This window comes from Bacillus cereus group sp. BfR-BA-01350 (genome assembly GCF_022663775.1).
GTDB classification, from domain to species: Bacteria; Bacillota; Bacilli; order Bacillales; family Bacillaceae_G; genus Bacillus_A; species Bacillus_A paranthracis.
Window position 1 is genome coordinate 1 of sequence record NZ_JAKUGD010000014.1, and the last position, 102,234, is coordinate 102,234.

Genomic DNA, 102,234 nt, shown 5'->3' on the forward strand with positions numbered 1-102,234 from the left:
TACCATCTAAATATCGTTTCACTGCTTGAATTTTTTCTGTTGAAGAAAATTTAGCCATAAAAAATGCACCTCCAATTGTTAGACTGTGTCTAACAATTGGGGTGCACTTCATAATTGAGGGGTGGCTCTTGTTTTATTTTGCATCAATAATATTAACGTCATATTATTGTAAAATGCATCCGTACAAATTATAGATTTATTCAGCGGATCAATGTCAACGACAGTCATATAGTTAGTAAGTAAAAAAAACACCTTCAGTACCTTCTAGATATCGTTTTATTGCTTGTATTTTATCTTTTGAAGAAAATTTAGCCATAAAAAATGCACCTCCAATTGTTAATTATGTGTCTAACAATTGGGGTGTACTTCAATGTCGCAAAGCTTTTTTTATTACTTCTTAATTTTTACAAGTTGTGATGATTCTACACCATTCTTTCCAGGGAATTCTTTACTTGGATCCTTATCGAATTTTAATACACCTACAGATTTTTCTTCACCTTTTACATTTCCGTAAGTTGCATCATCAACAATTGCGAACATGTCGGCATATGCACGGCTACTTCCGATAATTGTGTTGCCTTCATATTTTAATTTTGCTCCATCAAGTGTAGCATTTTGTACTTTTTCTTTAGCAAATAATACACCTTGCTCTGTTGTTACAGCTGGTAATTTATCAAGTGGTTTCGTATCGTCTTTTTCATCCACTTTGTTAAGCAACTCTTTTTTTACAAGTTCTTCACCAGTTTTCTTATCCATGACAAGAACTTTTTTACCTTCTAATGTTGTCATTTTCATTTTATAGAAGTCTTTTTCTTTCACTTCTTTTTTGTTTTTATCTGTAATTTGCTGAACTTGTTCTTCTGATCCGTAAATTACAAAGCCGTTCGCTTTCTCTCCTAATAAAGAACAACCTGATAATGCTCCAAGTGAAATTGCTGCTGCTAATCCGATTCCTACTAATTTTTTCATGATGATTTCTCCTTTTATCTGTTTTATAGTAAATACAATTTTTGTATTAGTTCCGAAATGATGAGAAGCTTGTTTGTTGCTTCTAGTATTAGTGTATAAGAAATAGGGAGACGCAACTATCGAGTTAGCTTACAGTAACATTACAATAATGTAATTTAGTGAAAGTGCATAAAAATAAGGCAATTTTGAAGAGGATTAATGAGAATATATTAGGAATACAATGTTTTATCTGGAATGTCATATTATATTGGCTGTATTTTGGAAATAACATGTAAGGACATATTAGTTTTGTTATAATAAACATATAGCTGTAAAAATGAATATTCTTTACTGTTAAGGGAGATTTTTCAGTTTTCCAAGTAGTGAATTTGAAATATGAGGTAAGTCATAGGAGGAATTAGAATGTCTGTATTTAAACGATTAAGAGATTTAACAATGTCGAATGTGTATTCATTAATTGAAAAAGCAGAAGATCCAGTTAAGATGACGGATCAATATTTACGCGATATGCAAGCGGATGTACAAGAAGCTGAGAAAAGTGTAGCAGCTCAAATCGCGCTTGAGAAGAAATTCAAAATCTTATTTGAAGAGCAAGAAGCACTTGTGAAAAAACGTGAAGAGCAAGCTCATATGGCTGTTCAAGCTAATAACTTAGATCTTGCGCGTCGTGCTCTTGAAGAAAAACAAAGCGCAGAGCAAAAGATGAATGAGTATAAAGCAAGCTATGAGCAAAATAAAGTTGCTGCTGATAATCTTCGCCTGAAGCTAGAAGAAATGCGTAAGCAATTAACAGAGCTGAAAAATAAACGTGAGACACTTGTAGCACGTGTAAATGCGGCGAAAGCACAAAAGAATATTAATCAGGCGATGTCTGGATTTGATTCAAACTCAGCGAAAGCTGGTTTAAGCCGTATGGAAGAGAAAGCTCTTCAATTAGAGGCTGAAGCAGAAGCAAGCGGTGAAGTGTACAAGAAAGAAAAATCATTAGATGATGAATTCGCAAGCTTAAACAAAAATTCTGCTGTTGACGATGAATTAGCTCGTATTATGAAGCAGTATGAGAAATAATATAGAATAGAGACAAATGAACCGACATGTCTAAACAAATTCATGTCGGTTTTCTATTACCCCGCATTAACGGGCAGTAAGATTCCCACCTTTACTTTTTGTGAAAGCAGAGAGGTGGGGGGAGATCTACTGCCCGTAAATGCCCGATTGGTTCAACTAATAATCAGCGGGGAATGAACACCTCCCCACTGATTAAAGTTTCACTTTATATTTAGAGGAGGTTTTGCAATGACATGGACAAATGTATTAGCCATGCTTGTATGGACTGGAGCGAGTGCAGTACTTTTATTTGCAATTATGTGGGTTGATTCGATTTTTACAAAATACAATGATTTAAAAGAAATAAAAAATGGGAATACAGCTGTAACAACTCGTTTCGTCATGAAATTATTCGCGCAAGGGTACATTTTATCTCAATCGATAACGAAAGCAAATGACTTATGGCAAGCGCTACTTGCATCAGCAGTTTCTTTCGTTATTTTATTAGTGGTAGAAATGTTTATCGAATTTGTGTTAAAGAAAATGGCTGGTTTAGATTTAGAAGAAGGTACGAAAGAAGGCAGTGTTGCGCACGCGATGTTGGCCGGATCATTACATATTGTGGGTGCACTTATTTTAGGTGCTTGTTTATAAAGAGAGAAGGAGGGGGTAGATCATGAGTTTATTTAAACGAATTAAAAATATAATGAAGAGCCCAGAGCCGCCGAAACCAGAGAAAAGCTTGTTAACGTTAGCTCCTGGCGATATGGTTGAAGTTTCATTAGTCATGTACGAATTAACTGGGAAAACGAGTATGCATTCTCGTAAAGAAATTGTTTTAACACTGCAAGACGGGAAAGATATTCGTTATTTAAAAATTGAAGATCGTGAAAATACGTATTACAAATTGTATACACCAATTGATGGTCGTTTAGATTCAATTGATGAAATTCCGACGACAATAGAAATGGATGATACAGAGTACCATATGGAAGAGCAATATAACGGACGTGTTGTTGTAATGGGGAAAACACCATTCTCTGCTTCAGAAGAACAGTATGTATGGGAATTCCAATCAGATAATCGAAAATTATTACGTATTGAATGGCAAAATGGTCGCACAATGATGTATGAGGGAGAAGCAATTATTCCTGCTGATGTACAAATTATAAGAGCAACGTAAGGGGGCGTAATCATGTCAAACCGATTGTTTACCATGATTAAATCGTTCGTGATCCCTATACTTGCTATCGTTACATTACTTGTTGTTGCTGGATATGCCTTATCAGGTTGTCAGGGCGGGCAGACAAAGTCGATTCAAGACCGTTATCCGCTTGAATCTGTCGCAAAGGAAGGTAAACAAGAATCTTACGTGTATAGGGCCGCCAATCGGTCAGTTCCTGAAGTCGCGAAGGAACTCATGAATGAAAGAGAACCGAAGCAAGCATCTAAAGAAGACGAAAATCAAATGTTCCTCGTTTATTCTGATAAGATTTATAATCTGCAAAAGGATAAAGAGAAGCCATCTGATACGTTAATTGAAATAAGTAATAAAGAATTTGTCCGTCAAAATTATCAACCGTCCTTCCTACAAGGGTATATTATGGGAAGTATTTTAAACGATATATTCGGTTCACGAAAATCATCGTACGGTGATTATCGCGGATATAATGACAGACAAAGTCATAAACCAGTTATTCCAGAGAGACCACCTACGAAAGAAGAAAAGAAAACTCCGCCTCCAATTACGAAGGAAGGGAAAGGGTCTATCATTAAGCGTGGCGATAATGTAGATTCGAAATCTTCTGTAGGAGATACAGGAAGTATTACGAAAAAAGGAAACAGCACGCCCCCGCCTTCTACTGGAAGCAAAGGGAAAATTACGAAAAATCCAGGTGGTTCAAGCGGATCAGATGTGAAGCCGAAATCATCTATTAAAACGCCGCCAAGGAATACATCTCCTCCGAAAACGAGGGTCGGTGGTTCAGGAAAGATTACGAAGAGAAGATAGTGTAGAGACCGAAAAGTGAAATTTGCTTTTTGGTCTTTTTTTTATGGAAATTAATTCCTTATAGCTGGTGCAATGAAGTTATAAGGAGGAGATTATTATGACTATGTATAAAAGATTTAGTGTAATTATGTTCCTCGTCTTATTCTTAAGTTTGTTTATTAGCACAACGATGAAATTTCACTTTGTAGTAGGTATTCTATGGATATTATGTACATGTACTCTCTTTCTATATGTTCCACTTCGTTTTCAACAAGAAGTGCCCGCCTTTCAAAAATATGTAGCATGGATGAAAAACGGAGGAAGATGGGGCGAGTAAAAATATATCAACGATTATTGGAATATATCGACTTACTGACAAATAATAAGAAGAGGGTGTGCCAACATATTGGCACACCCTCTTCTTTCATAACGATTAATGAATATCACGTTTCTTAAAGTTACCGCCTTTTACTTCTGCTACGTCATAAACTGTAATAAAGGCGTGTGGATCGATTTCATTAATAAGTTCTTTCATTTTACTTTCTTCTAAACGGTTAATTACACAAGAAATTTCTTTGAATTTCTCTCTAGAATAACCGCCGTATACTTCGTTATATGTTGCACTTCGGCCTAAACGATCACGAATTGTTTCTACCATCAATTCAGGCTCTTTCGTAATGATTTTAAATGCTTTCGAACCACTTAAACCAACTTCAACGATATGAATCACTTTCGAAGCAATAAAGTAAGCAATTGCCGAGAGGATAGCTCCTTGAAGACCGAATACTGTGGATACGAAAATAAATACGAACATGTTTAAGAATAAAATAAGGTCACTCGTTCCAAATGGTAACTTACGAGAAAGCAATACAGCTAGCATATCGATTCCATCTAATGCTCCGCCGTTACGTAATGCTAGTCCCATACCAAAACCGATAATGATACCACCAACAACTGTAACTAATAATGTATCGCCTTCAATAATAGCTGGTATTCCGTGCATGACAACGGTACCTATTGCTAATGAAGCAATCCCGATAATGGAATAAATAGCGAAGCTTTTACCGATTTGCTTATATCCTAACCAAACGAAAGGAATGTTAATAATTGCAATTAGAGCTCCTAATGGCAATCCAAATAATCTTGAACTAACGATACTTAAACCAGTTACACCACCGTCTGATACGTTATTTGGAATTAATACCGCTTCTAATCCGTACGCTGTGATAAATGCCCCAATAATAATCATCAAAGCTTTTGAAGCGATTTTAAGCTTATTGGGCTTGTTTTTGATAATTTTCTCCATATGATTTCCTCGTTTCAAACTAGTTTCTTATTTGTTACGTAATTCACACCTAATTTCCATTTTAACATTTAATTTGAAAAAATTCTCTTTAAAGGGTATATGCAGGGAATATTATCACCATATTATCTTTAAAATATTTTTGAAATAAGTATAAGAAATCCCATCCTTTGAAAGGATGGGATGCTATTAAGAAAATATAAAACTAAGTACTGATACAAATAAAGCGAATCCTAAAATAACTCCGCAAAACTTCATATGACGTTTACGCCCCATTACGACAATTGCGACGTATTCACGAATCATTGCATTAGGCCAATAATAAAAGGCAGTTTTTGATCCAATTCCTTGGCTATTAAGACCAGCTTGTCTTGCGTATATACCAGCGCGGAAAAGGTGGAAGTTGTTTGTTGTAAAGATACTTCTATACTTACCTTCAGGTTTTAAAGAATCCATAATTTCTTTAGAGAACGACATATTTTGATATGTGTTGACAGAACGATTTTCCTGTACTGTATGTTCAATTGGAATACCTTTTTCAACAGCGTACTTTTGCATCGCTTCTGCTTCAGGAAGTCCTTCATCCGGACCTTGGCCACCAGAGAATATAATTGTTGGTGGTGTATTCACCGCTGCTTGTTTCCAATAAAAGTCGATTGCTTTATGAATACGACTTGCAAGTAAAGGTGGTACTTTATCATTAATTAAGCCACTTCCAAGAACGATGATGAAATCTTGATTACGTCTTGGTCTGTTGAATTGATATAGAAAATAAGCGCTTAAGAAGTTAGATAAGTGTATAAAGAAATATACGGTTATAAGAGAAATACCAGCGAAAATAGGCTGGAAATGTGATGAGAAGAAACTTGCTGGACTTATGAAAAGGAATAATATAGAGAATAAAATACCTAAAGCAGCAATAAGTGTTAAACAGTTAGTAAAACGTCTGCCTTCTCGTTTCATTAAAATTCTCGCATTCAGAAATAGCCCAAACATTAAAGCAATAACACCGAAAGGAATCATAATGATAAGTGCTAAAATAGGTAAGACTATAATATAGCGTAGGACATCACTACTTGAATTCACAGATATAATTACACAAAAAAGAAGGAAAAAACAGATAAAGGTATTAAATAAAAAGCCGTTTATTATTTTTCGTGGATCTTTTAAATAGGAGATAAGAAAAATAATAAACAGTATAAGAGGGATAATTCCAAAAGACATAAATATAGTACACCTCAACTTGTATAAGAATTTGACATACCTTTTATATTACATGATTTTATAATTGAAAATGAAAGAAAAAGGATTTCGAATTTTCTCAATAAAATATATGGATACGTATGCTACAATATATTCAAAGCGATATATTAAAAGTAAAATGGTTGAAGAGACACTCTATGGAGTGTCTTTTCTTTTTCGTATGTAATTATGCATATTATATTTATTTTCAAGTGAAGAGGATTAAAATATAAGTGGTAGACATACTTTATAAAACAGAATGTAATACAAACATTTCCCTCTACTTTTTGTATCTAACAATCGTATAACAATAAATAATTCTGTTTTATAGTGTCTGTTTATGAAAGGTGTCTTCTTTGAAGGCACTTTTTTTGTTTAGTATAGATAGTTTTTACTGTTAGCATAGTGGAAACTATCTATACTAAACATTAGCAATCTTCCGTATAAATATTATCAATTTACTATATATTCCAGTGGTGTTAACCTACATATGAAAGGCTTTCTTTTTCAAAATATTACCCCTAATAAATTTTTGAAGAAGTCAACTGTCTCCAAAATTGCCATTCATGCTTAGCAAAAAAGAATCCTGCAGGATTCTTTTTTGTGTTCGACAGAATATGGCAAAATACATTTGAATAATTTGTTATATTGTTAAATGGTTATTATGGAAAGAGAAGGAGACTTAAGTATGAGATTTAAAAAATTAATTTTAACAGGTGCACTTGTTGCAACTACAGCATTTACTTTAATTGGAACAGCGGAGGCAAGCGCAGGTTTTAAAGATGTTCCAAACAATCATTGGTCTTATAAAGCAATTATGGATTTAGCAAATAAAAACGTTGTTGCTGGATACGGAAATGGGATTTTTGGATTTGGTGATGATGTAACGTTTTGCTAACTGTAAAGAAGCAAACGATGCGGGATATTATGATATTACAAGAGATAGTCCATATTATGGTAAGCATTTAGACCGTGATGGCGATGGAACTGCTTGTGAGAAAAAGAAAAAAGGTAAATAAGAAAAAAGCACTCAGTTTGAGTGCTTTTTTCTTATGGAAACATGCTATTTTGTTAGGCGCTTTTCATAAAATGAAAGTAAGGAAATGAAAGTGGGTGACAAAATGCCGTCAGTTGTGGAAGGTGTTATTATTGAAAACTGTAACGGAACGATTAATTTAGGAGATAAATATAACGTGCAGCCGATTGAAAAAACGAAAGCTTATAATGGATCGGGATCATCGAATACAGGGATTAAAGTACAAACATTTAGCGGGGTTAGTACAGCGGATGTAGGAGATAGCGATGTGAATGATCAGGGAATACAGTTTACTTTATAGAGAAATATGCAAAATTGCATCAAATGATGAACTTACCCTATGCTACAATCTAGCTGTGAGCTGTTAATGATTCTTCTGTATTATAGTTGTTAGATTAGAAATATAACATCCTATCGAAAATCATACGTAAAAAAAGACACTTCAACCGAAGTGTCTTTTTCATTTTAGTGATACCCTTTAGCAGAGTCTTTATGAATTTTATTTTTAAAGATACTGTAGCTCCAAAGTTGATATCCAATAACAATTGGTACCATAACCATTGCAACGAAGAACATAATTTTTAAGTTTAATTGACTACCAGCTGCGTTGTATAACGTTGTACTATAAGCATCATTAATACGAGATGGTAGCATTCTTGGGAACATACCCGCAAAGCCAGTTGTCATAAACATTGCGATTGTTAAGCAAACGAATGTGAATGCAAGACCGATTTTATGTTTGTACACCATAATAAGCGCGAGTACACTCATTAACATTGCAAGTACTGGAAGAATGAATAGTACCGGGTACTCTGTGAAGTTTTGGAATAAATTTGTACGATTTGCAGTTGCTACATAGAAAATAGCTAAAATGATAGCAGTTGCCATTGAAAATGGTCTTGCGATTTTATAAGCACGGTCGGATACTTCACCAGTCGTTTTAATCATAACCCAAAGGGCACCGGATACGACGAATATAGCAGTGAAGAACAACCCTCCTAAAATACCGTAATGATTTAGTAAGCTAAGTAAATTTCCTTCATAGCCATTTTTTCCGATTTGTAGTCCGTAATAAAGATTAGCAAATGTAACACCGAATAGGAAAGCAATTAAGAAACTACCAATTGCAAATGCCCATTTACAAGCTTTTTGCCAAATTGGTGAATCATCTTTATGCATGAATTCCAGTCCAGCAGCACGAGCAAATAGTGCAAGTAATACTAAGAATAACGGTGTATATAAATAACTAAACATATTTGCATAAGTGACTGGGAAGGCAGCAAATGTTGCACCACCAGCTGTAATTAGCCACACTTCATTACCGCCCCAGAACGGGCCAATTGCTTCTTGTAATTGATTTCGTTCTTGTCGATCTTTCGTAACGAAAGGAAAAATCATTCCGTTACCAAGTGCATACCCATCAAGAATGAAGTAAACTGTCCAAATCACGCCCCATAGACCAAACCAGATGATTGCAAGCATATCATGAGACATGGGCCACGCCTCCCTTAGTAGCAGGTTCTTCTAATGCTGCTGGTCCTTTTTTTGCGAACTTCAGCATTAAATATACGTCTGCGATTAAAAGTAAAGTGTAGAACAAGATTAAACTAATTAAAGAGAACCAAATTTGCGGGACAGATATAGGTGATACAGATTCTGCTGTACGCATTAGTTTATAAACTGTCCATGGTTGACGACCTACTTCGGCAACAATCCAACCAGCGTTAATTGCGATATATGGTAGTAAAACAGACCATATTGTAATTTTTAAGTAACGTTTTGAGTTTTCCAGTTTTCCTTTTCGGTTTAAGTAGAAACCGTACCAAGTTAATGCCATAAAGAACATACCAAGTGCAACCATTAAGCGGAAGCTATAGTACACAAGGTTAACATTTGGACGATCTTCTTTCGGAATATCTTTTAAACCAACAATTTCGCCATCAAATGAATTTGTATAGAAGAAACTTCCTAACTTTGGAATCGTAAGGAATTCAAAGTTCTTCTCATTTTTTACATCAGGAATTTGAACAATCGAGAAGCCTTGTCCTTTCCCGGTTTCCCAAACAGCTTCCATCGCAGCACCTTTAGCTGGTTGATATTTAGCTGCTGATACACCAGATTGATGTCCCATAAACGGTGTAATTGTTGCGGCGAATAAGCCTAACATTAAGCCAAACTTAAATGATTTTTTGAAGAATTCAACTTCATTTTTACGTAATAAGTGATAGGCACTAATTGCCATAACGAAGAAAGCACCAACAATATAACAACCAATTACAGTATGGAAGAACATATTCCACGCATATGGATTTGTAACGAGTGCCCAGAAATCATTTAATTCAGCGCGGCCGTTACGCACGACGTAGCCAACTGGGTTTTGCATAAAGCCGTTTGCTGTAATAATCCAAAGGGCGGAAATATTTGTTCCAAGTGCAACCATCCACATACAGAAGGCACGGAACTTTGGTGAAATTTTGTCTTTACCGAATAACCATATTCCCATGAAAGTAGATTCTAAGAAGAAGGCAACGAGTGCTTCGATTGCGAGAGGGGATCCGAAAATATCTCCCATATATTTGGAGTACTCAGACCAGTTTGTTCCAAATTGGAATTCCATCGTAATCCCGGTTATAATCCCCATTACGAAGTTAATTGTAAATAATTTACCCCAGAAATTTGCCATTTTGCGGTATGTTGGATTCAATGTGCGGGCGTATTGAGTTTCCATACATGCTACTAAAATGACAAGTCCGATTGTCAAAGGTACAAATAAAAAGTGATAAAAAATAGTAATTGCAAATTGAAAACGACTCAGTAACAGAACGTCGGACATAATAAATATTCACTCCTTTTTTACATTATCTACAATTAGTTTATAGTGAAAATAGGATTATAGTATGTGAGACTTGTTACAAAGCTGTGTGTATATTTTGAAAGAATTATGTCGATTATCTGAAAATATCTTATTTTTACTATAAAGCGATATCCTTTTTGAGTTTTTCATATTTTGGTACACTATTTATGTAGTGTAAACGAGAGAAAAGAGGGCCTTTTACTATGAAGTCATTAGAAGAGATTTTGCAATACAATGAGAAATTTGTGGAAGAGAAAAAGTATGAAGAGTTTGTAGCGGGGAAATTTCCAAACAAAAAGATGGTAATTATTTCTTGTATGGATACAAGACTTGTTGAGCTATTGCCGAAAGCGATGAATATGCGTAACGGCGATGTGAAAATTATTAAAGTAGCAGGTGCTGTTATTTCACATCCTTTTGGAAGTATTATGCGTAGTATTTTAGTCGCTGTATATGAACTTGGCGCTGATGAAGTATGTGTAGTTGGTCACCACGATTGTGGCATGGCAAAAATTCAAGCAAGCAGTACAATTGAGAAAATGAAAGAACGCGGTATAACAGAAGAGAAATTAGATATGCTTCGTTATTCTGGAATCGATTTAGAACAATTCTTGCGCGGCTTCTCTAGTGTGGAAGAAAGTGTAGAACATAGCGTATCAGTACTTCGCAACCACCCATTACTTCCGGAAGAAGTACCTGTTCACGGTCTTGTTATCGATCCTGATACAGGAAAATTAGATTTAGTTGTGAATGGTTACGACAATTAAGAATGTACTTTGTCATCCTTTTTATCTGGGACAGGATCAAATCCTCCTGGGTGGAAAGGGTGACATTTTAATATACGCTTACAAGTAAGCCAAAAGCCTTTGAATGCGCCATGCTTTTGAAACGCCTCTAATCCGTAATGAGAACAAGTTGGATAAAAGCGGCAAGTTGGCGGTGTCATCGGAGAAATGAACTTTTGATAAAAGCGTATAATCCCAATAAAAATCTGTTTCATAATGGTCTCCTTTTCGGCATATTCTTAAAGTATTATAGCACGACTGTACATAATACTTTACTAATGTGCATTTCCGTTATATCATATTGGATATAACGGAATTAAATTAAAAGCGGGAGAGATGTTGTATGCCATCAGTAGAAAGCTTTGAATTAGATCATACGATTGTAAAGGCACCTTATGTAAGACATTGCGGAGTTCACAATGTAGGTAGTGACGGTATTGTAAATAAATTTGATATTCGTTTTTGCCAACCGAATAAACAAGCAATGAAACCAGATGTTATTCATACGTTAGAACATTTATTAGCATTTAATTTACGTAAATATATTGATCGTTATCCGCATTTTGATATTATCGATATTTCACCAATGGGCTGCCAAACAGGATATTACCTCGTAGTAAGCGGAACACCGACAGTTCGAGAAATTATTGATTTATTAGAATTAACATTAAAAGATGCGGTTCAAATTACAGAAATTCCAGCTGCAAATGAAACACAATGTGGTCAAGCGAAGCTTCACGATTTAGAAGGAGCAAAACGTTTAATGAACTTCTGGTTAAGCCAAGATAAAGATGAACTTGAGAAAGTATTTGGATAAGAAGAAAAACTGCCTGTAAAAGGGCAGTTTTTTTTGTGGCATGATAATAAATGAAATTATATCGACGATTTTCCAAATATATCGAACACAACTTGAATTATATCGACGATTTTTTTAATATATCGACGTTTCGACATGGAATATCGACTTACCGACAAAAACTGACAAAAAATCATCCCTATTTTATTACGTGCTTGTAAATGCGAAATTGCTCAAGATTTCATTCTATACGTAGCGAAGGTAGTTTGATATGAGAGCGAAGAGTGTAAGAATAGACACGAAAAAAAACGGAATGCTCATTGATTTTCGTCCGGATATAAATTCGTTAATTCCGACAAGAATAAAGAAACAACTGAGAATAAATTGTACGTATGGGAGAAGTGAGAAATAATCGGTAATCTGGATATAAGTGCAAAGAAAGAGTATGAGAAGCGTGAAAAGTCCTAAAACAATCCGTAATCCAGTTAGCATGTAATTCCTCCTTAAATAGATTATTTACCGGAAGAGTTCTGACAAACTAAGAAATAAAGCACCAGATCCAGCGAGAAAAGCAAGTATGCCACTAGATTTTCTGTCTTGTTTTATTTCTTCTAGTCCTATAGTGAAAGCCATTAATCCTAAGAAAATGAACATATAAGGCATCATTTCTCTATTACCAGTAAAATATCCGTATATTGTTATACACAATGCAATGAGTGCAAAAGTAATCTGTAATCCTTTTAGCATATATATCCCCCCTGTTATTTTATATAGCTAATAATGAGGAAAATCCAAATAAATCCGGTTCCTAAATCTTTTTCTTTATTTGTTTAAAAGGAGTAAAGTTCCTAATAGAAATTGTGAAAGTGATAGGAAGTTATGTTGACCTGCTAGTAAACGAATACTGGATATGATGTGGCCTAAAATAAGTAGTAGTATACGAAGCGTATTATGAATTCTTCTTGCTCTTTTTTGTATACGGGTTATCTTCTGGTTTATCGACGGAATGTTTATAAGCGTAGCCTTTATTAATCGTCATGACGGAGAGTACTAATATGACTAGGACGATTATAATACCGATAATTAATATTTTGAGCATAAAATCCCTCCTTTTCTTTATTTTACATAATTTTGTAATTGATGAAAACAATAGAAATTAAAAGGATGAAAGAAGGGTGTTACATGGAGCAGAAAAAAACATATTATATATCAATAGCCAACGGTCAAATTTCACAAGCGAAGACAGCGGATACGTATAATTTTGAGATTTCCGCAAATGATGAGGAAATTACGGAATTAAGAGAGTACTTCGATCAAGCATATGTAGAGGATTTAGGTTCATTTGTACGCTCCCACGTTCCATTTGTTGAGTATCATCACGATTCAAATAATGACCGATATGATGAACAACTACAAAAAGCATATAAAATGATTTACGATTTAGGAAATCATGAGACGAAAGAATTAGTCGCGCAAATGGGAATAATCAATGGATTATAATTGGATAATATTATGCAGAAAAGCGAGAATATGCTACAATTTGTGGTAGGAAAAACTTGTAACCATCAATAGGGGAGTAATGGCATGTACAAATTTAAAGATTATTACCACAACACTGTACAATTATCGTTTGAACGTTATCCATTTTCTCCTGAGCCAAAGCATGTTTGGGTTGTATGCCGGTACGGGGATCAATGGTTATTAACGCATCATTTACGTCGCGGTCTTGAATTTCCGGGTGGAAAAGTAGAACTAGGGGAAACACCGGAAGAAGCGGCAGTTCGAGAGGTTCATGAAGAAACCGGCGGCATAGTTTCTGATTTAACTTACTTAGGACAATATAAAGTATCTGGAAAAGACAAAATAATCATTAAAAACATTTATTTTGCAACAATTAGTGCGGTAGAACAACATACGCATTACGAAGAAACGAAAGGATCTGTTTTATTAACAGACATTCCTGACAACATTAAAACGGATAGAAAATTTAGCTTTATAATGCGCGACGATGTATTGGCGCGTACGATGAAACATATAGAAGAAATCGGCTGCTTTACGAAGTAAAGTGGCCGATTTCTTTTTTTATAAGATAAAATGTAAATATATCTTTACATTATTTTGGGTATATTATACAATTTTGTAAAGATATATTTACATTTTAGGAGGGGGAAGATGGATAAAAGAGCAGAAATGACTGTTACTATTTCGATGGTTAAATTAAATATCTATGCATTTCTTATAATATTTGTTTTGGCATTTGGAATTAGTTTTTTGCATGCATTTCTTTCAGGCGGGGTTCAATTGGAATTTACGCTACCAACTATGTTTCTTTTTATTATCGCAATGCTTGTTCTCGTTTGTATTCATGAAGCGATACATTTAATAGGATTTCGCTATATCGGAGGCGTACCATGGAGTGAATTAAAATGGGGCGTTAATTGGAAATTAGGTGTTGCATATGCGCATTCTAAACAGGCGATTACAGTAAAGCAAATGAAGAAGGTGTTAATGCTTCCGTTTTTACCGACTGGAATTTTGCCAATTGTAATTGGGTTAGCTACGAATATGCCATCAATCTCATTTTTAGGAATTCTACTAACAGCAGGTTGCATGGGTGACATTGCCTTATATCAAAAAGTTTCAAAGTTTCCAGATGATGCGCTAGTTCAAGATCATCCGAGTAAACCGCAGTTTACAGTATATGAATCATAAAGGAAGCGGAGGCGTTCGGGAAACGAAGCCTCCTTTTACTATTGTCTTGTTTGTATGGCTACATCTAAAAACGAAAGCACCTCCAACAAATCGTTCACTATACGTGGATGCTCAAAGTCACCCCAAAATGAATCTCTCTTCCACACACCAATAATCCCTACTTGTTCAGAACCAAGCACATCGTTTTCTGGATGATCTCCAACATAAAGGCATTCTGTGGCCTTAACATCTAGCTTTTTTAAAGCTCGTTCGAAAATTTCAGGATGCGGTTTTTTAATTCCTTCCGCTTCTGAAACGAGAATTGTATTTGTATACGTATGTATGTTTAGTGCGCGAAGATTATTCATTTGAAAGTCAGTAAAGCCGTTTGTGATAATGGCAATTTCAATATTTTGTTGTGTTAAACGTTGAAGTAATTCATGCATGTTTTTGAAAGGGATACAATGATTTTGAAAATTTGTAATGTAGTCGTGCAACAGTTGCTCTGACGTTAAAGTAGTAATGTTGTATTCGGAAAGGAGAGTAGCATATACTTTGTCTTTCCACGTATAGCCATTATTATCGAGTGCAAGAAATCGAGAACAATACTCGGATTTTTCTATGTTCATTAAATGAGAGGTAAAGCGATTATATTGATCATGAATAAATTGTTCTAAAGATTGACGACGATCTAATAGTGTTCCATCTAAGTCGAATAGGACTGCCCGAATCATAGGAAACCTCCTTACAATTTTTATAATTTATTATCGCATATTCGTTAAAAAATGATTATGATATTTTTGTAGAATGTATTGATGGAGGAATGTATGAAGAGACTGTATGGCAAGTTAGTAGGGGTTATCGTTGCAATCGGCTTACTAGCAGGATGCGAAAGTTCTATGAAGAGTGTGAAAGAAAAAGAAGTGTGTAAAACAGACGAAGAATGTGTGGAAATAGGAGATAAGAAACTTCAAAAAGTATATGAAAAAATAGATGGATTATCTGAGCTTGAAGCAGTAGAAGATTATGAAATAGAAGAGCATGAAAGTGCAGATATGAAAGAGGCAGAGCAGAAAAAAGAAGAAGATGATGATGATGATGAAAATTATTTCTTTTTAGCTTCTTATTATATTGATGGTGATGAAATTGTAGATCCTTATTTTGAAAAAATAGAACGGAAACGTTTAAATAAAATATTTGCTGAAGATAAAGAAGCGAAAGAAGAAGTACTGCAACAACGTCAAGATAGAGGGTATCATGAAGACTTGTGGGATATGTATCGCACGCTCATTCCAGCTAAATATCGCGAGAATATAACAGAATTTGATTTAATAACGGATGGTTATGACGGTGTTGTTGCTCACGTTATGCCTAGTATAGAGAATCCGAAAGACTGGACTCTTAGCTTAGATACGCTTGATTCCGCGGTAAATATTGATGAAGTGATGAAAACATTAATTCATGAGACGGCTCACGTGTTGACGCTCGGGCATAAGCAAATACCAGTAGATGAAAACTATATAAAGGATTTTGAAGAGGATAAAGATATTTCAACGTACAGAAATAAATGTGGAAATCTTTTCTTACAAGAGGGATGTGCGAAGGAAAACTCTTATATTAATCAATTTTATAATTCTTTCTGGAAGTCTATTGAGCAGGAGTGGACAGAAAAGAAAGTAGAAGAAAGTGAAGAAACGCAAATTGAATTTTTTAAAGAAAAGCATGATGAGTTTGTCTCACAGTATGGAACGTCAAATGTAGCGGAAGATATTGCAGATACGTTTACAGCGTTTATTTTACAAGATTCAAAAAAGGTGAAAGAAGGGTCGGAGTTAAAATATAAAAAAATTTCCTTTTTCTATCAATTCCCTGAGCTTGTAAAAATGAGAGCGGAAGTGTTGGCAGGATTATATGATGTTTCGAAAACGATAGAACAACAAAGTGTTAACTAATGCGAGTTATATATGTTAGCTAAGAAAACGTAAAGAATTGTAGTTCTTTACGTTTTTTCATGTTGATAAAATTGAAAATTCTGTCTTTTTATCAAAAAGAAGAAGGAACTATCACTATAAAATAGAATTAGTATAAAAATGTCACAATTTAGACACAATTATAATGCGCGTGTTATAGGGACTATAAGTTTACTCTCGAGGAGGTAATGAAACGTATGAAAACGATTCTTGCTGTCGCTGGTCTCATTTGGGTAATGTCTCACGGTTTTCCGATTTTTGAAGGGGAGCAAATTCGTAGTGCATTGGATAAAAAGTTTAATGATTATCATGTGATAGATCGAAAAGATAACGTCGTTACAGTACGTGTGAAAGATTGTTTCCATACAGTTACGGTTGCGGATGGAAATGTTAAAAATGAAACAAAGATGTGTGATAAAAAGTAAAAGAAAGAAGCTGACTATAGTCTATCGCTCTAAGTCAGCTTCTTTTTCGTTTCCCAATTAGAAGTTTTTCAAATGCCTCAACAAACACATACATAAGTGTTGCGAGGACGCATGTGAGTAGTACGCTCAGTAAGACAAGTGTGAAATTAAATACTTGGAATCCGTAGCTAATTAAGTAGCCAAGGCCTTGTTTAGAGACGAGAAGTTCACCGAATATAACACCGACCCACGATAATCCAACGTTCACTTTTAACGTTGAAATAATGGCTGGGAAAGATGCAGGGAGAACGACTTGTTTATAACATTGCCATTTATTTGCGCCAAATGTGTCCATCACTTTTATATAGTTAGAATCGACTTCTTGAAATGCGCTGTAAATAACGAGAATGGTAATGATGATAGAAATGATTACTCCCATTGCAATTGACGAAGAAATATTTGGGCCGAAGATTACAATGATAATCGGACCAAGTGCTACTTTTGGCATGGCGTTTAGGACGACGAGATATGGATCGAGTACGCGGGCGAGAAGTGGTAGCCACCAAAGGAAAGTAGCGATAATAGCTCCGAGCACTGTTCCAAGAATGAAGCCTAATCCCGTTTCAAGTAATGTCGTCCATATGTGAACCAAAAGCGAACCGTCCATCCATTTATTAAGGAAGAGCTCCCAAATGCTTGAAGGAGAGCTAAAGAGTAAAGGATCAATCCATTCTTTTTTGCTAGCGATTTCCCATAGTGCAAAGAAAAGAATGAGCAGTAAAAGCTGCAAAGAGCGTGCTAACCATGCGCGCCTGCGTTCTTTTTTCCGAAACTGTTCATGTAGTTGCTTTATATTATCCAAGACGCTCCAGCTCCTTCCATATATTTTGGAAGAGGGATGGGAAGTCATGGTGATGGCGTGATTCTAACGGTGATAAGGAACGGATGCTTTCTGGGACGATAAATGTTTTTGCAATTTTTCCGGGATTCGCTTGTAGTAAATAAATACGATCACTCATCGCAATTGCTTCTTCAATATCATGCGTCACGAGTAGTGAAGTTTTCTTATATTTGTGTAGTAAGCTGAAAACGAGATCTTCTAGTTTCAATTTCGTTTGATAATCGAGCGCCGAAAAAGGTTCATCTAGCAATAAAATTTTTGGATCGGTCGCTAATGTTCGAACGAGGGCGGCACGTTGACGCATACCACCGGATAGTTCACGAGGGTATTGCTGCTCTACATCATGTAGACCGACTTGCTTTAAAAGCTGTAAAGTATGTTCTTTCGTCTGTTCATCGTAAATTTTTCGGATATGAAGCCCAAGCATAATATTTTCTTCAATTGTTTTCCATGGAAACAAGTAGTCTTGCTGCAACATATACCCCATAGATGAAGTTTTCGTTGTAATGGGCTCACCATCTAAAAAGACGATACCTTCAATTGGATCAAGCAGCCCAGCAATAATGGAGAGAAGTGTCGTTTTGCCACAACCACTTGGACCGAGTATCGAAATGAATTCGCCTTCTTCCACTTGTAAACTCATATCTTCAAGAATCAATTTGGCATTCTCTTTTGCGAAAAAACAGTGAGAAACGTTACGTATTTGTAAAAAGCTCATACACTTCGCCTCTATTTCTTAATAACGCTCTCGGCAATTTTTGTATTGACGAGCGCTTCATGTGGAACTTCTTTTTGTAATTCGCCAGCGTCTTTCATAATCGTTTGGAGCTGTTTCCATTCTTCAGCATCTAATAGCGGATTTGTCGCATAAGAATGTTGCTTTTTATACCGTTCAATTACTTTTACTGTAATGTCTTTTGAAGTGTCTTTAAATAACGGAGAAACGGCATCAGCAATTTCTTCTGGGCTATGAGTATCAACCCATTGTTGTGCTTTATACAGCGCCCGTGTGAATTTTTCAGCAGCAGCTTTATCTTTCTTCAAGAAACTTTCTTTTGCCATGAACGATGTATACGGAACAGTACCAGATTCATTTCCGAACGAAGCGACGATATAACCTTTTCCTTCTTTTTCGAATATACTTGCAGTCGGTTCAAAGAGCTGGACAAATTCCCCCGTACCAGATGCGTAGGCATTTGCAATATTAGCAAATTCAATGTTTTGAATTAAGTTTGTATCTTTGTGAGGATCAATGCCATTTTTCTTTAAAACGTATTCTCCAACCATTTGCGGCATACCGCCTTTACGCTGTCCTAAAAACGTAACACCTTTTACGTCATTCCAATTAAAAGAATCTAATTTTTTACGCGAAACTAAAAATGTTCCATCTGTTTGTGTAAGTTGTGCGAAGTTAATGATAGGATCTTTTGCTCCTTGTTGATGAACGTAAATGGACGTTTCAGAACCGACGAGAGCAATATCAATCCCGCCAGATAATAAGGCAGTCATCGTTTTATCTCCTCCAGCTGTTGTTTGGAGGTCAACATGTAATCCCTCATCTTTAAAAAATCCTTTTTCAATCCCGACATATAACGGGGCATAGAAGAGAGAATGGGTAACTTCGCCGACGCGAACATTTTGAGTTTGTTCTTTCGTATCTTCTTTTTTACTACTGCAAGCAGCAAGTGTGAAGACAGCTAGTAACATGATACAAAAAACAGCTATTAATTTTTTCACTATATAACACCTCCTAGAAGTCACTCTACAAGCATGATATGTAGGTAAGTGCCCACATGTGAGTGTAGATAGCAGGAATTTTTTTGGGGATAAAGAAGTACAAATATAAGGGGTGATAAAATGGAGTACGAATATGATGATAGCGTACATTTACATCTTGACTATTTCGGAACAGAATGCGATATGGAATCGATTGCTTATAAACGGAAGAATGAAGACGTGTGGGATGTATATTTTAATTTTGGAGCATATGGTCTTCAGAAAGATGGGATCGAGACGGGTAAATTTATGGACGAATATGCTGGCTATTACGTTTTTTCGGTACATGCTCGCGATCTTAGCTGGGAATTTGGAAGTGCTCAATTTGAAGAGTGGGTTTTGAGAAATCATATCGTAGAAAAATCGCTGCAAAAATAAGGAGGAATTTTGTGGTCGATTTTCTCATTTTCTTATTCATTTTTGTAGTGGGATTTTTTATTATGCAAGTGCTCATCTACCGATTTGCAAAGAAAAACATTCAAAAATATACAAAGATAAAATGGGTTCATATGTGGCTAGAGATGAATATGAAAAAGGGTCCGAGATTAGATTTTTTTGATTTTGTAGTTATTGTACTCGTATGTATCGTATGGAAAATATGGCTGTTTCCTTTTATATAATATACATGCTAATGATTTTTTCTTTTATCATAAAATAACGAAAAGAACCTGTCTTGTGGCGGGTTCTTTTCGTTGTGGTAATATTTGTGAAAAACTTGCATTTATAAGTAAAATAGTGAGTAGTATTGTGAAAGATATTTTGACAAATATAGAAACACATACATACGGAATTAAAGTGTGATTACAGAATGGACAAATTGGCTGTGTGCAAAGTGTGGGGTAATAAGAAAGAGGTCGTCCACCGTTGGACGACCTCTTTCTTATTATGCTTGGTTCGTGCGGAAGAATGGAAGCTTCTGCACAATGTGAATTAATCCGTATGCAAGAATTAAGCACATAAGGGGATTAATGAAAAATCCATAGCGATTAATTGCTAAGAATAAGTTTGAGAAGATAATGTAAATAATAGAACTTGCTACTAGCATCATAACGCGTTTATGTTTAAATGAATTTAGCATGAAGCAGAAGCTGCTCAAGAATGTACCGATGATAAACACTCTATGACATAGTTGCATAAAGTTGTGAATACGGTATTGGTCTACAGCAGGAGCTGTTTTGAATAATTCAATTGTTTTACCGACAGTGAACCAAGAGAACCAATAAGTGAAGTCCGTCTTAAAGCCGTTCTTGATTAATTCTTTTGCGTATGCCCCTTTGTCATCTAAGCCTTTGGCTCTCATTTCATTTACTATATTTTCATATCCAATTTTATTAAATGGATCAGCACCCGCAATTAATGGATCAGCACCTTGGGTTGAGAATAAAATAAATTGGTTGAGTGCTAAATAGTTACGAACAACCCATGCGCCAATAATAAAGAAAGGCCCGATAAACCATAACAATCCGATTCGAATGGAGTCTTTAAATCCATATGTAAATAACACAACAAGAACAGGAATGAGCATCATTGGAGCTGGATTTGGACGGAACATAAGTAAAATTGAAACGACAATTCCAAACCATATATGGAATTTCACTTTATTGTATTTCCATGCGAGAACAAATACATATACACATAACGCTAATAAGAATATGGATGGAACTTCTGTTAGCAATGTACGGAAGTATGTATAGTTACTTGGATAAATAGCATATAAAATACTTGCAACAATTCCATAAATGTTTTTTTCGAACAATTCTTTTCCTATTAAGAATACTAATAGCACTGTGCATAGGTTCATAATCATGTTAATAACAGTTGCTACGTAATAGTAAGGAATTGATGTAATATCAGAAATAATCATAGCGCCAGCTAATAGTAATGGCTGACCTGGTGTGATATATGCATTTTTCCCTGGAACTTCACTAGGTTCTAAATACACATAACCAAATACACCATGTTTTAATAGTTGTTCAGCTGTTAACGAATAGTTAAAGGCATCATTTGCACCATATGTTACTTTGACTAACTCTCCATCTAATCCTGGCTGTTTTACTAAACAAAAAACGTGCAACAGGAAAGAAAGCGCCAAAATTGCATATACCGCTTTAGGCAAACTCTTAAACTTAGTAAGCAAAAATGAGCAACTCCTTTTTTATTAATTCTTTCGTATTTTCATGTAAAATCTTTAATAGTATTAAGGATTTCCAAAACATAGTTATTATATCATAAAGTGGAATGCTGAAATTAAGTTTTTCAAGAATGAGTAATTTGTATGCCATAATTTAACTGTTTACTAAGGGAATATTAAGACAATACATTTATGATAGAATCAAGTATGCAGACGAAATATGTCATATATGTTATTTTAATAGAAATAGTTCTTTCGATGCGGGGGAAATTAAGACATAGAAACGAGGGAATGAATTGAAGTATGGTTCTACACTTTTTGATCTTCCAAAAAGAAATATATTAATTTCTAGCATTATAAGTAGTATGGTGACTTTATTAGTAATAACTATGCTGTTTATGCTTTTAAAGGTTTTTAATTTAGACATAATGAAAGCTCATTTAAATCAAAATCTTGTTTTAATTGTTATGATGATTTTCATATGGGGCATAACATTTTATATTTCACATTTTAATAAAAAAGAGATGTCTACACTTAGGGCATCCCTACGAGTGCATTTTATATTATTTTTACTAGCTCATACAGTAGCATTATTTTATATTGTCATGCAAGTTAATATGAGTTTTATAGAGGCAATGAATTGGATTTACTTGTATAACATGCAGTTTATATTAAGTTTTGTAGCAATTTATGCAATATACATTCTTGTTTATAATTTAATAGGCAAGGTTTTTCTAAGTATGATTTTAACGAGCTGTGCGTTAGTCATTTTAGGTATTGTGAATTATTTAAAGCTTATTTTTAGAGGTGATCCGCTGTATCCTTCTGATTTCACACAAATTATGCACATGCAATCTGTTATACCGATGGTGATGGACTATTTTAGCTGGAGTTATATTTTTGTCATTATCTTAAGTATCGTGGCTTGTATTGTAGCAGGGATATATATGAGAAGGTATATTCAAAATGTAAAGACTCATCTAGGAATAAGAGCTTTATTAGTAGTAGGGTCTATTTTTGTTCTATATGCGTACGGTAATTTTGCGAACACATTTATGAATAAAGTATTTCAAAAATCAGGTGTAGATTTTGTTTTGTGGGATCAAAATGAGAACTATGCTTCAAATGGTTTTGTACTTGGGTTTATTAGCAATTTAGATACAACAGTTATGGAAAAACCAAAAAATTATTCTAAAGAAAATATGCTTCAAATAGCAAACGATATAAAAAAACAATATAGTGGAAATATAGGGAGCCAAAAGAAAAAAGAGAAACCGAATATTGTTTTTGTAATGAGTGAATCGTTTTGGGATCCGACGAAAGCAACTAACCTTTCTTTTAGTGAAGATCCTGTACCAAATTTACATCATTATATAGAAAACTTTCCTGGTGGACAAACTATTTCTCCTACATTTGGGGGAAATACGGCGAACGTTGAATTTGAGGCGTTAACGAGTTATTCAATGAGTTTGTTAAAGCCAGGTTCTATACCATATCAGCAGGTTATTACAAATAAGAAAGAAATTCCATCAATCCCTACGGCGTTGAAAAAAGAAGGGTATTACACAAGTGCAATTCATTCATTTGGTCGCACATTCTTTAAACGTGATGATGTATATAAGGTGTTAGGATTTGATAAGTTTAATGCAGCTGATACGATGGAAAATGTAGATATTGATGGAGATTATATTAGTGATTTAGCGATGAGTAAAGAGATAATTGCTGAGTTAGAGAAGCAAAAACAACCTACATTTATTCATGCAGTTACGATGCAAAATCATTTTCCATTTACAGAGGGCCGATTTGGTGAAAACCTAATAGAAATTAGCGGGCTAGAAAATGAAGAATCAAAGGGAGAATTAGAGACGTATACAGAAGGGTTAAGACGTTCAGATGAGGCCCTTCAATATTTAATAGAGCAACTAGATAATTTAGATAGACCTACATTATTAGTGTTCTTTGGAGATCATCTTCCATCATTAGGAACAAATAAATCTTTTTATAAAGAAAATGGGTATATAACGAATGAAAAAACACCGAGTGAACGTTTAGCGATGGCGCAAACGCCGCTATTAATGTACGCAAACTTTGATATGCCAAATGATAATTTAGGTGTAGTAAGTCCAATTTATTTTTCTAATCTTATTTTTGATTATGCGGGATTAAATAAATCTTTATTTTATCAATTTTTATCGGGATTTTACAAGGAAATACCGGTGATTAGAGATGAATTAAAAGTTGATAAAAATGGAGAAGTAATCAATGATTTAACAAAGAAACAAAAAGAAATGTTAGAGCAATATAAAATGCTCCAATATGACTTACTCGTCGGAAATCAATATAGTAAAGATATCCTCTTTAAATAAAGTGAAACTTTAATCAGTGGGGGTTTTCTTCATCCCCCACTGATTATCAGCCCTCACCAATCGGACTTTTATGGGCAGCCCGACCCCCACCTAACTTCTTTGCTTTGCTGAATTTTGAGGTGGGGATCTTACTGCCCGTTAAAGCGGGATAAAAGAAACAAAAAGAACTTGTATAACGATACAAGTTCTTTTTTATAGTATTTAACGGGGTAACCAGACAAGCTAGGTTTAGGGAGTATTACCTGTACATTTAGTATAAATGAAAATATAATCGTTTTATCAGTTGATTTGTGAGAAATGTGTGAATTTTAACGTTTTTGAAAACTACGTTCCTATCGATACGATTTGGCATAGGTTTTTATGAATGCAAAAACTTTATAAGTTCTTCGTTTAATTCATCCGCTAGGAGTGTAGGATTTCGTTCTATTAAGACACCAAACTTTCCTTCATTCTTACGTGTGAAAGATTGTAGTTACTTATTCCTCATCAATTCCCCGTAAAAGCCCGATTAGTGAGGGATAGTTAATTTACCACTTATATAAAATCTCTCCCACATAATATACGTATTATTGTTTATAATTTTTATGATTACATATCGTCTGAAAATATTAAAACGTTGGGATGATTTTCCTCAAATGTTCGATTTATCTTTGTTTGTATAAGAAAATCATTTATTATAATAAATGGTATTCTTAGAGATATTATGTTGAAGGGGTGTTGAAGTGAAAGAAAGTTTTCTATCATATAAAGAAGAAGAAAGGAATGCCAAAATCTTTTTGTGGGTGCTATACGTCATTGTTGTTTCATACCAAATTTTCTATGCAATCGTATTAGAAAATAAATCACTAACGGATAAGGGACATAGCATACTATGGCAAGTTATTTGCGGAACTGCAATACTCGGTGTAAATGTATATTTAATAAAAAAAGAGAAAGTGAATTCTGTGAAATATGCATGTGTATTTGCATACATAGGAATAGAAATTGCTAACATATTTTCGTATATGCTTTATAATGAGGCGGCATTTGATGGGGGAAATATAATAGAAATTATTTTCATCTTCTTTGTACCTATATTTTTAAATAAAAAATATTTTGTGTTTGTACTTTCAACTATTGTAGGGAAATATGTAATTTACTTATTTGTATTAAAAGAAGTAAAAGGATTTATGTTCCTCATTATGTATACACTCGTATTAATAGCAGCATACATCATTTTAAATCGATTTATACAATACCTTTCAGCGGTAAAGGAAAGTATTAAGATTGCGAGTGAATCACAAAAATTAGCAGTAATCGGAAAGATGGCAGCGACAGTGGGACATGAAATTAAAAATCCACTTGCTTCATTGAAAGGGTTTACGCAATTACAACGAGAGAAGCATGAAGAGGACCCTATTTATAAACAGATGATTTTTGAAATAGAAAATATGAATAATATGATAAGTGAATTGATGGAAGTTGCTACATGTAAACCTTCTATTTATAAGAAACATAATATAGGTGAAATTGTATTACAAGCAGTAGCAATTCTTCGAGAAAAAATGAATGAATCTACTGTCCAGCTTATTTCTAATATCGAAGAAAAGATGATAGAAATTGAATGTGATGAGCGGAAAATGCGAGGAGTTTTTCTATATGTCATAAAAAATGCTCTGGAGGCAATGGAGCAAGGTGGCACATTAGAGTTACGGTTAGAAAATAAAGGACAAGATTATGTAATGCTAAGTGTAATCGATAATGGTTACGGTATTAAGAAAGAGAATGTGGCTCGTGTTACAGAAGCTTTTTATACAACAAAACAAGATAAAATTGGTTTGGGACTTACGGTAGCAGATCGAATTGTCAACGAACACCTTGGTATGTTACATATTTCAAGTGAAAGAGATAAGGGAACGAGAATAGATATTATTCTTCCAAAAAAGTGTGGAAATAATGAAATCCAATTGAGAGAAAAGCTAGGAGTTACCATATGAATAAAGACGGTATATTTAAAAATGAAGAAATGAAGGCGCTGAAAATATATTTAAGTTTATTTTTCATTATATTTTTTGTATACGATCTTGCCTACGAATTTATTGTACCTTTAATAGGAGGAGAGCAAGAAGGAGTAGGACAATTTGAAGATGGTTTAGGTTTATGGCTTTATTTTCTGATGGTGGTTTTATTTTGCATTGGAATATACTTTATGAAATGGAAAAATCCATTTGCAGTAAAGTATATTATTCTAATTGGGTATAATCTATTAGATTTTATCCATAATATTATGATTTACTACGGTAGTGATGCTGAGTTTGATGGTGGAAATATAGTAGAAGGATTTTTTATTTTATTTGCCCCACTTTTTGTGAATAAAAGATATTTTTGGTTAGTTCCGAGCATACTTGTTGGAAAATACGCTCTTATAGGAATCATGATTCACTCATCACTCGTTTTAATCCCAATGGCATTATATAGCGTATTTACTATCATATGTTGGATTATGTTTTTAAGGTTCCAATCTTACGTTCGTACGCTTGAGATGATGAATAAAGAAATACAACAAACAGAAAAGTTAGCAACTGTTGGGAAAATGGCTACAGTTATTGGTTCCAAAATTAAAAGACCTTTAGCTAATTTAGATAAATTTGTAAATAAGCAAGCGGTTAAATATCCAGAGGATAAAATATATAGTGATATTATGAAACAAGAAGTAGAACGAATTCATACAATCGCTACAGAACTTAGTGGATTTGAGAAATCTAAATCAATAGAATCAGAAGTTCATAATATAGAAGAAATTATCGCTTATGTTATTCGAGTTATGGGGAAGCCTGCTTTAAATCAAGGTGTGCACATACAAGGTATTTATAGTAAAGACATACCATCGATTAGATGCGATGAAAAACGATTAAAACAAGTGTTTTTTAATTTAATTAAAAATGCGATTGAAGCAATGTCAGTTGGCGGAACGATTACGATTAAAGTGACTGTAGAAGATGCAATCATTGTTCAAGTTAAGGATGAAGGTTGCGGCATTCCAAAAGACAAAATCCCGAAGCTAAATGAAGCCTTTTACACAACAAAAGAAACGGGAACAGGTTTAGGCTTAGTAGTTACAGAAAAAATTATTAAAGATCACAACGGTAAAATAAGTTTTGAAAGTGAAGTTGGGGTTGGAACGACGGTGAAGGTTATATTGCCGATACAATAAAAAATATATTTTAAAAAGGGAAATCATTTATTTGAGAGTGATTTCCCTTTTTTGTGAATAAAAATCCGGAAGTGTTTACACTATTGGTGCATTATATATAATTACGAATCCAATATATGGGTATTTTTATAGTGATAATATATAGTGAATTTGTCTGTTATTGATTTTTTTAGAATTGAAATGGATATATCTTTTATATACTATAACCACCATTTTTCCTGTGGAACCAAAGTAACATCCACTTCAAAATTCTCTTTAAACCACTCATACATCAATGTCTCTTTCACTAAATATTCAGAGGCAGAGTGTGATACACCGATGAGTGACATATTCGTTTCTTTTACGTAATCCATAATGAGCGAGTATTTCTGTTTACCGTAATCATTGTCGATATGGCAATGGATTTCCCCAGTAATATATGCTTCAGCGCCTTTTGCTTCTGTTTCTTTCATGAGAGAAACGACATCACCACATCCCGCAATAATTGCAATTTTTTTGATAGAATCATGTTGTTTACCTTCGAAGTCTGTGTAAGGAATATGGAAGAGATTTTTGAGACGCTTTTGGAGTGCTTCTGTGGATGTTTCATCTATTTCACAAATAAGGCCAACTGGCTCTTGTTCGGGGCCTTCATATGCAAAGCCGTCAACTACATGAGCATGTAAGACTTTTGCAATTGAAATGCTCGTTCCATGCGTTTGATGAATATCCATTGGTCCGTGACATGTATATATAGAAAGTTGTTTTTCTTTTATTGCTTGCAAATATTTTTCAGGTATTGGAATAAAACCACGACCTGATTTTCCAAGCGGATCCCCGCATTCCATTACAAGTGGGTGGTGCATAAAAAGTAAATCACCAGGTGTGGACTGTGAAATGAATGTTTCAAGAACGTCATTTGTAGGAAAAACGGCTAAAAATACTTTATTTACAGTTTCAGCTCCTCGTATCATAAGGCCGTTAAATAGCTCTATAAAATTGGTTTCGAAAAATTGTTGCCACGGAAAGTGGATAGGATCATATACAGATGGGATAAATCGACTAAAGGCACTATCTTTTCCATATTTTTCGATTTGGAACAAATGATTGAGTGATTGTTCTATGTCTTTTAAAGCTCGCATGTTGTATTATCCTCCTTGAACTGATTCTTTTTCTATTAGTTGTTTTTCATAGCAAAATAAGAAGCGGTTAGGAAACAAATAAAACCTAAAATCCAACCAATAGAAGGAGAATAAGGAAGTATATGTTGTAATATCATACCGCTAGAAATAAAAAAGCTACCGAGTAGACCTAGGAAGATGGGGTATCGCAGTAATTTGAGCATGGGTGATACAACCTCCTTTACTACATACATTGTATATTGTTCATAATTTTCTGTATATATTTTTAAAGAAAAATGGTGGTACAATATATGAAGGATACGAGAAGAGAGGATGAAGTTTAGAATATGTACGTTACTGTAACAGAAGCAGCATATAAAAAAATTATGGATACGATTCCAGATGAGGCGAAATATATAAAGTTATTTTACGATAATGAAGGTTGCGGTTGTGTAATGAGCGGAATTATCGATTTAGTAGCTGTAGCAGAAAAAGATGAGCGCGATGTGGATATCGAATCTAGCGCAATGAATTTTATCGCAGATCGCACAAAACTTGTATTTATGGATGATAAATTAACAGTTGATTGGCATGAAGGTGGAGGGACGTTTCAGCTGAAGAGCCCGAGCCAATTTTATAATCCAAATATGAAGTTACACGTTCGAGTGTAGTAAAGAAAAGGTGGTTCCAAAACGTATTTTGGAGCCACCTTTTTTATTGTATAAGTCGCTATTATTGTCGTTTTTTGTTGATAAGTCGATATATTTTGAAAATCGCCGATATAATTTCATGTACCAAAACGTTTCATACAATAAAAAGATTTTTTCACATAATGAAATGTACATATGATTGAATTTTCTGTATAATTTTATTTGCGGAGGGGATACGCATGAGAAAATGGGGAATTGAGTTATTAATTTTAGCAGTCGTTATCATTTGGGGGATTAATTTTACGATTGCGAAATATGGACTTTTAGAATTTACAGCAATTGAGTTTACTGCACTTCGGATGATATCAGCGGCACCGCTTATGTTACTCCTTACATTTTTTATTGAAAAGTCGGTTTATATGGAGAGAAAAGATATACCTAGATTAATTATCGTTAGCGTTGTAGGTATTGTACTGTATCAAACGTTATTTATGGAAACTGTCAAATATACATCCGCTACAAATGCCTCTTTACTCATTTCTATTTCACCTATTTTTACAACTGTATTTGCGATTTTCTTAAAACAAGAAAAGTTTTCTTCTCGAAAGCTCATCGGTTCTATCATTGCTTTTGGTGGGGCAGCTTTAGTTTTAGTAGCAGGGCATTCACTTGCTAGTTCTTTTTACGGGAATGGGATTGGACTCATTACATCAATATGCTGGGGGCTTTATCCTGTTTTAGCTGGTCCATTAATTAAAAAATATTCAGCATTACGTGTTACCGCATGGTCAGCATTAGTTGGCGCGATTCCGCTCTTATTATTAAGTGGACCACATGTATTTACAATGCCATTTCACATTACACATGGAATGACCCTATTTGCTTTACTATATTCTATTTTCTTTGTAACAGTATTTGGTTTAGTGATGTGGTATGTAGGCGTTCAAAAAATTGGGGCATCACATACGATGGTATATATGTATATAACGCCGCTTGTTGCCGTTTTATTTGCAGCTGTATGGGCAGATGAATATGTATCGTTTCAACAAATAATCGGTGGAATTATTATTTTCTTCGGTCTATGGTTTGTGAAATCGGAGAAAGTAAACATTCATTCTACTGCAGGAGAACCTATATCAAAATAGGAAAACAGATCACCTATGATCTGCTTTCCTATTTTTTTATTTTTGGTAAGAAGACGAGAAATAAGATCGCAGTAATAAGTGGAATTAAGTTTAAAAATGGAATACGGAAGAGAGTAATCAGAATAATACCAGGAAGAAGGACACCGAGGACAGCGTAGAAAATACTATGGTTCTTCGTGTACCAATACAATGAAAGTCCAATAAGTGCAGGGATAATGAGGTGAATGAGAGCCATTAAAAAATAAATCATTAGACGCCCCCTTTATTTGTGTACTTATTACATCATATCCGTATGTTCATAGATTGATATCAATTTTTTCATAAATGGACGAAAAATGTTTGAAAAAACGTCACAAATTATGGGGGGATGATCTTTGAAATCTTGTATAATATTATTTTCTAAAAATATTTAAACAACATAAACATACCGTTTATGTTGTTTTTAATTTGAGTGAAATGAATGTAAGCAGTATAAACTTGAAAAAATTTATTGTTGGATAGATAAAAATTACGGAAGAGGAGAACATCATGATTAGTATGTCATTAAGGTCGTTTAAAATTCAATCGTATTATATACTAGGTATTCTTTTACTAGGCTGGATGGTAACGCCGTTTTCAGCACATTTTTTAGGTGCAGGAATTGGACTTATCGTAAGTATGTATTGCGTTTGGCTTTTAGGGAGACGAATTGAGAAGCTTGGAGATAGTATCGTAAAGAAAACGAAAGCGCCGACGCTCGGTATGTTTAATCGTTTTGCCGCTGCTATTTTAGGCGCTATTATTATGTACGAAATTGAGCACCATATGGTGATGTGGGCATTTGCAGTAGGGATTATGGGCGGTTATTTCTTAATTGTTGTGAATTTAGGATACTATAGTATGAAAGATGAGAAAGAATTAACAAAGAGCTAAAAAGCTAAAAAGCTAAAAAGATAAAAAGCTTCTTTTTAGATGGGATAGATGATCCAGCCATGGCTAGAAGCGGTCAGAGCCTGTTTTACCCCATGCGATGTGAAACCAGAGATATGTAGCGAGTAGGGATATAATTTATATATTCGAAGCCGTGATTTGTCTGTGTGAAAATGGATTTACTCTGGAATAAGGGATACGATAATGGATAGTATAACAGGAAGCGAAATGTTGCATAAAATACAGGTTTTTGCTTCCAATAAGTTAACATGAAATCACGTATTAGTATGACTTTTAGGTTCTTTAAAAAAGTTGGATATAATACAAAAAAAGATTCCGGTAATTAGAATAATATATTTTATCGTTTCACTTGTATGCTCAAATAAACTAACGTTAAGCATCACAAGTCCCCAAAACATTTGGATCGCTCCATAACTGAATAAAATCTTTCCTGTACGAGAAAAATTTTTCATAAGTTTCTCTCCTTCCTATATATGTAAATTATATCATAGGAAACTAAAAAAAAATAACTATAAAGTGAAAATTATGTAAATTAATAAACTAAGTCACAGATGAAGAAATCAACGTTTTACTTTATATAAGATATAGAAAGAAGCTTACGTAAAAAACGTAAGCTTCTTTTTTATGTAAGTGTGTGTAACCGTTAAGCCGCATTGGGTTTTGTCGGTGAGTACGCGAAACTTTACGGTTACACGACACTTATTCATATGAGTAAAGGGTTATTCCAACAGAAAGTTTGCGCTTAAGCGATTGGACCGCCTAAGTTAATAATGTCTTCAGATACGCTGTCGAACTTTTTGAAGTTAGCTTTGAATTCATTTGCAAGTTCGATTGCTTTAGCTTTATATGCAGCTTTATCAGCCCAAGTTTGTTCAGGCATTAACACTTCGTCAGGTACACCTGGTACGTGAAGTGGAACTTCAAGACCGAAGATGTCATGTTTAGCTGTTTCAGTTTTCGCAAGTTCACCGCTTAATGCTGCTTGAATCATTGCACGAGTGTAACCTAAGTTCATACGTTTACCAACGCCGTATTCGCCACCAGTCCAGCCAGTGTTTACTAAGAATACTTTCGCATCGTGTTTCTCGATTTTCTCACCAAGCATTTCAGCATAGCGAGATGCATCAAGTGGTAAGAATGGTGAACCGAAGCAAGTTGAGAATGTTGCTTGCGGAGATGTAACACCGCGCTCTGTTCCTGCTAGTTTACTAGTGTAACCACTTAAGAAGTGATACATAGCTTGTTCTTTTGATAACTTACTGATTGGAGGCAATACGCCAGATGCATCAGCAGTTAAGAAGATAATTGTATTTGGGTGTCCTGCAACACTTGGCAGTACGATATTGTCGATCGCATGCATAGGGTATGCAGCACGAGTATTTTCTGTTAAAGTAGTATCGTTATAGTCTGCGATACGCGTTTGGTCATTAATGATAACGTTTTCTAAAACAGATCCAAATGTGATTGCATCGAAAATTTGTGGTTCTTTCTCGTGAGAAAGGTTTACACATTTCGCGTAGCAACCGCCTTCGATATTGAATACACCGTTATCAGACCAACCGTGCTCATCATCACCGATTAATTTACGGTTTGGATCAGCAGATAATGTTGTTTTACCTGTTCCAGATAAACCGAAGAATAATGCTACATCGCCTTCTTCACCTACGTTTGCAGAGCAATGCATAGAAAGAATATCTTGTTCAGGTAATAAGAAGTTCATAATAGAGAAGATTGATTTTTTCATTTCTCCAGCGTATTCTGTACCACCAATTAGTACGATACGTTTTTCGAATGAAACCATAATGAATGCTTCAGAGTTTGTACCGTCAACAGCTGGATCAGCTTTGAAATTCGGTGCAGAAACAATTGTGAACTCTGATTCATGAGTTGTTAATTCTTCTTCAGTTGGACGAATGAATAGTTGATGTACAAATAAATTGTGCCATGCATATTCATTAATAACTTGAATTGGTAGGCGGTAATTGCGGTCAGCGCCTGCAAATCCTTTGAAGACGAATAACTCTTCTTTCTCTTTTAAGTATTCTAAAACTTTCGTATATAATTTATTAAAATGTTCTTCAGAAATCGGTTGGTTTACTGCTCCCCAAGCAATTTTGTCAGCAACCGATGCTTCTTTCACAATAAATTTATCTTTAGGAGAACGTCCTGTATATTTTCCAGTTGAAGCAGAAACGGCACCAGTCGAAGTTAATTTCCCTTCATTTCGCATTAATACTTTTTCCACTAATTGCGGAACACTTAGTTGAATCTGTGCATTGCTTCCGTTCAATAATTCGTGTAAACCAATTTGGACATTCACAGTACTCATATTTATATACCATCCTTTTCATTTAATGAAATATTTCTCGTAATCCCCAACAAGAGTATAACACAATTATATAAATAATGTATACTATTTATTTCTTTTTGTTTGTGTGAATACATTATTTCCTTATTAATATTTCATTTTAGGCGCATTGAGAAAAACTTTCACGAAAATGTGAATATTAATTGACAAATGAATATCATTTCTTTAGTATAGGTTGGGACGGATACTCTCTTATCCCGAGCTGGCGGAGGGACAGGCCCGATGAAGCCCAGCAACCTCACTTGTAGTGGTAAATACAGGTGAATAGGTGCTAAAACCTGTGCGAGGCTACAGGTCTCGAACGATAAGAGCGAAGGGCAAAAAGCAGTATGCAAGTAGCAAATTAAACCTTTCCTCTCTATTATGTAGGAAAGGTTTTTCTGTATGCTTGTGTGGGAGAATAAATGTATGTCGCAATCTGTGGCAAATTAAGGATGAGTTCCGTACAATATATACAATTACTGTAGGGAGGTTTACCACATGACAAAAAAACGTCATCTGTTCACATCTGAGTCTGTAACTGAAGGACATCCAGATAAAATTTGTGACCAAATTTCTGATTCAATTTTAGATGCGATCTTATCAAAAGACGCAAATGCACGTGTAGCTTGTGAAACAACTGTAACAACTGGTTTAGTATTGGTAGCGGGGGAAATTACGACTTCTACTTACGTAGATATTCCAAAAATCGTTCGTGAAACAATTCAAGGCATTGGTTACACACGCGCAAAATACGGATTCGATGCAGAAACTTGTGCAGTTTTAACATCTATCGATGAGCAATCTGCTGACATCGCTATGGGTGTTGACCAAGCGCTAGAAGCACGCGAAGGTCAAATGACTGACGCTGAGATTGAGGCAATTGGTGCAGGAGACCAAGGTTTAATGTTTGGTTTCGCATGTAATGAAACACAAGAGTTAATGCCACTTCCAATCTCGCTTGCTCACAAATTAGCTCGCCGTTTAACTGAAGTACGTAAAAATGATACATTATCATACCTACGTCCGGATGGAAAAACGCAAGTTACAGTTGAGTATGATGAAAATGGTAAACCAGTACGTGTTGATACTATCGTAATTTCTACACAACATCACCCAGATGTTACATGGGAAGAAATCGATCGCGACTTAAAAGAGCACGTAATTAAAGCTGTAGTACCAGCAGAATTAATCGATGGAGAAACGAAATTCTTCATTAACCCAACTGGCCGCTTCGTAATTGGTGGACCACAAGGTGATGCTGGTTTAACAGGACGTAAAATCATCGTTGATACTTACGGTGGATACGCTCGCCACGGTGGCGGTGCATTCTCTGGTAAAGATGCAACGAAAGTTGACCGTTCTGCAGCATATGCAGCTCGTTATGTTGCGAAAAACATCGTAGCAGCTGGTCTTGCTGAAAAAGCAGAAGTACAACTTGCATACGCAATCGGTGTAGCGCAACCAGTATCAATTTCAGTTGATACATTCGGCACTGGTAAAGTATCTGAAGACGTACTAGTAGAACTAGTTCGTAACAACTTCGATCTTCGCCCAGCTGGTATTATTAAAATGCTAGACTTACGTCGCCCAATTTACAAACAAACAGCAGCTTACGGCCACTTCGGACGTACTGATGTAGATCTATCATGGGAACGTACAGACAAAGCTGCAGCTTTAAAAGAGCAAGCTGGTCTATAATATATGAAAAAAAGCTTTGCGCAGTGAGCGCAAAGCTTTTTTTATATATAATTACGTTGGAATAAAGCGAAGAGTTCAATGTCATGCCAAGTGCCATTGCGGAATATAGCTTCTTTACAAGTTCCTTCATGTTGAAAACCGAGCGATTTATATAATTTAATTGCTCTATCGTTAAAAGAAAATACTCGTAAAGAAAGGCGATGTAAATTTAATTCTAAAAATGCATAATCCAATAATAAGGTGAAAGCTTCCTTCCCATAACCTTGCCCCCAGTAATCCTTGTTACCAATATCAATAATACATTCAGCGTTTCGATTATACGAATCAATATGAATTAAAGAAGTAATACCAATTGAAAGATGCGTAGCTTTTTCTTCAATGATATAGCTTTTAGAGTCCGAAGAATGAATAAATTGTTGGCAAAGTTTTTCTGTGTCTTGAAGGGAATATTTATCAAGAGTGAGAGTAGTTGAACTCATAACGTCTATATCATTATGCCATTTATAATATGTTAGAATATCATCTTCGGAAAATTTTCGTAACTGGATACGGTTTGATTCAAACAATGTAAGTCCCCCTTTTGTATTTACTATTTTTTGTTCATTATTTCAACACACGAGCTACAATAAATCTCTCCTTCTAGTTCAATATACTTTCTCATATTCGTCATGCCACTTGCTGGAAATGGCATATGAATCCAAGCCTTTTCATACGTTTGTATTTCCTTTTCACATGATTTACAAAGGATTGGTTTCTTCTGGAACATATGTAATCAACCTTTCATTTGACGTGCTTTGCCCGCGCAAAAAGCACTGCTTAGTAAAAATAGTGTCGCAAATATAATGCTCACCAATGTCGCGTATGGGATTGCTCCTTTTAGAGAAAAGCCGACAGTGATGGAAGCGATAAATAAGAGGATGAATGTTGTTGTTAATTTTTTATAAAGTTCCATAATATGTAGACCTCCGATTTATTTTTTAGTACAAGTTTTAAAATTGAATTCCATTAGAAAGAAAATATAAAGGGTAGCTTAAGATGTGTAGTCTAGGAGTAGAAGAAAATGCATTTTCCTTTTTGTGGGTTAGTATACTTATATTGTATCATGGCGTATTATCGGCTTCATACATAATTGTGTAAAGGTATGTATGATAAAATGAAGAAAAGCCTTTAGGAAAGGAAAGATAAAAAAAATGAGCGTAACCGAACATAAAAAACAAGCGCCAAAAGAAGTGCGCTGCAAGATCGTAACAATTTCCGATACACGTACAGAAGAGACAGATAAGAGCGGTCAACTATTACATGAATTGTTAAAAGAAGCAGGCCATACAGTGACTTCTTATGAAATTGTGAAAGATGATAAAGAAAGTATTCAGCAAGCAGTGTTAGCTGGTTATCATAGGGAAGATGTAGATGTTGTGTTAACAAATGGCGGTACTGGTATTACGAAGCGTGATGTCACAATTGAAGCAGTATCAGCGTTATTACATAAAGAAATTGTTGGATTTGGTGAGTTGTTCCGCATGATTAGTTATTTGGAGGATATTGGAAGTAGTGCCATGTTAAGTAGAGCGATCGGCGGCACAATTGGGCGTAAAGTAGTCTTTTCGATGCCAGGGTCTAGCGGAGCGGTTCGCCTTGCGATGAATAAATTAATTTTACCAGAACTAGGTCATATTACATTTGAGCTGCATCGCCAATGAGTAAGTATGCTGGAATTGTATTAGCAGGTGGTATGTCGAGTAGATTCGGTGAGCCGAAAGCGCTAGCGAGTTGGCAAGGTAGTACGTTTATTGAGCATATTTTGAAAGTGATGACAAGCACGCTCCAAGAAGTTGTAGTCATTAGTCATTCTGATATAAAAGAGCGAGTAGAGAAACTCGTACAAGTGCCTGTTATAGAAGACATTCCGCACTATAAAGGGAACGGGCCACTTGCTGGAATTGTATCAGGTATGGAATATATAGAAGCAGATTGGTACGCTATTATGCCATGTGATGCGCCAAATGTTTCGCATGAGTGGTTCACCATTTTATTAGGGCAAACGAGTAATGAATATGATGCAGTTGTACCTATCATTAATGGAAGAAAACAGCCGTTACTTGCAGCGTACCATAACCGCGTGAAAGAAAAGATTTATGCTTTGCTTCAAGAAGAAAAAAGAAGTATGGTTCAGCTTTTATCACAATGTAATGTGAAATATATTGCTGGTGAAGATGTACAAGCAAATGCGGATTGGTTTATCAATGTAAATACGAAAGAAGAATATGTGCAGGCTCAAAAAGACCTTTCAAATGAATGAAAGGTTTTTTGGTATACAGAAATTGGGGAACAATTACTGTATAAAGGTATGTGAGTAAGTTGATTTTAAGGGGAATTCTTAAAATCACTATACAGAGTAAAAATACTGTATAACCATATATTAATTTTTATGGGTTTTTATTACAAGCCTATTTGTTTATGTTTGTTTTTGTTATAATGAATATAGAAATAATATGATATTTCACCTTGTGTATCATTTGTTTAGGTAAATTTTACAATTGTATAATAAACTCCCTTCGTTTTTTGAAGGGAGTTTTTCTATTTAAGCAAGTAACTCTGATGCGTTATGCTGAAGCACTTCCTCATATTGGTTAAGCAAGCCACGAAAGATCTCATCCCAGCTTTTTGATTTCGCATAAGATAAAGCTGCTATTCCCATCTGCTTAAGTTTTTCTTCATTTTGCAATAAAAAATAAATGGATGATAGAAATGCGTCCTCATTTTTGGGGGGACAAAGAACTCCCGTTTTTCCATCTGTAATAATATTTTTAACCCCGCCACTATTTGCACCAATGACAGGTGTACCGCATGCAAGCGATTCAAGTACAACATTTCCAAATGTTTCAGTAGCTGATGGAAATACCATCATGTTAGAACAAGCATATGCTTCAGCTAAATCCCCGCCTTGTAAATAGCCAGTAAACGTGACATTTGTTTTCGGAACAGCTTCACGAAGACTTGTTGATAGAGGACCGTCTCCTGCTATAAGCCAATGAATATCGTTTCGAGTATGCGCTGATTTAACGATAAGATTTTGCAACGTATCAATATCTTTTTCAGGGGCAATCCGTCCAACATAGGAAAGGACATACTTCGCTGTAATATTATATTTTTTCCGGAATAGGTCTGTATTGTAAGCTGGATGAAAAAGATTGCAATCTACACCCCGTCCCCAAATAGAGAGAGCCTGAAAGCCTTTATGTTTTAATTGATGTAATGTTTCAGGAGAGGGGACAAAATTTTTTTGCATATGACTATGAAACCACTTTAAATAATTCCAAAGCATATTAGAGAGGAATTCGATTTTGTAATAACGTAAATAAGCATCGAAATCAGTATGATAAGAACCGACAACTGGGATGTTTAACTTTTTCGCATAATACAATCCACAAAGTCCCATGTTGAAAGGTGTAGCAATGTGAATCATGTCAGGTTTAAAGGAAAGAAGTTCTCGTCTAATGCGCGGAGTAGGAAAAGAAAAGCGACATTCTGGATATAATATTGTTAACGGGATACTTCTCATCTTGTTCACATTCGCTACGAAATTATCTTCAGCTGTATGCTGAGGCGCGAAAACAGAATAGGCGATTTTTTCTTTCTGAAAATATCGTGTTAACCGCTCTAACGTTTTCGCAACCCCGTTCACTTGTGGCGTAAAAGTATCGGTAAAAATGGCGACTCTCATCATATCACTCCTTTATGTGAAAAGTGGGATGAATTGATAAAAAGAGATGATGCCAGAGCAAGTACCGAGGCACATACCGACGAATACATCAGACGGATAGTGAAGCCCTAAATAAATGCGCGAAATACCGACGCATAATGCTAACGGTAATAGGAAAATAAGTAAGCTTGGATTATAGCAAATAAATGGAATAAAGACAGAGAAAACGGCTGTTGTGTGACCAGACGGGAAAGAGTGGTCTTGTAATGGATGGACTGGATATTTTGCATCCTGAATTGTTAAATAAGGACGTTTTCGTGGATACCATCTTTTTAATATTTGCACAGGAATATGGCTAATTGCTAGCGAAATAGCAGTTGCAATTGCAGCTTGATGCAAAGTTCCATCTGCGAAAATTAAAAAGAACAGTGTGAGTGCGATAGAGAAAGTCGCGCCACCGATATGAGTAATATTGCTGAAAAAGATATTTAACGTTTTTTGATCAAAGTAGCGGTTAATTCCTTTGAAAATGTAACATTCTATTTTATACAGTCCACTGACCTTCATGAAAATTCTCCTCCCTCGTTTACATATATATGGAGATATTAGCTTTTATTTTAATAAGATTTTGTTGAGCGAGTAATAATGTTTTGTAAAGAAAAAGTTAGATTTTATATAAAAAAGCTGCCAGTATTATGGCAGCAGTAAAATCATTTTTGTAGTGATTTATAATATTGACCTTTTTCAACGTATTGCGTGCGAATTCGCTCCATGTCTTTACGGTCTTCCTCTGTTAATTCACGAACGACTTTCGCTGGACGACCGAAAGCTAGCGTGTTCGGCGGAATTTTCTTTCCTTGTGAAACGAGGCTTCCAGCACCGATAAAGGCTCCTTCGCCAATTTCAGCACCATCTAATATAATAGATCCCATTCCAATTAAAGCATCTTTCTTAATATGGCAGCTATGTAAAATGACTTGATGCCCAATTGTTACGTCATCTTCTAAAATAAGAGGATACTGTGGGCTTTGGTGGAGTGTACATTGATCTTGTACATTTACGCGGTCTCCAATAATTGTTGGTGACACATCACCGCGGATGACTGTATTAAACCAAATACTTGATTCCTCGCCAATTGAGACATCGCCTGTAATGGTAACATAGTCAGCGATAAAAGCACTACTCGCAATTTTCGGATTTTTTTCTTTGTAAGGATATATCATGTAAAGCCTTCCTTTCCTAGAGACTAGTTTCAGTGTACCAAATTATGAAAAAGAGTGAAATGGAGGAAAGCCGTATGTGGAATTATGAAGCTGAAGAAGCAAAGGCTGTAATCGTTATCGTGCACGGCGCAATGGAATATCACGGACGCTATGAAGCCGTTGCGGAAATGTGGAATCATATCGGCTACCACGTCGTGATGGGGGACCTTCCGTCACATGGAACGACTTCAAGAAATAGAGGACATATTGATTCGTTTGATGAATACATAGAGGAAGTTAAATTATGGGTGAAAGAGGCAAGAAAGTATCGGTTACCTATTTTTCTATTTGGTCATAGTATGGGTGGTCTTATTGTCATTCGTATGATGCAAGAGACGAAGAGAGAAGATGTAGACGGCATTATTTTAAGTTCGCCATGTTTAGGTGTATTAGCTGGACCTTCTGCACCGCTTCAAGTTGCCTCAAAAATATTAAATATTATCGCTCCGAAGTTACAATTTGCAACGAATCTTACAGTGGAAATGTCAACGCGTAATCATGAAGTGAGAGATGCGATGGAGAACGATTCATTGTTCTTGCGCAAAGTATCAGTACGTTGGTATAGTGAATTGATTAAGTCTATTGAAATCGCTCATAAAAAAATAGATGATTTTCCAGATGTTCCGCTCTTGCTAATGCAAGCATGTGAGGATAAACTTGTAGATAAAATACGTGTCCGCACTTGGTTTGATAATGTTAAAATAAGTGATAAGGCTTTTAAAGAATGGCCGAATTGTTATCATGAGTTATTAAATGAGTATGAGCGTGATGAAATTTTGAATTATATTCAGTCATTTACTGAAATACGCATCAATAACATAATAGAAACAAATAAGTAAATTATTTGTACATTGAATAGAGGAGATGAAGGAAGAAGTGAACGTACCGAGTAATCCCATAACGCTCATGGCGAAAGTATACCGTGATGTGTTTCCGGTTGTACACCATGAGCTAGCGATGTGGAAAGAGCGTGCCTACCATATTCCGAATGATGAGCTTCATAGTCAGGCAATCGCAAGTATTGAGCATAAAACGTTTCATTGCGAAGGCGGTGGCATTTTAGCACTATTAGCAAATGAACACCGTGAGGAATGTATTCGTTTTATCGTCGCATATCAAACGATTAGTGACTACTTAGATAATTTATGTGATCGCAGTACATCACTTGATCCGAATGATTTTGCCGCACTGCATGAATCTATGTTAATGGCATTATCACCTGAAGTAGAAGGTGGCGGTAATTATTATCGTTATCGTGACGATCAAGATGATGGTGGTTATTTAGATGAACTTGTTGAAACATGCCAAGATGTTTTAAAGAAAACGAAGCACTATGACAAAATTGCTCCTATTCTTCATGAACTTGCTTGTTATTATTGTGATCTGCAAATTCATAAACATGTGAAATTAGAAGAAAGAGAACCACGATTACAAACATGGTTTGAAGCACATAAAGAAAACTTACCGGAGATGAGTTGGTTTGAATTTTCAGCATGTGCCGGTTCTACGCTTGGAATCTTCTGTCTTGTCGCATATGCCTTTCATGATGAATTACATGATGAAGATATTGCGAAAATTAGACAAGGATATTTCCCTTACGTACAAGGGCTTCATATTTTACTTGATTATTTCATCGATCAAGAAGAAGACCGCGCTGGCGGGGATTTGAATTTCTGTAGTTATTACGAAAATGAGCAAGCTATATTAGATCGTATGAAACATTTTGTAGAAGAAGCAGAGAAAAGCATTGGTGATTTGCCTCATGCGAAGTTTCATCGTCTCATAAGCCGAGGATTACTTGGTATTTATTTATCAGACCAAAAAGTATCAGCACAAAAGAATATGCACAAAATGGCACGGCGCATTGTAAAATACGGTGGTCTCACTTCACGATTCTTCTATTGGAACGGGAAGATGTACCGAAAGAAAACGGCGCAGTGATGAAGAAAACCACTCATGTAGAGTGGTTTTTTGTTATAATATGGTAAAGGTGGTGGCGAAATGAAGCAATTGTTTCAAAAGCTATATGACAATATTGAAATAACATTACTCGTGCTACTCTCCATTTCATTTGTAACTGGAATGTATATGATGATGAATAAAGCCGGCGGTCCTACAACAATGGATTATGTAGCTCAAGTTATCATAGCATTGATTATTATAGTAGATATTGTCTTTTTAATAAGTGGTAGAAAAAAAGAAAATAGTAAATAAAAAAGCATTTGTACACGAGAGTACAAATGCTTTTTTATTATGATCGTATTTTTGAACATACATATATAAGAAGTTCAATTGCAAAAATAACTAAAACAGACAGTCCAAATAAAGGCATGACAGCGCCTAGTATAACCATCAGGACAAAGAAAACGATTATGCTTTTCTTATCTCTTTGTTTCGGTGGTGCTGCTAATTTTCCTTTCGGCTTTCTTGCTAACCACATTTTTATTCCGTAATAAATAAGAAGTAATAAAGATAATGTCGTTAGTAAGCATAATATTTTATTTGGCCATCCGAATAAATGACCTTCGTGAAGCGGGATACCGTAAGTGAACCATTGTGCAAATAAGCCATAATCGCGGTAGTCCGTTTTGGAAATGAGCTCTCCACTATATTGATCAAAGTAAGCTGTTATTTCTTCATTTGGTGCGACATCCATACCTGTAATACCAGAACCGCTCGATTTCGAAACGGTGAACACACCTTTCGGATCAGCTGGTAGTGAAATAACATATGGTTTCTTTATTTTAATTCCGTTTCGCAATTCATCGACAGAAATTGCTTTTGGCTCATTTGAATTCGATTCAGGAGGTGCTTCTTTTCTAGTTGCCCACGGCAATTCTTTTACCTGCGATTCAGGAGGTGCCATATACAATTTTGGATATCCGAGTGATTCATTTGACGATGCAATTTTATAAATTTGGTTACCCATAAATCCTGACCACGGCAATCCAGATGCAACTAACAAAACGAGAGGAATTGTAAATATAATACCGATAATAGAATGACGTCGTTTTGCTTTTTCTCTCTTATTGGATGCCGGTGTGTTTTTGAATTGGCGTATACTCATATACAACCCAGTCACAATTAAAAAGATTGTCCAGCATGCCGCAAGTTCTACCGTATAGTTAACGACAGTGCCACCAACTAAAAGAGAACTATGTAATTCCCTCATAATATTGGCAAACGTTTCACTTGCGTTTTGATCCCCAACAATTTGATTATTACTATCTAAATACACATATTTTTGTTGTCCAGTATACTCATTTGCAATCGTAAGTCTCGTATTATAATCCCCATCAAACTCACTAATTTTCGCCACACTATAATGTGGATATTTTTTCTCTGTTAAGGAAATAGAATCAGCCATCGAAATAGATTCTGTTTGGGCGCTCTTCCCAAAATATAAATCTTTATAGATGTAATCTTCAACCTCTTCCCGAAATAAATACCCAATTCCGCTCAGTGACAAAGTAATAAGAAGCGGCGTAATAAAAAGCCCAGCATAAAAATGCCAACGCCAAAAAATATAATGAAGCGAACGATTTACTTTCATACTCTTTGTTCCCCTAACCTTCCCTATATGAATAACTACTTATTTAATATAGCGGGATTAAGTGTGATTACTTTGAAAGAATTGTGAAGAAAGTTAAAAGTTTTGGGGATTTTTATCAAACAAAAAACACATTTCAAAAGTGATGTTTTCTATGTTTATGAAGATCTCTTTGTATTTGATAGATACATCCTAACAACCGCTTTCGCAAGACATTGAGAGGAATCAACAAAATCCTCATTCGCCACCACATTCAAATCGGTACATGCAATAATTGCGGTATCGACTTCATCTCTCAATTGTAAAACGAGCGTATTCCACAATTCGTGAGCTTTTTCAATCTCTCCAGATTTAATACAAGTAATAATTTGATTAATCATTTCCTGCCATGTTTCATGATGAATGTATTCTATATTCCGCTTTGCAATCCCATCTTGGTAAATACCAGCTTGAACAGTAGCTTCTGTTGCAAGAAGAGCGACTCTTTTTGCAGTTTCAGGAATCGCTTGTAACGTTTCATCAACTATATTCAAAATAGGAATAGAAAGAGATTGCTGTAATTCTTCAAAATAAAGATGCGCTGTATTGCACGGCATAGCGATAAAGCTTGCGCCAGTACTCTCGAGTTTTTGTGCTCCTTCAATAATCGCTTTTTTCATCGCTTCATGATCAATAGGGCGATCCATGTAAAACGGTGTTGGGCACGAATAGATCATCATATGAGGAAAGTCCATGTCATGCTTTGCTCCGTATATTGTTTGGCACTCTGCTACAACTGTATCGACGAATGGTCCAGTTGATTTTGGCCCCATTCCTGCTAGTATTCCAATCATTGTTTCGTCTCCTTTCATATGTAATTAAAAACGTTTTTTGCGAACGATAAAAAGAAATAAGGTAAATAATAAAAATGAATATACGATAGCCCATGCTGTCAGCCATAGCGTGTGAGTCAGTATATTATATTTGTATTGTCCAAGCATTAGAAAGCTTTCGACAGGTGGTAAAAACCATAAGAACTCTTTTTTAAACCGGATAGATGCAATCGTTATAAGCAATATAAATGTAAGGCTAAGCCAAGCAGTGCCTGCTTTTTGAATCGTATTTCTAGTAAATAATGTTGCGATTGAAATTCCTAGTATAGAGAAAGACATGTGAGAGAGAAATCCGACTAGAAATAAAGAAGCTGTCATTTTCTCATTAAACATTTGCAAAATAATGGGATAGATTACGGATATAAAAGATAATACAGTACAAATGAGAAGAGCCGTAATATATTTACCAACGTATAATGCGGAAATGTTATTTGTATGTGAAATAGTGATTTGCTCTTGTACAGGGTCTTCCGTATGAAAAATTGTAACTGTAATCCAGGCAGATAATAAATAAAGCGCGAGAGCTGTTTCTAAATATGTCGGTACAATAGGAGTCGGTTTATATGCATATACAAAAAGTAAGCTCATAAAGTACATCGCAATAGGAGGGACGTACTTATACGATTTTGTATAGTCGAGAAAGTGATAACGAATAAGGACAAACATAATGAACCTTCTTTCGATTTAAAAGTTAGGTTGTAGCAGTGTGATAGATGCTTTTTTATGTAATAAAAACTGAAGCATTTCGTTTGTATATTCTTTTTCGATTTGTAATTGAATAAGGTTTTGATTTGAATTGTGTGCAACGTGTATAAAACCGGATTGTTTTTGTAGTTCTATCGCTGAAAATGTTTCGTGAACAATTGCTTCAATATAGACTTGTTCTGCTCCTTTTTGTGCAGAGATATTTTCTGTGATTGTATGATTTGCTAACGTCACAATTCTATCAGCGAAGTTTTCTAATAGTTGTTTTTCGTGACATGTAAATAACACGGATATACCTTGTTGTTTTAATGAGAGTAAAATATGTTCTAATTCTTGCTGAGAGTTAGGATCGAGCCCAGAAAGCGGTTCGTCTAAAATTAATAAATGTACGTCCGTAAGTAACGCTTGCATAATGCCTGTTTTTTGTTTCATACCTTTTGAAAAGTTTCGTACAACGGAATGTCTTGCATGAAGTAAATGAAACCTTTCAAGAAGCAGCGGAATTTTATCTTTTACATATTTTGTTGATAAACCGTGAATGCGGCCGAGATGAAATAGATAATCCTCTAATGTAAAACGAATCCCTTCAGGAAAATGCTCAGGTACATAGCCGATTTGTATATGTTCTTTCCTTTGAATTGTCCCTGCCGTAGGTGAAATAAAGCCTGCAATTATTTTGAGTAGAGTACTTTTTCCAGTCCCGTTCCCGCCAATAATGGCGAGTGCTTCTCCTTCTGGAATGGATAAATCAATCTTGTCTAGTATAAGTGATTTGCCATACTTCTTTTGAATTCCCTTTAGTTCTACTAGCAAAGTTCTATCCTCCTATACAGTGTATATATCCATTATATAGGAGAATAAAAAAAGACGTGCAATAAGTGCACGTCTTTTTTTGTTATGTTTTGTCGATAAGTCGATATAGTGTGTCGAATCGTCGATATATCGAAAAAATCGTTGATATATCCCGAGTTACGATAGATATAATTGAAAAATCGTCGATATATTTATCGCTTCTCAATCGCCACAATAAATGGCGGGTTATTTTGTTGGTTAATAAAGCCGTATCGCAGTACGTGAGCTTGTTTTTGGTCTAGTTCTTCGGCAAATTTGAGAACAGCGTCGCGTTCTACTTGTCCTTCTGGGTGTCCATGGTAAATAACAAGGACGATGATACCTTCAGGTGCCATTACTTCTAATAATTGTTCGATTGCTGAGATTGTTGAGTTCGGTTTTGTAACGATATGCTTGTCTCCGCCTGGAAGGTAACCTAAGTTGAAGATAGCGCCTGTTACTTTTCCTTTTGCATCTTCTGGTAATACGGATAGAAGTGTATCGTGACTATCGTGAACTAAAACAGTACGTTCGAAAAGTTCTTTTTCTTTTAGACGAGTTGTTGAGCTTTCAATTGCTTCTTTTTGAATATCAAATCCAAATACTTTTCCGTTATCGCCAACGATTTCAGCTAGGAAGCAAGTGTCATGCCCATTGCCTAAAGTTGCATCTACAGCGTAATCGCCTTCTTTAACAGCCGTTTGCAGAAGCGTGCGAGCAAACGGTAATACACGTTCTAATTTCATTTTTGTTTCTCCTCATTTGCATATTTTCCTTGCCAGCTTCCGCGGCGCACAAATTCTGCATCGATGGAATTTAATACTTCCCATTTATTTAAGCTCCACATTGGACCAATCATTAAATCAGGTGGACCGTCACCTGTGATGCGGTGCACAATTACGTCCTCTGGAATGATTTCAAGTTGATCAACAACGAGACTTACGTAATCCTCAAGAGAAAGGAACTCGAGTTGTCCTTTTTCATATTGCTTCACCATTGGCGTTCCTTTTAATAAGTGAAGTAAGTGGATTTTAATTCCTTGTACATCAAGCTTCGCTACTTCACGAGCTGTTTCCATCATCATGTCGTAATCTTCAAGAGGAAGACCGTTAATAATATGAGAACAAACTCGAATGCCGTGCTTACGTAATTTATTTACACCTTCCACATAAGACGGATAATCGTGAGCACGATTAATAAGGTTTGCAGTTCGTTCATGAACAGTTTGTAATCCGAGTTCAACCCAAAGATATGTGCGTTTATTTAAGTCCGCTAAATATGCAACGACATCGTCTGGTAAACAATCTGGACGAGTTGCGATAGAAAGACCGACAACGTCTTTTTCAGCTAGAAGCGGTTCGAATTTTTCTTTTAATACTTCAAGTGGTGCATGTGTATTTGTGTAAGCCTGAAAATAAGCGATACATTTTCCATCTTTCCACTTTGAGTGCATTTTTTCTTTCATTTCATGATATTGCGTTATAACATCATCGCGGCGATCGCCAGCGAAGTCACCAGATCCAGCAGCACTGCAAAATGTACAACCGCCATAAGCAACTGTACCGTCACGGTTCGGACAATCGAAGCCAGCATCTAATGAAACTTTAAAGATTTTTTCACCAAATTCATTTCGTAAATGGTAATTCCATGTATGATAACGTTTATTGTCGTTTGTATATGGAAAAGGGTTTTGAACCTTCATTACTTTCCCTCCTAAGCCGAGTCAAAATGAAACAAAATCCATTATAACATACTCATAAGGTTCATATGGAAGGGACACACTAAAGGGGAATTGAAGCAAGGAGGGACAATTATGGCAGAGCGTCAATCACTTGAATCGTATATTACACAAGCGGAACAAGCGGTGGAATATGCGAAAGAACAATTAGATCTTGGTATGAGACAAGAGCATTACAATACGATGGAGTATTCGGATGCGCAGTTACAATTAGAACAAGCATATAACGATTTACAAACGATGCAACAACATGCGAATGATGAGCAACGTGAGCAGTTAAATAGAGCGCGTATGGCAATTCGCCAATTGCAACATCAAATGATTATTACACCGCACTAATAAGGAGTGAATGTAATGGCGAAACGTTCAGATCAAAATAATCCAGAACAAAAAACGCAAAATGGACATAACGCAGAGTTTTCGAATGAATTTGATCCAGTGGTTCAAGTAAAACAGCGTAATAGTAAAAAAGGACAACCGCAAAAATCAAAACAATCAGAGTAAACCAGGTCGCAATATGACCTGGTTTTATTTTGCTATATGACAATAATGTAAGATTGCTGTAAGGTTTACCGATAGTTGTAAAATCACATTTCCAGTAGAGTAAGGGAGGATTAAATTTTATACAAGGAGCTGCTTTATGGGAAATGCTATTACAAACAAACGAATTGATGAGTTAGATTACATTCGTGGCTTTGCACTACTGGGAATTATTTTAGTAAATATTCTTGCACTACTTAACATTAAAATTCCAAATCCTAATACAGTGGATGCTAGTTATCAAAGGTTTTTATACTTATTTGTAGAAGGGCGTTTCTACTCAATCTTCTCATTCTTATTTGGAGTGGGATTCTATATCTTTATCTCTAGAGCAATTGCAAAGGGGAAAAATGGATATGTTTTATTTTTCCGCCGCTTAGTTGCACTATTTATTTTCGGTTTGATTCATCAAATGTTTCAGCCTGGAGAAGCACTAGCGTTATACGCAATTTGCGGGTTAATTGTTTTACCGTTTTATAAGGCGAAAAAAGAAGTGAACCTAGTACTAGGGCTTATTTTAACAATTACCTTCAGTGTAATGGGAGCGAAAGAACTATTACCACTTGGCTTAATTTTATTAGGGCTTGCTGCAGGACAGTATCGTGTATTTGAAAATCTTACGCAGAACATAAAGAAAGTCGCTATTTTTACAGGTATTATGTTTGTTTTAAGCGTAATAGCTGTATGGTATCAATATGGGCACGTTCCTGCTGAACCATTTATAAATGGGATAGTGGAAATTGAAGATGGAACAGTGGATGCTGCAAGCCAATTTTTAAAAATTGGTATTACAGTTGGACCAATTATTTCAGCTTTCTATGTTGGAGCATTAATTTTACTACTACAATTAAAACTAGTTCAAACATTGTTAGCACCACTGAAATACTACGGTCGTATGGCTTTAACAAATTATATCGGTCAAACTGCAATGATTTTAATTGCAGGCAGTGTATGTAACTTTGCAGGAAATTTAACTTACATGCAGACGTTATATGTGTGTATTGCAATTTATGCAATTCAAATTGTGTTTAGTGTGATTTGGATGAAAATCTTTAAAATGGGTCCATTAGAATGGATTTGGCGTGTTATTACGTATTGGACGGTAACGCCTTTAAAGAAATAAAGAGAGAAGTGGGCTGTTCCTTTTGGGGAACAGCCTCTTTATATTGTCGGCTTTTGTCGATAAGTCGATATATTTTGAAAATCGCCGATATATTTTGAAAAGCGCTGATAAAAGTGGAAGAATCGTCGATATATTTGAAAAATCGCCGATATAATTTCATTTACCGATTCACTATGTCACTAGTAGTAAAAGCCAAGCTTACAAACAAACCTTTTTATCTTACAAAAGTGTAAGGTAAATGTAATGTTAACAAATAGCAGTTCAGCTCCAAAAGGCGCAAAATAGGTAATGGAAAAACAAGCGTAGGAGGATATATATGACGAAACCAGTTGTAGACGTGAAAAACGTTCAAAAAGTGTACGGTAAAAAAGGTGAGAACCAATCACACGCATTAAAAGGTGTATCATTCTCAATTCAAGAGGGTGAGTTTGTTGGCATTATGGGACCATCTGGTTCTGGTAAAACGACATTATTAAATGTAATTTCAACGCTTGATAAAGCAACGGGCGGCGTTGTTGAAATTGCGGGTACGGATATTACGAAAATGAAGCAAGGTGAGCTTTCTGATTTCCGCTCGCAAAAATTAGGATTCATCTTCCAAGACTTTAACTTATTAGAGAACTTATCTATTTATGAAAACATCGCATTGCCACTTTCACTTCAAGGTGTTCCATCGCGTAATATTGGGCCGAAAGTAGAAAAAGTAGCAGATATGTTAGGTATTTCAGCAATTCTTCAAAAGTATCCATCTGAAGTGTCTGGTGGACAAAAGCAACGTTCCGCAGCAGCGCGGGCTTTAGTACATGAGCCAGCTATTATTTTAGGGGACGAGCCAACGGGAGCGCTTGATTCTAAAAACGCGACGAGTTTACTTGATGCGATGACAAACTTAAATCAAGAGCAAGGCGTATCTATTATGATGGTTACTCACGATCCGTTTAGTGCAAGTTACTGTCAGCGTATTTTATTCATTCAAGATGGTGAGCTATATAAAGAAATTCACCGAGGTGGTACACGTGAAGAGTTTTATAAAGAAATTTTAGATGTGCTAGCAGACTTAGGCACACAAAAAGCGTAAGAAAGGAGGTTCTAAGGCATGTTATTTAAACTTTCCATGTCAGGACTAAAGAGTAAGCTGAAAGATTATATCGTCTTACTTGTTGGTCTTGTCATGTCGATTTCAATTTTTTATATGTTCCAAACGTTAGCGTTAAACGAAGCCTTCCTTAAGGAAAATTCTACGATTGGCCAAATTGGATTTGTATTCCAAGCAGGTTCATTTTTACTCGCTATTATAACGTTCTTCTATATTCTATATGCGAACTCTTTCTTACTATCTCTTCGTCAAAAAGAGTTTGGTATGTATATGATGTTAGGAGCGAAAAAACATAAAGTTACATTACTTATGTTTATTGAAACAATCGTATTAGGCGCTGCGTCTCTTGCGATTGGTATTATAGTTGGTGTAGGACTTGCAGAAGGTATCGGACAGCTATTAATGAAACAATTAGAATTTGCTGGTAAAGGCTATAAAGCATTTTACCTGCCATCTATGACTGTTACGTGCATCTTCTTCTTTGCACTATTTGTATTATCGGCAATTATGAACAGTATTAAATTATCACGTATTTCTGTACTGCAACTTGTACATGCAGACGCACAAACAGAACGTGTTGCAGTAAAAGGAAAAATGACAGGTGTAGTTGCCTTCCTTGCGGTTATTTTATTAGGCATTGGCTATGCATCAATGATTTACATGGCAAAACTAAGAGAAATGGGAATCCTTATTGCATTAATTACAACGACAGCTGGTACTTACATGCTATTTGGATCACTTCTTCCGGTTATTATTAAAAAGTTAAAAGGTAATAAAAAGCGTAGTGAAAAAGGACTTAACGCTTTTACATTTGCACAATTAAACTTCCGTATTAATAGCTTAACAAAGGTGCTTGCAACGGTAGCGATGTTAGTTGCTCTTGGAGCAGGTGCAATTTCAGGTGGTATGGCGTTTAAAAATAACGCTATCAAACTGTCTGATGGTTTAGTAATCTATGATTCAGTTGTTCATAATCCTACAGCTGAAGAAAAGAAAATTTTAGACGGTATTACATTTAAAGAAAAAAATGAATATCGCTACAAAGTTGATGATAAATACGTTTATTATGTAAAAGAAGATTTAGAAAAAAATCGTCCTTTTGTAAAAGATATGACAAATATGAAGTCGATGAAGGATTTAGTGAATACAAAGAAGGTTTCACAGGAACTACCAGTAGGTGCAGTTTCTAGAGAAATGAATGAAAAAGATGCGAACGCTAAAGAACTTCCAGAAGAATGGGTTGATGCTTTTAGCACAATTCATCCGTATTATATATACGAAGATCATGCAATTAAAATTGTAGATCAAAAAATGTACGATGGGATAAATGGTAAAGAAGGTATAGCATTTATCGGAAAAGCAGATGATTTCTTAGTATATACAAAAGAATGGAAAAAACTTGACGAGTTGCAGCTAGATAAATATAAAAATGTAAAAGCTGAAAGATTAAATAGTAAATATCAAACTTACGACATGTTATACGGCGTTGCGAGCGGAACAGTGTTTATGGGATTCTTCCTTGGAATTGCTTTCTTAGCAATGATGGCAAGCTGTCTCATGTTTAAAATTCTTTCTGGTGCATCAAAAGATATTACGCGTTATCAAATGCTTCGTAAAATCGGTGTGCGCCGTGAATTATTAACGAAATCCATTTATAAAGAGTTATTCTTAGTATTCTTATTCCCAGCAATTGTAGGTATTGCTCACGTATTAGTTGGTATGAATATTTTCGGATTTATTTTAATCGATCCGTACTTCCGTATTTGGGTACCAATTGTAATTTTCGTAGTTATTTACACGATTTATTATTTCATTACCGTTCAATTGTATAAAGGAATTGTTCTTCCGAAAGAAGATTAATAAAAAACCGAGCGAAACTGCTCGGTTTTTATTATTTGCAGAAAAAACACTTTAATGTTACTGAAATGTATAATATAATGTAAATAAGTAACATAACATGTAAGTGTCAGCAATAGAAAAATGAAAGGAGGAATCCAATCTGTAGAAAGAGGCTGAACTTGTATCCCCCTATTGTTCCTACCCCACTGTATTTGCACAATTATAAATTTCCAAACCTAAAAGTATATTGTAAAAATAATGGATAATACATGGAAATCTCATAGCGTGATAAGGTAAAATGGACAACATGATGAGAAAATTACCGTTCATAAGATGAGGAGAATACATGTATGGAAGTTGTAGAGGCATTAAAAGATATAAGCCAAATTGAGGCGATGAAAAAGTATTTAAAAGAGCACTCGCAGCGAGATTATCTTTTATTTGTTATTGGAATTAACACAGGATTAAAAATTACTGAGCTACTTAGTATGAAATTTGAAGAGGTATTAAATGAAGATGGAACTGTTAAAGAGTTTTATTCTCTTCCTGTGAAAGATGAAAAGTTTAAACAAGATATTTATTTAAATACAAAAGTAAAAGAAGCACTTTTAGAGTACGTACAATCTATTGATGTGAAAAGAGAAAACTACGTATTTCAATCTAATAAAACGAAAAATTCAATTACACGTCAACAAGCGTATCGTGTAATTCATAATGCTGCTGAAGCGGTTGGGATTGTTGGTAAAATCGGAACAAACTCAATGAGAAAAACGTTTGGATTTCATGCATATAAAAGAGGGATAGCGATTGCACTATTGCAAAAGCATTTTCATCACGCAACGCCATCAGAGACACTCAAGTATTTAGGAATCTCAAAAGATGAAGAATTTAAAACAGAGATTGATGTTGATTTGTAAAAGCCGTAACTAAAAAATTTAGGAGGCGGGAATATGAATATTCGAGAGAGTGAATTACCGGGTATTGGATGTAAGTTTGAAGTAATTACAAAAGGTAATGAAAAGCTGGTTATTGTTATTCACGATGATGGCCGAAGAGAAATGTATCATTTTGATGCAGATCATGATGAAAGTATTTCAAGTATTTCTCTTCGTGATTCGGAGGCGAGACAAATTGCAGCTATATTGGGCGGAATGGTATATAGACCACAAGCGTTAGACACAATTGAGATGGCTTTCGAAGGACTATCAATTGAATGGTTTAAGGTGGAAAATAACGCACCAGTCGTACAAAAAACAATTGGTAGCTTACATGTCAGAAAAACATATAACGTAACGATTATTGCTATTTTAAAAAAGAATATGAAGAAATTCTTTAATCCAGGTCCAGACTCTATTATTGAAGCTGGCGATATGCTCGTGTTATCGGGCGCGAGACATGAAGTGAAAAGAATTATTAATGAATTGCTTTCAGCAGGAGGTGATTCATAATCGATGGATACTTTAATCTTTGAAGTTGGAACTGCGTTAGTATTAGTAGCTTTTGCAGCTATCCTCGCTGCGAAGTTAAAGTTCTCGATTATTCCGTTTCTCATTATACTCGGTATGTTAGTGGGGCCTCATGCCCCTGATTTAGGACTTATCGATTTAAGGTTTATTGAAAGCGGAGAAGTTATTTCCTTCCTCGGCCGTGTTGGCGTCATATTCCTCCTATTCTATTTAGGCCTAGAATTCTCAATAAAAAAATTAATTAAATCAGGAAAATCAATTGCTTTTGGGGGGACTGTCCACATATCACTTAATTTCCTATTAGGTTTGCTTTATGGATATGTGATGGGCTTCCCCTTATTAGAGACGTTAATTATTGCTGGAATCATTACAATTTCATCAAGTGCAATTGTTGCAAAAGTCATTGTTGATTTAAGAAGATCTGGTAATAAAGAGACGGAGCTGATTTTAGGAATCATTATGTTTGATGATATCTTTTTAGCGGTATATTTATCAGTCGTTTCAGGATTAGTACTCGGAGGGGCAACGTCATTTGCAGGTGCTCTTACGTCGGTGTTAATCGCAGTAGGGTATATGCTACTATTCTTTGTAATCGCTAGAAAAGCTACGCCGTTCTTAAATAAAATATTAGATATTTCCTCAAATGAAATTTTTATTATCGTAATATTTGCTATTTTATTCTTCGTAGCAGGGTTTTCAGAAACAATTCATGTTGCGGAAGCGATTGGAGCTTTATTATTAGGACTCGTCTTTTCTGAAACGGAGCATAGTGATCGAATTGAGAAGCTCGTTGTCCCATTCCGTGATTTCTTTGGAGCCATATTCTTTTTCAGCTTCGGTTTAAGTATAGATCCGTTTTCACTTGGAGGCGCAGTATGGTTGGCATTAGGAGCAGTTTTCATTACTTTAATCGGTAATTTTACTGCTGGAATGGTTGCGGGACGTAAAGCCGGGTTATCCCATAAGGCTTCTATGAATATAGGTTTAACACTCGTATCACGCGGGGAATTTTCTATTATTGTAGCGAATATCGGCATTGCCGGTGGCTTAATGGCAGCGATTAAACCGTTCTCTGCTTTATATGTTTTAATATTGGCATCGTTAGGACCGTTATTAACGAAAGAGTCTGGGAGAATATACTCTCTACTAGATAAGGTATTTAAATGGAGTGCTAAAGAACGTGCAAAGCGAGAAAAAGAAGTTGGGTAATATATAAAGAGGCTGCATGAAGTTCATGCAGCCTCTTTATATAGTGTTGCTGTTGTCGTTTTTTGTCGGTAAGTCGATATATCTTAATAATCGCTGATATATTTCGAGAATCGTCGATATATTTTAATAATCGCTGATATATTTCCAAAATCGCCGATATATTTTCAAACACCAATCAATATAATTTCCTTTACCGACAAACTATTATCTGAATTTCATCAACTATTAATCAGTTGCCTTCCTATTTAAAAAAGACTACAATTTTACTGTTATAGATGAACGAAAAAATAGAATAGGAGGGGAGACTATGCCAAGGAAAGTATGGCTATTAGTAGCTGGGATGATTATTAATGTCACGGGTGCTTCTTTTTTATGGCCTTTTAATACAATTTATTTGCATGATCACCTAGGAAAATCTTTATCTGTGGCCGGAATGGTATTAATGATCAATTCGCTTACTGGTGTAATTGGAAACTTGCTCGGCGGTGTTTTATTTGATAAATGGGGCGGTTATAAATCAACTTTAGTAGGAATTGTCATTACACTCGTATCGATTTTAGGTCTTGTGTTCTTCCACGGTTGGCCGTTATATGTTGTTTGGCTAGCGTTAATCGGCTTTGGTTCTGGAATGGTCTTCCCATCGATGTATGCGATGGTTGGTACGGTTTGGCCAGAGGGCGGAAGACGAGCATTTAATGCGATGTATGTTGGACAAAACGTTGGTATTGCGATTGGAACAGCGTGTGGTGGATTAGTTGCATCGTATCGTTTTGATTATATTTTCTTAGCAAACTTTATTTTATACTTTGTTTTCTTCTTAATTGCTTTTATTGGATTCCGTGGTATGGAAGACAAGAAAGAGCCAGGAGTACAAAAAGAAGTGGAAACGAAAAAAGGTTGGTCGCTTACACCTGGATTCAAAGCACTTCTTATCGTATGTGTAGCATATGCTTTATGCTGGGTTACATACGTACAATGGCAAGGAGCAATTGCAACACATATGCAAGAGTTAAATATTAGTCTTCGTCACTATAGTTTATTATGGACGATAAACGGAGCGATGATTGTTTGTGCGCAGCCGCTAGTTAGTATGCTAATTCGCTGGATGAAGCGTTCTTTAAAACAACAAATTACGATCGGAATCATCATTTTTGCGGCGTCATTCATCGTATTAAGTCAAGCGCAGCAATTTACGATGTTCCTCGTTGCGATGGTAACATTAACAATTGGTGAATTATTTGTATGGCCGGCAGTTCCGACCATTGCAAATATACTTGCACCAAAAGATAAGTTAGGGTTTTATCAAGGTGTTGTAAATAGTGCGGCGACTGTAGGAAAAATGTTCGGTCCGGTCGTTGGCGGAGCAATTGTTGATTTATATAATATGGAAGTATTGTTTATAGCAATCATGGTAATGCTTGTAGTAGCGCTTATCGCAACGAGCATTTATGATAAACGAGTAAAAGTAGAAGAAACAGTTGAAGAAAAAATTGCAGTTTAGTTTGACGGAACATGTTAACATGTTTTAGAATATATTTAAATAAAACAACCTTTGGAACAAGGGAGATAGCTCGGGTGTCTTAAGACGAATTCGTTAGTTAGTAAGAGTAACGATTAACCGAGAAGCCCTGCTTTAAGTAAGCTCTTATGAGATACGAGGCGGAGGTAGTTCACTTAACTCATATTTGTAATAACAGTGAGAAGGAGTAGTAGTAATAGAAGCTGGTTTAGAGAGTTGACGGTCGGTGCAAGTCAATCCACGTTTCGTTATGAACTCGCCTTTGAGTTGCAGTTGTGAAACTAATAGTAGCAATTGCCGTCAATCCACGTTACGGATCTAAGCGAATGTATATTTTTTGTACATTAATTTAGGGTGGTACCGCGGGAATCTATAACCTCTCGTCCCTTTCTAGGGATGAGAGGTTTTTTGTATTTTGGGCGGTGAAAATAAATAGAATTTTAAGGAGGGTATCTCATGAGCTTTAATCATCAAGAAATTGAGAAGAAGTGGCAAGGGTACTGGGAAGAGAATAAAACATTCCGTACGCCAGATGAGACAGAAAAACCAAAATTTTATGCACTAGATATGTTCCCATATCCATCAGGTGCAGGCCTACACGTAGGACATCCAGAAGGTTATACAGCAACGGATATTTTATCTCGTATGAAGCGTATGCAAGGGTATAACGTTCTTCATCCAATGGGATGGGATGCATTCGGTCTTCCAGCAGAGCAATATGCACTTGATACTGGAAACAGCCCGGCTGAATTTACAGAGCATAATATTAATACGTTCCGTAACCAAATTAAATCATTAGGTTTCTCTTACGATTGGGACCGTGAAGTAAATACAACAGATCCAAACTACTACAAGTGGACACAATGGATCTTCCTAAAACTATTTGAAAAAGGCTTAGCTTATGTTGATGAAGTACCTGTAAACTGGTGCCCAGCACTTGGTACAGTACTTGCAAACGAAGAAATCATTGACGGTAAGAGTGAGCGCGGTGGACATCCAGTTGAGCGTCGTCCGATGAGACAGTGGATGTTAAAAATTACAGCTTACGGAGATCGTCTATTAGAAGATCTAGACGAGCTTGATTGGCCAGAAAGCTTAAAAGATATGCAACGTAACTGGATCGGTCGTTCTGAAGGTGCCGAAGTACACTTCAACATCGACGGTACAGACGAGAAATTCACAGTTTTCACAACGCGCCCTGATACACTATTTGGTGCAAGCTACTGTGTACTTGCTCCAGAACATGCACTTGTTGCTGATATTACAATTGCTGAACAAAAAGAAGCTGTAGAAGCTTACATTAATTCTGTAAAAATGAAGAGTGATTTAGAGCGTACAGAACTTGCGAAAGAGAAAACTGGTGTATTCACTGGTGCTTACGCAGTTAACCCAGTAAATGGTGAGAAATTACCAATCTGGATCGCTGATTACGTTCTTGCAACTTACGGAACAGGTGCTGTAATGGCAGTTCCAGCTCATGATGAGCGTGACTATGAATTCGCATCAACGTTCAATCTTCCAATGAAGGAAGTTGTAAAAGGCGGAGACATTACGAAAGAAGCATACACAGGTGATGGTGAACACGTAAACTCAGCATTCCTTGATGGTTTAAATAAAGAAGAAGCAATCGCAAAAATGATTGAATGGCTTGAAGTAACGAGCGCAGGAAATCAAAAAGTAACATACCGTCTACGTGACTGGTTATTCAGCCGTCAACGTTACTGGGGTGAGCCAATTCCAGTTATTCACTGGGAAGATGGCACAATGACAGCTGTAAAAGAAGAAGAATTACCATTAGTTCTTCCGAAAACAGACAACATCCGTCCTTCAGGTACAGGTGAATCACCACTTGCTAACATTGACGAGTGGGTAAATGTTGTTGATCCTGAGACTGGTAAAAAAGGTCGTCGTGAAACGAACACAATGCCACAATGGGCTGGTAGCTGCTGGTATTACTTACGTTATATCGATCCAAACAATAGCGAAGCACTTGTAGATCCTGAAAAAGTAAAACAATGGCTTCCAGTTGATATTTATATCGGCGGAGCAGAGCACGCTGTACTTCACTTACTATATGCTCGTTTCTGGCATAAAGTATTATACGATATCGGTGTAGTTCCAACGAAAGAGCCGTTCCAACAATTATTCAACCAAGGTATGATTCTAGGTGAAAACAACGAGAAAATGAGTAAATCAAAAGGTAACGTTGTAAACCCTGATGATATCGTAGCAAGCCACGGTGCAGATACACTTCGTCTATACGAAATGTTCATGGGACCATTAGATGCTTCAATCGCTTGGTCTGAAAATGGTCTTGACGGAGCTCGTCGTTTCCTAGACCGCGTATGGCGTCTATTCGTTCAAGATAACGGTGAATTAAGTGAGAAAATTACTGATGCACCAAATAAAGAGCTTGAAAAAGCTTACCACCAAACAGTGAAGAAAGTAACAGAAGACTATGCAGAGCTGCGCTTCAACACAGCGATTTCTCAAATGATGGTATTCATCAACGATGCATACAAAGCTGAAACGCTTCCGAAAGAATATGTAGAAGGTTTCGTAAAAATGATTGCACCAGTTGCACCTCACATCGGGGAAGAGCTATGGAGCAAACTTGGATACAATGAAACAATCACATATGCAAGCTGGCCAACATTTGATGAGTCTAAACTTGTAGAAGATGAAGTTGAAATCGTTGTTCAAGTTATGGGTAAAGTTCGCGCAAAACTAACAATGAGTAAAGACGCATCAAAAGAAGAAATGGAACAACTTGCACTTGAAGCAATTCAAGACCAAATTGAAGGGAAAACAGTTCGTAAAGTAATTGTTGTTCCTGGAAAACTTGTTAATGTTGTTGCAAATTAATTTATTCTAAATAAAAGCTCAGAGTATTTATGCTCTGAGCTTTTTTGTGTAGAAAATAATTTCTGAATCACCTTAGTCTAAGTTTTCAATTATTCCACTACGTACAAATAAAAGAGCGGAATTCCAATACAGACAAACACCTATTTTTCTATAGGAAATATGATAAAAAAGGTAGGCTAAATTGAGTAGAAGAGGTGAAAGGAATGAAAGGGATGGACAATAATGCACCACACGGATTTTTCGGAGGTGGATCAGATAGTTATGAACAAATGATGTTAATGGGAGGAGCTGGCCAACAAGGATACGGTGGAATTCCGAGCTGGATGGGCGGAACACCTGGAGGATTTTCCACATCAGTAGCTGGTGTACAAACTGGAATTCCAACATTAACAGGAGGATTTCCATCATCGGTAGCCGGAGTGCAAACAGGAATCCCAACATTTGTAGGCGGAGCAGCGGGAGGAGTACCAGTAGGCGTACCAACTGCATTTCCATCTTTCGTTGGAGGCGTACAAACAGGATTTCCGGTACCAGGAGTAGGTGTTGTGGCAGGAGGGATAGGTGGTTTTCCGCAAGTTGTTCATGATCATCACGGACACCACCATCAAGGTCATCATGGACACCATCACCACCAAGGTCACCAAGGTCATCATGGACACCATCACCACCAAGGTCACCAAGGTCATCATGGACACCATCACCACCAAGGTCACCAAGGTCATCATGGACACCATCACCACCAAGGTCACCATGGTCATCATGGACACCATCAACAACAAGTACATCACCACGGACACCATCATATACATCCGCAGGCTGTTCTTTATCAAACTCACCAAGGTCATCATGGACATCATCAAGGCCACCAAGGTCATCAAGGTCATCATGGACACCATCACCATCAAGGTCACCAAGGTCATCAAGGTCATCACGGCCACCAAGGTCACCAAGGTCATCAAGGTCACCACGGCCAACAACACCAACAACACCAACAACATCAACAATATCAACAGTATCAACAACAATCTTCTCCTTGGACAGGTGGAATTGGGGCAGGAGGAGCAGGGGCAGCGGCGGGAGCAGCTAGCATTGGTGGAGCAGCAGGGCATGCTGGACACGTGGGTCATTAATGAATGGCAGAAAAAAAGACATAATAAAAAACTGCTAGGATTTCCTAGCAGTTTTTTTCAGCTTCTTGGCGTTGACGTTCGATTTCAGCACGAAGTTGTGGTTCTGGTGCTTGCCAGCCTTCAGGTTTTAGAATTTTGCCGTCGCCTTCGCGGAATCGAGGTTTCCCGTCCGGGAATAGTTTTGCCATGTTTGCGTTATTTACAATTTCGAATCCTTTATCAGGACGTACGCCCATTTCGGCAAACGTGCCGAATGCAAAGTAAATAAGGTCAATTAGTGCATCGTATTGATCTTCAACAGTCGTTGCTTCTAGAAATTCTTCTAGCTCTTCTTGCATAAAACTTGCACGGATTTTTGCACGTTCTTCTGTTAATTTTGTTGGAGTGTTTGTCACTGGATGTCCGAATACTTCATGCATTTTCGCAACAAGTTCGTACCCTTTATCTAAACCTTTTTCGTTTGTCATGTTGTTTCATCCTTTCTCGCTATGTCCGAATCTCATTGTAACATAGGGTGATTATGAAATGAAAAGGGACTGTTTAAAAGTTGTATCTTTTAGTTAAGATAGGGAAATATTATATCGACTAAACGACAAAACATAATCCATTAATAAAAGAAAGCCATCCCGGAATATTTTTGGGACGGCCCTGCTCGTTATTTTTCTTCTTTTATTAAAATGGATAAAAGAAGGTCGATGCCAAACATACCAACGAGCAACATTGGTATAACGACAAGTAAATAACGTGTGAAGGAAACATTTTTTAAATATGTATGAGCAAATAAAAAGACGCCGAGAAATAAAATACCATTTAAAATAGGCTTTACTAATTTTTTAGACATAAGCTCCCCCATAAATATCTTCTCTCTCTATCTAAAATAAAAACTCCTCTTTCCGTTGTATCATGCTGGAGAGAGGAGTTCAATCATTTCTCATTCAATTACACCAGAATTTGTAATATTTACGGTGTATTTTATAGTAACTGGAACATCTTTATACATTTGTCTCCATTCTTCTAATTTGAATGGACGATAATGTTGCTTATACCTAGCTCCTAGCCCGAGAGGATCAACACCTAAAGATTTAAACTGCTTAATTAATTTAGCAGCTTGTATATTTAATTGTCTTTGGACATCTTTTTCAATGTTTTTTGTGTTCTTATTATTTTCTAAGTTAATTTGTTTTGATAGTTCTTGGATACGTGCATCAAGATGAACGTGAATGAAAAAAGAAGGCTTCCCGTTTTTTATTTTTATATCGTAAGTTGGAATAGAACGAATATTATTAATCATTACGTATGCAGAATCTGTTTTGAATTCATGTGAATCTAATTTATGTTTCTCTAATAGTCCTTTAAAGATGAACATATCTTTTTCTGCAATTTTACCAATATATTTATCCTTTTTAAAAAGACCAATTCCGTTAATTTTTATTTTATCACCATGTTTCTTTAAAATTGGAATATAGTAGTCTTGCCCTTCTTGATAATAACGGAATGCTCCTACATGCAGGTTATCCGTTGGTAAAGGACCAGTCTCCATATTATGTTCTAGCATTTTTTTTATATAAATTGCAACGTTGTATGAAGTCGAATATTTGCCTTTTAAAAGTTCAGTACCATTCCCCTCTAATAAACCAACATATAAAGCATTCCCTATGTTTACATCTCGAAGTAATGTATCGAATGAGGTAGACATTCCTTTCTTCGCAAGTTTTATCGTATATAGAGCGACACGCATTTGTCCGCTAGCAAATGGTTGAGAAGACTCTAAAGATGTGTTTGCTTTTACTTGTTTTACCGCATTTGCAGTTCCTTCAAAAACTTGAACTTTATTTCCCTTTTTCTGAATCGGACAAACGAATGTTACTTTTACTTTATTATCTTTTGCTGTATCAAAAACTGTTCCTTGAATCAGCTGTACATCGTCGATAATATTTTTTTGTAAACATCCAGTTAAACTAAAAAGTGTTATACAAGAAAGAAGTATTAATTTGCTTGTGCTTTTGATTTTTTCCATTTTCTTTTCACCCACACAATAATAAATAGGATTGGGATGTATACATAAATGAGCCAAAAACTAACTTTTGCTGCATTACTAATAAAATTATTAATATCATGTCTGTTTGTTAAAAGTTGTGAAACAATGAGAGTGATAAAGATAAAAGCAATTAAAACACCTCTTTGTTTGACACGAAATATTTCATGCGTTGCTCTCGTTGCTGCCCATAAGGGAAGGATAAAACTTGTAATAATCACGAGTGCATAAGCGGAAATTGCGATATATTCGAGCCTTTCTATAAATGGTAATTGAATGACTTGGGTCATAGAAAGTTGTGGCCATATCGTTTTTAACAATTGTTTTTCACTAAAAAATGCAAAGGCTAAAAGGGTGCTAAATACATATAGAAGATTTGAAAATAGTGCCCCGTATTGAGCGTATTTATGAGACTGCATAGGTTTTTTTACAAACGGATAAACCATGAGATAAACCTCAAAACCGGTCATACTGTAGATTGACAGTTGAGCAGATTTTAAAATATCTGAAAAAGAATGCGTAAATATAGGTAGTAAATTATCCCAATGTGAATATTTCAAAACGAATAAGCTTAGAAATAAATATCCTAATGTACCACCAACAGAGATGACACAAATGCCAGTAATGACACGAAATCCAGAAGAGATAATGTAATAGCTAACTAAGCACAAAAAGAGTGTTAACATAAAAGTGGAAGCGGTAGGAAACATCCATACTTGAATAATTTCAACATACGTTCGAATAACCGAAATACTGACGATTAAAAAATAAGCTGCAAAGATGATATTAAATACATTCCCTATCCACTTTCCAAACATTTGCCTTTGTAAATCAATTAAATTTCCATTTGTTTCTTTTAATAAAAAATACATCATCCATATTAGGAGATGGATACAGAGTCCTGTGATTAGAACGCCCATCCAGCCGTCGTATCCAGCGGCCTTTGCAATGATTCTAGCGAAGCCAAGAACGCCAGCTCCAAACTGTGCACCGTGAATTAAGAAGAAAACAAAGATAGGAGATATTTGATATTTTTCTTGAACTTTACTCATCCAATGCACCTCATTTCTTAATCATCAAAGTCCGATCTATGTTTCGTTGAAATTCCTTTTGCTGATTTTTTTACATGTTGTGGCCTTGCTTGTACATCACGTGTATCAATCATTGTTAAAGGGAAACGAATCCAAGAATCTTTAACAGATTGTTGTCTTGTTGGATAAAACAAAGCGTATGGCTTACGTAAGGAAGTAAGTCTAAATAGATGAGTAAATAAGAAGATAAATCCAAGAGAAATCCCGAAAAGTCCTCCTATTTCTGCAAATATGAGAAATGGGAAGCGCAGTAATCGAACCGCATTACCCATTTTATAAATAGGTGTAATAAAGGAAGCGAGTGCTGATAAGGCGACAATAATTAATAAAATATTACTCGTTAAACCAGCTTGTACAGACGCTTGCCCGATTACGATACCGCCTACAATACCGAGCGTTTGACCAACTTTCATCGGTAACCTCGCGCCAGCTTCCCTCAGTAAGTCGATTGCAAGTTCTAAAAAGAGTGCTTCAATTAAAGGCGGGAATGGTACTTGTGCTCTTGATAAAATTAAAGTTTCAAGCAAATCACTCGGAATGAGTTCATAATGATAATTTAAAACTGCAACGTATAACGGTGTAGCGCATATCGAGAATAGAACGGCGATAAGGCGTAAAATCCTTGAAAATGTAGCGTATAGCCAAGAGACGTTGTAGTCTTCTGGTGAAATGAAAAAATCGAAATAGGATACAGGTGTTAATAAAACACTTGGAGAACCGTCCACAAAAATAGCGATTTTCCCATCGATTAGTGCTTTTGTCACTCTATCAGTGCGTTCTGTATTGATATAGAGAGGGAAAATCGATTTTTCTCCCATCAATTCTTGTATATAAGCACTATCATTAATTTGATCATATTCAAGAGCACGTAAAGACTCTTCTAGAAAATCAACATTATCTTTTTCAGCAAGGTTGTCTAAATACATCATGACAACTTTTGTTTTGGAAAATTCACCGACAATCATTTCTTTTGTTTGTAAATCTAAAACAGGAAGACGTTTTCGAACTAAATTAATATTTGTATCAATATCCTCTACAAAACCTTCTTGCGGACCAATAACAGTCGATTCGTTTAAAGGAGGAGTTGGTGCACGATAATTATCAATTGCAATATTTGCGAGCATACATTTTTGATCTTGTTGATTTACTTGAACAATAGCATGCCCCTTTAAAACCATGTCCTCAATTTTTTGTAAATCGTTCGTAATTGTAATGCCGCTCATCGGAATATGTTCCTTCAGCTCTTCTAGTGATGCGTTAGGTCGTTCTAAAAGAGTGGGCATTAAATACTTTTGCAATTTCTCACCATCAAGTGAAGGACGATAGTAAGAAATCCAATAAGGCATCGTTTCATCGTCAGATGTATGATAATTCACAAAATCACTAGACTTTTTCAGTTTTTCTATTAAATCTTGTAAAGAATGAATACGATCTTTTTCTGGTTTCGAAAAATCATAAATACTATTACCTTTAGAATTTTGCTGTTGCTCCTGATCGGAGTTGTCTTGCTTAGAATGCTTCTGTTGCCCCTGATCGGAGTCGTCTTGCTTAGAATGCTTCTGTTGCCCTTGATTGGAGTCATCTTGCTTAGAATGCTTCTGTTGCTCTTGAGAAGATTCATCTTGTTTAGCACTTTGTTGCTGATTGTGATTCGATTGATTTTGCTGATTATCTTGAGAAGATTCCTTGTGTTCCTCTTTTTTTTGCTCGTTATTGTTACCTTTATTATGTTTCGTACTTCTAGTCTGTTCTTTGTTGTCATCCTCTTGATTGTTAGGTTTTTGCTCCGAATTATCTGTTTCGTTTTTCTCTGTTGTATTTGATTTTTTTTTCTTACGTAGCCAATTCCAAATCATATGTATGCCCTCTTTGATTGTGTAATATAGTGCTATTTTGTGGCTAATTTTGTATATTATTCATTTATTTATGAAAAGAAGGAGGAGATTGGTTTGCATAGAAAAAATCTTTTAGTAAGCAGTTCATACTATGACGAGAAGAGGGCGAGTCTGTGAAAATTGTAAAAAAGGAGAAGTTTATTTTAAAGGAGTTTACATTTGAAAATGGTAGGACAATTCCTGTTCAAATGGGGTATGAGACGTATGGTACTTTAAATAGAGAGAGATCCAATGTGATTTTGATTTGTCATTATTTTAGTGCAACTAGTCACGCGGCAGGAAAATATACAGCGCATGATGAGGAGTCTGGCTGGTGGGATGGTTTAATTGGACCGGGAAAAGCAATTGATACAAATGAATACTTTGTTATATGCACTGATAATCTTTGTAATGTGCAGGTGAAGAACCCTCATGTAATTACAACGGGACCGAAATCGATTAATCCGAAAACTGGAGATGAATATGCGATGGACTTTCCGGTTTTTACATTTCTTGATGTAGCTCGTATGCAATGCGAGTTAATAAAAGATATGGGAATCACAAGGTTACACGCTGTAATGGGACCGTCAGCTGGCGGGATGATTGCGCAGCAATGGGCTGTTCATTACCCTCATATGGTAGAGCGGATGATTGGTGTTATTACGAACCCACAAAATCCAATTATTACGTCGGTAAATGTAGCGCAAAATGCAATTGAGGCTATCCAACTGGATCCAAGTTGGAAGAGCGGGAAATATGGAGAAGAGCAGCCAATGAAGGGGCTTCAGTTAGCAAATAGAATGATGTTTATGAACGCGTTTGATGAGCATTTTTATGAAACGACATTTCCTCGTAATAGTATAGAAGTAGAACCGTATGAAAAGGTTTTTTCATTAACATCATTTGAGAAAAAGATAAATAAATTGACATATAGAAGTATAGAGTTAGTAGATGCAAATTCGTGGATGTACACTGCGAAAGCAGTTTTATTACATGACATTGCGCATGGATTTTCGTCTTTAGAAGAGGCGCTGTCTAATGTAGAAGCAAATGTACTTATGATTCCGTGTAAACAAGATTTGCTTCAGCCGTCACGTTATAATTATAAAATGGTAGACCTATTGCAAAAACAAGGGAAGTATGCAGAAGTATATGAGATAGAAAGTATAAATGGGCATATGGCGGGAGTATTTGATATTCATTTATTTGAAAAGAAAGTGTATGAGTTTTTAAATCGGAAAGTATCTAGTTTTGTGTAGAAAATAAATGATGTGAAAAAGGTGCAATGTATGTAGTAGGCACCTTTTTTTACATGATTTGTAGGCGGAAAATATATGTGGCAATTGCTATACCGAAGAATGCAATACTAAGTAATAGAAATAAGAATGACATTTCTTGTGGTGATTTTATCTTTTTATTATTTTTCATACTAAGTGCAATAATTGCAGCGAGTAAGAACATAATGCTCATAATGAAAAGAAAAAGTGTCATTTTAATCGACTCCCTTCATAAAACAAGTATATTGAGGATACAATGCACGAGTTATGTTTGTAAAGAATAAGTTTTGCGAGAAAATTGAGAAATAAATTCTCCGTTCTTTGCGTTCTTTCTTTCGCATGCTAAAATTGATGAGGAATGATTATTCAAGGAAGAAACTAAAGGTTTTTATTGTATATAAGGAGGAACGAAATATGACAGAAGTGAAAACAATTACTACAGAAGAAGTACAAGAGCGTTTAGAAAACGGAGAAACGTTATTTTTAGTAGACGTAAGGGAAGATGAAGAAGTAGCGGCAGGAAAAATTCCAGAAGCTGTACATATTAAAATGGGCGATATCCCAAATAAAGTAGATTTCTTTGATAAAGAGAATGAATATATCTTTATTTGTCGTTCGGGAATGCGCAGTGAAAATGTATGCCATTATTTAAATGAGCAAGGATTTAAAACAGTGAACATGGTAGGCGGCATGCTTCAATATGAAGGAGAAACGAAATAAGTAGTTTAAAAAACTTGAAACGAGTCTGTTTCAAGTTTTTTTCTTTTGCATACAGTGTACAAAAGGGGGATAGGTAAATGGGGATTAATATGCGTAAAGTAAAAATTATTAACAATACAGGAGCTGTTAATGTTGGCGACTGTTATAATATCGCGCCTTTTGCTGTATCGAAAGCTTATGCGGGTGCTGGAGGATCAAGTGTAGCTATTTTTTTAAATGGAAAAAGGCAGCCACCAGAGGTGATTCGAACATCAGTATTTCTTCCACCATTAGCAACGAGTACACGTACGTTGGGTTAGTAAAGGAAAGGTAGAGTGTTAGTATGCCAGCACATATAAAAGAGTTTGTTATTGTGAATAATACTGGGAATATATTTACGGGTGATAATTTGAGTGATACGTCATTTACTGCTTCGAAATCGTATAGTGGTTCGATGGGATGCACTTGGATTGACGTTGTTACAGTAATAGGGACGGAGACGAAGCTTTGTTTACAGCCGGGTGATTCGGTGACAACAACATATACAAGAGGCACCCCTGCTGGTACTGTAACAGGAACAAATATGGGGCAAAGTGTAAATGCATCGGGTATAGCACAAGCTGTCCCTAATACAGATAATATGGATTCAGTTGCTGGACTCCCCTAAAATCATAGGGGAGTTTTTATTTGTAAGAAGAGCTTATGTAGCATGAAAAGCGGAGTAATTGTTTGAAAAATAGTATTGGAAACCTCTTTGGAAAATACAATTCAAATAGAAGGTGATTTTTTATCCCACTTTAATGGGCAGTAAGATTCCCCCTCAAAATTCAGCAAAAGCAAAGAAGCTAGGTGGGGGGTCGGGCTGCCTATAAAAGTTCGATTGGTGAGGGCTGATTAAAGTTTCACTTTATGTGAAGCATATTTTGTAATTGTATTTTGCTGTTGAAGGTGGTGGGAGTAGTGGAAGGAAATGATGAAAATTTAAAAATAAAAAGGTCGATACATTCTAATTTTAAGTTATCACCAGATCTTGTTGGTCCTACTTTTCCTCCAGTGCCAACTGGAATGACAGGGACGACAGGGCCGACGGGGAGTACGGGATCAACGGGAAGCACGGGTTCAACGGGAGATACGGGCCCGACCGGAAGTACAGGACCAACAGGAAATACCGGGGAAACGGGAAGTACGGGACCAACCGGAAATACCGGGTTAAGGGGGAGTACAGGACCAACAGGAAGTACAGGACCAATAGGAAATACAGGAGTGACAGGGGATACGGGATCAACAGGAAGCACAGGTCCAACCGGAAGCACGGGATCAACGGGAGATACGGGTCCAACGGGAAGTACCGGATCAATTGGAAATACTGGGGCAACCGGAAGCACGGGATCAACGGGAGATACGGGTCCAACGGGAAGTACCGGATCGACGGGGAACACTGGTCCAACGGGAAGTACGGGATCAACGGGAAGTACGGGAGCAACGGGAAGTACGGGAGCAACGGGAAGTACGGGAGCAACGGGAAGTACGGGAGCAACAGGAAATACAGGGGCAACGGGAGATACGGGCCTAACCGGAAGTATGGGCCCAACAGGAAGCACGGGTTCAAAGGGAGATACGGGCCCGACCGGAAGTACAGGCCCAACCGGAAATACAGGAGTGACAGGAGTGACAGGAGTGACAGGAGGAACGGGCCCAACGGGAAGCACCGGCCCGACCGGAAGTACAGGATCAACGGGAAGTGCAGGAGCAACAGGAAATACGGGAGCAACGGGAAGTACGGGAGCAACAGGAAATACAGGGGCAACGGGAGATACGGGCCCAACAGGAAGCACAGGATCAACGGGAAGCACGGGTTCAACGGGAGATACGGGCCCGACCGGAAGTACAGGACCAACAGGAAATACCGGGGAAACGGGAAGTACAGGACCAACAGGAAATACCGGGGAAACGGGAAGTACAGGACCAACAGGAAATACAGGAGTAACGGGAAGTACGGGAGCGATAGGAAATACAGGGGCAACGGGAGATACGGGCCCAACAGGAAGCACAGGATCAACAGGAAGCACGGGTTCAATGGGATCAACGGGAAGCACGGGAGCAACGGGAGTAACAGGCCCAACCGGAAATACGGGAGTAACGGGAAGTACGGGAGCGACCGGAAATACAGGGGCAACGGGAGATACGGGCCCAACAGGAAGTATGGGCCCAACAGGAAGCACAGGATCAACGGGAAGTACGGGGGCGACAGGAGTAACAGGAAATACAGGAGTAACAGGAAATACAGGGGCAACGGGAGATACGGGTCCAACCGGAAGTACCGGATCGACGGGGAACACTGGTCCAACGGGAAGTATAGGACCAACAGGAAATACAGGAGTGACAGGAGATACGGGCCCAACGGGAAGCACAGGCCCGACAGGAAGTACGGGATCAACAGGAAGCACGGGTTCAACGGGAGATACGGGCCCGACAGGAAGTACGGGAGTAACGGGAAGTACGGGATCAACGGGAAGTACGGGATCAACAGGAAGCACGGGTTCAACGGGAAGCACCGGCCCGACAGGGAGTACAGGAGCCACGGGAAGTGCAGGAGCAACAGGAAATACAGGGTCAACGGGAGATACGGGCCCAACAGGAAGCATAGGCCCAACGGGAAGCACGGGTTCAACAGGAGTAACAGGCCCAACCGGAAATACAGGAGTAACGGGAAGTACGGGAGCGACAGGAAGTACCGGATCAACGGGAGTAACAGGCCCAACCGGAAATACGGGAGCGACGGGAAACACGGGTCCAACGGGAGAAACGGGAGCAACAGGAAGCACAGGTCCAACAGGAGAAACGGGAGTAACAGGAAGTACGGGTCCAACAGGAGCAACGGGAAGTACAGGTCCGACCGGAAGCACCGGAACAACAGGAGATACCGGTCCAACAGGAGCGACCGGGGTTAGTACAACTGCAACGTACGCGTTTGCGAATAATACATCAGGAAGTGTTATTTCTGTTTTGTTAGGTGGCACGAATATTCCGTTACCAAACAATCAAAATATTGGACCGGGAATAACTGTTAGTGGTGGGAATACTGTATTTACAGTTGCGAATGCAGGGAATTATTATATAGCCTATACAATTAATTTAACAGCAGGTTTACTTGTGAGTTCCCGTATAACTGTAAATGGCAGTCCGCTTGCGGGAACGATAAACTCCCCGACAGTGGCTACTGGTTCATTTAGTGCAACGATAATTGCTAGCTTGCCTGCTGGAGCTGCTGTTAGCTTACAATTATTTGGAGTAGTTGCGTTGGCTACATTATCTACGGCAACGCCAGGAGCTACTTTAACGATTATTAGATTGAGTTAATAAGAAGAAAACCTTGGGGCTTTTATGCTTCAAGGTTTTTTATCTCCTTATTTGCATGTAGTCTCATTGATTAGGAAAGTTTTACTTTATTCACATGAGTAAAAACATCGCAGTTCGAAAATATATTATAATAGAATGAAAAGAGAGAAATTTGGCAGAAAGGGAGGGTGGCGATGCAGGAGATGGTTACAGATTTTTTTGGACGCCCGCTTCAAGATTTGCGTATATCTGTCATTGATCGTTGCAACTTTAGATGTACATATTGTATGCCAGCGGAAGTGTTTGGGCCAGATTATGCTTTTTTGAAAGATGAGTTTTTAATGACGTTTGATGAAATTGAGCGTTTAGCAAAACTATTTGTTAGCATCGGTGTACGAAAAATTAGACTTACTGGTGGCGAGCCACTACTTCGTAAAGATTTAGCAAAACTTATTGCACGTCTCGTGAAAATTGACGGGCTATTAGATATAGGGTTAACGACCAATGCAATTCATTTAACGAAGCAAGCAAAAGTATTAAAAGAAGCTGGATTACATAGAGTAAATGTTAGTTTGGATGCAATAGATGATGATGTATTTAAGGCTATTAATGGCCGAAATATTAATACAAAGCCTGTTATAAAGGGAATTATGGCTGCAAAAGAGGCTGGGCTTGATGTAAAGGTAAATATGGTTGTGAAAAAAGGGATGAACGACCATCAAGTACTTCCAATGGCTGCGTATTTTAAAGAGCAAGGAATCTCGCTTAGGTTTATTGAGTTTATGGATGTTGGTAGTACAAATGGATGGAACTTTGATCAAGTTGTTACGAAGCGAGAGTTAATTGAGATGATTCATCGCGTGTATCCGCTTGAGCCAGCTGAAGCGCATTATTTTGGTGAAGTTGCGAAGCGATATCGTTACGTTGGAACAAATGTTGAAGTCGGTTTTATTACTTCTGTTTCTGAGTCCTTTTGTTCCTCTTGTACGAGAGCGAGAATTTCAGCAGATGGAAAGTTTTATACTTGCTTATTTGCGACAGAGGGACTCGACCTAAGGGAACTTCTTAGAGGAAATCTTTCGGATGAGGAGTTAGTAAGCGTTATACAAGATGTATGGATGAATAGAAAAGATAGGTATTCGGATGAACGGACGGAAGAAAGTGCAAAAAATCGTCCGAAAATTGAAATGTCTTATATAGGGGGATAAGAAGGGAGGCTATCGTATGCAGGAGCGATATTCAAGGCAAATATTATTTTCTGGTGTTGGAGAAGAAGGACAGAGAAAAATTAGAGAGAAGCATGTGCTTATTATTGGTGCTGGAGCTCTTGGTGCAGCAAATGCAGAAGCGATTGTTAGAGCAGGTGTTGGAAAAGTAACAATTGCGGATCGCGATTATGTAGAGTGGAGTAATTTACAAAGGCAACAATTATATACAGAAGAAGATGCAAAGCAGTATAAACCGAAGGCGGTAGCAGCGGCAGAGCATTTAAAAGCGATTAATTCTGAGGTGGAAATAAATCCGGTTGTGACTGATGTAACAGTGCAGGAAATGGAAGAGTTAGTGAAGGGTGTAGATTTAATATTAGATGCGACAGATAATTTTGAAACGCGTCTTCTTATTAATGATATTTCACAAAAGTATAATATTCCATGGATATATGGTGGTTGTGTCGGAAGCTACGGAGTAACGTATACAATTGTACCAGGAAAAACACCGTGTTTCCGCTGTTTAATGGAGCATCCAGCAAGCGGAGCAACATGTGATACGGCTGGTATTATACAGCCGGCGGTGCAATTAGTAGTTGCACATCAAATAACGGAAGCGCTGAAAATATTAGTAGAAGACCATGGGGCGCTTCGCGAAACGATGTTATCGTTTGATCTTTGGAATAATCAACAGATGGCATTTAAAGTGAATAGACAGAAAAAAGAAACGTGTTTATCTTGCGGAAGATTACGTACATATCCGAGTTTAACATTTGAAGCACAAACGAAAACAGAAGTGTTATGTGGACGAAATACAGTACAAATCCGTCCAGGTGTGCGGAATGAATTTAATTTAGAAGAAATTAAAAAGCGCTTACAAAGAAGTGTGGATGTAAAGGCTACTCCGTATTTAGTATCGTTTCTGGTAGAGGAATTTCGTTTTGTTTTATTTACAGATGGCAGAGCTTTTATTCATGGGACGAATGATATAAATGTAGCAAAACGTTTATATGCAAGATATATAGGTTGAACCTAAAGGGAAGTCCTTTAGGTTCAACAGGGAGAAGGTTAAGACTTTCTCGCATAATCTCCACTTTTTCCACCTGTTTTTTCAAGTAAGTACGTTTCGCCAATAATCATACCTTTATCAACAGCTTTACACATATCGTACACAGTAAGAGCGGTAGCGGAAGCAGCTGTTAAAGCTTCCATCTCAACACCGGTGCTACCTTCTGTTTTAACTTTTACTTCAATCAGTAATCGATATTGTTCATCGGATTGTTTCCAATCGAAAGAAACGTCAACACCTTTTAATAATAAAGGATGGCACATTGGGATAATGTCAGAAGTGCGTTTTGCAGCCATAATACCAGCGATTTGTGCAACTGCTAATACGTCACCTTTCCCGATTTCATTATGAGAGATTTTATCGTAAATTTCTTTTGTAACGACAATGCTAGAGCACGCAATTGCTGTTCGAATGGTTGCTTTTTTATCGCTTATATCAACCATTTTCGCGCGTCCTTGGTCATTAAAGTGTGTGAATGAAGACATGGAATTCCTCCTTGAAGTAATTTCTATTTAATATATAAAGTTTAATCGAGATAAAAAAAATTGCAAATATGGGGTGAGAAACGATGGTAGAAAAACGAATTCCGATTCAAGTTGCTGATGCAGTAGAGAGAGTAATGGAATATGCGAAATTTGGTGAAGTAGAAGAAGTTTCTATTACGGAAAGTTACGGGAGAATTCTTGGGGAGGATGTTGTCTCTGATCATGACGTTCCTCATTTTGATCGTTCTCCTTACGATGGTTTCGCAATTCGAGCGGAAGATACGAAAGAAGCAAATCAAGAGAATGCAATTGAGTTTGAAGTAATAGGAGAAATCGGAGCGGGGTCTGTTTTTCTAGATACAGTAGGATCTTTTCAGGCGGTTCGTATTATGACAGGAGCAGCTATTCCAGCGGATTGTAATGCAGTCGTAATGCTAGAACTGACGGAAGGATTTGAGAAGAACGGAAAAACATATATGAAGTTAAAACGTCCTTTTCATAGTGGCGACAATGTGTCATGTAAAGGGGAAGATATAAAACAAAATCAAGTTCTCGTTCAGAAAGGTGTTGCAATTCATCCAGGTGTTGCGGCCTTATTAGCGACGTTTGGATATAGTACTGTGAAAGTTGTAAAACAGCCTGTTGTTGGTATTGTGACGACAGGAAGTGAATTGTTAGAAGTACATGAGTCGTTACAGCCGGGGAAAATTAGAAATAGTAACTCTTATATGATTGCTGCTCAAATTATGAAAGCCGGAGGTAAAATTCGGTATTATGGCCAACTTGCCGACGAGTTAGATGCATGTTTTACAGCTGTTCAATCAGCGATGGATGAAGTTGATATTTTAATTACGACAGGCGGTGTGTCGGTAGGAGATTATGACTACTTGCCAGCTATTTATGAAAGATTACAAGCGAATGTACTCTTTAATAAAATAGCGATGAGACCAGGAAGTGTAACGACCGTAGCTGAAGTTGATGGAAAGTTACTTTTCGGTTTATCAGGGAATCCGTCAGCTTGTTACGTAGGATTTGAACTATTTGTGCATCCAGTTATAAAAACATATTTGAATGCGAAAGAACCTCACGTATATAGAGCAGATGCTATTTTACAAAAAGATTTTCCAAAGCCGAATCCGTTTACTCGTTTTGTAAGAGCAAAGGTGACAATCGTGGACGGGGCATTACAAGCGATGCCGGTCGGTTTAGATAAATCGAGTGCGGTATCTTCACTTGCAGATGCGAATGCTTTTATTGTGTTGCCTGGAGGAACGAGAGGCTTTGAGGCAGGGATGAAAGTGTCTGTATTATTGTTAGAGCACGCTGAGGGATGTGATTGGCCATGGGCAAAGCCCCTTCAATCTTACAAATAGTAGGGTATCAAAATAGCGGGAAAACAACACTTGTTGAGAAAATTGTACATGTATTAACTGAAAGCGAAATGAAAGTTGCTACGATTAAACATCACGGGCATGGAGGGTTTCCAGAAGTAGCGCAAAAAGATAGTGAAAGGCATCGAAAGGCCGGTGCTGTCGTAAGTAGTGTAGAAGGCGCTGGATTACTTTCATTGTCGTCATTAAGAGAGGAATGGTCCTTGCAAGAAATTATCCGTTTATACGAGTTTTTTGAAGTGGATATAATTTTAATTGAGGGCTATAAAAAAGAGAGCTATCCGAAAGTGGTGTTACTTCGTTCTGAAGAAGACGTTGAACTTTTACATAAAGTAGAGAATATAGTAGCGGTTATTACGTGGCATGATGCTCCTGCAAACTTACGAGAAGAATATAAAGTATTTCATATAACAGAAGAAGCGTTGTATATAGACTGGTTTTTACAAACGGTAAGGAGTGCGAAATGACACATACGTATTATGAAGTAATTGATACAGAAATTTTGGTTGAAGAAGTAGCGAATAAGGTTATTCGCCGCGAATGTGGTGCTGTTACAACATTTATTGGAACGGTTAGAGAGTTTACGAAAGGGCGTCGTACATTATACTTAGAATATGTCGCTTATAAAACGATGGCAGAAAAGATGCTAGAGAAAATCGGATCAGAAGTGAAAGAGAAATGGCCAGGTACACACGTTGCGATTACACATCGCATCGGTACACTGCAAATTTCTGATATTGCGGTTGTTGTGGCTGTTTCAACGCCGCATCGTAAAGCGGCTTATGAAGCAAATGAATACATTATGGAACGCATAAAACAAATTGTTCCGATTTGGAAAAAGGAGTTTTGGGAAGATGGAGACTCTTGGATTGGCGATCAATTAGAAAAAACGCCATATCCGGCGGGAGAGCCTGGGAAGGAGCTATAAGTATGATTCGAGTATTGTTATTTGCGAACTTACAAGAAGAAGCAGGAAGAAGTGAATTACAAATAGAGAAAGAAAGTATTACGGTTGCAGAGTTAAAAGATGTTGTTGCAAAAGAATATAATGTACCAGTCACAGAACCAATTATGGTTGCGATTAATGAAGAATATGCAAATGAAGATGATACGATTCAATCTGGTGATGTTGTTGCACTAATCCCACCAGTGAGCGGTGGTTAATATTGGATTCATTAAAACGACTTTCCTATGTAGGGAAAGTCGTTTTTTTATGGCGTTTTTGAGAACACTAACGTATAGAACAAGGAGGGCGTTATGAAAAAAATATGTGTAATGCTAACAATGATAAGTTCTATCTTTTCCTTTTTGCCAAGTTATTCTTTGGCAAAAGAATCGAATGAACAACTTTTAGAAAGTGCGCTATTAAATCGATATTATTCTGTGATAAGACAAGTAACAGAAGACCAATATGAATGTGCTTCAGTTATAAATATAAAGCGTCTCGGCAAGAATGGCGAGTTCGTTCCTAGATATGAAGTGACGCTACAATTTCTTACATTTCAAGGAGCACATAATCCGCCGAATGATAAAGTTACGCTTACTTTGGAAGATTATTTAGATCACGTAAAGATAAAGAAAGTGGAGCGAGAAAAGAATGTTTCTGGTGCTATTGCAGAAAAGGTTTGTGAAAGGGAAAAAGAAAAAATAAAAGCTCACTCTACTGATTCAGAGTGATAACCTATGACATTTAGTAAAGAAAGGTAATGAGCGATGGATATATTTTTAGCGATTTTACCAGCTATATTTTGGGGAAGTATTGTGCTATTTAACGTAAAACTGGGCGGGGGGCCGTATAGTCAAACACTCGGAACAACGCTTGGCGCGCTTATTTTCTCGATTGTTGTTTATATTTTTATGAAACCAGTATTGACTCCTACTGTTATTGGAGTTGGTATTGTGTCAGGTTTATTTTGGGCGCTTGGTCAGGCGAATCAATTAAAAAGTATTGATTTAATGGGCGTTTCGAGGACGATGCCGATTTCAACAGGACTTCAATTAGTTGCGACGACTTTATTTGGAGTCATCGTATTTCATGAGTGGTCCACGACAATATCAGTTGTCCTTGGTGTTTTGGCCCTCGTTTGTATTATTATCGGTGTTATTTTAACATCGCTTCAAAGTGAAGAAGAAAAGAGTGCAGAGCAAACGGGGAATTTTAAAAAAGGCATTATCATTTTATTGATTTCAACAGTCGGTTATTTAGTTTATGTAGTAGTGATTAGACTATTTAAAGTAGATGGTTGGTCAGCTTTGTTGCCACAAGCAGTTGGTATGGTGTTAGGAGGGATTTTGCTTACTTTTAAACATCATCCATTTAATAAATATGCAATACGAAATATTATTCCGGGATTAATTTGGGCAGCTGGAAACATGTTTTTATTCATTTCACAGCCGCGTGTTGGAGTAGCAACAAGTTTCTCGCTATCGCAAATGGGAATTATTATTTCGACGCTTGGCGGGATTCTTATATTAGGTGAAAGAAAAACGAAACGCCAATTAACGGGTATCGTTGTCGGTATCGTTTTTATTATCGCAGCCGGAATTATGTTAGGTATTGCAAAAAGTTAAAGGAGGTATGGAAATGTATAGTGATTTAGAAGGAAAGGTTGTCGTTATTACAGGATCAGCAAGTGGTCTTGGGAGAGCAATGGGAGTAAGGTTTGCTGCGGAGAAAGCAAAGGTAGTGATTAATTATCGCTCACGGGAGTCAGAAGCGAATGATGTGTTAGAAGAAATTAAAAAGGTAGGCGGAGAAGCGATTGCTGTAAAAGGTGATGTGACGGTCGAATCAGATGTGGCGAATCTCATTCAATCTGCTGTGAAAGAGTTTGGTACGCTTGACGTTATGATTAATAATGCAGGGATAGAAAATGCGGTACCATCGCATGAAATGCCGCTTGAAGATTGGAATCGGGTAATTAACACAAATTTAACAGGTGCTTTTTTAGGAAGCCGTGAAGCGATTAAATATTTTGTAGAACACGATATTAAAGGATCTGTCATTAATATGTCGAGTGTTCATGAGAAAATTCCGTGGCCGCTATTCGTGCATTATGCAGCCAGTAAGGGCGGTATTAAATTAATGACAGAAACGTTAGCGATGGAATATGCACCAAAAGGTATTCGAGTAAATAATATTGGACCAGGTGCAATTAATACGCCGATCAATGCAGAAAAGTTTGCTGATCCTAAAAAACGTGCTGACGTAGAAAGTATGATACCGATGGGCTACATTGGAAAACCAGAAGAAATTGCAGCAGTCGCAACTTGGCTCGCTTCGTCAGAGGCTAGTTATGTAACTGGAATTACGCTATTTGCAGATGGCGGAATGACGTTATATCCATCGTTTCAAGCTGGACGTGGGTAATAGAAAAGGACGAAGAGATAAAACTCTTCGTCCTTTTTTTACAAAAAAAAATAGCGGCCAGCTATTTTAAATTTAGTGATTCATTGTATCTTGAAGATATTCTGTTGCTTGATGTTCAGAAACATTTTGCACGAGTGCAACTTCACTAATCATCATTTTTCGGGCGTTATCTAGCATTTGTTTTTCGCTCGCATTTAAAGCTCTCTCTTTATTGCGGCGAAGTAAATCCCGAACAACTTCTGCACTATCTTGCAGATTGCCGTTTTTCATTTTTTCCATATTCATTGTATATCTTTGTTTCCAGGAAAGTGATGTATCTGATTCCCCGTTTTGAAATTCAAGAAGTATATCATCTAACGTACCTTTATCTACGATATAACGAATACCTGATTTTTGTAATTGATCCATCGGAAGCATTACTTGCATATCTTTACTAATGATACGTATTACACAATATTGACGTATTGTTCCTAATATTTCTTTCTCTTCAATGGCTTCGATGACTCCTGCGCCGTTCATTGGATAAACGATTTTATCACCAATTTGAAACAAATCATCCACCTCCATATGTGGTAACCATCTTTAATGATAGCATAAGTGAATGGAAATGTCAAATTTTATATAATACCATAATAATTATAATTGAGTCAATAAGTAAAAGCTCTTTTTATATATATTTTTTTTGCTTTTATTTATGGATGATTTTTTTAGGAAAATAGTACAGGTGGAGAAAGGAGGCATATCCACTTATTTTTAAGCATAAAATGTAAAATCGCTAATACAATATACCTAAATCCGTTCTTTGCAAAGGAGGGAGAGAAGGTGGGGCGCACAATAAAAATTGATATTACAAATAAAGTGGTAGCTAAATTTAGACCAGATTATTTGGAATTGTATACGAGTAAATTTATGATAGGTAAGTTTTATGTCTATACTGAAGGTAAACAATATGTGTTAGAAGACGGATATATATATGAAGACGGAAAGTTTTATCGCATCATAGATACGCACCGTGGCAATAATCAAGCGGCGGAGGGCTGCGATCTAGGATGGTGTTAACATGATTCGTGTAAAAGTATTTGATGAAAGTCACGAAAAAGACTTAGAAGACGCTGTAAATGTTTTTTTGAAAAAGATTGATGATAGTAACTTTGTAGACATTAAGTACCAAGTCGGTGTTTCTATTAACGATGACGAAAATCAAATTTATTGTTTTTCAGCAATGATCGTTTATAAAGCATAAAAAAGAGCTGGATGAGCCAGCTCTTTTTTATGCTTTATGTTGGGACAACATGTGTCGGTAATACGTTCATAATAGATTGGGTTGCGCCTAATTTCTTTGTCGTTAAAAGAGGCTCCCCTGTCTCATGATTTTGGGCATCTTTACACATACCAAGGTGATAACGATCACCTAAAAATGGATCAATATAAAAACCGTTTTTGAATACTTTATCATTCGGATGTTTTTCATGGTGAATATCAGAGCAGTTAATGCAATAGAACATAGCTTTCATCCCCTTTTTTATTTTTGTTTGAAAAAAGTGAGTCAGTAGTCATTTCGCTCCTAAGGAAATGTTGAGGAGAAGAGAAATAACTACCTACTCAAATGGTGGGCATATTCCTTCTGATTTTTCATATCTCGCGTAGTGTCCCTGAGGGAAGGAGGAGAGACGAAATACGCATGATATACGTAAGGCGCTTCTTTCAAGATGAATGATGGAGTTTCATGTTGAGAGAAGTTTTTATTTTTTGTTGCCTTTGTGAGTATATTATGAGGAAATGTTCGGAGGGTGTTTGTCCTGTTGAAAAAATGTTGAGAATTTCTCAACAGTAAAAAAGAGTTAGCGTTGACATGAAACTAAAAGGTGTTATATTATCGAAGTGTAACCAAAAGGTGTTATATTTGATTGCCGAATAAAGGAGAATGAAAATGGAAGAACAAAATACATTAAATGATATTAAACAAACAATCGTTTTTAACGCGTCTATTCAAAAGGTGTGGAATGTAGTATCAACTGCAGAAGGGATTGCCTCATGGTTTATGCCAAATGATTTCGTATTAGAGGTAGGACATGAATTTCATGTACAATCACCATTTGGACCATCACCATGTAAAGTATTAGAAATCGATGAGCCAAATCATCTATCTTTTTCATGGGATACAGATGGCTGGGTTGTTTCATTTCTTCTGAAAGACTTAGGGGATAATAAAACAGAATTTACGTTAATTCACGGCGGCTGGAAACATCCTGATGAAATTCTTCCGAAAGCGAATGCGAAGAGCTCTATTATTCGCGACAGAATGAGCGGAGGCTGGGTAGCAATTGTAAATGAAAAACTGAAAAAGGTTGTCGAAGGCTAAGTGTCCTCATCAGCAGCGAAATATGATGTATTTCAAGCAATTGCTGATCCAACCCGCCGAGAAGTAATACGGTTATTAAGCGATAAAGAGTTACCGATTTCCAAAATAACGGATCATTTTCCGATGAGTCGTACTGCGGTTGTAAAGCACCTTCATATTCTTTCGGAAGCGAATTTAGTAAGTGGAAGAAAAAGCGGAAGAGAGAAAATATATCGCTTGCATCCAGAACCATTAGAGGAATTACAACAGTGGCTCTCGTATTATGAACGTTTTTGGGATAATAAATTGTCCATGCTGAAACATATTGTGGAGAATGAAGAGTAAAAGAGGATGACCATTTTGGTCATCCTCTTTCTTATTGCTCACTTGTTTGTGTAGCGGGCTTTAATAAAAGCCAAGCGATAATTAATGTACATACTGCCAATACGAAAGTGCTCATATAAATGACGTGTACACTTGATGCTAATGCAGATTGTGATTCAGTTACTACGTTTGCTGTAGCTCCGCCGTGTCCGCCAGATACAAGATCAAGGTTTTTAATGCCACGTGCGTGAATCATCGTATTAAAGATTGTACCGAATACTGCCGCACCTAATGTTTGGCTAAATGTATTAATAAATGTGTTTAAACCAACGGCTGTTCCGCGTGTATGAGCTGGTACGGCTGCTTGAATTGTTACCATGTAAATCGGTGTCACAAGTCCCATTCCTAATCCGAATAATCCGACTGCCACATAAATAAGGAACGATGGTGAATGTGTTGATAATGTAAATAATAAGAACGTAGCGACTGATAAAATGCTAGCCCCAAGTAAAATGATTTGTTTCGTTTTTAATTTTCCTACTAAGTTACCAGAGAAAATAGCTCCAAATGTCCACATAACAGGGATTGGCATTAAAATAAGTCCAGCTTCTGTCGCATTTTTTCCTAATACTCCTTGGCTCCAAATTGGAAGGTACATTGTAATACTAATAATCATTGCGCCAGCGATAAGCGTTAATATATTTATCGTAGATAATGTACGGTTAGAGAAAAGTGCTAGCGGAATTAATGGTTCCGGAGATTTTTTCTCGATGAATAAGAAAATAATGAATGAAACGACGGCGAAGATTAATAGGCCGATAATTGTTATATCTCCCCAGTTTTGCTTACTGCTACCTGTTAATAATGCGTATAGTAGAGCAATCGTACTTAGTGAGAATACTGTTGCACCAAGATAGTCGATATGGTGCTTAGCAGGCTTAATAGATTCTTTGTAATAAATTGCAATCATTAAGCAAGCGATAATTCCAAATGGAACGTTTAAGAAGAAAATATAACGCCAAGAAAGAGAATCAACTAAAAATCCGCCGACTAATGGTCCGATAACACCTGAGACGCCCCAAACAGCACTCATCCAGCCTTGTGCTTTCGCGCGGTCTTTCGCTTCGCTATATAAGTCTCCAATAATCGTCATTGTGATCGGCATAACAGCACCAGCACCGATACCCTGAAGTGCGCGGAAGAAGATTAATTGTTCCATTGATGTAACGACACCGCAAAGTGCAGAGCCGACTAAAAAGATTGTAGCTCCGATGAGTAAAACTTTTTTACGGCCAAATAAATCAGCTAGCTTTCCGTATATTGGAGTTGAAACCGCTGTGGCAAGCATGTAAATTGCGTAAACCCAGCTAACAAGTTCAACGCCTGACAAATCACTCGTTATACGAGGGATTGCTGTACTAACAATCGTTCCTTCTACTGCAGAAAGAAACGTCATTAGCATTAAAGACATCATGACTTTTTTTCTCATATGTTTTCCCCTTACCCTTTTTCAAATATTCAACAATATAAAATATAAAGGTACTAAGGTATATAAAGCAACAAAAAAGCAATGGGAAGTTAAGGGGAGGGGATATTTGTCGTTTTTTGTCGGTAAGTCGATATATTTGAAAAATCGCCGATATAAGTAGCAGAATCGCTGATATATTTACAGAATCGCCGATATAATTTCATGTACCTATAAAAAAAGAAACAGGAATCCCTGTTTCTCAGTTTAATATTGCATTTTCGCGTTTTCTCCAGCTGTCGTTCCGGCAATTCTACCAGTAACGAGAGCAGATGTAATATTATAGCCACCCGTATAACCGTGAATATCAAGAACTTCTCCGCAGAAATATAAGCCGTTCGTGAATTTAGAAGACATTTCTTTTGGGTTAATTTCTTTAACAGATACACCGCCGCCAGTAACGAATGCTTTTTCAATTGACTGCGTACCATTTACATTTACAGTAAATTCTTTAAAGTCTTTCACAAGTGCACGAATCTTCTCATGAGATACTTGTCCAGCTTGTTCGCTACCGTCAATTTCATTTCTTTCTAATAAGAATAGGAAGTAACGTTCAGGTACATAACCTTTTAACACGTTTTTAATTCCTTTCTTCGGATCTTCTTTCATTTGTTTCAGCATGCGCTGGAATAGCTGTTCACTATTTTCTTCTGGCAATGCATCGATGCTCATTTGCACTGTATTCGTTTTGAACTTCTTCAGTGCTTTTACAACGAATTGACTACAGCGAAGGGCAGCAGGACCAGATAGGCCGAAATGAGTGAAGAGCATGTCCATTTTGTGAGAAATGATAGCTTTTCCTTTCGGGTTTAATACGCTTAAGTTTACATCTCGTAAAGCAAGGCCTTGTAGTGAACGGTCTCGAATAAATGGTTCGTTTGAAAGGATGGGTACTTCTGTTGGGAATAATTCTGTAATTGTATGTCCAGCTTTTTTAGCCCAAGCATATCCGTCGCCAGTAGAACCAGTTTGAGGAACAGATTTTCCGCCAACAGCGATAACGACGTGATTTGTTTCTAGCACTTCGCCAGTCTTTAGTACGACTGCTTTCGTTTGACCATTTTCATATTCAATCGTTTCAACAGGTGTATTTGTGCGGATCTTTACACCTAAATCTTTTAATCGTGTTAAAAGTGCGTCTACTACCGATTGCGCTTTATTTGAAACAGGGAACATGCGGCCATGATCCTCTTCTTTCAGTTTTACACCAAGATTTTCGAAGAATGTAATAATATCTTCATTATTAAAAATAGAAAAAGCGCTGTATAAGAAGCGGCCATTTCCTGGTATATGTTTAACGATCTCATCAAGTGGTAGACGGTTCGTTACGTTACAGCGGCCGCCACCAGAAATCGCAAGTTTACGCCCTAGTTTATTTCCTTTATCAAGAAGTAAGACGCTTGCGCCTTCTTCTGCAGCACCGATTGCAGCCATTAGCCCAGAAGGCCCGCCGCCGATGACAATAACATCATAATGCATAATATATCGACCTCATTTTCTACATTTCCTGCCTAAAAGAATAGCATGTTTTCCCTTAAAAGAAAAATAGAGTGAAGTACTGCTTAAGGAGAGAATTGTGGTACAATACAAAAGTTAGAGTTCAGCACTATCCTGCTATTTGTGGGCCATAGGACTAAAACCTTATGAGTTAGGGGAAGTCTAATAGTTCTCGAATGCTCGAATAGTAAATTAATTATAGTTTCACTTTATGTAGATGTAGGAGGATTTTTGTATGTCCGATTCGAAATTTCTGCGCGGAACGCTTATCGTTACGTTAGGGACATTTTTAGTGAAGTTCTTAGGCATGATTTACGTCTTTCCGTTTCATGCATTAGTAGGGACAGAAGGCGGAACGCTCTATACATATGGATACATTCCATATACGATCTTTTTAAGTATTGCAACGGCAGGGGTGCCGCTTGCTGTTTCAAAATTCGTTTCCAAATATAATGCGCTTGGCGATTATAAAACGAGCCGGAGAATGTTCCGCTCGGGAATGGTTATGATGATAGTAACAGGAGTTCTTTCATTCCTAGTACTGTACATGACGGCGCCGTTGTTTGCAGAAGCAATGCTTGGTAAACAAAGTGTACACAGTAATATAGGAGAAGTTACGACGATTATTCGTCTTGTAAGTTTTGCGCTTATTGTTGTGCCGGCAGCGAGTTTAATTCGTGGTTATTTCCAAGGTCACCAATCGATGGGACCAACTACTGTTTCGCAAATTATTGAACAAATCATTCGTATCGTCTTTTTATTAGCGGGTAGTTTTATCGTTATTAAAGTACTTGGCGGTACAGTTGCAACAGCAGTTGGGGTAGCGACATTTGCTGCATTCGTTTCAGCAGTTGGAGCGCTCGGTGTACTCATTTGGTACTGGCTAAAGCGTAAAAAACATTTGGATCAATATTTAATTGAACAAACTGTACCAGAATCGACAGTGAGTACTGTTCAATTATTTAAAGAATTATTTGCATATGCGATTCCTTACGTTGTAATTGGGTTAACAATTCCTTTATATCAACAAATTGATACATTGACATTTAACTCAATTATGCAAGCGATTGGCCAAGGTGATATTGCAGAGCGAGCGCTCGGTATTTTCACAATGTGGACGCATAAATTAATTATGATTCCTGTATCACTTGCGACAGCGTTTAGTTTGACGCTTGTACCAGCGATTACAAAATCATTTACTGAAAAGCAATACCGTTATTTAAAGTTACAAATTACACAAACATTCCAGGCAAATATGTTCTTAACATTGCCAGCAGTTGTCGGTATTTCATCACTTGCATATCCGATTTATACTGCGTTTTACGATTCAGACCCATTAGGTGGACAAGTATTAATGTGGTATGCTCCAGTTGCGTTGTTATTCGCTTTATTTACAGTAACAGCGGCAATTCTGCAAGGTATTAACCAACAAAAGCATGCGATTATCGCACTTATAATGGGTGTTATTTTGAAATTTGTATGTAACGTAATCTTTATTCGTTATTTCGGTACAGTAGGGGCAATTCTAGCAACAGCTGTTGGTTTCTTAGCTTCTGTTTGGTACACAAATCAACAAATTAAAAAATACGCACACTATTCATTCGGTGTTGTATATAAGAGAACATTCCAAATTGCAGTATTAACATTTGTAATGGTTGTGGTCGTAAAACTATCACAATGGATTCTATCCTTCATGATTTCGCCGGATGGCCGAATTGGCGCTCTTATTACAGTTGCGATTTGTGCAGGTCTTGGCGGTCTCGTTTACGGATTGTTAGCGATTCGCACAGGAGTACTTGAAAGAGTATTTGGCGGGGAAGCGTTAGAGAAGATCCAACGTAAACTTGGCAATAGATTCAAAATAAAGTTGAAATCAAAAGGGGCGTAATTACGTCCCCTTTTCTATGATAAATAAAGAAGGTGAAAAACGTGAGATTAGATAAATTATTAGCAAATATGGGATATGGAAGTAGAAAAGAAGTAAAGAAATTATTGAAAGACGGCGTTGTGAAAATTGATGGAATACCGGTGAAAGATGCAAAGGTTCATGTAAATGTAGAAGAACAAGAAGTTATGATTCACGGTGAAGTCGTGGAATATAAAGAGTTTGTTTACTTAATGATGCATAAACCACAAGGCGTTATTTCAGCGACAGAAGATGATAATCATGAAACGGTAATAGATTTATTAGAGTTAGAAGATGCGATTTTTAATCCGTTCCCAGTTGGAAGACTTGATATTGATACAGAAGGTTTCTTATTAATAACAAATGACGGGAAGTTATCACATCAATTGTTATCTCCGAAAAAGCATGTGCCGAAAAAATATTATGCACACGTTGCAGGAGTAGTAACAGAAGAGGATGTAAAAGAGTTTGCTAAAGGTGTTATTTTAGATGATGGCTATGAAACAAAGCCAGGTGCACTTACAATATTAAAAAGCGATGATATTTCTGAAATCGAGCTTGTCATTACAGAAGGAAAGTTCCATCAAGTGAAGCGTATGTTTGAAGCGGTAGGGAAAAAAGTAGTCTACTTAAAGAGAACAGAGATGGGGCCGTTAGTGTTAGATGAAGAGCTAGAACTTGGACAATACCGAGAGCTAACAGATGAAGAAGTAGAGATGTTAAAAACATATCAAGTAGATACTGAGAAATAGTACTATTTTTAGGCGCAGAAAAGACCCCTTTCTAATGAGTTAGAAAGGGGTATGTATTTATTTACATACAATTATTTTTCGTTATGAGGTCATTCTCACTTTCTTTCCTGTTGTTGTCCACTTACCGCGGCAAGGGCTATACACGAGTTCATTAAACTGCAACACATTTAGATCACGTTGTATCGTTCGCGGTGTGATCCCGAACTCATCTACAAGGTCTTTCGTCGTTACCGTTCCGTTTTCATTGATGTACATATAAATTGATTTAATGCGTGTTAGCATACGAGTAGTTGTAGGTTTCAAGAGAAAACCACTCCTCTACTAGTTTTTTTGACCCCATTCAGGAAAGAAGGTCGTTACTACCATTGTACTCTACATGATAAAATTCATGCTTTAATCTACTTAAATTTTACAGAAATTTAACAAATATTCATATAGAAAAATATTGGTAGTTGACATTGTATATATGGTCAGTCAACTAACACATAAAATTCTACGTAAAACGCCAAATTCCTGCAAATTTTTTTGAAAAAATAAAAGAAAAACTAATAAGAAATATCTGAAATATTACAATTGTTCGGTATTTGGTTTTCGTGTATGGCATAAGAGATTTCGGTTTGTTATGATGAAAGAAACAATATAGTGAAGGATGGATGCGTGATGTCAGCAATTAATTGGACAGAAGAAGTTGCAAAACGAAAAGATGATTTAATTCGTGATACACAACAATTTTTACAAATTAAAAGTGTATGGGAAGAAGAGTCGGCAAAAGAGGGCGCACCATTCGGTGAAGGTGTAGAAAAAGCTTTATCTTTCATGTTACATAAAGGAGAAACGGAAGGCTTTACTTCTAAAAATTTAGAAGGGTATGCAGGTCATCTTGAAATGGGACAAGGAGAAGAATTAGTAGGTATTCTTTGTCACGTTGACGTTGTACCAGAAGGCGATGGCTGGACGACTCCTGCATATAGTGCAGATATTCGCGATGGAAAGATTTTTGCACGTGGTGCAATTGACGATAAAGGCCCAACGATGGCAGCTTATTATGCGATGAAAATTGTGAAAGAATTAGGTTTACCTCTTTCAAAACGCGTTCGTATGATTTTAGGAACAGATGAGGAAAGCAATTGGAAATGTGTAGATCACTACTTTAAAAACGAAGAAATGCCAACAATCGGTTTTGCGCCAGACGCGGACTTTCCAATTATTAATGCAGAAAAAGGAATTTCTGATATACAAGTTGTGCAAAATGGTAGTGAAGAGAAGCAAGGTACATATGAACTTGTTTCATTTGAGTCAGGTCGCCGTTTAAATATGGTTCCTGATTTTGCAGAAGCGGTTGTTACAGGAGAAGATGTAAATGCACTTACAGTAGCATATGAAGAGTATTTACAAACTGCTAAAAAAATAGGTGAAGCAATTGTAGAAGGTAATACGGTGACATTGCAAATTAAAGGGATTTCAGCTCACGGATCTACTCCTGAAAAAGGAGAAAATGCAGGTTTATTACTGGCAAACTTCTTAACTACAGTTGCTCTTGATGGAAAAGCAAATGCATTTGCAACGTTTGCAACAGAAACATTTACTGGTGATATTTTTGGAGAAAAGGCTACGATTGCTTATAAAGATGAAGTTAGTGGTCCGTTAACAGTGAATGTTGGTCGCCTTTCTTATACGAAAGAAAATGGTGGCAATTTCGGATTAAACGTACGTTACCCAGTTACGACTAACTTTGAAGAAATGATTGCAAAGTTAAAAGAATATGTGGGTACTCATGGATTTGAAGTGGCGGATTATTCGAACTCTCGCCCGCATCACGTTGATAAAGATCACGTATTAATTCGTACGTTGCAACGTGTATACGAAGAACAAACAGGTGAAAAAGCAGAGCTATTAGCAATTGGCGGCGGTACTTACGCTCGTTCATTAAAAGCTGGTGTTGCATTTGGCCCATTGTTCCCTGGAAAAGAAGAACTTGCGCATCAAAAAGATGAGTATATTGAAATTGAAGACTTATTAAAAGCAACAGCAATTTACGCGCAAGCAATTTATGAATTAGCGAAGTAATGGATATATAAATAATAAAAGACCGTCCCGATACATACTTTGGGACGGTTTTCTATTACGTGTCGTTTGTTGGTAAGCAGATGTTCCTTGTCGAAATGTCGATATCATTTCATCTATTAACGCGACCTGAACTTGGTTAGACTTGTAGGGAAGTTGGATTCTTTTTAATGGAATGAGATAAGAAAGAAAAGCAACAATAGAAAGAAGGAGAAGATGTACATGGAGCCACATTATTTTGTCGCGATTACGTTACCAAATCATATAAAAGAAGTGCTGTCTAGCTATAGAGAGGAAATGCAGGTGGAATTACCATTCCGTTCGTGGGTACATAAAGAAGACTATCATATTACCCTTTCATTTTTAGGTAGTGCGACAGAGGAACAATTAGAAGGAATAAAGAATGGATTACAAACACTTACAGAAACAAAGGAACTCTCGTTCAAGTTACAAGGATTTTCAACGTTCGGTATGGAAGATAGGCCACGTATTTTTTGGGCGAAGGTAAGCGAGAATCAAGCTTTGTTTCAATTGCAAAAGCAAGTACACGCTATTTGTGAAGGGAATGGATTTTCTTTAGAAACGCGCCCGTATCATCCGCATATTACTGTTGCCCGTAAATGGGTAGGAGAAGAAAAGTTCGATTTAGAACATATAAAGGAAGTGCCTGAAATATCATTTCGAGCGGATACGATTACTTTATACGAATCTCACGTGAAGGAGACACCGAAATATAAAGCAATCGCTGAAATAAAATTACAAAAATAGAATGTATGAAAACGTTTTTTATACAGGTGAATATACTATAAAGAATAATGTGTTACTGTATAGGGCTTCGCTGATAAGAAAAGCCTTATCATTTGCAGCTCGTTTCATTTTAACTTTAAGAATGATGGTGATTTTTTATGTTGAAAGTAAAACGTCCATTTGATGCCTATTTAGATGAAATGAATAAAATTACAATTTTGCTCCCACATGCGTATGGAACAAGTCGGACATTTCGTTTGCAAGAAGGAAGTAACGTGAAAGATTTACCGATTGCTCATACAATTGCGCTTCCGGATGCAACGAAGTATGAGTGCTTTATAGAAGAGCCGCTAGATGTGGGGAAGTATTATACAGTACGAGATGAACGGAATGAAGAAACAGATTTACAAATAGGTGCTGTCATAAGAACAGAGATTTTTGATGAAAAGTATTATTACGAAGGTACAGATTTAGGTGCTGTATATCAAAAAGAAGCAACTACATTTAAAGTATGGGCTCCAACTGCGAGGCTTGCGAAAGTAAGAATTTATAAAAGTGATAAAGAATATACCGATCACGAAATGCACAGAGAAGAAAATGGGGTATGGGCTCATACATTACAAGGCGATTTAGCCGGGGAAAAGTATACATTTCTTGTTTGTATTAATTTAATATGGAATGAAGCTGTGGATCCTTACGCAAAGTCAGTGACTGTAAATGGGAAGTACGGCGTTGTTATTGATTTGGAAAAAACAAATGTTACAAAGCAAGGGCAATTACCACCATTACAAGCAATGACAGATGCTATATTGTATGAACTGCATATTCGTGATGCTACTATTCATGAGGGCAGTGGAGTGAGTAAAAAAGGAACATATAAAGGGCTAATGGAAGAAGGAACAAAAGGACAAAATGGGACGTTAACAGGTTTGTCTCATATAAAAGATTTAGGTGTTACACATGTTGAATTATTGCCTTTATATTGTTTCGGTGGTGTAGATGAGGCAAACCCTTCCTCTGCATATAATTGGGGGTACAATCCATTATATTACAACGCACCAACGGGGTTTTATGCTACAAACCCATCTGACCCGTATAACAGGATCGTAGAGTGTAAGCAACTGATTGAAACATTTCATGAACACGGCATTAGGGTGATTATAGATGTTGTATATAATCATGTGTATGAAAGAGAGCTATCATCATTTGAAAAGCTTGTCCCAGGATATTATTTTCGTCATGGTGAGAATGGTATGCCTTCTAATGGGACGGGAGTCGGAAATGATATAGCATCTGAACGGAAAATGATGAGGAAATTCATTGTAGAGTCTATTTTATATTGGCTTACGGAATACAATGTTGATGGATTCCGGTTCGACTTAATGGGGATTTTAGATGTCGATACAATAAATATAATAGAAAAAGAAGTGCGAAACATAAAGCGAGATGCATTGCTATTAGGAGAAGGGTGGGATCTGCAAACACCACTTCCTCTAGAGGAAAAAGCAACGTTAAATAATGCAAACAAAATGCCGCATATTGCGCAATTTAATGATCAATTTCGTGATGGGATAAAGGGAAGTACCTTTCATATAAATAAACGTGGTTTTGCATTTGGTGGGCATGTAGACCGTAATCATTTGCAGTATATAGTATCAGGAAGCCTTTTGAGTATGAAAGAAACAGGTTTGTTTCTAGAGCCTGTGCAAAGCATTAACTATGTAGAATGTCATGACAATATGACGATGTGGGATAAACTAATGCGCAGTAATGAAGAGTCGGAAGAGATTTTGAAAAAACGTCACGTGCTAGCAACTGCAATGGTGATTCTGTCGCAAGGCATCCCTTTCTTACATGCGGGGCAAGAGTTTTATCGTACAAAGCAAGGGAATGAAAATAGTTATAATGCAAATGATGAAATTAATCAATTAGATTGGGATCGAAAAGAGAAAGAAATAGAGACCGTTAACTATATAAAAGGTTTAATTGCGATTCGTAAAGAGCACGGAGCATTCCGATTACAAAACGCAGACCTAATAAAAAAGCACATGACTTTTTTGCAAACATCTCCAGAAGTACTTGCATATCACTTAAAGCACGTAGAATCGTTTGGACCGTGGAAAGAGATTGTCGTTTTATTTAATAGCAGTTTAGAAGCGAAAACGGTGCAACTTCCGAAAGAAGAAACGTGGCATGTGTTAGTAAACGAAAAGCAAGCGAAAATAGAGCCAATTTCTTCATTTAGAGGAAAGGAACTTAGGCTCTCTCCAATTAGCACGTATATATTGACGATAATGTGACAAATCGCTACTTGACGGTGAGAATGTAATAAATGTAGAATTGACAAAGGTGACGATTTTGATAAGTTGTCATTCTATGGCTGGTTTTGTAAAATAAAATAGAGAGTTTTTGGCTTATGCCAAATTTTCTTTTCATTTACAGTAAAATATATATGAATCCACAACATGTGTAGAAATGTTGCGGTTTTTCTTTTCATAACTATAAAAGATAAGGATTTGTTAACGGGTAATGAATATGGAATGGTTGGAACAATTATTAGGAAAAGAGTGGAGTCTTGTACCGGCTGGTGGAGTAACGGGCGATGCATATATTGCGCAAAACGGACAACAGAAGTTATTTTTAAAGCGGAATACATCGCCCTTTTTAGCGGTATTGTCAGCAGAAGGAATTGTTCCAAAATTACTTTGGACAAGAAGGGTAACGAACGGTGATGTAATTTCTGCTCAAAAATGGCTTCCGGGACAGAAGTTAGAGCCAGAGGATATGAAACTAGAACGTGTTGCGAAACTTTTGAAGAAAATACACTCCTCTAAAGCACTTGTGCAGATGATTCAGAGACTTGGGAAGCAGCCGCTTCACGCACAAGAGTTATTACAACAACTGCAACTTGTTTTAAGAGGAGATATAAGGGATGAGGAAACAATTCAGCAAGGTCTTCAATATTTAATGGATTCATTAAAAGATATTGAATACAACGAATTCGTTGTATGCCATTGTGATGTAAACCATAACAATTGGCTATTGTCGGATGAAGATGAGTTGTTTTTAATTGATTGGGATGGAGCTGTAATTGCTGACCCAGCTTTAGACCTCGGTATGTTATTATATTGGTACATTCCGCGCCAAGAATGGAGTGAGTGGCTCGGTTATTATGATATTGAAATGGATGAATCGCTGCTTAAACGTATGAGATGGTATGTGATAGCACAAACGATTTTGTCTATTCAATGGCATACAACAAAAAAGCAGCAAGCAGAAGCTGAATATTGGCATCAATATTTACAGCAACTACTTGCTTCAGAGTAATACTTAAGAAAAATTGTCCATTCCAGCAATCCACTGAGTAAGTTGTTCTTGATTATTGGAAATGTGGTTGTCCAAATTAGAGGAAGATTTACCCGATTGACTATAAGAATATACATCGTTTAGCATTGCTTTAGCGTCACTACTTATATTATCGTTTGCGAGTAACGATTGAATGAGACGCTCTAATTGCTCGCATTCAGAAACTGTCCCGCAACAATCACTTTGGTGATTGACTAAAATATCTTTCAGCACTTCTAATTGATGTTGTTGATTAATTGGCATGAACGGATCATCCTTTCGATTGTTTTTCTCTTCTTAGAAAAGTAAGAGAAAAAGCTGTTTCGTCATGGAATGTTTAATGCTGTATGTAGTTTTTATCAAAATGGTACATCTTATACTTGAAAGAAACGGACCGAGTGCTCGTACGTACTTGGTTTTTTGTTTGGTAGATTGATTAAAAACAGAAAGAAGGAATTATTCCTTTAAAATAGCTATGTAAAGAGAGGGAAACATCTATGCGTTTAAGACATAAACCATATGCAATGGATCGAATTAATGAGTATTCACATATCGTAATCGGAAACCCAGAGGAGCGCGCTGGTAACTGGAAAGAAGTATTTGGAAATGAGCAACCCATTCACATCGAAGTAGGTACAGGTCGTGGCCGCTTTATGTATGATATGGCAAAAGCGAATCCACATATTAATTATATTGGAATTGAAAAATTCACAAGTGTTGTTGTAGATGCACTTGATAAATTAATTGAAGAAGAATTACCGAACTTAAAGTTAATTAATAAAGATGCTGAAGATTTAACAGTTTTCTTTGCAAAAGGTGAGATTGATCGCGTGTATTTAAACTTCTCAGATCCATGGCCAAAGAAACGTCATACGAAGCGTCGTTTAACGTATAAAACGTTTTTACGCAATTATGAAGAAGTGTTAGTAGAAGGCGGAGAAATTCATTTCAAAACAGATAACCAAGGTTTATTTGAATATTCTCTTATGAGTATGGCTGAGTATGGTATGTTACTAACTTACTTAAGCTTAGATCTTCATAACAGCGACTTTGAAGGTAACATTATGACTGAGTACGAAGAGAAATTCTCTAGTAAAGGTCATCGCATTTACCGAGTAGAAGCAAAATATCGTACAGAGCCTATGCAGTAATGCATAGGTTTTTTGTGTCTAAAATAATCAGAATTTTATGTTAGTATTGTAAGAAAAGGGGGATGAAAAATGGAACAGTTACAAATTGGAGATATAAAAGTGACGTGGCTAAAAGGTGGGAACACACATTTAGATGGAGGAGCAATGTTTGGCGTTGTACCGAAAGTACTTTGGTCACGTAAATATAAACATAATGATACAAATCATATTTATTTACGAACAGATCCGTTACTTTTACAAACGAAAGATGGCAACATGCTCATTGATTCTGGTATAGGAAATGGTAAATTGAATGAAAAGATGAAGCGGAATCAAGGTGTAACGGAAGAGTCGTCAGTTGAGAATTCTTTAGAAAAGCTGGGACTAAAGCCTGAAGATATTCATTACGTTTTAATGACGCACCTTCACTTTGATCATGCATCTGGTTTAACGAAATGGGAAGATGATCAACTTGTACCAACTTTTCCAAATGCGAAAGTTTACGTAAGTGAAACAGAGTGGAATGAAATGAGGAATCCAAATATTAGATCCCGTAATACATATTGGAAGGAAAATTGGGAGCCGATTGTAGATCAAGTTGTTACGTTTCAGCAAGAAATAGAAATTACGGATGAAATAAAAATGGCGCATACAGGCGGACATAGTAATGGACATGCAGTTATTGCTTTGGAAAGCAAAGGGGAAACGATGCTGCATTTAGCAGACCTATTGCCGACGCACGCCCATCAAAATGTATTATGGGTAATGGCTTATGATGATTATCCGATGACATCAATTGAAAATAAGCAAAAGTGGATGAAGTATGGAGCTGAAAAGGATGCTTGGTTTACGTTTTATCATGACGCGTATTATCGTGCAGTAAAGTGGAATGAAGAAGGGCATATTGTAGAAAAGATAGAGAGAAAAACGAGTATAGAAGCATAAAAATAGGAGGTTGTTCCAGAATATTTGCTGGAGCGATCTCTTTTTTATTGTCGGCTTTTGTCTGCAAGTCGATATAATTGGGAAATCGCCGATATAAACGGAGTTGCGCCGATATATTCGAAAAAACGCCGATATAATTTCAATCACTATCTGCAATTAAAAAATAAGAGGTTCACCTAATGGGAACCCTCCTGTTTATGCTGCTATAACCTCTAAAACAGTACCTGTTTTAGCATCAACTAAAAATTCAAATCGTTCTTGTATATCATTTAACATCGTTGTAAGACCGCCGCGATACACTTCATACGCGACATCATATTTTTCAAATGTCTCTGGAACCATATGTACCCAAGAGCCAGTAATTTCACCTTTATGACTTAATGCTTGTTTCACCATTTTCAATGCTTTTTCTGAAGAAATATGGGATTGTTCTTGTACTTTGTTTGCAACGAAATAACCAGCTGCGAACCCAACGCCAAGACCTGCTACTAAACCTTTCCAGCTCATATATTCACCTCAATTCTATAAAATAAAAATAGTGTACCGATAATAATTATAAAGCAAATACAGCTAAAAAAGAAGAAACTAGAAACATTTCGAAAATTTCGTTACAATAAAAGAGGTATTCTACTAAGGTTTGAAAGAAGGGGACTTCGTGAATAAAGAGACATTACAATTATTTCGTACGTTAACAGAATTACAAGGTGCATCAGGTTTCGAACATGATGTACGCCGTTTTATGAAGCAAGAATTAAGCAAATATGCAGATGAAATTGTACAAGACGGTTTAGGTAGCGTATTTGGGCTGAAAAAAGGGGACGAAACTGGCCCGCGTGTTCTTGTAGCAGGTCATATGGATGAAGTAGGTTTCATGATTACACAAATTACGAAAAACGGAATGCTTCGTTTTCAACCGTTAGGCGGCTGGTGGAGCCAAGTACTATTAGCTCAGCGCGTTCAAGTTATGACGAAGAATGGTCCTGTTATTGGGGTTGTTGGTTCTATTCCTCCTCATTTATTAAGTGACGCGCAACGTGCAAAACCGATGGATATAAAAAATATGTTAATTGATATAGGCGCAGATAGCTATGAAGATGCGATTGAGATTGGTGTAAAACCAGGACAACAAATCGTGCCAATCTGCCCGTTTACGCCGATGGCAAACGAAAAGAAAATTATGGCGAAAGCTTGGGACAACCGTTATGGATGTGGCCTTGCAATCGAATTACTAAAAGAATTAAAAGACGAAACATTACCAAACACATTGTACTCTGGTGCGACTGTACAAGAAGAAGTTGGTCTTCGCGGTGCTCAAACTGCTGCAAATATGATTCAACCAGATATTTTCTATGCGCTTGATGCAAGTCCAGCCAACGACGCATCTGGTGATAAAACACAGTTCGGTCAATTAGGAAAAGGTGCTCTTCTTCGTATTTATGACCGTACGATGGTAACGCATAGAGGAATGCGCGAATTCATTTTAGATACAGCAGAAACACATAACATTCCGTACCAATACTTTATTTCGCAAGGTGGTACAGATGCGGGCCGTGTACATACAAGTAACTCAGGTATCCCATCAGCAGTGATTGGTGTTTGCGCACGTTACATTCATACACATGCTTCTATTTTACATGTTGATGACTATGCGGCAGCAAAAGAGTTAATTACGAAGCTTGTAAGAGCAACGGATAAAACGACGTTAGAGACAATTAAAAATAACGCGTAAGGAGGAAGGGCGAAAAACCCTTCTTTTTTTAGGTTGAATAGATGCTCGAACGATGTATGGTAGCGGTTAGTGCCTAATTAGTGTTCGAATGATGTATTAAGATCCCGAGTATGAAGAGAGAGGTAGGCTGTTTTTGTGTAGAGGTCCGCAATGTTACTCGATCACCTCTTCTTTTTAGAGTGAAGAGGTAATCGAGTAATTGGTCATGGTGGCGGTGCTCCCATGTATAAAGAATAACTTGATTAAAGTAAGATGATAAATTTTTATAGAGGTGAACGAAATGAAAGTAGTAGTTGGATCAAAGAATAAAACGAAGGTTGGAGCTGTGGAGAAGGTTTGGAAAGATGCTACAATTACATCTCTTTCTGTTCCTTCAGGAGTAGCAGCACAACCGTTTTCAGATGAAGAGACGATGCAAGGAGCGATTAATAGAGCGAAGCGAGCGTTAGAGGAAGGAGAAGCTCAAATTGGTATTGGACTAGAAGGCGGCGTGATGAAAACGGAGTACGGTTTATTTATGTGTAACTGGGGCGCGCTAGCAACAAGTGATGGTAAAATATTTGTTGCCGGCGGGGCACGTATTACGTTACCGGATGATTTTTTAGCACCTCTTGAAGAGGGCAAGGAGTTAAGTGAAGTGATGGAAGAGTTTGTACAGAGAAAAGATATTCGTAGTCATGAAGGTGCTATCGGTATTTTTACGGATGATTATGTGGACCGTACGGAATTATTTGTACACGTTGTTAAGTTACTTGTTGGGCAATATAAGTATGATGAAAAGCAAGCATAAACCTTGCACCGTGCGCGATGTATGGTAGTATAAAAGAAAGATTATAACATGAAAAAATGCACTCGTTAGAGGAGGAAATATAGATGAAATCATTAGAAAGCATGGAGCAATTCCAAGAGTTAAAAAATGAAGAGAATGTAGTCTTTATGTTCTCAGCAGAATGGTGTCCAGACTGCCGCTTCGTAGATCCATTTATGCCGGAAGTAGAAGAGAAATATAGTGATTTCTCATTTTACTATGTAGATCGTGATGAGTTTATTGATCTATGCGTAAAATTAGACGTATTTGGCATTCCGAGCTTTGTAGCGTACAATAAAGGTGAAGAAACAGGTCGCTATGTAAACAAAGATCGTAAAACACAAGAACAAATCGAAGAGTTCATTGAAGGTTTAAAATAAGGCAATTTGCCAATTGAATTGTAAAACAACCTCTACCTTCGCGGGGGAGGTTATTTTTTTGGAAGGGAGGAAAAAGAGATGAAGATGACAAGTAAAAAGATGAAAGACGAGTTAATGAAGAGATTATCTCGCCCGGAATGGGACTTTCAGTATGATAGTGAGAAAGAAGTTCTACGTATAGAACAGAAAGACTCAAAAAAAGGTATTAACGTATCGCTTCCAGGAGTTGTAGCAAAATGGGAAGTGAATAAAGAAAAAGCGATTGAAGAGGTTGCCTATTACGTACAAGAAGCGTTAATTGCGATGCATAAGGAAGAAAATAGCGCGGCAAAAATTTTACCTGTTATTCGCTCTACTTCTTTCCCGAAACAAGCAGAAGAAGGAAATCCGTTTATTATGACGGATCATACGGCGGAAACACGTATTTACTATGCGCTAGATTCGAATAAAACATATCGTCTCATTGACGAGCGTTTATTACAAAAATTAGGGCTTACAGAGCAACAAGTACGTGAAATGGCATTATTCAACGCTCGCTCATTAGGTTATGAATTTAAACAAGACACAGTAGCAGGTAATACATTCTACTTTTTAAACACAAATGATGGGTATGATGCCACTCGTATTTTAAACGAATCGTTACTACAATCGATGCGTGAAAAGATTTCTGGTGACATGGTTGTTGCTGTTCCTCACCAAGATGTATTAATTATTGCTGATATCGTCAACGAAATCGGTTATGATATTATTGCACAAATGACAATGAAATTTTTTGCCGAAGGGCATGTTCCGATTACATCACTTTCATTCGTATATGAAGATGGGGACTTTGAACCAATCTTTATTTTAGCGAAGAATCGGAAGAAGACAGATGGAAAAGAGAAAGGATGAACGAAGTGAACGTTTTTTACAACCTTGAAGGAATTGGTGACACTCTAATTGTTGCCTTACAAGATATTACTTTAGAGAACCGTACTTTTGATCGCAAAGGAGATGTTGCACGCGTATATGACCGTGAAAGCAACGAAACAGCAGGATTCAACATCTTTAATGCATCTTCTTACTTAGAAGTAAAAGAAACAGGTAACCTTACATTAACGAAAGAACTTGTAGAAAAAATTAACGAAATTTTAGCGAAGAACGGCTTTGAAGAAACAGTAGAAGCAGATCTTTCTCCGAAATTTGTTGTAGGCTATGTAGCTGAAAAAGAGAAACACCCAAATGCCGATAAGCTAAACATCTGTAAAGTAGAAATCGGTACAGAAACATTACAAATTGTATGTGGCGCACCAAACGTTGATGCAGGACAAAAAGTTGTCGTTGCAAAAATCGGCGCTGTAATGCCAAGCGGTATGTTAATCAAGCCAGCTGAGCTTCGCGGAGTTCCTTCTGCTGGAATGATTTGTTCAGCACGTGAATTAGAGCTTCCAGATGCTCCACAAGAAAAAGGTATTCTTGTATTAGAAGATAGCTTTGAAGTTGGACAAGAGTTTAAATTTTAATTGATATAAGAAAAGAGAGGGTGTCCTTTTGGGCAGCCTCTCTTTTCGTTTTGTCATCTTTCGTCGGTAAGTCGATATTCATTGTCGAATCGTTGATATATTGCGAGTTACGATAGATATATTTGAAAAATCGTTGATATATTGCGAGTTACGATAGATATATTTGAAAAATCGTTGATATATTGCGAGTTGTGATAGATATATTCAGAAAACCATTCATATTCATAAGGATGTCACCTTTTTTCACAAAATCTATATTGTATTTTATAAATAATCTAGTTAAAATTTAGAAAAATAGAAGGGGATAGACTTATGAAACAACAACCAAAAATCGCAGAACTTCTGAAACGAATTGAAACTTCAAAACAGCAAGATATCGAGTTAGGTACTTATGAGATATATTTGTTTAGTCAAAATGAATTAGAAAAAGGACAAATTGGTTATCGATATGATAAACATAAAAATTCATTAATAAGTGAAGAACACGGAAAATGGAAAGATGAATGGATTGTTATTGGATATGAAACAGATATGGGAGACCCAGTTTTCGTGAATATCGATGATGATGCGTATCCAGTGTATACGGCAGAGCGTGGTACAGAAGTGTGGCAACCCGTTCATATTGGAAATATAGATGAGATTATAAAACAATTATAAAACAATTATAAAATAATTATAAAAAACTTTGAGATTGGTGCAAAGTGTAACGGATAGTGTAGATGAATATTGGAAGGGTAAAGCTTAAACGCAGTCTTACATGTAAGGGTGCGTTTTTCTATATGAAAACAATCGTAAATTAGAATATTATGGATAAATATGACATGCTTAATTTTACCTGCACTTTTTGCCGAATGCTGATACAATAAAGGATGTTACTATTTAGTAGAAAGAGTGGTAAGCATGTTAGATTGGATGAAAAAGCTGTTTAACAAAGAGGAAGAACAAACAGCGATGAATAAAGAAGTACCAAAGCAAGTTGAAAGTCAGCCGAAAATTCCTCGTGTAAACCACTACACTGAAGCAAGAGAAGCACAAATGGCAAGTAGGAATGCAGGTAAATGCCGTTTTCCATTAGTACCGGATAATGGGTTTGATGAAGAGGATGTTATAGAAACAGGGCATTTTGAAGAACAACCTGTTCAAGCTGTAACATATGAAAAAGAGCCTATTCAAAGAGGAATCAAAGTGGAAAGAAGCAGACGACAGTATGTGGAGAAGGTAGTTTCTACATATGAAGAACCGGAAATGCAATATGAACCGGAGCGAGAACCTGTCGTAAAGAAAGCATCTACACCAGCGCAAGAAAGTAACCGTAGACCATTTCGTCCAACAGAAATGATTTCGCCAATTTACGGATATAATCGTCCTTCAGTAGAGAAAAAGGAAGAAAAGCAGGAGGAAGTAAAGGAAAGAGAAGACCTTGAAATATCTGTAGAGGGCAAATCAGTCGTTGATGCATGGTTAGAGAAAAAAGGATATACATTATCTGATTTCTCAGAAGGACAAGCACCGACTTCTTCTAGTCATAGAGCTGCTAACGAGCAAGGAGAGCGACAATATGAAGAGAGTAAAAAGGAAGAAAAGTCAGTTGTCGATCAATGGCTAGAGAAAAACGGTTATGAAATCGAACGCCAAGAGCCTATAGTAGAAGAAAAAGAAGTGGTTCAAGAAATGAGTGCACCGCAGGAAGTTCCAGCGGCTGAATTACTTCATGAAACAATTGCTGAGCGCATGGAAGGTGCGAAGCAAGAAAGTGATGTAGTGGACAAAAACATTCTACAAGAGGAATTAGTAGATTCTAAAGTAGAGCACGAGGATACGATATTATCAGAAGAAATTAAACGTAGTACACAAATAGAACAACCTACTATTGAAGTAGAAAAACAAGCACCAGAAGAATCAGTGATTGTCAAAGCAGAAGAAAAACTTGCAGAAACAATTGTTGTAGAAATACCAGAAGAAGTGGAAGTAATTGCAGAAGCGGAAGAACCAGAAGAAGTGGAAGTAATTGCAGAAGCGGAAGAGTCAGAAAAAGTAGAAGTAATTGCAGAAACAGAAGAGTCAGAAGAAGTAGAAGTAATTGCGGAAGCAGAAGAGTCAGAAGAAGTGGAAGTAATTGCAGAAGCGGAAGAACCAGAAGAAGTGGAAGTAATTGCGGAAGCGGAAGAATCAGAAGAAGTGGAAGTAATTGCGGAAGCGGAAGAATCAGAAGAAGTGGAAGTAATTGCAGAAACAGAAGCACCAGAAGAAGCCGAACCTGTAGCACTTGAGGAAATGCAACAAGAAATGGTGTTAAATAAAGCAATTGAACAAAAGAATGAATGCATACATGTTGCTGAGGCTGATGAACAAACGAAAAAAGATGTTCAAAGCTTTGCGGATATTTTAATTGCAGAAGAACAACGAGTTGTAGAGGAAGCACCGGTCGTAGAAGAACAATCAGTTGTAGAAGAAGCACCGATTGCAGAAGAACAACCAGTTGCAGAGGAAGCACCGATTGCAGAGGAAGCACCGATTGCAGAAGAACAGCCAGTTGCAGAAGAAGCACCGGTCGTAGAAGAACAATCAGTTGTAGAAGAACAATCAGTTGTAGAAGAAGCACCGATCGCAGAAGAACAACCAGTTG

At 36.7% G+C, this 102,234-nt stretch carries 115 protein-coding genes, 3 pseudogenes, 1 riboswitch and 1 other annotated feature; of the genes and pseudogenes, 74 read left to right on the top strand and 44 right to left on the bottom strand.

Annotation, left to right across the window (positions count from 1 at the left end):
• Window positions 1–390: 390 nt before the first annotated feature.
• Window positions 391–969: a lipoprotein BA_5634 family protein gene (locus MR147_RS22705; RefSeq protein ID WP_074606857.1), complete on the bottom strand. Its 579-nt coding sequence runs from the start codon at window positions 967–969 to the stop codon at window positions 391–393.
• A gap of 402 nt (window positions 970–1,371) precedes the next feature.
• Here MR147_RS22705 and MR147_RS22710 point away from each other — a divergent pair, with 402 nt between their 5' ends.
• From MR147_RS22710 to MR147_RS22730, 5 genes are all read left to right on the top strand, one after another.
• A complete protein-coding gene (locus MR147_RS22710) occupies window positions 1,372–2,037 on the top strand; it encodes a PspA/IM30 family protein (protein WP_000110284.1) in 666 nt (221 codons plus the stop codon).
• Between the two features lie 228 nt (window positions 2,038–2,265).
• Window positions 2,266–2,670, top strand: a complete 405-nt coding sequence (locus tag MR147_RS22715; protein ID WP_000220322.1) for a DUF350 domain-containing protein — start codon at window positions 2,266–2,268, stop codon at window positions 2,668–2,670.
• Window positions 2,671–2,692: 22 nt separating this feature from the next.
• Window positions 2,693–3,199: a DUF4178 domain-containing protein gene (locus MR147_RS22720; protein WP_000051761.1), complete on the top strand. Its 507-nt coding sequence runs from the start codon at window positions 2,693–2,695 to the stop codon at window positions 3,197–3,199.
• Window positions 3,200–3,211: 12 nt separating this feature from the next.
• A complete protein-coding gene (locus tag MR147_RS22725) occupies window positions 3,212–4,027 on the top strand; it encodes a DUF4247 domain-containing protein (protein ID WP_074606855.1) in 816 nt (271 codons plus the stop codon).
• A gap of 97 nt (window positions 4,028–4,124) precedes the next feature.
• Window positions 4,125–4,343, top strand: coding sequence for a hypothetical protein (locus tag MR147_RS22730; RefSeq protein WP_074606853.1), 219 nt, complete (start codon window positions 4,125–4,127; stop codon window positions 4,341–4,343).
• A gap of 96 nt (window positions 4,344–4,439) precedes the next feature.
• Here the strand turns inward: MR147_RS22730 and MR147_RS22735 are convergent, their stop codons facing one another.
• Window positions 4,440–5,312 (bottom strand): YitT family protein, encoded by an 873-nt coding sequence (locus MR147_RS22735; RefSeq protein ID WP_000411239.1) that lies wholly within the window; start codon window positions 5,310–5,312, stop codon window positions 4,440–4,442.
• Window positions 5,313–5,498: 186 nt separating this feature from the next.
• Window positions 5,499–6,533, bottom strand: a complete 1,035-nt coding sequence (locus tag MR147_RS22740) for a YdcF family protein (RefSeq protein ID WP_074606851.1) — start codon at window positions 6,531–6,533, stop codon at window positions 5,499–5,501.
• Between the two features lie 706 nt (window positions 6,534–7,239).
• Here MR147_RS22740 and MR147_RS27355 point away from each other — a divergent pair.
• The 3 genes and pseudogenes from MR147_RS27355 to MR147_RS22750 all read left to right on the top strand — a co-directional run.
• Window positions 7,240–7,440: pseudogene (locus MR147_RS27355) on the top strand (S-layer homology domain-containing protein); the annotation flags it as partial.
• Window positions 7,441–7,483: 43 nt separating this feature from the next.
• Complete coding sequence (locus tag MR147_RS27360; RefSeq protein WP_446699740.1) at window positions 7,484–7,570, top strand: excalibur calcium-binding domain-containing protein; 87 nt, start codon at window positions 7,484–7,486, stop codon at window positions 7,568–7,570.
• An 84-nt stretch (window positions 7,571–7,654) separates the two neighbouring features.
• Window positions 7,655–7,888, top strand: a complete 234-nt coding sequence (locus MR147_RS22750) for a spore germination protein (protein WP_139302725.1) — start codon at window positions 7,655–7,657, stop codon at window positions 7,886–7,888.
• 164 nt (window positions 7,889–8,052) lie between these two features.
• Here the strand turns inward: MR147_RS22750 and cydB are convergent, their stop codons facing one another.
• A complete protein-coding gene (cydB, locus tag MR147_RS22755; RefSeq protein WP_074606847.1) occupies window positions 8,053–9,081 on the bottom strand; it encodes a cytochrome d ubiquinol oxidase subunit II in 1,029 nt (342 codons plus the stop codon).
• A complete protein-coding gene (gene cydA, locus MR147_RS22760) occupies window positions 9,071–10,420 on the bottom strand; it encodes a cytochrome ubiquinol oxidase subunit I (protein ID WP_074606845.1) in 1,350 nt (449 codons plus the stop codon). The genes cydB and cydA overlap by 11 nt, the downstream gene beginning before the upstream one ends.
• Window positions 10,421–10,644: 224 nt before the next feature.
• On the opposite strand from cydA, the gene MR147_RS22765 reads away from it, so the two are divergent.
• Complete coding sequence (locus MR147_RS22765; protein ID WP_000838159.1) at window positions 10,645–11,208, top strand: beta-class carbonic anhydrase; 564 nt, start codon at window positions 10,645–10,647, stop codon at window positions 11,206–11,208.
• On the opposite strand, the gene yidD is transcribed toward MR147_RS22765, so the two are convergent.
• Window positions 11,205–11,441, bottom strand: a complete 237-nt coding sequence (gene yidD / locus MR147_RS22770) for a membrane protein insertion efficiency factor YidD (protein ID WP_000809329.1) — start codon at window positions 11,439–11,441, stop codon at window positions 11,205–11,207. The genes MR147_RS22765 and yidD overlap by 4 nt on opposite strands.
• A 128-nt stretch (window positions 11,442–11,569) precedes the next feature.
• On the opposite strand from yidD, the gene luxS reads away from it, so the two are divergent.
• Window positions 11,570–12,043, top strand: coding sequence for an S-ribosylhomocysteine lyase LuxS (gene luxS, locus MR147_RS22775; protein ID WP_001141369.1), 474 nt, complete (start codon window positions 11,570–11,572; stop codon window positions 12,041–12,043).
• A gap of 495 nt (window positions 12,044–12,538) precedes the next feature.
• Here the strand turns inward: luxS and MR147_RS22780 are convergent, their stop codons facing one another.
• Both MR147_RS22780 and ytzI read right to left on the bottom strand, forming a co-directional pair.
• On the bottom strand, window positions 12,539–12,769 hold the full coding sequence (locus tag MR147_RS22780; protein WP_074606841.1) for a YczI family protein: 231 nt from the start codon (window positions 12,767–12,769) through the stop codon (window positions 12,539–12,541).
• Between the two features lie 202 nt (window positions 12,770–12,971).
• A complete protein-coding gene (gene ytzI / locus MR147_RS22790) occupies window positions 12,972–13,121 on the bottom strand; it encodes a YtzI protein (RefSeq protein ID WP_139302724.1) in 150 nt (49 codons plus the stop codon).
• An 83-nt stretch (window positions 13,122–13,204) separates the two neighbouring features.
• Here ytzI and MR147_RS22795 point away from each other — a divergent pair, with 83 nt between their 5' ends.
• The 3 genes from MR147_RS22795 to MR147_RS22805 all read left to right on the top strand — a co-directional run bounded on the left by MR147_RS22795 (window position 13,205) and on the right by MR147_RS22805 (window position 14,734).
• Window positions 13,205–13,522, top strand: a complete 318-nt coding sequence (locus tag MR147_RS22795) for a hydrolase (RefSeq protein WP_074606838.1) — start codon at window positions 13,205–13,207, stop codon at window positions 13,520–13,522.
• Between the two features lie 84 nt (window positions 13,523–13,606).
• On the top strand, window positions 13,607–14,086 hold the full coding sequence (gene mutTA / locus MR147_RS22800; RefSeq protein ID WP_000276389.1) for an antimutator 8-oxo-(dGTP/GTP)ase: 480 nt from the start codon (window positions 13,607–13,609) through the stop codon (window positions 14,084–14,086).
• 108 nt (window positions 14,087–14,194) lie between these two features.
• The gene (locus MR147_RS22805; RefSeq protein ID WP_074610616.1) at window positions 14,195–14,734 is read left to right on the top strand and encodes a DUF3267 domain-containing protein; all 540 of its coding nucleotides are present in this window, start codon (window positions 14,195–14,197) and stop codon (window positions 14,732–14,734) included.
• A gap of 38 nt (window positions 14,735–14,772) precedes the next feature.
• Here MR147_RS22805 and MR147_RS22810 read toward each other — a convergent pair whose 3' ends face one another.
• Window positions 14,773–15,447: an HAD family hydrolase gene (locus tag MR147_RS22810; RefSeq protein ID WP_074610618.1), complete on the bottom strand. Its 675-nt coding sequence runs from the start codon at window positions 15,445–15,447 to the stop codon at window positions 14,773–14,775.
• A 93-nt stretch (window positions 15,448–15,540) separates the two neighbouring features.
• Between MR147_RS22810 and MR147_RS22815 the strand changes: the two genes are divergently transcribed.
• Complete coding sequence (locus tag MR147_RS22815; RefSeq protein ID WP_242304769.1) at window positions 15,541–16,665, top strand: recombinase family protein; 1,125 nt, start codon at window positions 15,541–15,543, stop codon at window positions 16,663–16,665.
• A 215-nt stretch (window positions 16,666–16,880) separates the two neighbouring features.
• Window positions 16,881–17,108, top strand: coding sequence for a hypothetical protein (locus MR147_RS22820; RefSeq protein ID WP_000849109.1), 228 nt, complete (start codon window positions 16,881–16,883; stop codon window positions 17,106–17,108).
• A 34-nt stretch (window positions 17,109–17,142) separates the two neighbouring features.
• Here the strand turns inward: MR147_RS22820 and MR147_RS22825 are convergent, their stop codons facing one another.
• The 3 genes from MR147_RS22825 to MR147_RS22835 are packed head-to-tail and all read right to left on the bottom strand — an operon-like array spanning window position 17,143 to window position 19,725.
• Window positions 17,143–17,949: an ABC transporter permease gene (locus MR147_RS22825; RefSeq protein WP_074610622.1), complete on the bottom strand. Its 807-nt coding sequence runs from the start codon at window positions 17,947–17,949 to the stop codon at window positions 17,143–17,145.
• A complete protein-coding gene (locus MR147_RS22830; protein ID WP_000009044.1) occupies window positions 17,942–18,706 on the bottom strand; it encodes an ABC transporter ATP-binding protein in 765 nt (254 codons plus the stop codon). The genes MR147_RS22825 and MR147_RS22830 overlap by 8 nt, the downstream gene beginning before the upstream one ends.
• A gap of 11 nt (window positions 18,707–18,717) precedes the next feature.
• Entirely contained in the window at window positions 18,718–19,725 is a 1,008-nt protein-coding gene (locus tag MR147_RS22835; protein ID WP_139302914.1) for an ABC transporter substrate-binding protein, read from the bottom strand.
• A gap of 120 nt (window positions 19,726–19,845) precedes the next feature.
• Here MR147_RS22835 and MR147_RS22840 point away from each other — a divergent pair, with 120 nt between their 5' ends.
• The 3 genes and pseudogenes from MR147_RS22840 to MR147_RS22850 form a co-directional block, all read left to right on the top strand.
• Complete coding sequence (locus MR147_RS22840) at window positions 19,846–20,142, top strand: DUF3986 family protein (protein ID WP_074610625.1); 297 nt, start codon at window positions 19,846–19,848, stop codon at window positions 20,140–20,142.
• A gap of 11 nt (window positions 20,143–20,153) precedes the next feature.
• The gene (locus MR147_RS22845; RefSeq protein WP_061129328.1) at window positions 20,154–20,384 is read left to right on the top strand and encodes a hypothetical protein; all 231 of its coding nucleotides are present in this window, start codon (window positions 20,154–20,156) and stop codon (window positions 20,382–20,384) included.
• Between the two features lie 106 nt (window positions 20,385–20,490).
• Window positions 20,491–20,565, top strand: a pseudogene (locus tag MR147_RS22850) (DUF2196 domain-containing protein); the annotation flags it as partial.
• An 82-nt stretch (window positions 20,566–20,647) separates the two neighbouring features.
• Here MR147_RS22850 and MR147_RS22855 read toward each other — a convergent pair.
• Entirely contained in the window at window positions 20,648–21,901 is a 1,254-nt protein-coding gene (locus MR147_RS22855; RefSeq protein ID WP_000956217.1) for a glycosyltransferase family 39 protein, read from the bottom strand.
• Between the two features lie 290 nt (window positions 21,902–22,191).
• On the opposite strand from MR147_RS22855, the gene MR147_RS22860 reads away from it, so the two are divergent.
• The 3 genes from MR147_RS22860 to MR147_RS22870 all read left to right on the top strand — a co-directional run bounded on the left by MR147_RS22860 (window position 22,192) and on the right by MR147_RS22870 (window position 27,454).
• Window positions 22,192–24,261: an LTA synthase family protein gene (locus MR147_RS22860; protein ID WP_242304770.1), complete on the top strand. Its 2,070-nt coding sequence runs from the start codon at window positions 22,192–22,194 to the stop codon at window positions 24,259–24,261.
• 722 nt (window positions 24,262–24,983) lie between these two features.
• Window positions 24,984–26,237 (top strand): ATP-binding protein, encoded by a 1,254-nt coding sequence (locus tag MR147_RS22865; protein WP_074610513.1) that lies wholly within the window; start codon window positions 24,984–24,986, stop codon window positions 26,235–26,237.
• Complete coding sequence (locus tag MR147_RS22870) at window positions 26,234–27,454, top strand: ATP-binding protein (RefSeq protein ID WP_074610510.1); 1,221 nt, start codon at window positions 26,234–26,236, stop codon at window positions 27,452–27,454. The genes MR147_RS22865 and MR147_RS22870 overlap by 4 nt, the downstream gene beginning before the upstream one ends.
• A 200-nt stretch (window positions 27,455–27,654) precedes the next feature.
• Here MR147_RS22870 and MR147_RS22875 read toward each other — a convergent pair whose 3' ends face one another.
• Together MR147_RS22875 and MR147_RS22880 are read right to left on the bottom strand one after the other, a co-directional pair.
• Window positions 27,655–28,575 carry a Nif3-like dinuclear metal center hexameric protein gene (locus MR147_RS22875; RefSeq protein WP_074610508.1) on the bottom strand — a complete coding sequence of 307 codons (921 nt, stop codon included), beginning with the start codon at window positions 28,573–28,575 and terminating at the stop codon, window positions 27,655–27,657.
• Window positions 28,576–28,610: 35 nt separating this feature from the next.
• The gene (locus tag MR147_RS22880; protein WP_230462059.1) at window positions 28,611–28,778 is read right to left on the bottom strand and encodes a hypothetical protein; all 168 of its coding nucleotides are present in this window, start codon (window positions 28,776–28,778) and stop codon (window positions 28,611–28,613) included.
• Window positions 28,779–28,901: 123 nt separating this feature from the next.
• Here MR147_RS22880 and MR147_RS22885 point away from each other — a divergent pair, with 123 nt between their 5' ends.
• Entirely contained in the window at window positions 28,902–29,225 is a 324-nt protein-coding gene (locus tag MR147_RS22885) for an iron-sulfur cluster biosynthesis family protein (RefSeq protein WP_074610503.1), read from the top strand.
• A gap of 218 nt (window positions 29,226–29,443) precedes the next feature.
• A complete protein-coding gene (locus tag MR147_RS22890; RefSeq protein ID WP_001233579.1) occupies window positions 29,444–30,349 on the top strand; it encodes a DMT family transporter in 906 nt (301 codons plus the stop codon).
• Window positions 30,350–30,377: 28 nt separating this feature from the next.
• Here the strand turns inward: MR147_RS22890 and MR147_RS22895 are convergent, their stop codons facing one another.
• Window positions 30,378–30,599, bottom strand: a complete 222-nt coding sequence (locus tag MR147_RS22895) for a hypothetical protein (RefSeq protein ID WP_000639043.1) — start codon at window positions 30,597–30,599, stop codon at window positions 30,378–30,380.
• 278 nt (window positions 30,600–30,877) lie between these two features.
• Here MR147_RS22895 and MR147_RS22900 point away from each other — a divergent pair, with 278 nt between their 5' ends.
• Window positions 30,878–31,261: an ATP synthase subunit I gene (locus MR147_RS22900; protein WP_000624931.1), complete on the top strand. Its 384-nt coding sequence runs from the start codon at window positions 30,878–30,880 to the stop codon at window positions 31,259–31,261.
• A gap of 272 nt (window positions 31,262–31,533) precedes the next feature.
• Here MR147_RS22900 and MR147_RS22905 read toward each other — a convergent pair whose 3' ends face one another.
• Together MR147_RS22905 and pckA are read right to left on the bottom strand one after the other, a co-directional pair.
• Window positions 31,534–31,731 carry a hypothetical protein gene (locus tag MR147_RS22905; RefSeq protein WP_074610501.1) on the bottom strand — a complete coding sequence of 66 codons (198 nt, stop codon included), beginning with the start codon at window positions 31,729–31,731 and terminating at the stop codon, window positions 31,534–31,536.
• A 290-nt stretch (window positions 31,732–32,021) separates the two neighbouring features.
• Window positions 32,022–33,608, bottom strand: a complete 1,587-nt coding sequence (gene pckA / locus MR147_RS22910) for a phosphoenolpyruvate carboxykinase (ATP) (protein WP_000108804.1) — start codon at window positions 33,606–33,608, stop codon at window positions 32,022–32,024.
• Between the two features lie 228 nt (window positions 33,609–33,836).
• A riboswitch (SAM riboswitch) is annotated at window positions 33,837–33,958 on the top strand.
• A 169-nt stretch (window positions 33,959–34,127) separates the two neighbouring features.
• Between pckA and metK the strand changes: the two genes are divergently transcribed.
• The gene (metK, locus tag MR147_RS22915; protein ID WP_000163125.1) at window positions 34,128–35,327 is read left to right on the top strand and encodes a methionine adenosyltransferase; all 1,200 of its coding nucleotides are present in this window, start codon (window positions 34,128–34,130) and stop codon (window positions 35,325–35,327) included.
• A 41-nt stretch (window positions 35,328–35,368) separates the two neighbouring features.
• Here metK and MR147_RS22920 read toward each other — a convergent pair whose 3' ends face one another.
• From MR147_RS22920 to MR147_RS22930, 3 genes are read right to left on the bottom strand one after another with little or no spacing between them, the layout of a single operon-like run.
• On the bottom strand, window positions 35,369–35,893 hold the full coding sequence (locus MR147_RS22920; protein ID WP_000464124.1) for a GNAT family N-acetyltransferase: 525 nt from the start codon (window positions 35,891–35,893) through the stop codon (window positions 35,369–35,371).
• A 23-nt stretch (window positions 35,894–35,916) separates the two neighbouring features.
• Entirely contained in the window at window positions 35,917–36,093 is a 177-nt protein-coding gene (locus MR147_RS22925) for a hypothetical protein (RefSeq protein WP_000486783.1), read from the bottom strand.
• A gap of 6 nt (window positions 36,094–36,099) precedes the next feature.
• Complete coding sequence (locus MR147_RS22930) at window positions 36,100–36,279, bottom strand: hypothetical protein (protein WP_000424797.1); 180 nt, start codon at window positions 36,277–36,279, stop codon at window positions 36,100–36,102.
• 238 nt (window positions 36,280–36,517) lie between these two features.
• Between MR147_RS22930 and MR147_RS22935 the strand changes: the two genes are divergently transcribed.
• Together MR147_RS22935 and MR147_RS22940 are read left to right on the top strand one after the other, a co-directional pair.
• Window positions 36,518–37,027 carry a MogA/MoaB family molybdenum cofactor biosynthesis protein gene (locus tag MR147_RS22935; RefSeq protein ID WP_000117134.1) on the top strand — a complete coding sequence of 170 codons (510 nt, stop codon included), beginning with the start codon at window positions 36,518–36,520 and terminating at the stop codon, window positions 37,025–37,027.
• A complete protein-coding gene (locus tag MR147_RS22940; protein WP_074610499.1) occupies window positions 37,024–37,626 on the top strand; it encodes a molybdenum cofactor guanylyltransferase in 603 nt (200 codons plus the stop codon). Before MR147_RS22935 ends, MR147_RS22940 begins: the two co-directional genes overlap by 4 nt.
• 282 nt (window positions 37,627–37,908) lie before the next feature.
• Here the strand turns inward: MR147_RS22940 and MR147_RS22945 are convergent, their stop codons facing one another.
• The 3 genes from MR147_RS22945 to MR147_RS22955 form a co-directional block, all read right to left on the bottom strand.
• A complete protein-coding gene (locus tag MR147_RS22945) occupies window positions 37,909–39,051 on the bottom strand; it encodes a glycosyltransferase family 4 protein (RefSeq protein ID WP_074610497.1) in 1,143 nt (380 codons plus the stop codon).
• A 12-nt stretch (window positions 39,052–39,063) separates the two neighbouring features.
• Window positions 39,064–39,597 carry a phosphatase PAP2 family protein gene (locus MR147_RS22950; RefSeq protein WP_074610495.1) on the bottom strand — a complete coding sequence of 178 codons (534 nt, stop codon included), beginning with the start codon at window positions 39,595–39,597 and terminating at the stop codon, window positions 39,064–39,066.
• A gap of 143 nt (window positions 39,598–39,740) precedes the next feature.
• Window positions 39,741–40,253 carry a gamma carbonic anhydrase gene (locus tag MR147_RS22955; protein WP_000640195.1) on the bottom strand — a complete coding sequence of 171 codons (513 nt, stop codon included), beginning with the start codon at window positions 40,251–40,253 and terminating at the stop codon, window positions 39,741–39,743.
• Window positions 40,254–40,327: 74 nt separating this feature from the next.
• Here MR147_RS22955 and MR147_RS22960 point away from each other — a divergent pair, with 74 nt between their 5' ends.
• Genes MR147_RS22960 through MR147_RS22970 form a run of 3 tightly spaced genes read left to right on the top strand, consistent with a single transcriptional unit; the run spans window position 40,328 to window position 42,506 of the window.
• On the top strand, window positions 40,328–41,131 hold the full coding sequence (locus MR147_RS22960; RefSeq protein ID WP_074610492.1) for an alpha/beta hydrolase: 804 nt from the start codon (window positions 40,328–40,330) through the stop codon (window positions 41,129–41,131).
• A gap of 37 nt (window positions 41,132–41,168) precedes the next feature.
• Complete coding sequence (locus MR147_RS22965) at window positions 41,169–42,233, top strand: tetraprenyl-beta-curcumene synthase family protein (RefSeq protein WP_001102453.1); 1,065 nt, start codon at window positions 41,169–41,171, stop codon at window positions 42,231–42,233.
• 60 nt (window positions 42,234–42,293) lie between these two features.
• On the top strand, window positions 42,294–42,506 hold the full coding sequence (locus tag MR147_RS22970) for a hypothetical protein (RefSeq protein ID WP_074610489.1): 213 nt from the start codon (window positions 42,294–42,296) through the stop codon (window positions 42,504–42,506).
• Window positions 42,507–42,543: 37 nt separating this feature from the next.
• On the opposite strand, the gene MR147_RS22975 is transcribed toward MR147_RS22970, so the two are convergent.
• The 6 genes from MR147_RS22975 to mnmL all read right to left on the bottom strand — a co-directional run bounded on the left by MR147_RS22975 (window position 42,544) and on the right by mnmL (window position 47,952).
• On the bottom strand, window positions 42,544–43,845 hold the full coding sequence (locus MR147_RS22975; RefSeq protein WP_074610487.1) for a PepSY-associated TM helix domain-containing protein: 1,302 nt from the start codon (window positions 43,843–43,845) through the stop codon (window positions 42,544–42,546).
• Between the two features lie 155 nt (window positions 43,846–44,000).
• Window positions 44,001–44,675, bottom strand: a complete 675-nt coding sequence (locus MR147_RS22980) for an aspartate/glutamate racemase family protein (protein WP_074610486.1) — start codon at window positions 44,673–44,675, stop codon at window positions 44,001–44,003.
• A gap of 24 nt (window positions 44,676–44,699) precedes the next feature.
• Complete coding sequence (locus tag MR147_RS22985) at window positions 44,700–45,380, bottom strand: ABC transporter permease (protein WP_074610484.1); 681 nt, start codon at window positions 45,378–45,380, stop codon at window positions 44,700–44,702.
• An 18-nt stretch (window positions 45,381–45,398) separates the two neighbouring features.
• Window positions 45,399–46,232: an ABC transporter ATP-binding protein gene (locus MR147_RS22990; protein WP_074610482.1), complete on the bottom strand. Its 834-nt coding sequence runs from the start codon at window positions 46,230–46,232 to the stop codon at window positions 45,399–45,401.
• Window positions 46,233–46,423: 191 nt separating this feature from the next.
• The gene (mnmM, locus tag MR147_RS22995) at window positions 46,424–46,996 is read right to left on the bottom strand and encodes a tRNA 5-(aminomethyl)-2-thiouridylate-methyltransferase MnmM (RefSeq protein WP_000764489.1); all 573 of its coding nucleotides are present in this window, start codon (window positions 46,994–46,996) and stop codon (window positions 46,424–46,426) included.
• Window positions 46,993–47,952, bottom strand: coding sequence for a tRNA modification radical SAM protein MnmL/YtqA (gene mnmL / locus MR147_RS23000; protein WP_061536613.1), 960 nt, complete (start codon window positions 47,950–47,952; stop codon window positions 46,993–46,995). Before mnmL ends, mnmM begins: the two co-directional genes overlap by 4 nt.
• A gap of 111 nt (window positions 47,953–48,063) precedes the next feature.
• Here mnmL and MR147_RS23005 point away from each other — a divergent pair, with 111 nt between their 5' ends.
• The 11 genes from MR147_RS23005 to MR147_RS23055 all read left to right on the top strand — a co-directional run bounded on the left by MR147_RS23005 (window position 48,064) and on the right by MR147_RS23055 (window position 60,775).
• Window positions 48,064–48,327, top strand: a complete 264-nt coding sequence (locus MR147_RS23005; RefSeq protein WP_000840865.1) for a YtzC family protein — start codon at window positions 48,064–48,066, stop codon at window positions 48,325–48,327.
• Window positions 48,328–48,342: 15 nt separating this feature from the next.
• The gene (locus MR147_RS23010) at window positions 48,343–48,492 is read left to right on the top strand and encodes a glycogen biosynthesis protein GlgD (protein WP_074610480.1); all 150 of its coding nucleotides are present in this window, start codon (window positions 48,343–48,345) and stop codon (window positions 48,490–48,492) included.
• Between the two features lie 136 nt (window positions 48,493–48,628).
• The gene (locus MR147_RS23015) at window positions 48,629–49,651 is read left to right on the top strand and encodes a DUF418 domain-containing protein (RefSeq protein ID WP_242304771.1); all 1,023 of its coding nucleotides are present in this window, start codon (window positions 48,629–48,631) and stop codon (window positions 49,649–49,651) included.
• 316 nt (window positions 49,652–49,967) lie between these two features.
• Window positions 49,968–50,729 (top strand): ABC transporter ATP-binding protein, encoded by a 762-nt coding sequence (locus tag MR147_RS23020; protein WP_000165840.1) that lies wholly within the window; start codon window positions 49,968–49,970, stop codon window positions 50,727–50,729.
• Between the two features lie 18 nt (window positions 50,730–50,747).
• Window positions 50,748–52,607 (top strand): FtsX-like permease family protein, encoded by a 1,860-nt coding sequence (locus MR147_RS23025; protein ID WP_074610476.1) that lies wholly within the window; start codon window positions 50,748–50,750, stop codon window positions 52,605–52,607.
• 329 nt (window positions 52,608–52,936) lie between these two features.
• The gene (locus tag MR147_RS23030; protein WP_000454218.1) at window positions 52,937–53,503 is read left to right on the top strand and encodes a tyrosine-type recombinase/integrase; all 567 of its coding nucleotides are present in this window, start codon (window positions 52,937–52,939) and stop codon (window positions 53,501–53,503) included.
• 33 nt (window positions 53,504–53,536) lie between these two features.
• Window positions 53,537–54,034 (top strand): cation:proton antiporter regulatory subunit, encoded by a 498-nt coding sequence (locus MR147_RS23035; RefSeq protein ID WP_001026041.1) that lies wholly within the window; start codon window positions 53,537–53,539, stop codon window positions 54,032–54,034.
• Window positions 54,035–54,037: 3 nt separating this feature from the next.
• A complete protein-coding gene (locus tag MR147_RS23040) occupies window positions 54,038–55,261 on the top strand; it encodes a cation:proton antiporter (RefSeq protein ID WP_074610474.1) in 1,224 nt (407 codons plus the stop codon).
• A 307-nt stretch (window positions 55,262–55,568) separates the two neighbouring features.
• The gene (locus tag MR147_RS23045; RefSeq protein ID WP_074610797.1) at window positions 55,569–56,762 is read left to right on the top strand and encodes an MDR family MFS transporter; all 1,194 of its coding nucleotides are present in this window, start codon (window positions 55,569–55,571) and stop codon (window positions 56,760–56,762) included.
• Window positions 56,763–56,948: 186 nt separating this feature from the next.
• Window positions 56,949–57,171: a binding site (T-box leader), on the top strand.
• A 65-nt stretch (window positions 57,172–57,236) separates the two neighbouring features.
• Window positions 57,237–59,645, top strand: a complete 2,409-nt coding sequence (gene leuS / locus MR147_RS23050) for a leucine--tRNA ligase (RefSeq protein WP_074610795.1) — start codon at window positions 57,237–57,239, stop codon at window positions 59,643–59,645.
• Window positions 59,646–59,848: 203 nt separating this feature from the next.
• Window positions 59,849–60,775 (top strand): hypothetical protein, encoded by a 927-nt coding sequence (locus MR147_RS23055; protein WP_242304772.1) that lies wholly within the window; start codon window positions 59,849–59,851, stop codon window positions 60,773–60,775.
• Between the two features lie 44 nt (window positions 60,776–60,819).
• On the opposite strand, the gene MR147_RS23060 is transcribed toward MR147_RS23055, so the two are convergent.
• The 5 genes from MR147_RS23060 to MR147_RS23080 all read right to left on the bottom strand — a co-directional run bounded on the left by MR147_RS23060 (window position 60,820) and on the right by MR147_RS23080 (window position 65,757).
• Entirely contained in the window at window positions 60,820–61,242 is a 423-nt protein-coding gene (locus tag MR147_RS23060) for a pyrophosphohydrolase domain-containing protein (protein ID WP_000180554.1), read from the bottom strand.
• Between the two features lie 188 nt (window positions 61,243–61,430).
• On the bottom strand, window positions 61,431–61,616 hold the full coding sequence (locus MR147_RS23065; RefSeq protein WP_001982745.1) for a hypothetical protein: 186 nt from the start codon (window positions 61,614–61,616) through the stop codon (window positions 61,431–61,433).
• Between the two features lie 90 nt (window positions 61,617–61,706).
• Window positions 61,707–62,792 carry a Ger(x)C family spore germination protein gene (locus MR147_RS23070; protein WP_074610791.1) on the bottom strand — a complete coding sequence of 362 codons (1,086 nt, stop codon included), beginning with the start codon at window positions 62,790–62,792 and terminating at the stop codon, window positions 61,707–61,709.
• Complete coding sequence (locus MR147_RS23075; RefSeq protein WP_074610789.1) at window positions 62,762–63,862, bottom strand: spore germination protein; 1,101 nt, start codon at window positions 63,860–63,862, stop codon at window positions 62,762–62,764. The genes MR147_RS23070 and MR147_RS23075 overlap by 31 nt, the downstream gene beginning before the upstream one ends.
• A gap of 17 nt (window positions 63,863–63,879) precedes the next feature.
• Complete coding sequence (locus MR147_RS23080; RefSeq protein ID WP_242304773.1) at window positions 63,880–65,757, bottom strand: spore germination protein; 1,878 nt, start codon at window positions 65,755–65,757, stop codon at window positions 63,880–63,882.
• A gap of 152 nt (window positions 65,758–65,909) precedes the next feature.
• On the opposite strand from MR147_RS23080, the gene MR147_RS23085 reads away from it, so the two are divergent.
• Window positions 65,910–67,034, top strand: a complete 1,125-nt coding sequence (locus MR147_RS23085; RefSeq protein WP_074610785.1) for a homoserine O-acetyltransferase family protein — start codon at window positions 65,910–65,912, stop codon at window positions 67,032–67,034.
• A gap of 49 nt (window positions 67,035–67,083) precedes the next feature.
• On the opposite strand, the gene MR147_RS23090 is transcribed toward MR147_RS23085, so the two are convergent.
• Window positions 67,084–67,266: a hypothetical protein gene (locus tag MR147_RS23090; protein ID WP_074610784.1), complete on the bottom strand. Its 183-nt coding sequence runs from the start codon at window positions 67,264–67,266 to the stop codon at window positions 67,084–67,086.
• A gap of 200 nt (window positions 67,267–67,466) precedes the next feature.
• Here MR147_RS23090 and MR147_RS23095 point away from each other — a divergent pair, with 200 nt between their 5' ends.
• The 6 genes from MR147_RS23095 to MR147_RS23120 all read left to right on the top strand — a co-directional run bounded on the left by MR147_RS23095 (window position 67,467) and on the right by MR147_RS23120 (window position 73,328).
• Complete coding sequence (locus MR147_RS23095; RefSeq protein ID WP_000141212.1) at window positions 67,467–67,772, top strand: rhodanese-like domain-containing protein; 306 nt, start codon at window positions 67,467–67,469, stop codon at window positions 67,770–67,772.
• A gap of 77 nt (window positions 67,773–67,849) precedes the next feature.
• Window positions 67,850–68,071, top strand: coding sequence for a spore germination protein (locus MR147_RS23100; RefSeq protein WP_074610782.1), 222 nt, complete (start codon window positions 67,850–67,852; stop codon window positions 68,069–68,071).
• Window positions 68,072–68,094: 23 nt separating this feature from the next.
• Window positions 68,095–68,418, top strand: coding sequence for a hypothetical protein (locus tag MR147_RS23105; RefSeq protein WP_001110853.1), 324 nt, complete (start codon window positions 68,095–68,097; stop codon window positions 68,416–68,418).
• A gap of 293 nt (window positions 68,419–68,711) precedes the next feature.
• Entirely contained in the window at window positions 68,712–71,111 is a 2,400-nt protein-coding gene (locus MR147_RS23110; protein WP_313897180.1) for a BclA C-terminal domain-containing protein, read from the top strand.
• A 173-nt stretch (window positions 71,112–71,284) separates the two neighbouring features.
• Entirely contained in the window at window positions 71,285–72,298 is a 1,014-nt protein-coding gene (moaA, locus tag MR147_RS23115) for a GTP 3',8-cyclase MoaA (RefSeq protein ID WP_074609925.1), read from the top strand.
• Window positions 72,299–72,314: 16 nt separating this feature from the next.
• The gene (locus MR147_RS23120) at window positions 72,315–73,328 is read left to right on the top strand and encodes a molybdopterin-synthase adenylyltransferase MoeB (protein ID WP_074609927.1); all 1,014 of its coding nucleotides are present in this window, start codon (window positions 72,315–72,317) and stop codon (window positions 73,326–73,328) included.
• 38 nt (window positions 73,329–73,366) lie between these two features.
• Here the strand turns inward: MR147_RS23120 and moaC are convergent, their stop codons facing one another.
• A complete protein-coding gene (gene moaC / locus MR147_RS23125; protein WP_074609928.1) occupies window positions 73,367–73,852 on the bottom strand; it encodes a cyclic pyranopterin monophosphate synthase MoaC in 486 nt (161 codons plus the stop codon).
• 83 nt (window positions 73,853–73,935) lie between these two features.
• Here moaC and moeA point away from each other — a divergent pair, with 83 nt between their 5' ends.
• The 7 genes from moeA (at window position 73,936) to MR147_RS23160 (ending at window position 78,613) form a co-directional block, all read left to right on the top strand.
• A complete protein-coding gene (gene moeA / locus MR147_RS23130) occupies window positions 73,936–75,225 on the top strand; it encodes a molybdopterin molybdotransferase MoeA (protein ID WP_242304774.1) in 1,290 nt (429 codons plus the stop codon).
• Window positions 75,195–75,710, top strand: a complete 516-nt coding sequence (gene mobB / locus MR147_RS23135) for a molybdopterin-guanine dinucleotide biosynthesis protein B (RefSeq protein ID WP_074609933.1) — start codon at window positions 75,195–75,197, stop codon at window positions 75,708–75,710. The genes moeA and mobB overlap by 31 nt, the downstream gene beginning before the upstream one ends.
• Window positions 75,707–76,171 carry a molybdopterin synthase catalytic subunit MoaE gene (gene moaE / locus MR147_RS23140; RefSeq protein WP_048551381.1) on the top strand — a complete coding sequence of 155 codons (465 nt, stop codon included), beginning with the start codon at window positions 75,707–75,709 and terminating at the stop codon, window positions 76,169–76,171. The genes mobB and moaE overlap by 4 nt, the downstream gene beginning before the upstream one ends.
• Before the next feature lie 2 nt (window positions 76,172–76,173).
• Window positions 76,174–76,407 carry a molybdopterin converting factor subunit 1 gene (moaD, locus tag MR147_RS23145; RefSeq protein ID WP_000621793.1) on the top strand — a complete coding sequence of 78 codons (234 nt, stop codon included), beginning with the start codon at window positions 76,174–76,176 and terminating at the stop codon, window positions 76,405–76,407.
• A gap of 93 nt (window positions 76,408–76,500) precedes the next feature.
• Window positions 76,501–76,920, top strand: a complete 420-nt coding sequence (locus MR147_RS23150) for a DUF3888 domain-containing protein (RefSeq protein ID WP_242304775.1) — start codon at window positions 76,501–76,503, stop codon at window positions 76,918–76,920.
• Window positions 76,921–76,956: 36 nt separating this feature from the next.
• Window positions 76,957–77,814, top strand: coding sequence for a glucose uptake protein GlcU (glcU, locus tag MR147_RS23155; protein ID WP_242304776.1), 858 nt, complete (start codon window positions 76,957–76,959; stop codon window positions 77,812–77,814).
• Window positions 77,815–77,827: 13 nt separating this feature from the next.
• Window positions 77,828–78,613, top strand: a complete 786-nt coding sequence (locus tag MR147_RS23160; RefSeq protein ID WP_074609938.1) for a glucose 1-dehydrogenase — start codon at window positions 77,828–77,830, stop codon at window positions 78,611–78,613.
• Between the two features lie 72 nt (window positions 78,614–78,685).
• Here the strand turns inward: MR147_RS23160 and MR147_RS23165 are convergent, their stop codons facing one another.
• Window positions 78,686–79,180, bottom strand: a complete 495-nt coding sequence (locus MR147_RS23165) for a CarD family transcriptional regulator (RefSeq protein WP_001982618.1) — start codon at window positions 79,178–79,180, stop codon at window positions 78,686–78,688.
• A 255-nt stretch (window positions 79,181–79,435) separates the two neighbouring features.
• On the opposite strand from MR147_RS23165, the gene MR147_RS23170 reads away from it, so the two are divergent.
• Window positions 79,436–79,672, top strand: coding sequence for a DUF2553 family protein (locus tag MR147_RS23170; protein WP_000533800.1), 237 nt, complete (start codon window positions 79,436–79,438; stop codon window positions 79,670–79,672).
• Window position 79,673: 1 nt separating this feature from the next.
• Window positions 79,674–79,856 (top strand): sporulation protein Cse60, encoded by a 183-nt coding sequence (locus MR147_RS23175; protein ID WP_000621751.1) that lies wholly within the window; start codon window positions 79,674–79,676, stop codon window positions 79,854–79,856.
• A 34-nt stretch (window positions 79,857–79,890) separates the two neighbouring features.
• Here the strand turns inward: MR147_RS23175 and MR147_RS23180 are convergent, their stop codons facing one another.
• Window positions 79,891–80,118, bottom strand: a complete 228-nt coding sequence (locus MR147_RS23180) for a DUF3973 domain-containing protein (protein ID WP_000498984.1) — start codon at window positions 80,116–80,118, stop codon at window positions 79,891–79,893.
• 425 nt (window positions 80,119–80,543) lie between these two features.
• Here MR147_RS23180 and MR147_RS23185 point away from each other — a divergent pair, with 425 nt between their 5' ends.
• Window positions 80,544–80,975 (top strand): SRPBCC family protein, encoded by a 432-nt coding sequence (locus tag MR147_RS23185; RefSeq protein WP_074609940.1) that lies wholly within the window; start codon window positions 80,544–80,546, stop codon window positions 80,973–80,975.
• Window positions 80,976–81,299: an ArsR/SmtB family transcription factor gene (locus MR147_RS23190; RefSeq protein WP_000098837.1), complete on the top strand. Its 324-nt coding sequence runs from the start codon at window positions 80,976–80,978 to the stop codon at window positions 81,297–81,299. It begins immediately after the preceding gene.
• Between the two features lie 31 nt (window positions 81,300–81,330).
• Here the strand turns inward: MR147_RS23190 and MR147_RS23195 are convergent, their stop codons facing one another.
• Both MR147_RS23195 and MR147_RS23200 read right to left on the bottom strand, forming a co-directional pair.
• Window positions 81,331–82,767: an MDR family MFS transporter gene (locus MR147_RS23195; protein ID WP_074609942.1), complete on the bottom strand. Its 1,437-nt coding sequence runs from the start codon at window positions 82,765–82,767 to the stop codon at window positions 81,331–81,333.
• Window positions 82,768–83,010: 243 nt separating this feature from the next.
• Window positions 83,011–84,282, bottom strand: coding sequence for a BaiN/RdsA family NAD(P)/FAD-dependent oxidoreductase (locus tag MR147_RS23200; protein ID WP_074609946.1), 1,272 nt, complete (start codon window positions 84,280–84,282; stop codon window positions 83,011–83,013).
• 253 nt (window positions 84,283–84,535) lie between these two features.
• Between MR147_RS23200 and MR147_RS23205 the strand changes: the two genes are divergently transcribed.
• Both MR147_RS23205 and MR147_RS23210 read left to right on the top strand, forming a co-directional pair.
• Complete coding sequence (locus tag MR147_RS23205; RefSeq protein ID WP_001284045.1) at window positions 84,536–86,188, top strand: putative polysaccharide biosynthesis protein; 1,653 nt, start codon at window positions 84,536–84,538, stop codon at window positions 86,186–86,188.
• Between the two features lie 41 nt (window positions 86,189–86,229).
• The gene (locus tag MR147_RS23210; protein WP_001234931.1) at window positions 86,230–86,958 is read left to right on the top strand and encodes a pseudouridine synthase; all 729 of its coding nucleotides are present in this window, start codon (window positions 86,230–86,232) and stop codon (window positions 86,956–86,958) included.
• A gap of 81 nt (window positions 86,959–87,039) precedes the next feature.
• On the opposite strand, the gene MR147_RS23215 is transcribed toward MR147_RS23210, so the two are convergent.
• A complete protein-coding gene (locus MR147_RS23215; protein ID WP_000805512.1) occupies window positions 87,040–87,261 on the bottom strand; it encodes a DeoR family transcriptional regulator in 222 nt (73 codons plus the stop codon).
• Window positions 87,262–87,618: 357 nt separating this feature from the next.
• Between MR147_RS23215 and pepV the strand changes: the two genes are divergently transcribed.
• The 4 genes from pepV (at window position 87,619) to MR147_RS23235 (ending at window position 93,096) form a co-directional block, all read left to right on the top strand.
• Window positions 87,619–89,025: a dipeptidase PepV gene (gene pepV / locus MR147_RS23220; RefSeq protein WP_074609948.1), complete on the top strand. Its 1,407-nt coding sequence runs from the start codon at window positions 87,619–87,621 to the stop codon at window positions 89,023–89,025.
• A gap of 219 nt (window positions 89,026–89,244) precedes the next feature.
• The gene (gene thpR / locus MR147_RS23225; protein ID WP_074609950.1) at window positions 89,245–89,790 is read left to right on the top strand and encodes an RNA 2',3'-cyclic phosphodiesterase; all 546 of its coding nucleotides are present in this window, start codon (window positions 89,245–89,247) and stop codon (window positions 89,788–89,790) included.
• A 137-nt stretch (window positions 89,791–89,927) separates the two neighbouring features.
• Window positions 89,928–92,069: a type I pullulanase gene (gene pulA, locus MR147_RS23230; RefSeq protein WP_242304777.1), complete on the top strand. Its 2,142-nt coding sequence runs from the start codon at window positions 89,928–89,930 to the stop codon at window positions 92,067–92,069.
• A 229-nt stretch (window positions 92,070–92,298) separates the two neighbouring features.
• Window positions 92,299–93,096, top strand: coding sequence for a phosphotransferase family protein (locus tag MR147_RS23235; RefSeq protein ID WP_001055736.1), 798 nt, complete (start codon window positions 92,299–92,301; stop codon window positions 93,094–93,096).
• Between the two features lie 3 nt (window positions 93,097–93,099).
• On the opposite strand, the gene MR147_RS23240 is transcribed toward MR147_RS23235, so the two are convergent.
• A complete protein-coding gene (locus MR147_RS23240) occupies window positions 93,100–93,378 on the bottom strand; it encodes a YtzH-like family protein (RefSeq protein WP_001122234.1) in 279 nt (92 codons plus the stop codon).
• Between the two features lie 233 nt (window positions 93,379–93,611).
• Between MR147_RS23240 and trmB the strand changes: the two genes are divergently transcribed.
• On the top strand, window positions 93,612–94,265 hold the full coding sequence (gene trmB, locus MR147_RS23245) for a tRNA (guanosine(46)-N7)-methyltransferase TrmB (RefSeq protein ID WP_001239380.1): 654 nt from the start codon (window positions 93,612–93,614) through the stop codon (window positions 94,263–94,265).
• Window positions 94,266–94,334: 69 nt separating this feature from the next.
• Window positions 94,335–95,189: a YtnP family quorum-quenching lactonase gene (locus MR147_RS23250; RefSeq protein WP_074609954.1), complete on the top strand. Its 855-nt coding sequence runs from the start codon at window positions 94,335–94,337 to the stop codon at window positions 95,187–95,189.
• Between the two features lie 195 nt (window positions 95,190–95,384).
• Here the strand turns inward: MR147_RS23250 and MR147_RS23255 are convergent, their stop codons facing one another.
• Window positions 95,385–95,696 carry a PepSY domain-containing protein gene (locus MR147_RS23255; protein ID WP_000118540.1) on the bottom strand — a complete coding sequence of 104 codons (312 nt, stop codon included), beginning with the start codon at window positions 95,694–95,696 and terminating at the stop codon, window positions 95,385–95,387.
• A 148-nt stretch (window positions 95,697–95,844) separates the two neighbouring features.
• Here MR147_RS23255 and MR147_RS23260 point away from each other — a divergent pair, with 148 nt between their 5' ends.
• The 7 genes and pseudogenes from MR147_RS23260 to MR147_RS23290 all read left to right on the top strand — a co-directional run.
• On the top strand, window positions 95,845–96,918 hold the full coding sequence (locus tag MR147_RS23260) for a M42 family metallopeptidase (protein ID WP_002170155.1): 1,074 nt from the start codon (window positions 95,845–95,847) through the stop codon (window positions 96,916–96,918).
• Window positions 96,919–97,198: 280 nt separating this feature from the next.
• A complete protein-coding gene (locus MR147_RS23265; protein WP_242304778.1) occupies window positions 97,199–97,708 on the top strand; it encodes a DUF84 family protein in 510 nt (169 codons plus the stop codon).
• 83 nt (window positions 97,709–97,791) lie between these two features.
• Window positions 97,792–98,106, top strand: coding sequence for a thioredoxin family protein (locus MR147_RS23270; protein WP_000838192.1), 315 nt, complete (start codon window positions 97,792–97,794; stop codon window positions 98,104–98,106).
• 78 nt (window positions 98,107–98,184) lie between these two features.
• On the top strand, window positions 98,185–98,997 hold the full coding sequence (locus tag MR147_RS23275; protein ID WP_000784613.1) for a DUF1444 domain-containing protein: 813 nt from the start codon (window positions 98,185–98,187) through the stop codon (window positions 98,995–98,997).
• Complete coding sequence (gene ytpR, locus MR147_RS23280; RefSeq protein WP_001006759.1) at window positions 98,994–99,608, top strand: YtpR family tRNA-binding protein; 615 nt, start codon at window positions 98,994–98,996, stop codon at window positions 99,606–99,608. The genes MR147_RS23275 and ytpR overlap by 4 nt, the downstream gene beginning before the upstream one ends.
• A gap of 312 nt (window positions 99,609–99,920) precedes the next feature.
• Complete coding sequence (locus MR147_RS23285; protein ID WP_242304779.1) at window positions 99,921–100,265, top strand: thiamine transporter; 345 nt, start codon at window positions 99,921–99,923, stop codon at window positions 100,263–100,265.
• 243 nt (window positions 100,266–100,508) lie between these two features.
• A pseudogene (locus MR147_RS23290) lies at window positions 100,509–102,234 on the top strand (DNA translocase FtsK); the annotation flags it as partial.

Coding starts and splice junctions, on each gene's coding strand:
- MR147_RS22705 (WP_074606857.1), bottom strand. CDS start 969: ATGAAAAAATTAGTAGGAATCGGATTAGCAGCAGCAATTTCACTTGGA.
- MR147_RS22710 (WP_000110284.1), top strand. CDS start 1,372: ATGTCTGTATTTAAACGATTAAGAGATTTAACAATGTCGAATGTGTAT.
- MR147_RS22715 (WP_000220322.1), top strand. CDS start 2,266: ATGACATGGACAAATGTATTAGCCATGCTTGTATGGACTGGAGCGAGT.
- MR147_RS22720 (WP_000051761.1), top strand. CDS start 2,693: ATGAGTTTATTTAAACGAATTAAAAATATAATGAAGAGCCCAGAGCCG.
- MR147_RS22725 (WP_074606855.1), top strand. CDS start 3,212: ATGTCAAACCGATTGTTTACCATGATTAAATCGTTCGTGATCCCTATA.
- MR147_RS22730 (WP_074606853.1), top strand. CDS start 4,125: ATGACTATGTATAAAAGATTTAGTGTAATTATGTTCCTCGTCTTATTC.
- MR147_RS22735 (WP_000411239.1), bottom strand. CDS start 5,312: ATGGAGAAAATTATCAAAAACAAGCCCAATAAGCTTAAAATCGCTTCA.
- MR147_RS22740 (WP_074606851.1), bottom strand. CDS start 6,533: ATGTCTTTTGGAATTATCCCTCTTATACTGTTTATTATTTTTCTTATC.
- MR147_RS22750 (WP_139302725.1), top strand. CDS start 7,655: ATGAAAGTGGGTGACAAAATGCCGTCAGTTGTGGAAGGTGTTATTATT.
- cydB (WP_074606847.1), bottom strand. CDS start 9,081: ATGTCTCATGATATGCTTGCAATCATCTGGTTTGGTCTATGGGGCGTG.
- cydA (WP_074606845.1), bottom strand. CDS start 10,420: ATGTCCGACGTTCTGTTACTGAGTCGTTTTCAATTTGCAATTACTATT.
- MR147_RS22765 (WP_000838159.1), top strand. CDS start 10,645: ATGAAGTCATTAGAAGAGATTTTGCAATACAATGAGAAATTTGTGGAA.
- yidD (WP_000809329.1), bottom strand. CDS start 11,441: ATGAAACAGATTTTTATTGGGATTATACGCTTTTATCAAAAGTTCATT.
- luxS (WP_001141369.1), top strand. CDS start 11,570: ATGCCATCAGTAGAAAGCTTTGAATTAGATCATACGATTGTAAAGGCA.
- MR147_RS22780 (WP_074606841.1), bottom strand. CDS start 12,769: ATGCTAAAAGGATTACAGATTACTTTTGCACTCATTGCATTGTGTATA.
- ytzI (WP_139302724.1), bottom strand. CDS start 13,121: ATGCTCAAAATATTAATTATCGGTATTATAATCGTCCTAGTCATATTA.
- MR147_RS22795 (WP_074606838.1), top strand. CDS start 13,205: ATGGAGCAGAAAAAAACATATTATATATCAATAGCCAACGGTCAAATT.
- mutTA (WP_000276389.1), top strand. CDS start 13,607: ATGTACAAATTTAAAGATTATTACCACAACACTGTACAATTATCGTTT.
- MR147_RS22805 (WP_074610616.1), top strand. CDS start 14,195: ATGGATAAAAGAGCAGAAATGACTGTTACTATTTCGATGGTTAAATTA.
- MR147_RS22810 (WP_074610618.1), bottom strand. CDS start 15,447: ATGATTCGGGCAGTCCTATTCGACTTAGATGGAACACTATTAGATCGT.
- MR147_RS22815 (WP_242304769.1), top strand. CDS start 15,541: ATGAAGAGACTGTATGGCAAGTTAGTAGGGGTTATCGTTGCAATCGGC.
- MR147_RS22820 (WP_000849109.1), top strand. CDS start 16,881: ATGAAAACGATTCTTGCTGTCGCTGGTCTCATTTGGGTAATGTCTCAC.
- MR147_RS22830 (WP_000009044.1), bottom strand. CDS start 18,706: ATGAGCTTTTTACAAATACGTAACGTTTCTCACTGTTTTTTCGCAAAA.
- MR147_RS22840 (WP_074610625.1), top strand. CDS start 19,846: ATGGAGTACGAATATGATGATAGCGTACATTTACATCTTGACTATTTC.
- MR147_RS22870 (WP_074610510.1), top strand. CDS start 26,234: ATGAATAAAGACGGTATATTTAAAAATGAAGAAATGAAGGCGCTGAAA.
- MR147_RS22875 (WP_074610508.1), bottom strand. CDS start 28,575: ATGCGAGCTTTAAAAGACATAGAACAATCACTCAATCATTTGTTCCAA.
- MR147_RS22880 (WP_230462059.1), bottom strand. CDS start 28,778: ATGCTCAAATTACTGCGATACCCCATCTTCCTAGGTCTACTCGGTAGC.
- MR147_RS22885 (WP_074610503.1), top strand. CDS start 28,902: ATGTACGTTACTGTAACAGAAGCAGCATATAAAAAAATTATGGATACG.
- MR147_RS22890 (WP_001233579.1), top strand. CDS start 29,444: ATGAGAAAATGGGGAATTGAGTTATTAATTTTAGCAGTCGTTATCATT.
- MR147_RS22895 (WP_000639043.1), bottom strand. CDS start 30,599: ATGATTTATTTTTTAATGGCTCTCATTCACCTCATTATCCCTGCACTT.
- MR147_RS22900 (WP_000624931.1), top strand. CDS start 30,878: ATGATTAGTATGTCATTAAGGTCGTTTAAAATTCAATCGTATTATATA.
- MR147_RS22905 (WP_074610501.1), bottom strand. CDS start 31,731: ATGAAAAATTTTTCTCGTACAGGAAAGATTTTATTCAGTTATGGAGCG.
- pckA (WP_000108804.1), bottom strand. CDS start 33,608: ATGAGTACTGTGAATGTCCAAATTGGTTTACACGAATTATTGAACGGA.
- metK (WP_000163125.1), top strand. CDS start 34,128: ATGACAAAAAAACGTCATCTGTTCACATCTGAGTCTGTAACTGAAGGA.
- MR147_RS22925 (WP_000486783.1), bottom strand. CDS start 36,093: ATGTTCCAGAAGAAACCAATCCTTTGTAAATCATGTGAAAAGGAAATA.
- MR147_RS22930 (WP_000424797.1), bottom strand. CDS start 36,279: ATGGAACTTTATAAAAAATTAACAACAACATTCATCCTCTTATTTATC.
- MR147_RS22935 (WP_000117134.1), top strand. CDS start 36,518: ATGAGCGTAACCGAACATAAAAAACAAGCGCCAAAAGAAGTGCGCTGC.
- MR147_RS22940 (WP_074610499.1), top strand. CDS start 37,024: ATGAGTAAGTATGCTGGAATTGTATTAGCAGGTGGTATGTCGAGTAGA.
- MR147_RS22945 (WP_074610497.1), bottom strand. CDS start 39,051: ATGAGAGTCGCCATTTTTACCGATACTTTTACGCCACAAGTGAACGGG.
- MR147_RS22950 (WP_074610495.1), bottom strand. CDS start 39,597: ATGAAGGTCAGTGGACTGTATAAAATAGAATGTTACATTTTCAAAGGA.
- MR147_RS22955 (WP_000640195.1), bottom strand. CDS start 40,253: ATGATATATCCTTACAAAGAAAAAAATCCGAAAATTGCGAGTAGTGCT.
- MR147_RS22960 (WP_074610492.1), top strand. CDS start 40,328: ATGTGGAATTATGAAGCTGAAGAAGCAAAGGCTGTAATCGTTATCGTG.
- MR147_RS22970 (WP_074610489.1), top strand. CDS start 42,294: ATGAAGCAATTGTTTCAAAAGCTATATGACAATATTGAAATAACATTA.
- MR147_RS22975 (WP_074610487.1), bottom strand. CDS start 43,845: ATGAAAGTAAATCGTTCGCTTCATTATATTTTTTGGCGTTGGCATTTT.
- MR147_RS22980 (WP_074610486.1), bottom strand. CDS start 44,675: ATGATTGGAATACTAGCAGGAATGGGGCCAAAATCAACTGGACCATTC.
- MR147_RS22985 (WP_074610484.1), bottom strand. CDS start 45,380: ATGTTTGTCCTTATTCGTTATCACTTTCTCGACTATACAAAATCGTAT.
- mnmM (WP_000764489.1), bottom strand. CDS start 46,996: ATGAAATTAGAACGTGTATTACCGTTTGCTCGCACGCTTCTGCAAACG.
- mnmL (WP_061536613.1), bottom strand. CDS start 47,952: ATGAAGGTTCAAAACCCTTTTCCATATACAAACGACAATAAACGTTAT.
- MR147_RS23005 (WP_000840865.1), top strand. CDS start 48,064: ATGGCAGAGCGTCAATCACTTGAATCGTATATTACACAAGCGGAACAA.
- MR147_RS23010 (WP_074610480.1), top strand. CDS start 48,343: ATGGCGAAACGTTCAGATCAAAATAATCCAGAACAAAAAACGCAAAAT.
- MR147_RS23015 (WP_242304771.1), top strand. CDS start 48,629: ATGGGAAATGCTATTACAAACAAACGAATTGATGAGTTAGATTACATT.
- MR147_RS23020 (WP_000165840.1), top strand. CDS start 49,968: ATGACGAAACCAGTTGTAGACGTGAAAAACGTTCAAAAAGTGTACGGT.
- MR147_RS23025 (WP_074610476.1), top strand. CDS start 50,748: ATGTTATTTAAACTTTCCATGTCAGGACTAAAGAGTAAGCTGAAAGAT.
- MR147_RS23030 (WP_000454218.1), top strand. CDS start 52,937: ATGGAAGTTGTAGAGGCATTAAAAGATATAAGCCAAATTGAGGCGATG.
- MR147_RS23035 (WP_001026041.1), top strand. CDS start 53,537: ATGAATATTCGAGAGAGTGAATTACCGGGTATTGGATGTAAGTTTGAA.
- MR147_RS23040 (WP_074610474.1), top strand. CDS start 54,038: ATGGATACTTTAATCTTTGAAGTTGGAACTGCGTTAGTATTAGTAGCT.
- MR147_RS23045 (WP_074610797.1), top strand. CDS start 55,569: ATGCCAAGGAAAGTATGGCTATTAGTAGCTGGGATGATTATTAATGTC.
- leuS (WP_074610795.1), top strand. CDS start 57,237: ATGAGCTTTAATCATCAAGAAATTGAGAAGAAGTGGCAAGGGTACTGG.
- MR147_RS23055 (WP_242304772.1), top strand. CDS start 59,849: ATGAAAGGGATGGACAATAATGCACCACACGGATTTTTCGGAGGTGGA.
- MR147_RS23060 (WP_000180554.1), bottom strand. CDS start 61,242: ATGACAAACGAAAAAGGTTTAGATAAAGGGTACGAACTTGTTGCGAAA.
- MR147_RS23065 (WP_001982745.1), bottom strand. CDS start 61,616: ATGTCTAAAAAATTAGTAAAGCCTATTTTAAATGGTATTTTATTTCTC.
- MR147_RS23070 (WP_074610791.1), bottom strand. CDS start 62,792: ATGGAAAAAATCAAAAGCACAAGCAAATTAATACTTCTTTCTTGTATA.
- MR147_RS23075 (WP_074610789.1), bottom strand. CDS start 63,862: ATGAGTAAAGTTCAAGAAAAATATCAAATATCTCCTATCTTTGTTTTC.
- MR147_RS23080 (WP_242304773.1), bottom strand. CDS start 65,757: ATGATTTGGAATTGGCTACGTAAGAAAAAAAAATCAAATACAACAGAG.
- MR147_RS23090 (WP_074610784.1), bottom strand. CDS start 67,266: ATGACACTTTTTCTTTTCATTATGAGCATTATGTTCTTACTCGCTGCA.
- MR147_RS23095 (WP_000141212.1), top strand. CDS start 67,467: ATGACAGAAGTGAAAACAATTACTACAGAAGAAGTACAAGAGCGTTTA.
- MR147_RS23100 (WP_074610782.1), top strand. CDS start 67,850: ATGGGGATTAATATGCGTAAAGTAAAAATTATTAACAATACAGGAGCT.
- MR147_RS23105 (WP_001110853.1), top strand. CDS start 68,095: ATGCCAGCACATATAAAAGAGTTTGTTATTGTGAATAATACTGGGAAT.
- moaA (WP_074609925.1), top strand. CDS start 71,285: ATGCAGGAGATGGTTACAGATTTTTTTGGACGCCCGCTTCAAGATTTG.
- MR147_RS23120 (WP_074609927.1), top strand. CDS start 72,315: ATGCAGGAGCGATATTCAAGGCAAATATTATTTTCTGGTGTTGGAGAA.
- moaC (WP_074609928.1), bottom strand. CDS start 73,852: ATGTCTTCATTCACACACTTTAATGACCAAGGACGCGCGAAAATGGTT.
- moeA (WP_242304774.1), top strand. CDS start 73,936: ATGGTAGAAAAACGAATTCCGATTCAAGTTGCTGATGCAGTAGAGAGA.
- mobB (WP_074609933.1), top strand. CDS start 75,195: ATGGGCAAAGCCCCTTCAATCTTACAAATAGTAGGGTATCAAAATAGC.
- moaE (WP_048551381.1), top strand. CDS start 75,707: ATGACACATACGTATTATGAAGTAATTGATACAGAAATTTTGGTTGAA.
- moaD (WP_000621793.1), top strand. CDS start 76,174: ATGATTCGAGTATTGTTATTTGCGAACTTACAAGAAGAAGCAGGAAGA.
- MR147_RS23150 (WP_242304775.1), top strand. CDS start 76,501: ATGAAAAAAATATGTGTAATGCTAACAATGATAAGTTCTATCTTTTCC.
- glcU (WP_242304776.1), top strand. CDS start 76,957: ATGGATATATTTTTAGCGATTTTACCAGCTATATTTTGGGGAAGTATT.
- MR147_RS23160 (WP_074609938.1), top strand. CDS start 77,828: ATGTATAGTGATTTAGAAGGAAAGGTTGTCGTTATTACAGGATCAGCA.
- MR147_RS23165 (WP_001982618.1), bottom strand. CDS start 79,180: ATGGAGGTGGATGATTTGTTTCAAATTGGTGATAAAATCGTTTATCCA.
- MR147_RS23175 (WP_000621751.1), top strand. CDS start 79,674: ATGATTCGTGTAAAAGTATTTGATGAAAGTCACGAAAAAGACTTAGAA.
- MR147_RS23180 (WP_000498984.1), bottom strand. CDS start 80,118: ATGTTCTATTGCATTAACTGCTCTGATATTCACCATGAAAAACATCCG.
- MR147_RS23185 (WP_074609940.1), top strand. CDS start 80,544: ATGGAAGAACAAAATACATTAAATGATATTAAACAAACAATCGTTTTT.
- MR147_RS23195 (WP_074609942.1), bottom strand. CDS start 82,767: ATGAGAAAAAAAGTCATGATGTCTTTAATGCTAATGACGTTTCTTTCT.
- MR147_RS23200 (WP_074609946.1), bottom strand. CDS start 84,282: ATGCATTATGATGTTATTGTCATCGGCGGCGGGCCTTCTGGGCTAATG.
- MR147_RS23205 (WP_001284045.1), top strand. CDS start 84,536: ATGTCCGATTCGAAATTTCTGCGCGGAACGCTTATCGTTACGTTAGGG.
- pepV (WP_074609948.1), top strand. CDS start 87,619: ATGTCAGCAATTAATTGGACAGAAGAAGTTGCAAAACGAAAAGATGAT.
- thpR (WP_074609950.1), top strand. CDS start 89,245: ATGGAGCCACATTATTTTGTCGCGATTACGTTACCAAATCATATAAAA.
- pulA (WP_242304777.1), top strand. CDS start 89,928: ATGTTGAAAGTAAAACGTCCATTTGATGCCTATTTAGATGAAATGAAT.
- MR147_RS23235 (WP_001055736.1), top strand. CDS start 92,299: ATGAATATGGAATGGTTGGAACAATTATTAGGAAAAGAGTGGAGTCTT.
- MR147_RS23240 (WP_001122234.1), bottom strand. CDS start 93,378: ATGCCAATTAATCAACAACATCAATTAGAAGTGCTGAAAGATATTTTA.
- trmB (WP_001239380.1), top strand. CDS start 93,612: ATGCGTTTAAGACATAAACCATATGCAATGGATCGAATTAATGAGTAT.
- MR147_RS23250 (WP_074609954.1), top strand. CDS start 94,335: ATGGAACAGTTACAAATTGGAGATATAAAAGTGACGTGGCTAAAAGGT.
- MR147_RS23255 (WP_000118540.1), bottom strand. CDS start 95,696: ATGAGCTGGAAAGGTTTAGTAGCAGGTCTTGGCGTTGGGTTCGCAGCT.
- MR147_RS23265 (WP_242304778.1), top strand. CDS start 97,199: ATGAAAGTAGTAGTTGGATCAAAGAATAAAACGAAGGTTGGAGCTGTG.
- MR147_RS23270 (WP_000838192.1), top strand. CDS start 97,792: ATGAAATCATTAGAAAGCATGGAGCAATTCCAAGAGTTAAAAAATGAA.
- MR147_RS23275 (WP_000784613.1), top strand. CDS start 98,185: ATGAAGATGACAAGTAAAAAGATGAAAGACGAGTTAATGAAGAGATTA.
- ytpR (WP_001006759.1), top strand. CDS start 98,994: ATGAACGAAGTGAACGTTTTTTACAACCTTGAAGGAATTGGTGACACT.
- MR147_RS23285 (WP_242304779.1), top strand. CDS start 99,921: ATGAAACAACAACCAAAAATCGCAGAACTTCTGAAACGAATTGAAACT.